The organism is Cognatiyoonia sediminum (assembly GCF_900129845.1).
GTDB lineage: Bacteria > Pseudomonadota > Alphaproteobacteria > Rhodobacterales > Rhodobacteraceae > Cognatiyoonia > Cognatiyoonia sediminum.
Genome location: NZ_FQXB01000002.1, coordinates 165,803 through 276,220, shown reverse-complemented (window position 1 = coordinate 276,220; position 110,418 = coordinate 165,803). Strand labels below are relative to the sequence as shown.

Here is a 110,418-nt window from a genome sequence, read left to right as displayed (position 1 = left end):
TGGCGGGATGTCGCGACGACACCCGGCACAAACCGATCACATATTCGGGTAGTTTGGCCCGTCGCCGCCCTGTGGGACAGTCCAAGTGATATTTTGGCTTGGATCTTTGATGTCACAAGTTTTGCAATGCACACAGTTCTGGAAGTTAATCTGGAACCGCGTGTCTTTGCCCTCTTCCTCAATAAATTCGTAGACGCCTGCAGGGCAATATCGCGCTGATGGCCCAGCATATTTGGCAAGGTTTACGTCTACCGGGATTTTGTCATCCGTCAGTTTGAGGTGCGCAGGCTGGCTTTCCTCGTGGTTGGTAAAGCTGAAGGACACATTTGTCAGGCGATCGAATGACAGTGTGCCATCCGGTTTTGGATAGTCGATTGGCTTGTGCTTGCTCGCTGGTTCGGTGCTTTGAGCATCGGTTTTGCCGTGCTTAAGCGTGCCAAACAGCGACCCTTTAAAGATCGTCTGGAACCACATGTCGAAGCCACCAAGCGCCATACCACCGATAGGGCCGTATTTGGCGTTAAGCGGGGCAACGTTGCGCACGATTTTCAGGTCTTTCCCAACAGGGCCGGTTTTCAGCGCTTCATCATAGGCCGTCAACGTATCGCCTTCGCGACCCTCTTGGATCGCAGCGTGAGCTGCTTCCGCCGCCTCAATACCCGAATGCATCGCATTGTGGTTGCCCTTGATACGCGGCAAGTTCACGAGGCCAGCGGAACAGCCCAACAACACACCACCCGGGAAAGCAACTTCAGGAATCGACTGGAACCCGCCTTTGGTCACAGCACGCGCGCCATAGGCAACGCGCTTACCGCCCTTCAGAAGCTCGGCAATCTTTGGATGATGCTTCAACCGCTGGAATTCCATGTAAGGGAAGATGTGCGGGTTCTTGTAGTTCAGATCGACGATGTAGCCGACGTACACTTGGTTGTTGTCGAGATGATAGATGAACGATCCACCGCCATTCTTGAACCCAATCGGCCAGCCCAAAGTGTGTGTAACTTCGCCTTCATTGTGCTTTTCCGGATCGACTTCCCAAATCTCTTTCATGCCGATGCCGAACTTTGGTACATCGCATTTTGCGTCAAGATTGTATTTCGCGATCACTTCTTTGGAGAGCGAACCGCGCACACCCTCCGACAGCATCACATATTTGCCGTTCAGGATCATGCCCGGTTCATAGGATGGGCCCGGAGTGCCATCTGGGTTCTTTCCAAATTCGCCAGCAACCACGCCTTTGACTTCGCCATTGTCGCCAAACACCAATTCAGAACAGGCCATGCCGGGGAAGATTTCGACGCCCATTTCTTCGGCTTGCTCAGCCATCCAGCGGCACACGTTGCCCATGGAAACGATGTAATTTCCGTGGTTGTTCATCAGTGGCGGCAATAGGAAGTTTGGCAAACGAAGCGAACCTGCCTCACCCAGCATATAGAAGTTGTCTTCCTTGACAGGCACGTTAAGTGGCGCACCTTTTTCTTTCCAATCTGGAATCAACCGCGTCAACCCAGCAGGGTCCAAAACCGCACCTGACAGAATGTGCGCACCCACTTCGGAGCCTTTTTCGAGAACGACGACATTCAAGTCGGCGTCAAGTTGCTTAAGACGGATCGCAGCAGACAGGCCGGCTGGACCTGCACCAACGATCACGACATCACAGTCCATTTCTTCGCGTTCAATCTCGGACATGCTAGTTTCCTCTATTTCGTCTGGGCATTCCGCCCGGCAATTATGTTGCGCACAGCACTACATCACATGCTGCAAGGCGGCAATCGCGACACGACGTTAAAACGGCGCACTGCGACAGCATTACGCTCTTGACCTTGACAATGCGCCTGCAAAGTAAGGTAAGTACGCTCGATCTATTGATTTGTCCGTTTAGAAAGGTGCTCAAGATGGAAAAGATCCCACTGACCCAAGCTGGCTTTGACAAGCTGGATGAAGAGCTCAAGCACCTGAAAACTGTCGAGCGTCCGGCGATCATCAAAGCCATTGCTGAGGCACGCGAGCATGGCGATCTTTCGGAAAACGCAGAATATCACTCAGCGAAAGAAAAGCAGTCCTTCATCGAGGGACGCGTGAAAGAGCTTGAAGGCGCGATTTCGCTGGCTGACGTCATCAATCCATCTAAACTCTCCGGAAGTATCAAATTCGGTGCAACGGTCGAATTGGCTGACGAAGACACGGATGAAGAAAAGACCTACCAAATCGTCGGTGAATACGAGGCCGACATTGATGCGGGTCGTCTCAACATCAAGTCACCGTTAGCGCGGGCATTGATTGGCAAAGACGAAGGCGACAGTGTTGACGTTCGTACACCGGGTGGGACACGGTCTTACGAAATTTTGTCGATAACCTATAAGTAAGTTGCAGGTGTTTCATGGTGTTGGATCGCAAACGGCGCGTTGAGAACGACACTGGGATCAGTTCGACAGAAATCATTGCAATCACGCTGTCAGTTATCTGGATGGCAGCAGTCGGGTTGTTCTTTTTGATCCTCCCGCCGCAAAGCGATCCATCCGCGCCGTTCGATAGTTTACGTGTTGTCCTTATTCTGATGGCTATTTTCCTGCCGGTCGCAATGATTTGGGTCGCGGCAGCGGCGTCACGATCTGCGCGGATCATGCGAGAAGAATCAAATCGCCTACAGCGCTCCATCGACGGAATGCGCGAAACCTACATCGCTGATCGGAACGCACAAAACGGCGGGTCCGCTCCGACAGTTGAGCGTAAGCTTAATGAGATCGCTCAAACCGCCAAAAAGACTGAAACCACGCTCGCGACCTTTGCATCGACAAGAGAAGCCCAACCGCAACGCCTTGCGATAACCTCCGTCCGCAGCACAGACAGCGAAGATCAACCAACCTTGGCTTTGGGGACATCTACCGAAGACATGACACCGGTTTTGGCGCGGCCTGATCTGATAAGGGCGTTGAACTTTCCAGACACCGATCAGGACACCGAAGGGTTCACAGCTTTACGTCGCGCGCTTCAAGACCGCAGCGCCCGCCAATTGGTGCAGGCAGCGCAGGACATCCTAACGCTTTTATCTCAAGATGGCATATACATGGACGATTTGCGCCCTGACCGTGCGAGACCGGAAATCTGGCGCCGGTTCGCTAAAGGCGAACGCGGACGTGCGATGGCCAGTTTGGGCGGTGTGCGGGATCGGTCATCTTTGGCTCTAACCGCTGGTCGGATGCGGGAGGACACGATATTCCGTGATGCCGCTCACCATTTCCTTCGTCGGTTCGATCAGATGTTGATCACTTTCGAAACTGACGCCACAGATGCCGATCTAATCGCGCTCTCTGAAACACGCAGCGCGCGGGCGTTTATGCTCCTCGGTCGGGTCGCAGGCACATTTGATTGAAGTCTTTCTACAAACGCTCCCTTTCTTCGGGGTCATTGGGCTAGGCTATTCGGCCGGCCGCATCGGCTTTTTTGGAGCGGAGGCAACTGCCTACCTTACGCTGTTTGTTTTCTATTTCGCCTTATCTGCGATGCTTTTCCTCTTTGCGGCACGTTTGTCGATTGCTGACGTGCTGGATTGGGATTTTGTGTTTGCATACCTTTCTGGATGCATTGTCGTTTACCTCATCGCCACGGTAGTTTCTGTTATCCAAGGTAAGTCAGTCGCCGAAGGCGCGGTGGAAGCACAATGTGCCATTATCGGTAACGTTGGCTTTCTTGGAATTCCAATGCTCGCCTTGCTATTGGGCGATGCTGCAGTTGGCCTAATCATGGTGGTTCTTGCAATTGACCTTATTGTGTTTAGCAGCTTGATTGTGATCCTCATCACGGGCTCACAAGATGGGAAGGTCGGCCTAAAGACACTTCGTACTGTTGGCCTCGGCCTAGTGAAAAATCCTCTCATACTCTCAATTGGGAGCGGCCTGCTCTTCGCTTCCTTGTCAATCACTATTCCCAAACCTGCCGAAGAATTTCTTACGATTCTTGGCGGTGCGGCGACGCCGGGCGCACTTTTTGCGATTGGTGCGTCATTGGCGGGTAAGTCGGCCGAGAGGGTATCTACTGCCATTTGGCTATCTATTTGCAAATTGGGCCTCCACCCACTCGCAGTTGCCATTTTCGCCCTGCTCGTTTTTGACGTCCCGAGCTACGCTGCCGGCGTTATGGTCGCCTGTGCCGCACTTCCTGTGGCTGGCAACGTCTTTATGATCGCACAAAATTACAACGTAGCCCCTGCGCGCGTTTCCGCGGCGATCTTGTTTTCGACCGTCGCTAGCATTCTAACACTTCCATTGGTCATTGCGTGGGTGACAAGCCTTTAGCTCTGCGATAGCCCTTTCTCAAAAGGAAGGATAAACCATGGAAACCATCTCAGAGAATCGCTGTTTTGACGGCACGCAAGGCGTACACAAACACCCGTCAGATGCTTGTAATTGCGACATGACCTTTGGGCTGTTTTTGCCGCAAGAGGCGCAATTCACCAAAGTTCCATTGCTTTGGTATCTGTCGGGCCTCACCTGCACCCATGAAAATGCGATGACTAAAGCAGGCGCGCAAGTTTGGGCGGCAGAGCAGGGGATCGGCCTGATTTTCCCAGATACATCGCCCCGCGGTGAAGATGTTGCCAATGACGACGCCTATGATCTTGGCAAAGGCGCAGGGTTCTATGTGAACGCAACCCAAGACCCATGGGCACCGCATTTTCAAATGTACGACTACATCGCAGACGAACTGCCTGCGCTCGTGGCAAAGAATTTCTCCATCGATATGGACCGGCAAGGGATTACTGGCCACTCTATGGGTGGCCATGGCGCACTGACACTTGCGATGACCCGTCCCGGACAGTTTCAATCCGTCTCTGCCTTCGCACCGATCTGCCATCCGACAAATTCCGATTGGGGCAAGAAGCAACTCGGTGCCTATCTGGGTGAAGATACGTCAAACTGGGCTGCGCATGATTCTACGCTGCTGATGAAAGACCGCGGTTTTGATGGCCCCATTCTGATCGATACCGGCACAGATGATCAGTTCGGCGATCTGCTTGGCACAGAACACCTCGCCGCCGCGATTGCGGAGCGTCGTCAGAACGCTCAGATCAGGCTGCAACCGGGCTATGATCACAGCTACTTCTTCGTTTCGACATTCATCGAAGATCACGTCGCCTTCCACGCTCAGGCGCTTTACGAATGATCTACGTTGATGCTGATGCGTGCCCTGTGAAAGCAGAGGTCGAACGCGTCGGCACACGACATAAGGTCAAGATCTTCATCGTCTCCAACGGCGGCATCCGACCGTCGCAAAACCCTTTTGTGGAAACGGTTGTTGTGCCCGACGGGCCCGACATAGCCGATATGTGGATCGCGGATCGCGCGACCAAAGGGGATGTTGTCGTTACAGGTGATATTCCCTTGGCCGCCAAATGTATCGAAGCCGGTGCATTGGTGATCAAGCACAACGGCGAGGCGCTGACTGAACGCAACATTGGCAACGTTCTGGCCACCCGCGATCTGATGGCAGACATGCGTGCCGCCGATCCGTTTCGACAAGGCGGCGGAAGACCGTTCAGCAAGGCCGACCGCTCGCGATTCCTCGATGGATTGGAAAAAGCACTCAGGCAGGCCAAGACGCTATGACACAGCGACAGACCCTATCGCCCAACATTGTGGGCAGCCTTTGCGCGCTGGGGTCGACGTTTGTTTTTTCCTACAACGACAGCATCGTCAAATATTTCTCCGACGCCTATGCGCTGCATCAGATCATCTTGACCCGGTTCCTATTCGGCCTCTTCTTTGTGATGGTGTTGATCGCGCCATTCTCCGGCGGTCTTGGCATAGTCAAAACGAAGAAACTCAAACAGCATCTGCTGAGAGGTTTGTTTGTTGTCACCGCCAACATGACCTTCTTCCTTGGGTTGGCAGTGATCCCTCTCGCTGAAGCTGTCGCTATCTTCTTCATCTCACCACTTATCATTACCGCGTTTTCGGTCATTTTTCTAAACGAACAAGTCGGCCCACGACGCTGGGCCGCTGTGGCAGTCGGGTTCTTAGGCGTCCTGATCGTCATGCGACCAGGGGCGGAGACGTTCCAGCTGGCCTCGCTGCTACCCGCCATCGCCGCTGTCGCTTACGCCAGTATCCACATAATGACGCGTAAGATTGGAACCACTGAATCCGCGGTGACGATGACTTTCTACATTCAGATCGTCTTTATCGTCGTCTGTCTTCTGATCGGATTGGCGCTGGGCGACGGCAGATATAACGATCAAGACAATGCCTCCCTTGCATTTCTTTTTCGCGCATGGGCGTGGCCCGAACCCTTCGATTTGTTCCTTATGGTGCTGCTCGGCCTTGGGATTGCAATCGCAGGTCTTTTGATCAGCCAAGCCTACCGCATAGGTGAGCCGGGATTTGTGGCCTCGTTTGAATACGTCGCGATCCCGATCTCAATTCTCATTGGGTATTTTGTCTTTGATGAAATTCCCAACCCGGTAGCGCTTGTTGGTGTGGCACTTATTCTAGGGTCTGGTCTTTACGCCATCGCACGAGAACGGAAAGCGGCTGAGCGATAGGTGCTTGCCAAGCCCCGCGTTCTTTCAAATAGTCTTGGGAAACTAATCAAAAGGACCTGCGCCATGGTGGAAATGATCAGTTTTGAAGAGGCCGATCCGTTACTCGATTGGATCGCCCTGACCGACGCGCTTGCATCAGGTCACGATGCCGCCAAGGCAGAGATCGCAGACGTATTCCTCTATCAAGATGAGAATACGCTTCTCAACCGATCGGCTTGGATTAAGGGCATGGGTGTGGCGGTGAAATGCGCAACCATCTTTCCCGGCAACCCGTCACAGGGCAAGGGCATGATCGATGGGGCGGTGAACCTCTTCTCAGGGGACGACGGTCGGCTTGAAGCAATCTTAGACTTCCATCTTGTCACCAAGTGGAAAACCTCTGGCGATAGTTTGCTCGGTGCCAGAAAACTGGCACGCAGAGACTCTCAGAAAATCCTCTTGGTAGGGGCCGGAAACGTCGGGCAAGCACTCAGACATGCCTATGGGTCACTCTTTCCAGACGCGACATTCTCGATCTGGAACCGATCTGAGGCAGGGGCAAAGAGGTTTCACGCAGCGAACCCAGACGTCGCCATAGCGATTGACTTGGAATCGGCTGTTAGGTCAGCCGACATTATCGCATCGGCGACCATGACGACCGACCCGATTATCAAAGGTGAATGGCTTCAGCCGGGTCAGCACGTCGACCTTATCGGCGCATACCGCCCTGATATGCGGGAAGTTGACGATACCGCCCTGTCTCGCGCCCGGATCTTTGTGGACAATATGCACACGACTGCCGACCACATCGGCGAACTCAAAATCCCAATCGCAGAAGGAAAATTATCACGAGACGACATCGTCGCAGATTTCTACAATTTGGACGCCTTCGAACGGCAATCAGATGACGAGATCACCCTATTTAAGAACGGTGGCGGCGCTCACCTAGATCTGATGACAAGCCGCTATATCTTGGACGTATGGAAGAACATATGATCAGCAAGACCGATATTGAGGCTTATGAACGCGACGGTGCAATTGTTGTGCGCGGCGTGTTCAAAGACTGGATCGAGACAATGGCCGAAGGCGTAGCGCATAATATGGCGGAGCCGGGTCAATATGCGTCAGAGAACGATGTTAGCGAAGGTCGCTTCTTTGATGATTACTGCAACTGGACTCGCATCCCTGCCTTCGAAAATGTGGTCAGAAACAGCCCAGCGGCAGAGCTTGCCGCTACTGCGATGCAAAGTGAAACGGCCCAATTCTTTCACGATCATGTTTTGGTAAAGGAGCCGGGCACACCAAAGCCTACGCCATGGCATCAAGATTCCCCATATTACTTTGTCGAAGGCTCCCAAACGGTCAGCATTTGGATCCCCCTCGATCCGGTGAAAGAGGCCTCACTTCGTTTCATCGCCGGTTCACACAAGTGGGAAAACCTCGTGCGACCTGTCAGCTGGGCGGACGATAGCGATTTCTACGAAGGCGATTATGGCTGGACGCCAGTTCCTGACCCTGATGCCGATCCATCGCAGACCCAAGTTCTGGAATGGGCGATGGAGCCGGGTGACGCGGTTCTTTTCGACTATCGAACGGCTCACGGAGCCCGTGGAAATACGAGCAACACACGCAGACGCGCGTTGTCCTTGCGCTGGGTCGGCGATGATGCGCGCTATGTCGAACGGCCCGGGCGCACCTCTCCCCCATACCCGGGGCATCAGATGCAAGATGGCCAGAAACTGCGTGAAGATTGGTTCCCCGTGATTTGGCAAAAACCTGAATGACTTACCTAGCCTTGTTTCTTGTCATTCTCGGGGTCATCTTTGCCGTCCCGATTTGGCTCGAAAACAGGTTGCGACCCGTCGACGAAGACTATCGGGAGAAAGCTCCAGGTACTTTTGCGAAACTGTCCCAAGGCGTCACCCACTATCGTTGGCAAGGCTCCGCGCGAGGGCCTGTTCTTGTCGCCATTCACGGCCTCCTAACGCCGTCTTTGGTGTGGGCAGCCTTGGCCGACGATTTTGGCCGATTGGGATATCGTGTCCTGACCTACGACCTCTATGGTCGAGGGTTTTCGGATGCTCCTATAGGTGTGCAAGACGCCGATTTCTTTATGCGCCAGCTTGATGAGTTGCTCGACCATCTCAACCTGGAAGGCAGCATCTCGGTCATGGGCTATTCTATGGGAGGATCAATTGCGGGAACATATGCGGCTGCGAATACCCATCGGGTCGACCGAACCTTTCTGATTGCCTCAGCTGGTTTTGAAACCGTTGAAAGTGATTTCGACAGCTTTTGTCGCCGCAACACTTTGATCGGAGATTGGGTGCACGATGCCTTCGCAGCACGGCGGCTACCCAAGGATTTAATCGCGGATGATGCACCTTCTGATGTGCCGGAACTAAAAGAGGCGCAACTCGCCGAGCTGGGTCGTCAAGGCTTTATCAGGGCGGTGTTGTCCAGCCGGCGCGGTATGCTTTCGCAGTCTTTGGAAGAGGCTATGAAAACACTGGCGGTACATGACCTTCCGGTCTTTGCCGTTTGGGGCGACAGCGACCCTGTGATTCCTATTCGCTCGGTCGAGATGCTCCGCCAGTGGAACCCGAAGGCAACCCAAAAGGTGATCGCCAATGCCGATCATGCGCTGCCCTATAGCCACGGTGACTTTGTTTTTGATGCCTTCTAGACTATGCTGGCCGATGAAGGCTAAGCTGCCAAAGGCTGCCGGTTTTCTTTGATTGGCAAATGGACGATGGCGCTAAATGCACCAACGGCAATTCCAACCCACCAAACTGCGTCATAGCTTCCGTAGATGTCGTAGAGACGCCCACCCAGCCAAACACCCATAAACGACCCGAGCTGGTGCGAGAAGAAGACGATGCCATAAAGCGTGCCCATGTAGCGCAGGCCATAAAGATGGGCGACCAACCCGGATGTCAGTGGCACGGTGGCAAGCCAGAGCATACCCATGAAGATGGAGAATAGGATGACCGTCGTCGGGGTCATTGGTGTTAAGATAAAGGCAAGTGCGACGAGGGTCCGACCGGTATAAATTCCCGCCAAGAGGTACTTCTTGGAATACCTATTTCCGGCCCAGCCAGCCAACAATGTACCTGCAATATTTGCCAGACCAATCAGCGAGATCGCGACAGCACCCAAGGCGCTTGTGGTCGTGATGCCAAGACCGGCCAACACGCCTCCCGCAGCGATTGGACCGCAAACCTCTGTCACAAATGCGGGGAAGTGTGCGGTGATAAAGGCCAGTTGGTAGCCGCAGGAAAAGAAGCCAAGGAAGATCAACGTGTACGATGGGTCTTTGAAGGCTCGGGTGAGGATTTCGCCCATGCTTTCTTCAAGCTCTGCTTTCGTCGCGGCCTCAGGGCTTTTCATCATTGGCAAGACTAAGAGTACAGCCAAGATCGCAGCGGCGAAGGTCACAAAGACCATCTGCCATGTCATGTAGCCCAACAGGATCTCTGCAATTGGCGCACCGATAACCTGACCCGCCGAGCCCGCAGCGGTCGCGATGGCCAGCGACATCGACCTGTTTTTGTCAGACGAAGCACGACCAACAACCGCCAAAATCACGCCAAAACCGGTTCCAGCGATCCCAAAGCCGACCAATACCTCGTAAATCTGATGCTCCGTTGGCGTTGTGGCTCCTGCGGACAACAACAGCCCTGCAGCATAGCATAAGGCGCCAAGGACGATTGCCTTCCGATCTCCGATTTTCTCCGCAATGGCTCCGAAGATCGGCTGTCCAATGCCCCAAGCGAGGTTTTGGATCGCAATGGCCATGCTGAATTCGGCTCTAGCCCAACCAAACTCCTCAGCAATTGGGATTTGGAAAACCCCAAAGGACGCGCGGATTGCGAAACCTGTCATGATGACAATGCAACCGGCGATCAGAACCGGAGAAATCAGTCGGCTATCATGTGTCATGCCGTCAGTTGGTCTGCGGAACACGGCATTGTCAATTGAACGGACATCAAAAATTGTGATCGCGGTTATTCCCAATTGATCCTGTGCGGCGTATGCCACTGATATGACAATGCAATCCGCATATGAGGCAGAGGTCGCTCAGGGCCGGATCAAATCCGATCCCGCTCAGCTGGCCGTTCTGCCAGAATTGGAGCGCGTGCGCTTTGCCCTAACTCAGCCTGTCCAGAAAACGGGCTTCTTCAAACGCAAAGCTGAGCCGATCAAGGGGCTATATATGTGGGGCGGCGTAGGGCGCGGTAAATCCATGCTGATGGACTTGCTCTATGAACAGGTGGATGCGGCCAAGGAACGCTGGCATTTCCACGCCTTCATGCAATGGGTGCATTCGGAAATGACCGAAGTGCGCAAAACTGGGGTCGATGACGCAATCAAACCCGTTGCGAAAACACTTTCTGACCGACTGCGGTTTCTTGCGTTTGACGAAATGCAAATCACCGACATCACCGATGCCATGATCGTCGGCAGGTTATTCGAAAACATGTTCGAGGCTGGAGTTGTTGTTGTCACGACGTCCAACAGACCGCCGACGGACCTTTATAAGAACGGCCTGAACCGTCAGCTATTTGTGCCCTTTATCGACCTCCTACAAGACCGCATGGTCGTGCACGAACTGGCCAGTGACACCGACCATAGGCAAGGGCGGCTTTCGGGGTCGGATGTCTACTTCACGCCGTTGAATGCCGACGCCTCCGTTCAGATGAACCAAGTCTGGACAGAGCTTTCCGGTGGTTGCGAAGAGGAACTGACTTTGCACGTAAAGGGACGAGAGGTGGTCATCCCGCGTTTTCATAACGGTATCGCACGAGCGAAGTTCTTCGACCTCTGTGGCAAGCCGCTTGGGGCAGGGGACTACCTCGCGCTGTCGGAAGCGGTGCGGGTCCTGCTTCTAGACGACATTCCGAGACTGTCGCGCCAGAACTTCAATGAAGCGAAGAGGTTCGTTACTCTCATCGATGCGCTCTATGAAGCCAAGGTTCAACTGATCTGCTCCGCAGCGGCAAAGCCAGAGATGCTTTACGTCGAAGGCGAAGGTACGTTTGAATTTGAACGCACAGCGAGCCGCCTCAGAGAAATGCAATCCGATGATTGGATGAGCGCGGACTAGTCGCCCAAACGACAAAAGGACAGGCTTCTGCCTGCCCCCTCGCCCTGCCAGACTCGGTCAGGTTGTAACAACAACCCGGTTGGAGCGAATCTAGCTGTATCCCTGATTCGCCGTCAATGGGGGTGATTCGTTTTTTTGGATCGCCAGCGGAATTTCTGGCCCTTAGATCGGGTCGTTGACCCGCAAAACATGTCCAGCAAGGTATAGTGACCCGCAAATCAGAATGCGCGCATTCGGTTCCAAGACCACGATCTGTTCAATCGCACTTTCCACGTCGTCCGCCACAAGCGCCTCTAACCCGACCTTTGCGGCAAACTTAGCCGTCTCTTCCGCAGGAATAGTGTTCTGCTCACCGGGGATGGATACAGCAGTCAGACTTGCCGCAACCTCGCTCAAGGGGCGCAAATAGCCGCTGATGTCTTTGGTATTTAGCATGCCACAAATCAGATGTGTCGGACGTTTGGGCTGCTCCTTCAAAGTATCCGCCAAGGCGCGACCCGCCGCCGGGTTGTGCCCGCCATCCAGCCAAAGCTCAGCCGGTTTCGCCCTTTCGACAAGCACGCCGGAGGTCATCTTTTGCATCCGTGCGGGCCAATAGGCATTCGTTACCGCCGCTTCGCATCCTGCTTCGCCCACACCCAAGGCGCGCAAACCAGCGATGGCCAGTCCAGCATTCTGGATTTGATGCGGCCCGCGCAAAGCAGGTTTCGGTAGATCAAGTAAGCCGCTTTCATCTTGAAAAATCAGGCGGTCATTCTCGACGCTCACATGCCACTGCTGGCCATATGCGATCAAAGGCGCCGAGTGCCGCATTGCTTGGCGTTCGATGACGTCCATTGCCGCCTCTTGCTGCGGCCCAACGGCACATGGGATGCCTTGCTTAATGATCCCAGCCTTTTCACCTGTAATCTCTGGCAGTGTCTCTCCCAAAAACTGCTGGTGATCCAAATCAACAGGTGTGATCACGGTCAATGCGGGCTTGTCTATTACATTGGTCGCGTCCAGCCGGCCACCAAGACCAACTTCCAGCAAGGTGTAATCCGCTGGCGTTTCCGCAAAGGCCAAGATTGCGGCTACGGTTGTGATCTCAAAATAGGTGATCTGTTTGCCGTTGTTGGCCTCATAACAGCGATCTAGGATTTCCGTCAGATGATCTTCGCTGATAAGCTCACCGGCCAAACGGATGCGTTCATGGAACCGCGCAAGGTGGGGTGAGGTATAAGCGTGGACTTTTGCACCAGTGGCCTCCAGCCCCGCACGCGTCATCGCTTGGGTGGAGCCTTTACCGTTGGTCCCAGCGATATGGATCACCGGCGGCAATTTGTTCTGCGGGTTTCCCAAACGGTCGAGCAATGTCCAAACCCGCCCCAAGGTCAAATCCATGACCTTCGGATGGAGTGTCATCATCCGTTCAAGGATGACATCAGATTGTAGGGTCACTCTGCCGTCGCCTCGGTCTTTTCGGCCTCATCAGCGGTAGGCGCAGGTAGATCACCTTTGATCGCAGGCGGTTGTTTCATCAGCATGCGCACTATGGTCACCAACTCGTCTTTCAAATCGGTCCGCTTGGTCACACGGTCCAACATCCCGTGATCCAACAAATACTCAGCGCGCTGGAAGCCTTCGGGGAGTTTCTCGCCAATCGTCTGTTCGATGACACGTGCTCCAGCAAACCCGATCAACGCATTTGGCTCAGCAATCTGCACGTCACCAAGCATCGCATAGGAGGCTGTTACGCCACCTGTCGTCGGGTGGGTCAAAACAACGATGTAGGGGAGCCCCGCATCTTTCAGCATCTGGACCGCAATCGTTGTGCGCGGCATCTGCATCAGACCAAGGATACCCTCCTGCATCCGCGCACCACCGGCGGCAGAAAACAGGATCAAGGGGCGCTTGGTCTCAATCGCGCGTTCAGCAGCGGCGATGATCGCATTGCCGACGTACATCGACATCGATCCGCCCATGAAGGAAAAATCCTGAACTGCGACGACGACAGGTGTGCGACCCATTTCGCCCTCAGCAACCAACATCGCGTCTTTTTCGCCCGTTTTCTTACGGGCATCTTTGATCCGGTCGCCGTATTTCTTTTGATCTTTGAACTGCAACGGATCCGCAATCGGTTCTGGCACGGCAACCTCAACAAACACCCCGCCATCAAACAATGTCGCAAGGCGATCACGAGCACCAATCGGCATGTGGTGATCGCAGTTGGTGCAGACGTTCTGATTTTCAGCGAGTTCGCGGTGGAACAGCATGGTTCCGCAATTGTCGCACTTCGTCCAAAGGTTCTCGGGAACTTCCCGTCTTGAAAACAGCGAGTTGATCGTCGGACGGACGTAGTTTGTGATCCAGTTCATGCCTGTGCCCTAATTTCCCTTCACCCGAGATATGACGTGGCGTCTGGTTTTGCAATCACGCTCTGATCGCAATGCGTGTCGCCATCCACATCATCCAAAGAATAAAGAGGGCATAGAGAAGCTGGAACAGGTTCACGGGATCGAAGAAGGCTGGAAGGCTGTAGTCGAAGACGAGTGGATCGAAATACTCCACCAAGAACAGTGCGAGGCCGGAGTTCGGCCAGCCTTCGATTCCTATGAACAAAGTGGCATAAAGGTTGTTAGCAGCATGCAGGCCGATAGCGGCGCCAATATTGCCTGTTCTTTCCGTCAGGTCGACACAAGCCAGGCCAAGGCAGGTCGCCCAAATCACATTGACCAGACCATCCGCCGGACCGTAGCCATTAAAGTAGTGGCTGGCCCCAAAAATCAGCGACGGAATCCAAACCCAGACCCATCTTTGAGGTCTGTAAACAGCCAACTGCTGGGTCAAATATCCGCGGTAGATAACCTCTTCGGTCATCGATTGAATGATTATGAAAAAGCCGCCGACCACGCCAAAGAAAACCCAGGTTGGAATGGGTCGCATCTCGATCTGATCTGGATCGGTTCCAACCAAGGACGCGATGGAAATGACTGCGGCCAATCCTCCGACCCATTTGAGCGAAGCTTTGAAATCTCGCCAACACGCATCAAGCGGACCGAGCATGGATTCTACACCGCGCTGATGCACCCAAACGGCCAAAGCGTGGAAAAGCACCAAGACAATGCCAAAGGCGGCAAAAGTCAACGTCGTCCCCACAGGCGTATCCATTGGAAACGGCCCGTCACCGTCCTCGTCGAAGAAAAGCGGCGACGTGACCGCAAATGTGATCCAAAAAATCACTTCGATCCCGATCATCACGCGAATGACCTTGCCAATCTGCGGTGTGATGGCTGCCGGAGCAAAAAATCGTTCTAGGTGTGGGGGGCGAGGTGTGCGCTGCAAGTTCGAAGCTCCGATCGAGATGATTTGGCCTCTATTGCGGCTTGTGTCCTAACCCAGCGCAATTTAGACCATTCCGCAACAGATTTTCGGAGGATTCCTTATGCTCAAGGGCAAGGCAGATAAATCAAACCTACCCAGCCGCCACGTCACAGAAGGGCCGTCACGTGCACCGCATCGCTCTTACTACTATGCGATGGGTCTGGATGAGCAGGACATCGCACAACCTTTCGTGGGTGTCGCAACCTGCTGGAACGAAGCAGCGCCTTGCAACATTGCTTTGAACCGTCAGGCACAATCCGTGAAGCTCGGCGTGAAAGCGGCGAGCGGTACGCCTCGCGAATTCACAACGATCACCGTGACGGACGGGATCGCCATGGGCCATGAAGGCATGCGGTCTTCCTTGGCGTCGCGCGAAGCGATTGCCGATACTGTTGAATTGACAATGCGTGGCCACTGCTACGACGCGATTGTGGGTCTTGCTGGTTGTGACAAATCCCTGCCGGGCATGATGATGGCGATGGTTCGGTTGAACGTGCCGTCTGTCTTTATCTACGGCGGTTCCATCCTTCCGGGCCGTTTGGAAGGCAAGGACGTCACTGTTCAGGACGTCTTCGAAGCCGTTGGTCAACACCAAGCTGGCAACATGTCGGACGAAGCCCTTCAGACACTTGAGCGTGTCGCGTGCCCATCCGCTGGCGCATGTGGTGGCCAATTCACAGCCAATACAATGGCCTGTGTGTCTGAGGCGATTGGTCTCGCTCTGTTGAATTCCTCCGGCGCACCCGCACCATACGAAAGCCGTGACCAATATGGTGTGGCCTCGGGTGAAGCGGTGATGAACTTGCTCGAGAAAAACATCCGTGCGCGCGATGTCGTGACACGCAAGTCTTTGGAAAACGCGGCGCGGGTTGTTGCTTGTACCGGTGGTTCCACCAACGCCGGCCTGCATTTGCCAGCGATTGCGCATGAAGCTGGTATCGATTTCGATCTCTTCGACGTATGTGAAATCTTCCGCGACACGCCCTACTTTGTCGATCTGAAACCTGGTGGCCAATACGTCGCGAAAGACCTTTACGAAGCCGGCGGCGTGCCGATCGTGATGAAAGAACTGCGCAAAGCGGGCTTGATCCACGAAGATTGCATCACTGCATCTGGTCGCACCATGGGTGAAGAGCTTGATATCATCGAAGGCGAAGCTGACGGGCGGGTCATCTATCCGGTTGAAAGCCCAATCACACCAACCGGCGGCGTCGTTGGCCTGAAAGGGAACCTTGCGCCAGAAGGAGCGATTGTGAAGGTCGCTGGTATGTCTGAAGACGATCAAGTGTTCACCGGCCCAGCCCGTGTGTTCGAATGCGAAGAAGACGCGTTCGAAGCCGTCAAAGCACGCCAGTACGAAGAAGGCGAAGTGCTCGTGATCCGCAACGAAGGCCCAGCTGGAGGCCCGGGTATGCGCGAGATGTTGGCAACGACAGCGGCGCTGTCAGGTCAAGGCATGGGTAAGAAAGTGGCGTTGATCACAGACGGTCGGTTCTCTGGCGCGACGCGCGGATTCTGCGTTGGACACGTTGGCCCAGAAGCGGCACACGCCGGTCCTATCGGTTTGCTGAAAGACGGCGATATGATCACGATCGATGCAATCTCTGGTGAGCTGTCTGTCGATCTGTCCGATGCCGACTTGCAAGAGCGCAAAGACAATTGGGCTGGCGCGAAAGAGACGATCTATTCGTCTGGCGCATTGTGGAAATATTCACAGCTTGTCGGCGGTGCGTTGAAAGGTGCCGTGACGCATCCCGGTGCGAAAGAAGAGCGTCACATCTATATGGACCTCTGATGCACTTGCGCTCTATGGCCGCTCGATGGGCGGCCATATCCAGCTTGGCAATTACCGCCGCCTGTGATGATTTTGCTCTTTCTGGCCTGTCTCTCGGAGGCGGAGCGCAGTCTCTTGCACTCGTCGGCGGCCACGTTGTTGCCGTAGGTCCAAGTGGATATTGCGTCGACAGCTGGGCCAGCAATCCGGCTCAAGGGTTCGCCGCAATCGTCGCTTGCGCGAGTTTGAGTAGTTCTGAAGCGATCCCTAGTCGCCTTGCCTTTATGACACTGCAAGTTGGCGAAGACGGTAGCGCGTTTGCGGTGAATGAATCCACGTTGAGAAGTCTCATGAGATCGGCGCAGGCATTCGACGGTGTCGGCTCACCTGATTTCTCGGTTGATCAAGGGACAGAAGCGGCACTGGTCGTCTACCGCAGTTCAGAACCGTCAACTCCGATTCAGGGGCGCGCCATTTTTGATGTTGGAGAACGCGCCGCGGTCCTAACCCTCAACGAAATTTCAGGCGCTCCGTTGAGCTTTCCGGCCGCCAAACGCCTTATGATTGAAACGCTCCGTCGACTGCGTAGTGCGAATGCAACGAATGGGGCTGAGGGCACCTAAAACGGTTTCAATCTTTGTTGCCATTTGGCACTTAGTTAACAGTTATCGGTTCTGTTGTTTCACCTCTACCGCAAGTGGGCACTATGGCTAAGGGCAGCGACAGCTTCTTTGACAAACTCGCGCAAGGACGCGTCTCGAACCGCTGGGCGACGGCAGCTGCTTCGGCAGAGGAGACGGAACTTTCGCGCCTTAGAAAACAGCGGGAGGAGGCAAAAAGCCTCCAGAAACATCTGACTACTCTGCTACATGTGGCGGATGGGCGTTTGGCTTTGCCTCGGATTGGGTCCAATTCATTCCCGCGACCATCAGGGTCGCTTTGGGCGTGGCGCCCGCAGATTTGGCGCGGGCCGCTCAGCAAGCAAGGCGTGGCATCGGTTCAATCGAAGACTAAGCTCGGCGACGAAGTGCGAGTGTTTCACGATTGCACTGCGTCCGAGATCACACTTCGTCAAATCAGAAACACTCGGGAAGGCGATCTTGCCCCTTTCGGGCTGAAGTTCGACGTCTTCAACTTTAATGGCAGCTTTCTATCACTTGTTTTGGATTTCCCAAGCGATGCAACCGAGGGCCTGACACGCAGACATATCTTGCGCGTTTCGTCGTTCATCGAAGCGGAAAGCTCCTTGGAAGTGTTCTTGCGTCTCAACATTAAGAACGGGCCGAACACCGAACAGCTGGTTCAGGAACTAACCGTCAACAAAGAGGACGCCATGGTCGAATTTGATCTGGCCTATGCGGACTTGAACGAAAAACGGCTGGGGGATGTTTGGATGGACCTCATCTTTGAAAATCCCAAAATGAACCAGATCGTTGTAAGAGACATCACATTCTGCCGCTATCCACGCGCCGAGCTTTAGTAGGTTGTTGTAATGAGCAAACTGACAGTTCAAACCTTAGGCATGACCGCTGGAAAGTGGGAAGGGTTGCTAAGCGGCGTTGCCGGCGACGAGGCACCACAAATTTCCGTCATGCTCTATGACAAGATCATTACGGAAATGGAGCCGGTTCAAAACGGGGAAGGAAAAGAGTGGCACTTGTCGTTCCACCTTGACCCGCAACATATCTCATCTGGTGTGCAAACCTTTCTCTTTGTAACCGCGGACGGGAAAGAGACCATTGGCAGTTTCCCAGTCGTCGCAGGGGAAGCTCTCGGTCAAGACCTGCGGGCGGAGATCGATCTTTTGCGAGCGGAATTGGATATGTTCAAGCGGGTTTTTCGTCAGCATTGCAAAGAAACCATGTGACGCCGCGTATGGGGTGACCTAGGCGTCACCCTCAGGCATGATGCACCTAACTAGGGAGCCATCTATGTCACATTATCCAAACCTTCTTGCACCGCTTGATTTGGGCTTCACCACGTTGAAAAACCGTGTGCTGATGGGCTCGATGCACACCGGCCTTGAGGAAACTAAGGACTGGAACCGTGTGGCAGAGTTTTATGCAACACGTGCCCGTGGCGGCGTAGCGCTAATGGTGACAGGCGGTATGGCCCCAAATCGCGAAGGCGGTGTATTTCCGGGCGCCGCTGGTCTCTTTTCCGAAGATGACATCGCAAACCACAAGATCGTAACCGATCGCGTCCACGCGGCGGACGGTAAAATCGCGATGCAAATCCTCCACGCAGGTCGCTATGCCTATAGCCCCGAATGTGTGGCGCCTTCCGCTGTAAAGTCCCCGATTTCGCCATTCCCACCAAAAGAGCTGGACGCCGAGGGCATCGAAAAGCAAATCTCTGACATCGTGACTGCCGCCACTCGCGCGCAGCAAGCAGGCTACGATGGCGTCGAGGTGATGGGCTCTGAAGGCTACTTCATCAACCAATTCCTCGTTACTCACACCAATAAACGCACCGACGAATGGGGCGGACCCTACGAAAATCGTATGCGCCTCCCAGTAGAAATCGTGCGTCGGGTTCGCGAAGCCGTCGGAACAGATTTTATCGTGATTTATCGCCTCTCGATGATTGATCTCGTACCAAACGGATCAACGTGGGAAGAGGTTGTTCAACTCGCCAAAGCCATTGAAGATGCCGGTGCAACCATCATCAACACCGGCATTGGCTGGCACGAAGCACGTATTCCAACCATCGCCACCTCCGTCCCACGCCGCGCATTCACGTGGGTCACAAAGAAATTGATGGGCGAAGTGTCGATCCCTGTCATCACCTCTAACCGGATCAACATGCCTGACGTGGCAGAGGCGGTATTGTCGGACGGCTGCGCAGATATGGTCAGCATGGCACGGCCCTTCTTGGCCGATCCCGATTTTGTGGCCAAAGCCGAAGCGGGGCGGGCAGATAAGATCGCCCCTTGCATCGCCTGTAACCAAGCCTGCTTGGATCATACGTTCAGTGGAAAGATGTCATCCTGCCTTGTGAACCCAAGGGCGTGTTTCGAAACGGAATTGGTCGTCGAGACGGCAGAGGCTCCAAAAACGGTCGCCGTCGTTGGGGCAGGGCCCGCTGGCCTCGCGGCCGCGCTTACCGCAGCTGAACGTGGTCACGCGGTCACTTTGATCGACAAATCCGACGAAATCGGCGGTCAACTCAATATGGCCAAGCAAGTCCCGGGCAAGGAAGAGTTTTGGGGCCTCGTTGACTATTTTAGAACCATGGTCGCGGAAAGCGGGATCGCGGTTCAACTGGAAACAACGGCAACCGCCGATTTGTTGGAAGACTACGACGAGGTTATCATCGCAACCGGCGTGATGCCCCGCGATCCGCAAATCGACGGTCAGGATGGGGAAAACGTTCTGTCCTACATCGACGTCCTCAAGGCAGGCAAACCAGTCGGCGACAAGGTCGCGATTGTCGGGGCAGGTGGCATTGGGTTCGACGTTGCCGAATACTTGGTCACGGATGACAGCCCGACAGAAGACTTAGATGAATGGCTTGAAGAATGGGGCGTTGGCGATCCGGAAGCGGTACGTGGCGGCCTTCGCGTTGAAGGGCCTCAGCCAGAAAAGGCGACGCGAGAGGTTACGCTACTTCAGCGCAAAGCTCAGAAACTGGGTAAGAACCTTGGCAAAACCACCGGCTGGATTCACCGTGCATCTCTCCAGATGAAAGACGTCAAAATGGTTGGCGGCGTGAATTATGAACGCATCGACGATCAGGGCCTGCACGTCAGCTACGGCGAAGCGCGCGAAAATCCCGAAGTCATCGAAGCGGATACTGTCGTACTTTGCGCTGGCCAGTTGCCTGAGCGAACTCTCGCCGATGAACTCGAAGCGCGTGGTAAGAATATCCATGTCATTGGTGGCGCAGATGTGGCTGCTGAATTGGATGCAAAGCGTGCGATCGATCAAGGGACGCGACTAGCCTCAACAATTTAAAGGCTATTCAAATAAGGCAAATTTGTTTCGTTGCCTTCACCAGTGCCGCGTTAAACCGCCTTATTGTCAGCGTTACGTCGCATTCCTGCCCTGTTTCTCGGTCACAAAAGTTTCCATCGAAGTACTAAGTCAGAGGATCGGCATGGATCGCCTTACCGAAATGGAAGCATTTGCCACAGTCGTGGACCAAGGGGGCTTCACTGACGCGGCCAAGAAGATGGGGATCTCAAAATCCGCTGTCTCCAAGCACGTGTCCTCGTTAGAAGCGCGCCTCGGCGCACGCTTGCTTAACCGCACAACACGTCGTGTCAGCCCAACCGAAATCGGTTTGGCTTATTATGACCGCGCCCGCCGAGTTTTGAATGACGCGGGTGAGGCTGATGCGCTCGTGACGTCTATGCAATCCGCACCATCTGGATTGCTTCGTATCTCGGTTGCGACAGATTTCGGCGTGAACCATATGTCGCCTATCCTTGGCGACTTCTTGACGGAATTCCCGGACATCACGGTCAACATGGTTCTCAACAACCGTTATGTTGAACTGATCTCCGAAGGGTTCGACATGGCGGTCCGCATTGGAGAGCTGGAAGACAGTACCCTGCGCGCCCGTAAATTGACGGACACGACCCGTCGTATGATCGCAAGCCCGGCTTACTTCGAAGAATACGGTCGTCCTCAAAAGATCGACGATCTGAATGAACATAAACTCTTGCACTATTCCAACCAAGCGAACTCCGCCGTTTGGAAACTGACAGCGCCATCTGGTGAAAAGCGTCAGGTTCGCACCGCTGGTTGGCTGACAGTCAATGACGGGCAATCGCTCTTGAACGCCTGTATTGGTGGTCTTGGCATCGCGTACCTCCCATCTTTCCTTTACGCAGATGCCATGAAAGAAGGTCTAGTCGAGGAAGCCATCCCCGACCTGCCTGTTGAAACTCAGGGCATCTATGCGGTCTATCCTCCCGGCCGCTTCACGCAGCCAAAAGTGCGTGCCTTTATTGATTTCCTTGTTCATGCCTTTGCTGAAAAGGGCCCTGATACCTGGTGATTTTAGAGTTTTAGGTTATTTCCAGAGACATCCACTGGCAAAACGCGGCCCCCTCTGGAGGTCGCGTTTTTTGTGAAAATTCAGGAAATTAGGATTTTAAGTTTAGCGGCTAGGTAAGAAATCTCTTTGATTTTGGGTCCATGTCATGGCGTCGCTTTACGGATGGGCTTTTTCGCTTTCTGGCCGTGAAAGGCTGGAAAGACGGGACCTGTAAGATCGTATTGATCCTAGCGATCATTATGTTGACGCAAATGGCGTTTACGAGTGCTTTTCTAGGCAATCTACCCGAACGCACGCTCTACTATGCGCTTTGTGCTTTGTTTGTAGGCGGTCCTTGGGTCGCGCTTTTCTTCTGGATCAGTTCCTATCAGGTCGCTTTGCAACAGAAGCTGTCTCGCCTGTCGCGCAAGGATGGTTTGACTGGGATGAACAATCGAAGAACGTTCTTTGACTTAGCCCAACGTTCAGAGATACGCGCTGCGGGTGGGGTCGTTCTGATGATAGATGCGGACAACTTTAAATCCATCAACGATACCCATGGTCATGCGGCTGGGGACGAATGTTTGAAAGCGATCGCCTACCGCATAACACGCAACTTGAGAGACGTTGACGTCCGTGGGCGGCTCGGAGGTGAAGAATTCGCTGTCTATCTCAACTGCGTAAATCTGGCTCAGGCAAAGGCTATTGCGGCGCGATTGCTAACGCCAATCCCGTACAGTCTAAGAGATTACGACAGCACATTGACGGTAACTCTTTCCATCGGTGGCGTGGTGGCAACCGCGGAAGACCATATCGATGATCTACTTAGTCACGCCGACCTTGCGCTTTTTCAGGCAAAACAGTCGGGTAAGGCTTGACTGGCGATGTGGTCTGAGGGCTCCGAACTTGCAGTATATGAAGCGGCTTAACCGTCGGTTGAGGTGATGATCACTTCGACGCGTCGATTTGCCTCGCGACCTTCCGACGTCAAATTGTTCGCAAGCGGAGAGAGATACCCCATCCCTTCCGCTTCCATTTGTTGTCGACTGACACCAAGGTCCGTTGCCAGTCGCTCCAAGACTGATCCGGCCCTACGTTTGGACAAGGCGATATTACCATTCAAAGACCCTTCCGAATCCGTATGGCCGACAAGGGCCACCTCCAGCGATGGCCGCGCGCGGAGCAATGTGGCCAGCTCTTCCAAAGACTCAAACGGACCTGCGCCAAGCTGGGACGATCCGCGCTCAAATTCCAATCCTTCCAAAACCGCGCGGCCAAACTGCTCAAGCTGAGCCTCAATCGATAGGTCGGACTCCGTACTCTGAAACCCTTGTGTTGGCGCTTCGGTTGTTTCGATCACACTGTCCTGTGCTGATGCGCCGATTTGTGTGATCTGTAGATAACCGGCACCCTTCGTGCGGGACGTCAGAACCAAAATACCAAGGTCGTCCCGTTTCGCCGACAAGAACCGGTAGTCTGCCAGATTCACTTCCATATGCGGAGGGCGGATCACATCGATCGCGAAGCGAAAGTCAAATCCACCACACTCTCTGGCTTCGCAGTCTAAAAGGGTCCCAAACCGCGCATTCGCCAATTGCTCTCGGATGGATCGCATGATCTGAGCAGAAGACAAACCCGAAGACTCCAACCGCCAGCTGCGGTTCACGAAATCCCCATCGACCGAGATACTTGGAACCGAAGCCCCATCCCAAGCTGCCTTGGGCAATCGTCCCCCAAGATCGGGGATGACCTCTTCGAACGTCAGTTCAGCATTGCTTGGCAAGCGAAGGTCTTGCGCCAACGCCGGCGCCGCGATCAGCGCTAGAAAGAGTAGCCCCCAAACCTTCATCTTGATTGGGCGTGATACTCTTCATTCGGGCGCATATCGGTGGCCGATGCGACCCTGTTGCTCATGTTATAAAAGCCCGCGACATTGGCGATGTCCCAAATGTCCCGATCCGAGAACCCCACGTCCCGCAGGCCCTGCCGATCTGCCTCAACAATCGTGTGGCTGGCCAAAGTGATCTTTTCGGCGAAGGTCAACATCGCAGTTTGACGTCCATCCAAATCCGCAGTCCGCCAATTCATCACCATGCGTTCGCCCAAAATCGGATCGCTTGAAAGGGCACGAACGGCGGCACCATGTGCGGTCAAACAATAAAAGCACTTGTTGATCGACGATACGCAAACCGCGATCATCTCGCGCTCAAGTTTACTCAACCCGCTATCGGCCAACATCAGATCGTTATAAAGCGCCGTGAAGGCATTCAGCTTGTCAATATCGAACGCATAGGCCTGCAGAACATTCGGCACCATGCCGAGCTTTTCTTGGCAAATATCAAAGTATTTTTGCGTCTGTTCCGGCAGAGGATCGACCATCGGAAGGTCGAGGGCGGTTGGCTGATTGCTCACGGTTTGGTCCTATCGTTTGATGCGATAGCGATACTGTCCCACAACCTGCATCCCAAGGGAAGAATAGAGCCGGTTTGCCGCAACATTCGCGTCGGTCGTTGCGAGGGACAAATAAGACGCGCCTTGGCCCTTTGCCCAGACGGCCGCGGCGGTTGTCAGAATGCGCCCCATACCGCTTCGCCGCATATCGACGTGCACTTCCAACGCGTGGATCATCGCCTGAGCGCCGCTGATCCCAACATAAACCGTTCCGGCAGGCGTATCCTTTGCACGCCCCAACAGCGTCGTTTTAGGCCCCTCTGCACGACCCATGATCGCCAATCGCTCCGGCCCAATCCCGCCATCAGCCCAAATCTCTTTCTGGCTCGCAAGCGGCGGCCAGGACACAAAGCTGCTCACTGGGGGAGGACGTTGTTGTGTCAACTCTTCAAGCGGAGCGGCATAAAGCGTGACGGGGTCTTTGATGACATAACCCAAACGCTCCAACTGCTGATCAAGGTCCGTTTCCCCGTCGCGTATCATGAACAGCCCGGATTGAGACCATCGCATCATCTGCGCTTCCGCTTCCACAATGTCATCATCACTCACGTCGCCATTCGCGGTCGCTGCACTCACACGGCTCCCGCCTCCGGTACCTCGTCGAAACGTCCACTTTTCCGTCGTCAGATACTCGGCCGCAGGCCAAGTGTGATCAATCGCGTCGTAAATCGTTTGAGCAGTCGGAAAGGTCATTCTTCGAAAATCGCTGTGAGTTCCGTCATAGCGGCATCCAACCTGACCGCATCCTGACCGCGCAAAACAAGGTTCGCGCCATACACGCCGTCCTTCTGAAACGGATAAGATCCGACCGAAAGGTCACCAAACTTCTCAGCGAATACGCCCAACGGTCCCGCAATATCTCCCTCACCACGGATCACGTGCAAACTGCGCGATAGAAGCGGCTGTCCGGTCGTCAACGTCGCCAAAACGCTCGCCACCATTGCGGTGAACACCTTTGGCACGCCTGCCATGACATGCACGTTTTTGATGGTGAACCCGGGCGCGGTGCTCACTGGATTGTCAATCAACAGCGCACCGTCAGGGATACGCGCCATCCGCAACCGCGCCTCGTTTAGTTCTTGCCCATTACGATCGTAGTGCGCCTGCAACAACTCCCGCGCATCGTTACGAATATCAATGTGTGCGCCAAACGCCTTGGCCACGCAATCGGCAGTGATGTCATCATGGGTTGGACCAATCCCGCCAGAGGTAAAGACGTTGTCATATCTATCCGACAACTCCCGAACGGATCCAGTGATGGCGTTAGGGTCATCGCTCACCACGCGCACTTCTTTTAGATCGATCCCAACGGCGGTCAGCTCATTTGCCAGATGATGCATATTCGCGTCACGAGTACGCCCAGACAGAATTTCATCACCAATCACAAGCATCGCGGCGGTGGGGTTTTGCATCCGGCTTCTCCTTTGGTCTTCTTGTCGGTATAGCTCCCCGCATGAAGTTTGCCACTCCCTTGATCCCAGCACGTTTGATCAAACGCTACAAACGGTTCTTGGCCGACATCCGGCTGGAGGACGGCAGGGAAATTACGGCGCATTGCGCCAACCCTGGATCAATGATGGGCCTTGCGGAACCGGATACCAAAATCTGGGTGGAGCCGAATAACGATCCCAAGAAAAAGCTCAAATACGGGTGGCGGTTGGTGGATCACGAAAACGGTCATTTCACCGGCGTCGATACCTCCGTTCCCAATCGCGCACTGAAGGCAGCTTTCATTGCCGGTGAGGTTCCGCGCTTCGATGGCTACGATCTGGTCCGGCCAGAGGTGAAATACGGCGAAAACAGTCGGATTGATTTCCTGCTCAGCGGTGCTGGATTGCCAGATTGCTATGTCGAAGTGAAATCCGTCACCTTATCGCGCAGCGCTGGGCTTGCAGAATTTCCCGATAGCGTCACAGCGCGCGGTGCAAAACACCTCGATGAGTTGGCGAGGGTCGTTCAACAGGGTCATCGCGCTTTGATGCTCTATCTCGTTCAACGAACTGACTGTCACACCGTCACGCTCGCCGCCGACATCGATCCGCACTATACGGAACACTTCAAAGCCGCCGAAGGATTGGAGGTCATGGCGCTTGATTGCCTGATTGATCCCAACGGCGTCTCTGTTGGCAAACCACTGCCGTTTAAACATCCTTAATGACATCTGGTTTTGTCGGGCATTCTCCCCTATGTGCGGATGAACGATAGAAAACAGCGCAGATGTTCCATGACTGACAAAGGCCGCATCACCAAAGACGGTATCCGCATTTATGAACCCAGCGACTTTGCGGGAATGCATAAGGCTGGCCAGTTGACCGCCAAAATCCTCGATGACATCGCAGAGCTTGTGGTGCCCGGCGCGACCACCGGTTCCATCGACGACGCGATCCGCAACATGGTCGAAGAGGCAGGCGCGACCTCCGCTACGATCGGGTACAAAGGCTATCAACACGCCAGCTGTATTTCGATCAATCATGTCGTGTGCCACGGTATCCCGGGCGACAAGAAACTCAAGGATGGGGACATTGTGAATATCGATGTCACCGTGATCGAAGACGGCTGGTTCGGCGATTCAAGCCGGATGTATGTGGCTGGGAAACTGTCCCGCAAAGCTGAGCGGTTGATCCAAGTGACGCACGATTCCCTGATGAAGGGGATCGAAGCGGCCAAACCCGGCAACACCTTCGGCGACATCGGCCATGCCATCCAAAGCTACGCCGAAAGCCACCGCATGTCTGTTGTGCGGGATTTCTGCGGCCACGGTCTGGGCCGCGTTTTCCATGCGCCACCGAATGTGCTGCACTACGGGCGTGCCGGAACTGGCGCAGTGCTGGAAGAAGGTATGTTCTTCACGATTGAGCCGATGATCAACCTCGGTCGACCTGAAACGAAAGTACTGTCAGATGATTGGACAGCGGTGACACGCGACAAATCTCTGTCCGCTCAATTTGAACACTCTATTGGGATCACTGCAGATGGTTGCGACATCTTCACCCTGTCGCCCGCCGGTAAATTCCACCCGACTTACGGCTGATTGTCCAACCGCTTTAAGATCAACGATAAGACTGTCTCGCCCGCCAACGGCGTGACGCAATCCGTAATGAGAACCGGCGTACTGAACGGAACAGGCGCGGGGAGTTCGACGCTCTCTTTTGTCTTCTCGGGGAAGTGCCAAGTATCTGCGGTTGTGTCAGACATGTGCAAACTATAGCGCGAACTTACACCTGCGTCAGCCAGCCTCTAAAATCGTGATCCAAGTATCGCCGTAGCGGCGCTGATCTAAGGCTTGAAACCCGGGCGGCGCAAGTTGTTGCGACGCTTCTTCCCAAACGGTCACTGTACCGGACTGTACCCAACCCGACGCTTTAGCGGCTTGCAAGGCCTTCAGCCCCAAACCCTTTCCATAGGGAGGGTCCATAAAGATCAGATCGACGGGCTTAACGGCTTTCGGCAAAAGTGTCGCGTCAACGGACAAAACCTCGCAATCTTCCTCCCGACGCAGTTTCGCGATATTCTGAGACAAGAGCCTTTGCCCCACACGCCCGTTCTCAACAAACATCGCATGTGCAGCCCCGCGTGATAGCGCCTCCAACCCCAGTGCGCCTGTGCCAGCGAAAAGATCCAGAACACGCGCGTCGCTTATCACATCGCCAAAACGCCCGCCCATCAGGATGTTAAACAGGCTTTCGCGCACACGGTCAGACGTTGGGCGCAGATGTGCGGCTTCGTCGCCCTTGCCAACGTCGGCAAGCTGCGTTCCGCGATGCTGCCCGCCGATAATCCTCACGCGCGCAGCAGCGCTTTCATATTGGTGTCAGGGTCCGCGATGACATCTGGAGCCGGACTCTTGCCCGCCTCGATCAGTCGCTTGCCGATCATATAGTTTCGCGCATCATTCATCGCATCCACCGCGATCAAAGTTCCGCCTTCGTAGTACCAGTGCGACACTGCGCCATCATCGCCAGCACGAACGACAACATCGGTGTAGCCCATATTCAGTCCCGCAATCTGGAGCTTGCAATCGTACTGATCGGACCAGAACCAAGGCTTCGGCTGATAAGGAACATCCAGCCCCAACATATTCTTAGCCGCGACCTCTGCCTGATCAATCGCATTTCCAACGCTCTCGATCCGAATATCGCTCCCTTTGAAATGACAGGTCGCGCAGTCTCCGGCGGCCCAGATCGCCGGATCAGATGTTCGCGCATGAGCGTCCGTCTTGATGCCGTTCTCTATGTCGAGATTTCCAGCTTCCGCTAGTGCTGTGGCGGGAATGATTCCCACACCAACAATCGCAAAATCAATGTCGATCTCAGAGCCATCTGTCAGCTTGGCACCGCTGACATGTTCATCGCCAAGAAGTGTATCCAGCCCGACGCCTTCCAAAACCTTCACCCCATGCTTGGTATGAAGGTCGCGGAAGAAATCGGACGTCTGTGGTGCCGCAACGCGCTGCAAAATGCGATCCGCCATTTCGACCAATGTCGCGTCAACGCCGCGCTTTGCCGCCACAGCAGCAGCTTCCAATCCGATATAGCCGCCGCCGATGATCAGAGCTTTCTTTCCGGCGGCGAAGTAGGGCGCCATCGTGTCCGCATCGCGCAAATCGCGAACGGTCATCACACCATCCAACGTCCCACCAATCGCCGCAGGCAAGGTCCTTGGATGCGATCCGGTGGTCAGCGCCAAGGCGTCATAGGTCAGTTCTTCGCCCGTCGACAACGTCAGAACCTTATTTTCCGCATCCAGATCGACGGCGCGGGTGTCCAGCATCAGCTCAATATTCTGATCGGCGTAAAAACTCTCTGGCCGCAGATACAGCCGATCCTTCGGCATTTCACCCAACAAATACGCTTTTGACAAAGGGGGGCGCTGATAGGGTGGCTCCGCTTCGGCGCCGATCAGTGTGATCTTACCTTCGAACCCTTCGCTGCGCAGCTTGGAAACCAATGATGATCCTGCTTGTCCGGCACCCACAACAACAAAATGCTGCATTCCCTCTGTCCTTATGTGGTCGTTATCACTTGGGCACCCTATATTCGGTCTACAAAGCAAAGCAATTCCAAATGGGGATCAAATCATGACCATTTCGACAGGTGCCGCATTGCCGGACGCAAAACTCCTTACCGTCGGTGCCGAAGGGCCAGAAGCCGTCAGCCTTGGCGATAAAATCAAAGACAAAAAGGTCGTCATTTTTGGACTGCCCGGCGCTTACACCGGTGTCTGCACAACCGCGCATGTGCCCAGCTTCATCCGCACCAAAGACGATTTCGCAGCCAAAGGCGTGGATGAGATCATCTGTGTGACTGTGAACGACCCATTTGTGTGCAAAGCATGGTCTGACAGCACTGGCGCAGGTGATGCTGGCATCTCCATCCTTGGCGATGCTGATGGCGAATTCACCAAGGCCATCGGCATGGATTTCACCGCACCTCCAGCTGGTCTGTTCGGACGGTCAAAACGCTACACAATGCTCGTCGATAACGGCGTTGTCTCAATCCTCAACGAAGAGGAAAGCCCAGGCCAGTGCGAAATCTCAGCCGGTGAGACTTTGCTGGACCAGATGTCCTAAGCCAATTGATCCAGCTTGGCGGCGAGTTTGCCGTCAAGCTCGCTCAAACCACCGGTGTCATGCGTTGTAAGCGTGACCTCGACCGTCTTGTAGACATTTGACCATTCTGGGTGGTGGTTCAGTTTCTCCGCCCAGATTGCAGCCTTGGTCATAAAGCCAAACGCCTCCACAAAATTCTTGAACTGAAAGGTCTTGTGGATCGCGTCTCGGCCTTCGACCATCGACCAACCATTCTCCAAAAGGGCGCTGCGGGCGTCGTCTGAAAGCTTGGTCATTGGTGATCCTCTCTGTTGTCTTTTCGAAACGGGCCGTAGCTCGTCAAAATCTCGATCTCATGGTCAACGGCATCGCGTTCCGCATCAAGATATTTCGCTACCGCGTCGCGGAACCCTTCGTCCCTGAACCAATGCAACGAATAGGTCGGCACAGGTAAATACCCGCGAGCCAGTTTATGTTCACCCTGCGCGCCAGCTTCGACTTTGCCGAGGCCCTGTGCAATCGCAAAATCGATGGCCTGATAATAACACAGCTCAAAATGAAGGGCGGGGTGATGTTCGGTGCATCCCCAATAGCGCCCGAAAAGCGTATCGCGCCCAATGAAGTTCAATGCCCCTGCAACAGGCCGACCGGCCCGAACAGCAAGAACCATAAGAATGTCGTCCCGCAGATGCGCATGCGCCTCTTCAAAGAAACTGCGCGTTAGATAGGGCGACCCCCATTTGCGGTGGCCAGTGTCTTGATAGAACTCCCAAAACGCATCCCAATGTTCCGGTTGGATCTGCTCCCCTGTAAGCGAGATGATCTCGCCCCCAAACGCCTGTGCTTGGGCCCGCTCTTTGCGCAGATTTTTGCGCTTTCGGCTGGCCAACGATGCAAGGAAGTCATCGAAACTCTCATAGCTGTTATTCACCCAATGAAACTGCTGGCCTACGCGCCGCAACAGGCCCATCTCTTCGCCTGCGATGGCTTCTGCTTCAGTGCAAAACGTTGCATGAAGTGAAGACAGGCTGTTCTCCGCCGCAATCTGCACCGCGCCTTGGGTCAGTGCGGACGTGCCCAGAACTTCAAAGCCAGGACGTGTCAGAAATCGACGGCCCGTTGCAGGCGTGAACGGAACGGCGATTTGCAACTTCGGATAATACCGCCCGCCCGCATTTTCGTAAGCATGTGCCCAATTGTGGTCGAAGATGTATTCGCCCTGACTGTGGCCTTTGGCGTAAAGCGGCGCTGCCGCAATAATCTGACCATCCTGATGCGCCGTTAGATACCGCGGCTGCCAGCCTGATCCCGGACCGACGGAACCCGAAACCTCCAACGCCCGCAAAAATCGATAGGTCGTAAAGGGATCATCAGGGCGGCCATCGAGCGCTCCGGCGCAGGCATCCCAATCCTCTTCCGACACTGTGGTCAGGTCTGCATGGGCAGCGATTTCTACTGGTGTGTCGGTCATAAAGTCATAGGTGGGACAACGCCCGAAGCGGTCAAGCCAAATAGCCTTCAAAAGTCACGTTATGGACAACGTGTCGGGCTTCTGCCTCTTGCTCGGCCGATTTGATCGTCCAGCACAAAATCGTCGCCCCATCGGCACGCAGTTCTTGGATGCGTGGGTTGTCCAAATCCTCGGCCTCATGTGAAATAAAACACGCACCGACCCGTTCGTAGTCTGGGATCGCTCTCAACTCCTTGCGGCGCTTTGGTAAAATCAACGGCCACCCTTTGCTGTCAAAAACTGCCGTCACCAAGCCGCGTGGGGTGTCCGGCATGAGTTCCTGACATTTCGCAACGCTGTGCGGGTTGAAGGACATGAGCGCAACATCGCCATCGTAGTCTGCAAGCACCTCCGCCGCCGCCTTTTCAAGGGAACCAACCCGCTTCCCCATACCGCCATCTTGATCCTTAAATTCGATCAACAAAGGGACACGCCCCGCAACGAGGTCCAGCACCTCTTCAAACGTCGGGATCGTATCGCCATCATGCAGCAGCTCTGTCCGGCCTAGGCTTTCCGCACTTCGCAAGGCAATCGGGCCGCGCTTGGCCGTAAGCCGGTTCATGAAATAATCATGAAAGACCATCGCAACGCCGTCTTTCGACGGTTGCAGGTCAAGCTCGATCCCATACCCTGCCTCGATCGCAGCTTCGAACGCTTTCAAACTATTCTCTGCACGGCCCGCTGTCGTGTCGTGTAACCCGCGGTGGGCTATTGGACGGTCAAGGAAACTCTGCGGCAGCTTCATTTGATCTGAAATATGCCATCAATTTCGACAGCCACGCCAAATGGGAGGCTGGGTGAGGCAACCGCCGATCTGGCGTGGCGACCACGTTCGCCCAGAACTTCGACCATAAAGTCGGAACACCCATTCACGACCTTTGGCTGTTCGGTAAAGTCAGGCGTTGAGTTCACAAACCCGCCGAGCTTCACAACCCGAACCAATCGCTCCAAGTCGCCGTCACAAGCGGCCTTCAATTGCGAAAGCAGATTGATCCCACAAAGCCGTGCCGCCGCCGCAGCATCTTCGACAGAACAATCATCGCCCAATTTTCCTTTGACCATCCCAGATGCATCCATCGGAAGCTGGCCAGAGATATGAACCAAATCGCCAGCTATGACATAGGGCACATAATTCGCAGCAGGTGCTGGAGCCTCAGGTAAAGTGACGCCAAGCTCTGCCAAACGTGTTTCGATTTCTCCAGCCATATGACCTGTCCTCATGCTATTTCCTCGCAACCTATCGAGGTTGCGGGAAAGTGCAATCAGGACTCGCGGAACGCTTTCGTGAAATAGTCAGAAAGCGGCTTGACCAGATAATCCAAAGGGCTTCGATCATCGGTCCGGACGAAGGCCTCAACAGGCATACCAGGGATCAAAGTCATATCTTCCGGCAACCGTTCGACCTCTCCCTCATCCAATTGCACTTCTGCGCGGTAGTAAGCGAGGCTGCTATTGTCATCCTGAAACGAATCGGCGGACACAAGGGTAACGTGCCCTTTCAATTCCGGTGTGCGTCTTTGGTCAAAGGCCGAAAAGCGCAAGGTCACATCTTGTCCGACGAAAATCTGATCGACATCGGTCAATTGCACCTGCGTTGCGATGACAAGAGGGCGGTCTTGCGGAACAATGAACATCACCGGCTCTGCAGCACGTATAACGGAATTGGGCGTAAAGACCTGCAACCCGTAAACGATACCTGACACTGGTGCCCTAATATCAGCCCGATCAAGTTGCTGCTGCAGCGTGCGGCGGCGCTCCGTCAGCTGAAGTTCATTGAATTGCAAATCCCGCAGCTGAGTAATCGCCTCTTCTCGTTGAGTGGTTGTCAGCCCGAGAATTTGAATATCAATTTCAGACATCCGCTCACGCGTTTGCGCGTCCGAAGCGGTAAGCTCGCCAATGCGCCCCAACAGATCAGCCTCTTCGCGTTGCAAGGCAAGGACACGGCTTGCTTGCGCCAGCCCTCTATCCAGCAAAGCCTGCTGATCGGTCAGTTCTTTTGTCAGCAATTCGCGTTGCGTTTCGATGGCCTCTTTCTGGGCAGCGATCCCATCTAACTGGCTTTCAATCTGTGCGCGCTGTTGCGAAAGCTGTTCTGTGGCACGCTCGATCGATTCTTGCCGCGCTGCGAACAACCTCGATTGGCCGCTCATTAAATCCTGCGCTGCGTCGCCGCCATCCTGCAAAGCGTCCGGGAAAACCACTTCATCAAGTCCATCCCGCTCCGCTTCCAGCCGACCTCGTCGCGCGAGGATTTCAAATAACTCTCCTTCCACTACGGCAAGCTCAGACGCCAGCACTGAAGGGTCAAGTTTGATCAGAAGATCATCGGCCTCAACGAAATCGCCTTCGTCAACTTCGATCCCTTCGACGACACCCCCATCTGGGTGCTGCACAATCTGTCGATTGCGATCCACTTCTATCTGACCTGTTGCGATCACCGCACCCGAAATTTCAGCGGTGACAGCCCATGTGCCAAAGCCACCGACAAGGACAAACAATGCGATTAGCCCAAGTATCAAAGGCCGCTTCGCCGACCAACGGTTTGCAGGTTCGGTCATGCCACACCTCCACTGACGCCAGCAGTGTTCGCAATCTCATGCAGGTTTCTCACAGTGCTTTTGAGAACCTCTTCTTTCGGTCCAAAAGCCCTCAACCCGCCATTCTCAATCATCAACAGCAGATCGCATTCCTGAATGGCCGCGGGGCGATGCGCCATAATAAAGACGACCTTCCCATCCGCTTTCGCTTGTTTGATCGCGTTGTTCAGCGCCATGGAGCCAGCATTGTCGAGGTTCGAATTCGGTTCATCCAGAACTAGAATAACCGGATCACCATACATCGCCCTCGCCAGGCCGATCCGTTGAATCTGCCCGCCAGATAACCGGCCGCCATGGGTTGCGACCCGCGTATCGTAACCATCAGGGAGTTGCAGGATCATCGAATGCGCGTCCGCTTTCTTGGCGGCTTCTATGACCGCGGCATCGTCAGGGTTCATCGACATCCGCGCGATGTTTTCCTTGATCGTACCGTCGAAAAGCTGAACGCGCTGTGGCAAATACCCGATATGCTGACCGAGGGCATCTGGATCGTATTGATCCAATGCGGCTCCATCGAGGCGGATTTTGCCGCCCGCAGGTCGCCAAACGCCAGTCAAAGCTCTTGCCAATGTCGACTTGCCAGAGCCAGAAGTGCCAATCACGCCAACCGCATGGCCGGGTTCAACGTCAAAGCTAATGGTGCGCAAGGCTGCAGTTTGCTCTCCAGGCGGTACGACCGTGAGCTGATACACCTTGATCCTGGCCTCAGGTTTTGGCAGCTCTGTCCGCGCTTCGTCCTCTGGGATGGCAGACAATAGAACGGCCAGATTGTTCCATCCTTCCTTAGCCCTTTGAAACACGGCCCATTGCCCGACCAGAAGCTCAATCGGAGCCAGCGCCCGACCCAAAAGGATCGACCCCGCAATCATAGCGCCCGGTGTCAGTTGTTCTTGCAAAACAAGGTAGGCCCCCAAGCCCAACATCGCTGACTGTAGGAACAGCCGAAACGCTTTGATCAGGGAGGTATATGTCCCCGCTGCATCCGCTGCTCCAACGGTCGCCTCCAAAGACGCATTGCGCGCAATCTGCCAGCGATCGAATGCCGATTTCCGCATACCGAGCGAATGGACCATTTCGCTCTCAGCCCGAATTTCTGAACTCATGGCTTCTGACTGAAACGCCGTCGCATTTGCAGAGGCAAGCGGTTTGCGCGTCGAAAGCTGGTTCAAGATCGCGAAGAGGATCAAGACGGCACCACCGCCAACCGCGAGATACCCCATCATTGGATGGAAGATGAAAATCCCTAACAGGAAAATCGGCGTCCATGGCGCATCAAAAATCGCCATAAGCGCAGGAGAGGTGATCAAACGTTGGACCGATTCCAAATCCCGCATGCCGGTGGCAGCTTCTTTTGGTGCCCGATTCAAAGTTGTTGCCTTCAACACCGCGGTAAAAACGCGTCTGTCCAATCGCGCTTGGAACCGAGCGCCAACGCGGCCCATCACCCGCCCACGGGCATAGTCCAAAATGCCCATCATGCCGTACAGGAAGGCGACCAAGATGGTCAGCGCCAGTAGCGTTTCGAAACTGCGCGATCCCAAAACACGGTCATAGACGTTCAACATGTAGAGCGGGCCGGTCAACATCAGCAGGTTCACAAAGAAACTGAATATACCGACAGCCCAATAAAGGCCGCGACTTTCGCGCCGAGCGGCAACAAGTTCATCCCGTCCTGCTTCAACCGATTGTTTCTGCATAAGCGCCAATCTGCCTCTGTTACATTGTTTATCTTGTTGATAACTACGCAATAACGTCAAACATAAGGCTAAAGCCTAGCTAAAATCGGCACATTTCTGCAGTGCAGTGATACTGCAACAATTTGAATAGGGTCAGGCATGCTCACTAAATTGGGGCTTAATTTGAGATACCCGTTTGTTTTCTTGGGGTTTTTCAGCGTTGTAACAGCCTGCACACCGGCTCCCGATGGCGTGACTGTCTTTGATCCTTACGAGGAACAAAACCGCCAAGTGCACGAGTTCAACAAATCGGTATTCAACTCGTTTTTCGGTAGTGGTGGAAGCGATACTGAAATTCCACCCGAAATCGCAGATACCGTCGTCAATTTCGCAGACAACATCAGCATGCCCGGAATGGCCCTCAATGGGCTGCTTCAGGGAAACTTTGAAGCAGCGCTCACAAATGCCGCGCGGTTCGTTGTAAACACCACGTTCGGCATAGGCGGCATCGCCGATCTCGCGACAGAGCTGGGCCTTGAAGAGCAGGAAACTGACTTCGGCGAAACGCTTGCGATCTGGGGCGTGCCAGAAGGTGCTTATTTAGAACTTCCAATTCTCGGCCCGTCCACAGAACGCGCCTTTGCTGGGCGCATCGTAGATTCTCTAATCGATCCTCTGGATGAAGTCGGCTTCGCGTTCCAGAGCGATTACAGCCTTGCGGCAACCATTGCGAAACGCATTGTCAGAGGCTCTCAGCTCAGCGGTACAATCGACAGTGTATTAAGCGAAAGCGCCGACAGTTATGCGCAGCAAAGATTGATCTATTTGCAAAACAGACGATTTGAACTCGGCACCACTCCCGAAGAAGAAGCCGTGGACCCATATGATGAATTGTTCGGAGACCCCTAACATGTTCAGAAGACAGTTTCTTGTCGGCACCGTTGCCCTGACACTTCCGACCAGCAGCTTGGCGGTATCACCCGCAGCTGCCCAATCCATGGTCGAGGACCTCGTCGATGATGTGAATGCAGTCATCGCATCCGGCGCATCAGAACAAGCCATGATCGATCAATTCGGTCAAATTCTGAACCGCTACGCTGACGTGCCAACCATCGCGCGCTATTGCCTAGGGGTGGACGCAAGACGTGCGACCGCTTCGCAAATGGCACAATACACTGACGCGTTTCAGGACTACATCGCCAGCAAATACGGCCGCCGCTTCCGCGAGTTCGTTGGAGGTGAGGTCCGCGTTGTTGGGTCTGAAGCGGTCAAAAGCTGGGTTGAGGTTGAAACCACTGTTCTTTTGCGCGGCCGAAGCCCTCTTCAAATGGATTGGCATGTGTCTAATCGGTCCGGCCGCAACGCCTTCTTCAACTTTATCATCGAAGGCGTGAACATGCTTTTGACCGAGCGGGAAGAGATCGGCGCCATGCTTGATCGGCGAAGAGGTAGCATTGATGCTCTAATCTCTGATATGAAGGCTGTATGATTTCAGCGTTTCCAGTTTTTCTTAGAAGGAGACATCGCCAATGTCCCGAGAGCGCCAAAGGCGCGGCAGGGTATTGGCGGTTCAATATAAACTGGAAACGCCTAAGACAGTTTTCTTTTGCTCTTATGTTCATTCCGTCGGTTCTGGCTGCTGGCCCGTTCGACGGACTTTATATACAGGCCGCGAATTCCGAGTGTGGATTGGTCGGCGTCGACGGTGGCGCGTTAGAGATCCGCGACGGGATATTCTACGGCGTTGAAGTGCAATGCCGCATGACCGAACCCGTCAACGTCAACAACATGGATGCGATCCTCTACACCATGCAATGTTCGGGCGAAGGCCAAACTTGGTTTGAACGCGCGATGTTGATGAAACCCGCGCAAGGGGATGGCTTGATCATGGTCTGGGACGGATACGCCTTCGTCTATGACGCCTGTACCCCAATCGGTGAGGAATAAGCTACTGGCTCGCCAAGATATCGTTCAGGATACCTCTGATCTCGTCGCTACCTTGGAATTCGCTGCGGCTGATGACCCGGCTTGATGTTGATGGCACAGGGACAGAATACGGCAAAGCGACCGGCTGCTGACCATCAATGACCCTAACCATTGTCTCTCGGAAAATATCGGCTGGTAGACCGCCGCCCGTCGTTCCTTTCAACGGGGAATTGTCATCATTCCCCATCCAGACACCAACAACATAGTCGCCTGTAAAGCCAATGAACCATGCGTCGCGCGCGCTTTGCGTCGTGCCAGTTTTGGCGGCCACTTGCCATCCATCAATCTTCGCACGCGCCCCGGTACCATTCTCGACGACATTCATCATCATCCAGATCAGTTGTCGGGCGGCTTCTTCGCGAATGACACGCTCACCGATGCCAGCGGTGGAGTTATCCATCAAAGGTTCCGCGTCCCCGCGAACGCTCAGGCTGTTCAATCCATATGGCGTCACCGAAGATCCGCCATTTAAAATACCAGCAAAAGCGCCGGTCATCTCGACCAGCGTACTTTCTGAAACTCCAAGCGCCATGGCTGGGCCCGCCGCAAGGTCACTCTCGATCCCAAACCCCTGAGCCACATTGCGCACGATCTCGCGCCCGACTTCCTCATTCATTACGACCGCCGGAATGTTCCGGCTTTCTGCAAGGGCTTGATCCAATGTCACGGGGCCCTTGAACTCTCGGTCGTAGTTTTGCGGCTCCCAGTCGCCACTGCCGGGCACGTTGATTGTAATGGGAGAGTCATCGACTAAATCCAACGGCGAAAAACCCAACTCAAGCGCCGTGCCATAGATGAACGGCTTAAAGGTCGATCCGGTTTGACGCCGCGCCTGCGTCGCGCGATTAAATGCACCCACCGCACGCACATTGCGCCCGCCCACCATGCCGCGCACCGCTCCGTCAGGTGACATCACAATGACCGCGGCTTCCGCGACGGAGTCTTCGCTGACCTTCTCCTCAAACACCCAAAGCAAGGCCTCTTCAGCGGCTGCCTGAATGTCTTGATCCAAGGTCGTTTGGATAATCACGTCTTCCGTCGTGTCGCGCGTAAAGAACTCCGGCCCATTGTCCATCACCCAATCAGCAAAATATCCACCAACTCTTGCCGTCGCGCTTTCAGTGAGTGTCGCTGGATTGGCCCGCGCTTGCGCGGCTTCCTCTGGGGACAAATACCCTTGTGCCTCCATTAGGCCCAAAACCAGATCACCACGCCCCTGCGCGCGTTCAAGGTTCGTTGTCGGGGCCAAGCGAGACGGTGCAGGCAAGATGCCCGAGAGCATCGCTGCCTCTTGCGGTGTAAGCTCTGCAGCCGACTTGCCAAAGAACCGTTGAGCGGCTGACTCAAATCCGCGGTTGCCGTTCCCAAGATACGCGCGGTTCAAATAGATCGTCAGAATTTCGTCCTTGGTGTACCTGAATTCCATAGCCATCGCGTAAACGGCCTCTTTGACCTTCCGCCACAAGGTCGTCCGACGACAATCAGCCTCATAAGCGGCTTCATTTTCCCAAGTGTTAGGATCATAGGCGACGCCAAGGCACAGCAGCTTTGCCGTCTGTTGCGTTAGCGTCGAACCTCCGTTGCCCGAGAGCGGCCCACGTCCTTCACGAAGGTTGATCCGTACGGCAGATGCAATACCGCGCGGGTCCACGCCCGGATGCCAATAGAAACGCTTGTCCTCAGATGCGATCACCGCGTTCTTCAGGTGCGGGCTCACGGTGTCAGTGGTGATAAACCCGCCGTATTGATCCCCACGGACGGCAAAAACTTCTCCATCGCGATCCGTAAGTGTGACCGACCCGCGTACGCGTCCATCAACGATTTCCTCAATCGGAGGGAGCTGGGCTGCAAAATAAAATACACCAACCGCGATCAGAACCGTCACAACCAACCCGATGCGCCATGTGAACCGCCAAATCAGACCGCCAACCCAAAAAAACGGTGCGAGCAGCCACCCAATAATACCGCGCTTCTTTTTTGCCGGTTGATTCCGCTTCACCGGCCGTTTGGCAGGGGGTGATTTCTTTTTGGGGGGCTGTTTCTGATAACGTTTTTCCGCAACCAAAGGCCCGCGTTTTTTGCGCGATCCGCTCATCTGCCACTCAATTCATTCTTTTTGTTGCGCTTAGTCTAACGATTCCAATTGAGGATGTCCCTTGAGAAATCGTGCAGATAAACATGTTTCTTAACTGCTCAAATATTAATCAAAGCGTAATAATTGTGCAAAAATTGTGCGAAATGCGATGCCGCAACTGCAGAAACATAGGTCAGAATCGTTGTCGCTCCCCCCTTACCGCGCTCTCTCTCCCGTCATGACTTGGGCACCCGCATGGGCCGCTGTAAGAAACATGACAAGGGGATCAAACGTGAAACTTATTATTGCGACGATCAAACCGTTCAAGCTGGAAGAGGTCCGCGAAGCGCTGACCAATATCGGCGTGCGCGGAATGATGGTGTCAGAAATCAAAGGCTTCGGCGCGCAGTCAGGCCACACAGAAATCTATCGCGGCGCAGAATACGCCGTGAATTTCGTGCCGAAGGTAAAGCTTGAGATCGTTGTGACCAACGAAATGGCCGAACAAGTCGCGAAAACCATCGCCGATACCGCCAAGACCGACAAAATCGGCGACGGCAAGATTTTCACGCTGGATGTCGAAAGCGCCTTGCGCGTCCGGACCGGCGAAATGAACGAAGACGCGCTCTAAGGCGTCGCAAGGGGAATGACTATGAAACTAAACAAACTACTCCCGGTCAGTGCTGCAGCGATCTTGCTGCCGACATTGGCCTTCGCCCAAGATGCGGCGCCGAGCTTCGATGAAATCGGCCCCTACATCATGACAACCCTGCTGTTCTGTATGGCAGGTTTCCTTGTGTTCTTCATGGCTGCAGGCTTTGCGATGCTTGAAGGCGGCTTGGTCCGCTCCAAGAACGTGACAATGCAAATGACAAAGAACATCGCGCTCTTCTCAATCGCAGCGATCATGTATTGGATCGTTGGTTTCAACACCATGTATCCAGGTGATTTCAACGGCTGGTTCGCGATTGGCGGCCAAACCGTTCTTGATCCGGTGGGCGTTGCTGCTGCAGACGCTGCACTTGACTATGCATCTGTTGGTTCTGACTTCTTCTTCCAGCTTGTGTTTGTTGCTGCGACCGCGTCCATCGTATCCGGTGCTCTGGCAGAACGTATCAAGCTCTGGCCTTTCCTGGCATTTGTCGTCGTCTTGACCGGCTTCATGTACCCGATCTCTGGCTCATGGCAGTGGGGCGGCGGCTGGTTGTCCGAAGCAGGTTTCTCCGACTTCGCTGGTTCGACTGTTGTGCACTCCGTAGGTGGCTGGGCTGCTCTAGCTGGTGCAATCGTTCTTGGCCCACGTTTGGGTAAATACAAAGACGGCAAAGTGAACCCAATGCCAGGTTCTAACCTCGCTCTTGCGACGCTGGGCACATTTATCCTGTGGCTCGGTTGGTTCGGCTTCAACGGCGGTTCTCAGCTCGCAATGGGCACAGTCGGTGACGTATCTGACGTCTCCCGTATCTTCGCCAACACAAACATGGCTGCTGCTGCAGGTGCTGTAACTGCTCTGATCCTGACACAGATTCTTTACAAGAAGCCTGACCTGACAATGGTACTGAATGGTGCACTTGCTGGTCTGGTGTCCATCACAGCTGAGCCTCTCGCTCCTACTCTGTTTGGCGCGCTTTGGATCGGTGCAATCGGTGGTGTGATCGTTGTTCTGACTGTTCCAATGCTGGACAAGATGAAGATCGACGACGTTGTTGGTGCGATCCCTGTTCACCTCTTCGCAGGTATCTGGGGCACAATCGCCGTCATCTTCTACAACGGTGACGCGTCCCTGACCACGCAGATCACAGGTATCGTTGCTTACGGTGCATTCACATTCGTCGCATCGCTGATCGTATGGTTCATCCTGAAAGCGATCATGGGTATCCGCGTCAGCGAAGAGGACGAAATGGCAGGCTTGGATATGTCCGAACTGGGCATGGAAGCTTACCCTGAATTCTCAAAAGGCTGAGACCCTTCCGTTCAGCTTTTTGCACACTGCCCGGGCGTCCGCGCCCGGGTTTTTTAGCATTCTAGATGTATTTTCGAATTTCATATCGAGCCAAGGTCATATTTTCGAAGAATTTTGCATATTTGCCTTATCTGGCAGGAGGGTTCGCGAAGAATTTGTGCACTAGATAGGAGATTATCGCGCGAAGCCTGATTCTTTGCTGGGGAGACGCGCAATGATTAAAACACCTTACCTACTTTTCTTGGGCGATGCGCCTGACCAACTCGCTGCCAAAGTTGCGCAAGGCATCAAAGATTGGCGTCCCGAAAACGCCGTGGGCCAATTCCGCATGGACGGTTGCGGCGCAGATGTCGGCATTCAGGATATGACACTGGAAGAGGCGAAAGCCGCCGGTGCTCAGACATTGGTGATCGGCGTCGCCAACCGTGGCGGTGTGATTTCTGATGCGTGGAAAGAGGTCCTGCTGCAGGCGATCGATATCGGCTACGATCTGGCCTCTGGTTTGCATAACCTTCTTCGGGATGAGGCCGATTTGGTTGCAGCGGCAGAAGCCAAAGGAGCGCAGCTTCACGACGTGCGTGTGCCATCTGTTGAGTACCTCATCGCAAATGGCAAAAAACGTACTGGCAAGCGGTGCTTGGCTGTTGGAACAGATTGCTCCGTGGGCAAGATGTACACAGGCATGGCGATGGACGCCGAAATGCGCAAACGCGGCATGAAATCCACTTTCCGGCCAACGGGACAAACAGGCATTCTGATCACTGGTGAAGGCGTCCCACTCGACGCGGTTGTGGCCGATTTTATGGCCGGTGCCGTCGAATATCTGACCCCGGACAACGACGAAGATCACTGGGATCACATCGAAGGGCAGGGCAGCTTGTTCCACGTGTCCTATTCAGGTGTGACGATGGCTTTGGTGCATGGCGGTCAGCCCGATGCTTTGGTCCTCGCGCATGAGCCAACCCGCGCACACATGCGGGGACTGCCAGACTATCAACAGCCTGATTTGGTCGATCTCCGCGATATGGCTCTGGCCTTGGCGAAGGTCGCGAACCCGACCTGTCAGGTGATTGGTATTTCGGTGAACACTCAGCATCTGTCTGATGATGAATTCGAAGGCTACCTCGCCAAAGTTGAGGAAGAGATGGGCTTGCCCACCGTTGATCCGTTCCGCCAGGGGGCTGGCCGCCTTGTGGATGCTTTGGCGGCACTGTAGCAGCGTTCTTGTTGTTTGGCCGCCGGGGGATGCCTCCGGCGGAGGTATTTTCAGCTCAAAAGACGGGTGGTGTCGTGAAGGTTTCAGTTTGCAAAGACGTATTTCAACTGGCGCAGGTCTTCACCATCAGCCGGGGATCTCGGACCGAGGCGCAAGTGCTGACGGTCGAGGTTGAGCGGGATGGGGTCACAGGGTTTGGCGAATGTGTGCCCTATGCGCGGTATGATGAGACGCTCGACAGCGTGATCGCTGAGATCGAAGGGTTACCAGATCAGTTTGATCGAGTGGCGCTGCAAGGCTTATTACCCGCTGGCGCCGCGCGGAATGCGGTTGATTGCGCGCTTTGGGATCTTGAGGCCAAGGCGGCGGGGAAGCGCGTTTGGGAGCTGATCGGGGAGCCGAAACCTCAGCCGGAAATCACCGCCTATACCCTGTCACTGGATACGCCAGACAAGATGCAAACGCAGGCGGCCGAAAATGCGCATCGGCCACTTTTGAAGATCAAGCTTGGCACGCCTGACGACATGGCGCGGCTGGAAGCCGTACGGCGCGGAGCACCGGATGCACGTATCATCGTCGACGCCAACGAAGGCTGGGATGCGGATGTATATTCAGACCTTGCCCCGCATCTGCTGCGACTGGGCGTGCAAATGGTGGAACAGCCCATGCCCGCAGGTGCCGATGACATGCTGGGGGAGATAGAGCGACCATTGCCAGTCTGCGCCGATGAATCCTGCCATGACCGCGCCAGCTTGCCTGCGCTCAAAGGCAAATACGATATGGTCAACATCAAGCTCGACAAGACCGGCGGCTTGACCGAGGCACTTGCCCTCAAACAAGAGGCAGCCGCGCAAGGCTATCAGATCATGGTCGGCTGCATGGTTGGATCGTCGCTCGCCATGGCACCGGCGACCATCCTTGCCCAAGGTGTGGCGTTTACAGACCTTGACGGACCGCTTCTTCTGGCCGAAGACCGCGACGAACCTTTGAACTTCGATCAAGACGGCGTGCACCCTCCTGCCGCCACACTATGGGGATAATGTGATGCGGACAGTTTACGTGAACGGCGACTACCTACCAGAGAATGAGGCGAAGGTCTCTATCTTCGATCGCGGCTTCTTGATGGCGGATGGCGTCTATGAAGTAACCTCCGTTATCGACGGGAAACTGATCGACTTTGACGGCCACGCAAAGCGTTTGGAACGCTCCTTGAATGAGCTGAACATGCCGCATCCGATTTCGATGGACGATCTTCTAAAGGTGCACCGCGAGCTGGTTCGCATCAACGAGATTGAAGAGGGCATGATCTATCTTCAGATCACGCGCGGCGCCCCCGATGATCGGGATTTTGTCTTTCCCGATCCTGAGACGACACCTTGCACTATCGTTCTCTTCACCCAAAACAAGCCGGGCCTTGCCGATAGTCCAGCTGCGAAAAAGGGCATGAAGGTTATCTCGATTGAGGATCAGCGCTGGGGCCGTCGTGATATCAAAACGGTGCAACTGCTTTATCCGTCGATGGGTAAAATGATGGCGAAAGCAGCAGGCGCAGATGACGCTTGGATGGTCGAGGATGGAGCGGTAACCGAAGGCACGTCAAACAACGCCTACATCGTCAGAGGCAACACAATTATCACGCGCCAGCTGTCAAACGACATTCTCCACGGTATCACCCGTGCAGCAGTTTTGCGCTTTGCAAAAGAAGCACAGATGACCGTGGAAGAACGCGCCTTCACCATCGAAGAAGCGCAGGGCGCCGATGAGGCCTTTATCACCTCAGCAAGCACATTCGTCATGCCAGTCGTTGAGATCGACGGAGCGGCATTAGGCGATGGCACACCAGGTCCGGTTTCGGCACGTCTACGGGAAATCTATCTGGATGAAAGCCGCAAAGCCGCGATTTAAGCCGAAGGTAGCGTTGCTTCGAACGCAAGGTTCAAGTCGTCCAAATCCGTGATCCCTTCGACGGTAAGGATCAACTCACCGTCCATGGTCACATTGAGGCCTGTGCCGCTTTCGTTGACGGTTGCAGAGGCTTCGGTGACCGTGGTGTCGGCAGGAACCATAACAGTGATTTCCTCGCCGGCTTCATAGTCCCCTATCGTCACGGGATCGTCGCTTGACCCATCAAGCTCCACGAAGAAGCTGTCCTCGTTGTCGCCGCCATAAAGGATATCGCCGTCATCCCCGACAAGCGTATCTGCACCAAAGCCGCCATAGGCCGTATCTGCGGCATCGGTCGCGCTAGGGTCATTTTCTGTGACATCGATGAAGTCGGACTTCAGATCACCAAATATCTCGTTAGACCCTTCGCCGTCGATCAAGATGTCGTTGCCATCACCACCGCGGATAAAATCGTCACCCATCGCACCCGTCACAGGATCATCGGGCAGACCGTCTAGATCTTCATCGATGAAGGATTTGTCGTTCCCAAAGGCGAGGAATATCTCGTCGTCGCCCGCTCCCCCAGCAATTTGATCATTCCCGGATTCGCCAAAAGCGACCTGCTTCCCATCTCCGAGGTCTGCGACATCGTCTTCATCATCAAAGCGAACGAAGGTTTTGATATCATCCTGTGGGGAAAGCCCTGAGAAACGTGCGCTCTCGTCGAGCGTGTCTTCCGATGTATCTTCTTCTGTTTCCTCGTTGCCGTCGCCTCCGAAGGCTAAGAAACCAAGTCCGAGGAGAAGAAGAGCGCCGATAACGGTGGGGTCGATCATGGGAAATAAACCAGAAACTGAGTAACAACACGGCGTTTTTGCCAGCCGTCAGGGCCGCGCGTCAACAAAATGAGACCAAATTAAGGCAAAGCGACCCCAATGCTCTCGATCCATTCATACTGTTTCGTGGTGTGTAACAATCGCCGCAAAAATTAACGGTTCACTTCATGGTTCGACGCCCTTTTCATTAACAATTGAGCGCTGTAAGACGCCTTCGTCTGAACAGGAGCCGGTCATGGGTTATAGAATCGCTATTGTGGGTGCCACTGGGAACGTTGGTCACGAAATGCTCAACATCTTGGCTGAGCGCGAATTCCCGGTCGACGAGATTGCGGCACTTGCGAGCCGTCGCTCTCTTGGGTCCGAAGTGAGTTTCGGAGAAAAGACTTTGGTGACTCAGGACCTGGACACATTCGATTTCTCAGGTTGGGACATGGCCCTATTTGCGGTCGGATCGGACGCCACAAAGAAATACGCTCCAAAAGCTGCTGCGGCTGGTTGTGTCGTGATCGATAACAGCTCTCTCTACCGCTATGACCCTGACGTGCCGTTGATCGTTCCCGAAGTGAACGCGGATGCGATTGAAGGTTATAAGAACAAAAACATCATCGCGAACCCGAATTGCTCCACAGCTCAGATGGTTGTTGCGCTGAAGCCGCTGCACGACCGTGCCAAGATCAAGCGGGTTGTTGTTTCGACCTACCAGTCTGTTTCTGGCGCAGGCAAAGAAGGCATGGATGAACTCTGGGATCAGACGAAATCGATGTATAATCCGACCGATGATGTTCCCGCGAAAAAGTTCCAGAAACAGATCGCCTTTAACGTGATCCCGCATATCGACGTCTTCATGGAAGATGGCACCACCAAAGAAGAATGGAAGATGGTGGCAGAGACGAAAAAAATCGTCGATCCGTCCATCAAAGTGACGGCAACATGCGTGCGCGTACCGGTTTTCGTAGGCCATTCCGAAGCGATCAATATCGAATTCGAAGATTTCCTTGATGAGGATGAAGCGCGCGACATTCTACGCGAAGCCCCCGGCATCATGGTGATCGATAAGCGGGAAGACGGCGGATACGTCACTCCAGTTGAATGTGTCGGTGACTATGCAACGTTCATCAGTCGTATTCGCCAGGATTCCACGATCGAAAACGGACTTAATATGTGGTGCGTTTCTGACAACCTTCGCAAAGGCGCCGCGCTCAACGCCGTTCAAATTGCCGAAGTGCTAGGGCAGCGGTGCCTCAAGAAGGGGTGAGTCGCAATATTGTTTCCAAGTTTGAGACAGTAGCGCAAAAACCGTTCGTTCTGGTTCTCGATAGAAGCCGAAAATACACCCTAGGGTAGTATTTGCCTTTATTTTGACGTTTTCTGGTCGCATTTGCTTCAACCCGTGGTATGTTCCGAGTCGGGTGGACTTAATCATTTTTTGTTATGTGTAGCACCCGACCAGTGGGCCTGGGGGCACGTTGATTTGCTGGGATACGCTGCCGATAGCCACACACAAGTTTTTGACGAGTGTTGACAATGGGGTGCCCTAGGGCACCCCGTTTTTCTTTGGCCTTACCCCGTACGGCGCTGATTGGATCTTGCTCAAAGTAAGGCTTCGTTCCGAATATTTGACGGCGAGAACCTAAGACTTCAGTGAAGTTTGAACGACAAAGTTCTGGGACTTCAACAAAGTTCAAACCGCCTTCATCTACCACCGTCTGCATGAAAACAAATGTTGCCCACGCTAGATTAGACCGCTCTCATCTTCGGCCCGTCGTTCCCCTCAACATACCTTGTGAGTGCGAAATCGACATGAGTGATTTCACCGCTCTCCTATGCAGTCGGGGGCCGGACGTTGCAGAGGATGTGGTTTTTGCCGCGCTCGAAGATATGGCTGCAAAAATCGAAAGACTGCGGCTTCTATGGTCCGAATCTCAGTTGGAAGACCTGCGCCCATTAGCGCGACGCTTGCACAAGATCAGCGATGGCGCGGGTTTGACGTCTCTTTCAGCAGCCGTTGAGGCGTTTCGCGGGGCAGTCACTACTGAGAATGCCGTCACAATGTCTGCCACGTTCCAACGGATTGATCGCTGTTTGGACGCGTCTGTCGAAACTATCTGGCGGGTCTTCGACGAAAATTGAGGGTTGTCGTCCGGTACGCGGTCTTTAGATTTCGAAAAAAAGGACGCCGCCATGACCGCCAAATTCGCCACCCCCACCCATACAGCCATCCCGATCTATGTCGTGCCTAAGGGGGATATTTCTGCAGCCCCTGAAAGTGCGCAGGCATGGGCAGCGAATACCGGCTTTGAAGGCGCGCTCGGAAAGACGCTCCTCGTTCCCGGGGCGGATGGACAAACCGACTGCGCATTAATCGGCTCGGGCACAGCCGCGGCGCAAGCACGTTCAAGGTTCGCACTTGGCGGTGGGAGCAAATCATTGCCAGACGGTACGTATCAGCTGGCAACAGATTTAGATGACGAGGCGGCAAACGAATTTGCGCTGGCCTGGCTCCTTTCTGCCTACAGCTTCACACGTTATGCCGGAACACCCACCACACACCCCAATCTGATCGCACCGACTGGTGTGAATGCCCAAGCACTGGAGGCCATTGCTGAAGGCGAGTGCCTGACGCGCGACCTCATCAACACGCCAGCAAGCGACATGGGGCCGGTAGAGCTCGCAAATTCGGCTTCGGAGCTTGCGCAAAGACATGGCGCAACGATCTCTATTATCGAAGGCGACGATCTGATCGCCCAAAACTTCCCCATGATCCACACCGTCGGGCGCGCTTCAATAAGCCCACCGCGTTTGATCGACATGAGATGGGGGGACAGCGGGCCAAAGCTCACACTCGTGGGAAAAGGCGTCTGCTTTGACACAGGTGGCCTCAACATCAAACCCGGCGGGTCAATGGGATTGATGAAAAAGGATATGGGCGGCGCGGCCACCGTTCTGGGCCTCGCTCATATGATCATGGCGACCAAGATGCCGATCCAGCTTCGCGTCCTAATCCCCGCTGTTGAAAACAGCATCGATGGCAACGCTTTCCGGCCGCAGGATATTCTGACCTCCCGCAAGGGCCTCACCGTTGAGATCAACAACACCGACGCCGAAGGCCGTCTGGTCCTTGCCGACGCGCTCACCTATGCGGATGAAGACAGCCCAGACCTCGTGATCTCTATGGCCACCCTGACAGGTGCCGCACGCGTTGCCGTCGGACCTGACCTCTCCCCGTTTTACACCGACCACGACGCAGACGCCTCAGCTCTCGCCGAAAGCGCCGCAAAGGTGGCTGATCCCGTGTGGCGGATGCCGTTCCATGATCCGTACGAAAGCATGATCGAGCCCGGAATCGCCGACCTCGACAATGCGCCTAAAGGCGGCTTTGCGGGCAGTATCACTGCGGCACTTTTCTTGCGGCGCTTTGTAGACGCCAGATACATGCACTTCGATATCTACGGCTGGCAACCGTCCTCTGCCCCGGCCCGTCCAAAAGGCGGCGTCGGCATGGGCGCTCGTGCGGTTCTGGATGCTCTACCCAAAATGCTGAATCTGTGACCGACCGCCGCCTCACACCTGCCAATGATCGCGTGGCCAAACGCGGGATGGCCAATCCACCGGACGGCGTAATACTCACCGGCGGCACACCGGAGCAGGTGATCACCGAAGTCGCTGACCTTTGCGCCGCTCCAAACGGCGCGCGGGATCGGCAGCTTCTCAGAGGCGAAAAAATCCTAACGCTGGACGTCCACAAAGGTTGGGCGTTCATCGAATGCGCAACTGGCTACGTCGGTTACGTCGGCGAAGCCCAAGTGTCAGAATACATAGGCAAGACACATTTCGTCTGCACTGCCGCCACCCACGGCTATGAAGCCGAGGATTTGAAAGGCTCCACCGTTTCGTCACTCCCATTCCGTGCCGGTGTCACCGTCCTTGATGAGCGCAGAAAATACTTCGAAACCGACGCCGGCTTCATCCCCAAAGCCCACCTGCGCCCATTGGACCGCCCTTTGACGGATCCCGTCGCGGCGGCTCAGCTGTTTTTCGGAGTGCCGTACCTCTGGGGCGGAAATTCCACGCGTGGCGTTGATTGCTCGGGTCTTATTGCCGAAGCCTTCACCGCCTGCGGGTTGGTTGTTCCCGCCGATAGTGACCTGCAAAGAGACCACTTTGGAACACATCTCGCCTCAGACTCCAAACCCCAACGCGGAGACCTCATGTTCTGGAACGGACATGTTGGGATCATGGTCGATGAAGACGTTATGCTGCACGCCAATGCGCATCACATGGCATGCCGCTACGAACCGTTAGAACAAGCCAAACTCAGGATCGAAGCGCAAGGCGATGGGCAAATGATAGCCCATAAGAGGATTTCTTAGTCCACAGCTCGGATCAGTTTGCGCTCTAAAACCCGTAAGACCTGACGCAGATCATTCCCGCGCTTCAAAATACGGCCGTCCATCCCCACAACAGCGTATTGCCCCTGCTTCAACCGCAGTTTCGGCCGCTTCTCGATCCGGTACAAAGGATGCTCAGCCGTGCGGCGAAACACGGAAAACACCGCAACCTCTCGCAAATTGCTGATGCCATAATCACGCCATTCACCGGCTGCAACCATACGGCCATATAGCCCCAGAATCGGTGCAAGCTCAGTTCGATGAAAGGCCACTTGCTCTTGGCCCTTAGCGACAAATGGAATGGGAGGTTGGATCGTCATTCCAAAACATTTGCTGTTTTTGCGCGGTTTAGCAAGCTCTGCCACGATCATGCCCTGAAATGACCTAGTCCCTGACATTGGCGCTTCGCAACCCTGCCAGACTCCAACATCATCTAGTATACATAGCGAATGCTAGCTCGGGATCGCGATTTTATTTGCCCCCACCCAAGCCGTGGTTCCGAGCGCATTCGCTTAACTTCACCCACACCTGATTGCTGTAATGGTACCGCTTTCGTCTATGACGAAGTTGATCCGCTCGGCGAGGAAATCCGCTGTCACTACTGAATCCGGCCTAATAACCCGCACCGGTCCGAGGATAAGCACGCGCTCCAGATCCGTATCAGGTTGCCCAATCAAGCCAGCATGGGCCGCGGCATTACAGGTATCCTCGCTTGCTGGTGGCAGGATGGCGGTTGTCGGCGCACAGGCGACGCAAAAGAGGAGGATGGCCAAGCGTTTCATCTCTACATTATGAAAAAGATAGGGTTCCAGCTCAAGCCGTCCCAGCTGTGCGCACTAAATCAGTTGAAATTGATCGGCACTTCGCGGAACCTTTGTCGCAAAGAACATAGGAAGGTTTTGGAATGCGGACACGTGCGGCTGTTGCTCTTGAAGCGGGCAAACCACTTGAAGTGATGGAAGTGAACCTCGACGGCCCAAAAGCGGGTGAGGTTCTTGTCGAGATTAAAGCGACGGGTATCTGTCACACGGACGAATTCACATTATCCGGCGCAGACCCCGAAGGCCTGTTCCCAGCGATCCTCGGACACGAAGGCGCAGGTGTTGTCTTGGAAGTTGGCGAGGGCGTTACATCCCTTCAACCCGGCGATCACGTCATTCCGCTTTACACGCCAGAGTGCCGCGAATGCGACTACTGCCTGAACCCAAAGACCAACTTGTGCCAGTCGATCCGTGCGACACAAGGGCAGGGCGTTATGCCCGACGGAACGAGCCGTTTCTCCATGCTCGATGGCACACCGATCTTGCACTACATGGGCTGCTCGACGTTTTCGAACCACACGGTACTGCCTGAAATCGCGTTAGCCAAGGTGCGCCAAGACGCCCCGTTCGATAAGATTTGCTACATCGGCTGCGGTGTCACCACCGGCATCGGTGCGGTCATCAATACCGCGAAAGTCGAAATCGGTAGCCGCGCGATTGTCTTTGGCTTGGGCGGCATTGGTTTGAACGTGATCCAAGGTCTGCGCCTTGCAGGTGCGGATCAGATCGTTGGTGTCGACATCAACCCTGACAAAGTGCCAATGGCGACGAAATTCGGCATGACCGATTTTGTGAACCCAACCGAAGTTTCCGGCGATCTCGTTGGTCATCTTGTTGAGCTCACCGGTGGTGGTGGAGATTACACATTCGACGCGACTGGCAACGTTGGCGTCATGCGCACCGCGCTCGAAGCCGCCCACAAGGGATGGGGCGAAAGCATCATCATCGGTGTGGCTCCCGCAGGTGCCGAGATTAGCACCCGTCCGTTCCAATTGGTCACCGGCCGTAGCTGGCGCGGGACAGCCTTTGGCGGCGCAAGTGGCCGGACAGACGTTCCAAAAATCGTCGATTGGTACATGGACGGCAAGATCGAGATTGACCCTATGATCACCCACACAATGTCACTGGATGATATCAATTCAGGTTTTGATTTGATGCATGCAGGCAAATCGATCCGCTCTGTTGTGGTATATTGATCCAAACTGGAATTGATAAATTGGCCCGAACTTGTATCGGGCCTTTTGCTTTTTGCGGTCTCGCAGTGTCTCGAACAGGGCGAGACGTCTACGCCTCCCAAACCGCCAAGGGCATTGAGGTCGACACGCAAACAATGTTCCGCGTCGCATCGATCTCCAAAATCATCACAGCGCGAGCATTTCTACATGCTGCGGACGAGGCACATCTGTCTGACCCGCTCTATGCCGACATTTCAAACCTACTGGGGTGGACAATTCGTCACCCACATCATCCCGAAACACCCATCACCATCGGGATGATCGCCTCTCACACCGCAGGTTTGAAGGATATAGACCTCAGCAAAATCCCTGATCGGCTGTCACAAGTGAACTACACCGAATGCTTCTGGCCCAACCCACCTGGAACGTATTTCTCTTACAGCAACTTGGGTTATGTCCTGCTCGCCGCCGCAACCGAAGCGGTGTCAGGGCAGCGCTTTGATAAAGTGGCGGAGGCAGCTCTCGCAAACTTTGGTATCATCGGCGGTTTCAACTGGTCAGGTGTTCCCGCAGACCGCAGAGCGAGCGCCTCGCCAACTTATCGGCGCGATGGCCCGAAATTCCTTCCACAAATCGACCAGAACGTAGCTGAAACCGGTGTCCAATGGCCCAAACCAATGGCACCCTATCAACCTATTGAAACCACCTGGGCCTTCTCGCCACAAGGCGGGTATCGCACCTCGATGGAGGGTTTGCTTGCACTCGCAAAATCACTGCGCACATCAAAGGATCAAACCGCGCTCTGGTCGGCCAAAGAAACACCGGGCGACACCCTAGGTGGTGTGTTCGGCCAATACGGCTTCGGCCTCCAAATTTTCGACCAACCTGCCTTCTACCCCAACCGCATTATCGGCCACTTCGGTACAGCCTACGGTTTCAAAGGCGGCGTTTGGTTCGACTGCGAAACCGAAACAGCCTTCGCTTACGGGCTGAACGGCGCAGAAATCGAAGACGAAAGCGACGAATTCGCGGAGGAAGAGCTTAGAATTTTCGAAGGAATCGCTCAGCTTCGCGGCGCTTGATACCGCGCAAGGAACGTCTTCACAGCCCCGTTCGCAACACGACTGGTTTCTTCCTTGGTGAATGTCCGCGATACGCTAAATACCATCCGAGGGTGCAAATCCGCCTTGCAAAGCTCCGCAAACTGATCAGACGCCAGTTGAAAATCATCAATCTCAACCTCACCGCGATCCTGGGCAGCGTGCAAAAGCTCGATCATATGCCCCCGCATCAGCATCGGGCCGCTTTCGTAAAAAGCCTGACCGAGTTCGGGAAACCGATCACTTTCGGCAACGCAAATCCGAAACACGCGCTGGCCGAAATCGGATGTGATGAACGCCACAAAACGGTTTGCGATCTGCAACAACACTTCTTCCAGCGGATCATCGTCCGAAGTTTCAGCCAGGATTTCCTCAGCCTGTTTCGAACATTCTGATTTCGCCACCTCCATAAACAGCAGCTTCTTGTCAGGAAAATAGCTATATAGCGTGGCCTTCGACACGCCCGCTTGCTTTGCAATCTCATCGACAGATGCGCCCTCAAACCCGCGCGACATAAACACATCGCGGGCTCCGGCGAGGACTTGGTCGAACTTTCGACCCTTCTTAACGGCCACTGAACCGTCTGGCATGGAGATCTCCGTTAGGTGGTGGGTTATTCTAAACCGCTCGGTTCACTTTTCGCAAGGTTCGCTTCTGGCTTCACAGGCGCGACCATTCGGGCGGCGCTCTTAAATCCAAAGATATGGCGCAGCGGCCCTAACTCTTGCGTCCCTTTTTCGACGAAGCCATTTCTAAGATAGAGGGCCTTGGCTCGCGGATTGGTATCAATGACATCTAACCGGACAGAGCGATAGCCGCGCCGCTCCGCCTCTCGCCTGACGGCATCCAAAAGCTGCGTTCCAACACCCTGACCGCGGGATTCATCGGATACAAAAATCCCGTCCATCAGAAAGCTCTTATTCTCAACATCCCTTTCAAGTAGCGCGATAAGACCGACGCGCCAGCTTGCGCCCAACAGACCATAAACCGCCCGCATGTCGCGAAACGATCCATCGGCTAACGCGCCCTTAGGTGTTTTGAATCCCGCAATCCCCAAAAGCGTACCGTCCTCAGTATACGCCGAGATCGCATGATCCGCCCGTATGACGCGTTCAAAGAACGCTAAAGCTTTGGTCCGAGGTCCTAAAACACGCCCCAGCTTACCCCCAAACGCGTCCCAATAAAGCTCCGCCGCGCGCCTTTGGTCTTTGGCGTCAAAGCCCGCTCTGATCTGCATTATTGAAACGTCGCGTAAGGGAGGAATTCGACCAAGTCACCCTCATTGATCGTCGCCGCTTCCTGCGGCAGACGGACAAGGCCGGTGGACCAACTCAGCCCTGAAATCCGCCCCGATCCTTCGGATGGGAAGATGTGAACCCGACCCTCTTGGACGCGAGCGCGCAAATATTCCACGCGTCCGTCTTTCTTAGATTTCGAAAAATTGGCTGGCAGCGGAAACGCCGCCGGTTCCGACCATGCGCCACCCGCCAAAACCGTCAACGCAGGGTGTGCGAAAACCAGTGAACAGACCTGCGCCGCAACCGGATTTCCCGGCAGCCCAAAAACAGGAACCTCATTCCAAAGGCCAAGCGCCAAAGGCCGCCCCGGCTTTATTGCAATACGCCACAGAGCAAAGGATCCAGTGTCTTTCAATAAAGCTGAAACATGATCCTCATCCCCACCAGACGCGCCGCCAGAGGTCAGGATCGCGTCGCAGGTTTCGGATGCTTTATCCAAGATGCCCCGCAAAACCTCCCGATCATCGGTCGCACGCCCCAGATCAACCGGCTCAAATCCCCAGCTACGGCTATTCGCCAGAAGCATCGGGCGATTTGCGTCATAGATGTCAGCATCGGATGCGGATTCATCTGCGTTTCGCAGCTCATCCCCCGTCGACAACACCCCGACGCGCAGGCGCTCAAAGACCGCAACCTCGGCAACACCCGCGGCGGTTAATGTTCCCAGATCGGCGGGTGTCAGCTTACGACCCTTCGCAAATATCACCTCACCGGCCGTCATATCCTCTCCAACCTTGCGGGCGTTGGACCCAGCCTTCAAAGGCCCATGAAAAGCGATCTGCGTCCTGTCGCTGTTCACATCCTCTTGCAAAATGACTGTGTCAACGCCCTCCGGCACAGCCGCTCCCGTCAATATCCGAAGCGCATGGCCCTCCGGCACCACGCCTTCAAACGGATCACCAGCCGCTGCGCGTCCGTCAACGAGCGGTAGGACGTGCGCACCCTCTGGAATCGGCCCTTTAACCGCATAGCCATCCACCGCTGAATTGGGCGTCGGCGGATGCGACCGTTCCGCCGTCACATCCTCTGCCAAAAACAAACCCGCACAATCGGCCACGGCACGACGCTCGATAGCTTTCACCCCAGCCAAATGGGTTCTCAGGTGCGCCAATGCCTCTGCCTCGGGCGTCCAATAAGCCCCCTGCGGCATGGCGAAACAGTCGTTCCGCAGTGGCGGAGGACGCAAACTTGCAGCCTCTTTCAATGTCTCTTCGTGACCCAACCCGAAAATCCACCCTTCCTCTGTGCGCGGCACCGCCATCATCTGCGACATCGCGGCCTCTGGCAACTGACTGATCGCCTGCGCCAATACGCGCACCTGATGCCGATCCTTGATCTCTCCCTCTGGCAGTGTTGCGGCAATATGATCGGCAAGCAATGACGGCCAAACCTCTACCAAAACCACCTCCCTCTCCGTCGGTTCCAACGGCCAAACCGATACGTGCCGCCCAAAGGCCCGACGCACCCTTTCGAGCACAGGCAGCCCCATCAGGGTTTGCGACCCAACAGATCCAGCCCCTGCCAATTGCCAGACCGTGAACGCGCCCTTCGCCAATTGCTCCGCCTGCCGCTTTTCTGGCCAACCGTGCCCTGCGCGCGCCAATCCTTTACGCGGCAAATCAGGCCAATCGGACTTCGTTGCATTCCCCCAAAACGGCCCGGCGCCTTCGCAGAGCGCATTTAATTCGGAGGCCACTTCGAACCGGTTATTGGTGGCAGGCGCATCGACAATCCGCCCCTCCAACCACCGCCAAAGCGCGAACGGATCGTTTTCACCGGTGACTGCTTTCGCAAACCCTTGCGGGTAGCCAAACGGAAAATCAAACCCCGCAAACACCCGCCGACCGGCAGAAATCTCTTCTGCGATCAGGTCGTGAAACCAAGGCTCAAACACCTGCCGATTGCGAAAATAAACCGGCTCCGCCAACGAGCCATCACGCGCCACACAGGCCCAAATTGCGTCCTTGGTCGGCTTCGCTCCGCGGTCATTGCCGCCAGACCAATCAACAATGACAACCGCTTCGAAGGTCATAAACCCAGATCGGTTAGGATAAAGTCCGCGATCGCCTTGGTGTCGTTCAAATCGAATAGAGGCACCGGACACTCCAACTCAAAATCCGCCGCCACCGCCCGCACGCTTTCATCCTCCGAACAAATCAAAGGGTGTCCTGTCTCTTCTCGATAGGCCTCGATCTTCGGATGGCCGTCGCGCTTATACCCTTCCACCAAGACTAGATCTACCGGAGCCAACTGCGCCAACAACTCCTGCAACGACGGCTCCGGCGCGCCTCGCAGCTCGCTCAACAGCGCCCAACGGTTGCCCGAAGACAATAAGGTTTGCGACGCCCCCGCAACCCGATGGCGATAGCTGTCCTTGCCGGGCTGATCGACGTCAAATGTATGATGCGCATGTTTCACAGTTGAAACGGACAGCCCGCGAGACACCATCTCGACAACCAGTCGCTCCATCAGGCCCGTCTTGCCAGCGTTCTTATACCCCACAACACCATAAACGTTCATAGCATTGCCTCTGCTTGAGCCAGATCGTCCGGCGTATTCACGTTGAAAAACGCGGCATCATCGGGAAATTCAGCCGTACCGGCGCCATGGGCCTGCGTCCACTGAACAACCTTGCGCAAACCGCCTTCCAAAGCGCCACGCAAATCTTCGCGCAATGCGACCGGCCAAAGCCCAAACGTCGGCTGCCGCCCGCTGGGAGAGGCGGCGAGCGCCAAACCTTGATCATTCGCCTGCAGTATCAATTGCGGCACCAGATCACAGGGGAAAAACGGTGTATCGGCTGCGACACTCACCACATGGCTCGCGCCAACCTCAGCCGCCCAATCCAGCCCAGCCAGCACTCCGCTGAGTGGGCCCGCAAACCCATCGATGCTATCCGCCCGCACCGGCAACTCGAAATCAGCGAACCGGACCGCATCGCCGTTCGCATTCAGCGCCAAAGCGGCAACCTGTGGTTCAATCCGCTCAATCACATGGCTCAAAATCGTGCTCGAACCCAAAGGCAAAAGCCCCTTGTCGCCACCGCCCATCCGCGTGGCCTGACCGCCCGCTAAAATGATGCCTACGGGTTGTTTCATCCTGCCGCTTTCCGACCCGCGCCCTTTGGCTCTTCAACCACTTTCGACAGATCAGCGTCTCGCAAAAGCCGTTCGTCTCCCGACAGGCAAGTCATGCGCTTGCCCTTCATCCGCCCGATCAACGTCATCCCAACCTGTTGAGCGATCTCCACACCCCACGCCGTGAATCCTGAACGTGACACCAGAACAGGTATCCCCATCATCGCTGTCTTGATCACCATCTCTGACGTCAACCGTCCGGTGGTATAAAGCGTCTTATCCGCGCCCGAGACGCAGTCAGACAGCATCCAACCAGCGACTTTATCTACCGCATTATGGCGGCCCACGTCTTCCATATAGACCAGCGGTCGATCCCCCTGACACAGCACCGTCCCATGGATCGCGCCGGAATTAAGGTAGAGCGACGGCGTGCGGTTGATCTTGGACGACAACGCATAAAGGTCTGAGGTTTTCACCACTGCCTGCGGCAGCGTCACACCTTCTAACCCTTCCATCATATCGCCAAAAACTGTTCCAACGGCGCACCCACTGGTGCGCGTCTTTTTGCGCAGCTTTTCTTCATAGGTCGTTTGGGATGCTGTCCGCACAACGACGGTCTCAAGCTCCTCATCGAACTCAACACCTGTGATCTCTTCACCATCCGCCAGCATCCGCTGATTACGCAGGAACCCAAGCGCCAAATATTCGGGATAATCACCGATCGTCATCGCGGTAACGATTTCCTGACTATTCAAAAAGATCGTCAATGGACGCTCTTCGATCACCGGCGTGGACACAGCAGCGCCAGTCTCATCCATTCCAACGACGTCTCGCGTTAACCCCGCCCGCTCAATATCAGGCGCGATGATGTATTCGCTTATGTCCGGCAACTGCGCCAATTGTCATTCGTCTCCAACAAGGATAGGTCGATCAACAGTACCCAAGTTTCTAGGACAATCCCATGTCATCGACCACAGTGAAAACCGCCTATTGGCACGGGTTTCGCGACGGCGCCCCTTTCATTTTGATGGCATTTCCCTTTGCGCTCCTTTTTGGCGTTATCGGAACCGAAAGCGGCCTCGCTGTCTCTCAGACGATCGCCTTTTCTATGCTTGTCATCGCTGGCGCAGCTCAGTTTGCAGCATTGCAACTGATGCTAGAGGACGCAGCCATCGGTTTTGTTGTGCTGGGTGGCGTGGTCGTAAACCTGCGGATGCTAATGTATTCTGCCTCCCTCGTGCCTTACATCGGCGCAGCACCATTTTGGCAACGGGCCTTGATCGCGTACTTCAATTTTGACCAAACCTACGTCGCGAGTATCTCAAAATATGAGGCCGAACCAAACCTGTCGGTCGCTGCCCGCACGGCCTATTTCTTTGGCGTGGCGTCTCCCATTGTCCCGGTCTGGATCGGTAGCACAGTCGTCGGCGCACTTGTCGGCTCCGCTATTCCAGAAGAATACGGTCTCGACTTTATCGTCCCCATCATGTTCCTCGCCATGGTTGGCCCTTTGCTGAAAACGCCGGCACATATCGCCGCGGCCGTCACCTCCGTCGTGGTTGCTCTGCTTCTCGTTGGCCTACCATCGGGCACCGGCCTCCTCGTCGCAGCGTTGTGCGCGATGGTTGCGGGTGTCGTGGTTGAGACACTGCAGGAGCGGTCGGCATGAGCTACTCCAATACAGAAATCTGGATCATTATCGCCGTCCTCGCGGTTTGCACCTATCTGATCCGCTTCTCGTTTCTTGGCCTGATCGGCGATCGCGCCATGCCGCCCTTGGTGATGCGACTGCTGCGCTATACGCCGGTTGCTGTGCTACCTGGGATGGTGGCACCACTGGTGCTTTGGCCAATGGCGACCGACGGCGTCTTTGATCCCGCCCGCGCCATCGCGGCATTCTGTGCTTTGGGTGGTGCTTACATGGGCCGAAACCCGCTGTGGGGGATGGTCGCTGGTGGTATCGCCTTGTATGCAGGGTTATTTCTTACTGGCCAGCTCTGATCTGAGCATCGATCTGAGCTGCAGCGATCGATTTATCGTCGGAGTCGTTTTCCCGATATTCGCGTGTTTCAACACCTGGAAGGCGCCCAAACGCGTCCGATAGATTGTTGGGAAAGAACGTTGTCCGAATACTCTCGAATCCGGGCAGACGACTGATGATGGACGATGTCGCCTGCGTGCAAAACGCCTGAGACACAGCGCCATTGGACAACGCAAGGCCCAACGCCATCTCGGCCACTTCCGGCGAGACCACTTTCTTCTGCGAAATCACAAAAAATGACGACCGCGCGTGATAACTTGCGTAGTAGGCCTCCAGCCGAGGTGACATCCCGAACAACACGTCATCCCGTTCGGGGATTAGCTCCTGACTGAATGACCCGGCCGGATCAAACATAACACGCTGGCTGGCGTCGATAAGCAATGACGAATGCGCTCCAGAACCGGAACGCACATTCTTCATCGTATAGAGGGTAAGTGATTTAGGTCCGGTTCCAACAAACGCTGCCTGTCGAATGACAGCGTCGGGCGCTCGGACAGTTGATACCGCACACCCCATTAGGCCCGCAGCAGGCAGGCCCAATAAAAAGGCGCGCCGTTTCATTAGGCTCCGACGAGCGCCAGGAATACCAAGATAAGAAGAATGACGATCGTGGCTTTCGTCGTCATGCTGATAAAGCCTTCGAATGTCTTTTCCTGTACGGAAATATCCATTTCACCGTGCTTATGTTCGGCCATGTCTGTGATCCCTTTTTGATCTTTCGTCCCGATTAGATGATTCATGCGCCCTTGTCACGACCCGAACGCAGGTCAGGACGTCGCATCATCCTCACGCTCCAACGCCTCAGCCAATTTGAAGCCGATGCGATTTGGTTCGGCTTGATCTAATTCCTTCGGGCTGGCCCGCAGCATGACATTCAACTGACTAACATGCTGCACCAATTGCGTCTTCGCCCCTGTGCCGTCGCGCCCATAAAACGTGATCAAATCGGGATCGAAAAACCCAAGCCCTTCAATCTTGATCACGCCCGCATCCCCACCAGTAAAGCCCATTCCGACTTCTTGGTTGTTGTCCAATTGCTTCTCAAAATTCTGGATATAGAGGATGATCCGCTCATAGGCCCATTGTGCAGGGCTTTTCTGTTTCGGTGACTCTCGCAGCGCCGCCGGTAGTTCTCCTTGAACAGCGCGTCCTTCGGCATGTTCGCTCAAAACCTCTTGAATCGTAGGAATAACTGCATTTTCAGTTTGCTCCGCCGACGTATCAATCTGGTTCATCGGGTTATCATCATTGGTCATAAGGGCACCGCCGTGGTTTCTTTGATGTCCTCCATAACGAAACTTGCCGACATATCCGATACAGAAATGCGTGAAGTCAGACGCCGGTAGAAATCGTCATAGGCCGGCATATCCGCCAATCGCACCCTTAACACGTAGTCAAGATCACCGGTCATGCGCTGGGCGCCAACAACTTCGGGCATTGCCGCAAGCACAGCCTGAAAATCACGAATCCAATCTGCGTCGTGCTTGCTGGTCTTAATCAGCACCAAAGCCGTCAGAGGAACACCAACTTTCACCGCATCAACCAAGGCGACGCGTCCTTTGATGATCCCCTCGGCCTCCATCGTCTTAATCCTGCGCCAACAAGCATTCCGCGATAAGGCGACTCTTTCGCTGATGTCGTCCACAGACAGGGAAGCATCATTTTGAAGGACCTTCAGGATATTGCGGTCAATTTCGTCTATTTCATGGCTCATGGATGAGAAAATATCCCAAATTATTTGCTAAAGAAAGTAAATTTGGGACAAAAAATCAAATGCGAGTGGCTATCTATTTTGACAAGGACGAGAAATTCTATTGGAAAGGACATCACAATGGCGACTTCAACACTTCAGAAGCTGTTTACAGAACATCCTGCCTCGGTTGATGAAACCTATTTCGAGCATATGCGCTTTGCATCCAGCTTTGCGTTCTGGCTGTTTGTTGCCGCAGGTGCCGCTCTGGTACACGCCGTCGTTCCAGCCCTATGCGAAACCACCGCAAGCCGGATCATCACGCGGCTGCACAACCGCATGACCAACCGTCACTAGATGTGTAGGATCGCTGCTTATAGCGGTCCGGCGCGGCCGCTTGAGGACATCATCGTCAAGCCATCTCATTCGCTGCTCACACAGAGTCAGCATGCTGAGGAGGCGAAACTCGCTGTAAATGGCGATGGATTTGGTGTGAGTTGGTATCGGCGCGACGACCCTATTCCCGGCGTTTACCGCGATGTCATGCCTGCATGGTCTGACAGCAATCTGACCAGTCTAAGCAGGATGGTGTCATCACACCTTTTCATAGCGCATGTCAGAGCCTCAACAGCGGGCGCGACTAGTCGCGAAAACTGCCATCCGTTTGTCTACAAAAATTGGTCCTTTTGCCACAACGGTCAGGTCCCGCATATCGACCGAGTAAGGCGGCGGTTAGAGGCTGCGCTGCCTGACGAACTTTATCACACGCGGCGGGGAACGACCGACAGCGAGCTCATTTTCCTGACTCTGCTTCGGCATGGCTTGACGCAGAATGTCGATAGCGCATGGGCAAAGACTTTGGAGGATTTCCAACCTCAACAAGATGAAAAACCGGTGCGAATGACTTGCGTCTTTTCTGACGGCGTTTCGCTTTTTGCCATGCGTTATGCATCTGACGGTAAGTGTCCGACTCTCTATACGTCGGCTTGGGACAGTGGCACGTTGATAGCGTCTGAACCACTCAGTGGAGATGCCAAGGTTTGGTCCTCAGTTCCAACAGACCGCGTGATCAAATTTGGTTCGAATGAATTTGTAGAAGCTTAAAGACGACGAAACGCGTAAGCGCCTTCGTCGGTTAGGGTCCGACTCGCCAAACCCGTCTGATGCAAATGGTTCAAATGGCCCACAGCCTCAACCAAAGCCAACCCATATTCCCCGCTCCCAATCTTGCGTTTGAAGAGCGGCTGGAAGCATTCGCCTGCCGATTTCGGGGTGTCCAAAAAAGCCAAAAGCCGATCCAGCGCCTCGTGATGGTTGGTAATCATCTGCACCAACCGCTTAGGCAGACCGAAATATGGGACCTTGTGACCCGCCAATATGAACTGCTCATTGGTCGCGTAGAGATGAAATTTCTCGCAACTCTCAATCCAATCCTTCACCGGATCAGCATCCGGCTCGGTCGGGTAAACACCAAGGTTCGGACTGATCGACAACAGCAGCTGATCGCCCCCGACAACCAGATCGCCCGCTCGGCTCCATAGGGTCAGATGTTCCGGCGCATGGCCATTGCCCATCCGAATGTCCCACTCACGCCCACCAAATCGGATCGTGTCCCCTTCGGCCAAGCGGGTGTAGCCTTGCGGCAAAGGAACTACACAATCGGCAAAGTTAAACGGGCGTTCCACACGCCGCTGTTCCAATACCGCTGCATCCATACCTGCCCGCTGATAAAAGGTGACAGCTTCGGGCGAGGGCACCTCTTGCACATCCAAGGTCAGCATCCGCGCCATCAGCCAACCGGTGCGCGGCATGCACAGCTCTGCGCCCATCTCGATGAACCAGCCAGCAAGGCCAACATGATCTGGGTGGTGATGCGTGACGATCAAACGTCGTACAGGTTTTCCACCCAAAGGCCCAGCCAGCATTTGTTCCCAAATCGCGCGCGACCGTTTCGAAGCAAAACCGGTATCTACGATCGTCCACCCGTCTGGATCATCAAAGGCAAAGACATTCACATGATCCAATGCCATCGGCAAAGGCAGGCGCATCCATAAAACACCATCGGCAACCTCAATCGCCTCACCCTCAGCGGGAGGCACCTCAAATGGTGTTTTGATCATGCAGCAAGATCGTCCGGAGTCAGGGCCATAACATCCTCACCGCCTTCGCGCACTTGGGCAAGCAGCCCAGCATGCTCCGGCAGCAACCGTTTGATGTAGAATGTCGCCAGACGCAAGCGCGCCTCATCCCCCAACAACGCAGTTTTCAGATGCGCATGCGCCCCCAAAACCCGGGCAAAAGCGCGCAAGTAAGGAACAGCACCCGCAAAGCGATCTGTCATCTCTTGCGCGACCAACCACTCGGTCGTCTCGCGCAGGCTCTCTGCAGCACCCCAAACGGCTTCGGCGAGCTCGGGATGCGAGGCTTTCGCCGCCTCTGCATTGCCTTCAATCTCTTCGATCAAAGCAAAGGCCGCTTCGCCGCCGTCCATCATTTTACGCGCCACCAAATCCATTGCTTGAATGCCATTGGTGCCTTCGTAAATCGCAGTCACACGCACATCGCGCGAATACTGTGCCGCACCGGTTTCTTCGATAAAGCCCATGCCACCGTGTACCTGAACGCCCTTGGCCGACACGTCGATACCTACATCGGTGCCAAAAGCCTTACAGATCGGCGTTAGCAAGGCCGCGCGCGCAGCCCAGCCCGCATCCTCTGTCGCAGTCGCCATATCTATCGCCACCGCATTCATCAGCGCGATCGAACGCGCCGCATATACATCCGCCTTCATCTCCGCCAGCATCCGGCGCACATCCGCATGTTCGATGATCGTGCCAGTCCCGGGCGCTTTGCCTTGCTTGCGGTCCTGCGCATAGCCAAGAGCGTGTTGATATGCGCCCTCGGCTGAGCCAATCCCCTGAACACCCACGCCCAAACGCGCATTGTTCATCATGGTGAACATTGCAGCCATACCGCCATGCTCTGGCCCCACGAGCCAACCACGCGCGCCGTCATATTCCATCACAGCGGTTGGGGAACCATGAAGGCCCATCTTATGTTCAAGGCTCACAACCCGCAAGCTGTTGCGTTCGCCAAGGTTACCTTCTGCATCGGGAATGAACTTTGGAACCATGAAGAGGCTGATGCCCTTCGTGCCCGGCACACCATCCGGCAGACGGGCCAACACAAGGTGGCAAACGTTTTCGGTAAAGTCATTGTCAGCCCAGCTGATGTAGATCTTTTGCCCTGAAATTGCATAAGACCCGTCGCCATTCGGTTCCGCCTTTGACCGCAAGGCACCGACGTCTGATCCGGCCTGAGGTTCTGTCAGGTTCATCGTGCCGCACCACTCGCCAGAGATCAGCTTGGGTACATAGAGATTAAGGATCTCATCACTCGCATGATGCTCCAACGCCTCGATCTGGCCTTGGGTCATCAGCGGGTTCAGCTGCAAGGACAGACATGCGCTCGACATCATCTCATTGACCGCGGTGGTCAACGTCATTGGCAATCCCAAACCGCCATTCTCAGGCGCGGCGGACATGCCAATCCAGCCACCTTCAGCAATAGCGGCATAGCCATCTGCAAAACCGGGTGAAGTCCGCACAACGCCATTTTCCAAATGCGCAGGGTGCAAATCACCATTTCGCTGCAAAGGCGCAAGTATTTCTTCGCTCATCTTCGCGGCTTCGGTCAGGATCGCATCAACCATATCGCTGGTGGCTTCCGAAAAGCGCTCGGTCTCGGACACTTGACTGAATCCGACAACGTTTTCCATCAAAAAGCGGAAGTCATTTGTAGGCGCGCGATAAGGCATCTGGTCTCTCCAACGATTCTGGCATGTATTGGCAATTGCGTTGCCGAAATATATGCATCCGAAAGCGAGGGTAAGGTTAGCTTTACCTAGGGTCACATCAATCGAAACGCAGCGTCATGACATCCAAAAAAACGCAAATGCTGGGCACCACCCCTCAGGATATCGCGCAGGCTGCGTCGATCTTGAGCGGCGGTGGCCTCATCGCGTTTCCAACAGAAACGGTCTATGGCCTGGGCGCCGACGCTTGCGACGACAGGGCGGTCGCCCAGATTTACGCAGCGAAAGGCCGTCCTAGTTTTAACCCGTTGATCGCCCATGTCGCCGATGCTGAAACCGCCGAAAGCTATGTCGCATTCAACGAAACCGCGCTGCGTCTGGCACAAGCTTTCTGGCCCGGTGCCCTGACGCTGGTTCTGGCTTTGAAAGCAGATGCAAAGATTTCAAAACTGGTCACGGCAGGTCTGCGAACACTTGCCGTTCGTGTCCCCGATCATCCAGTCGGGCAGGCGCTTCTCAAGGCCGCCGATATGCCAATCGCCGCCCCATCGGCCAATCCATCAGGCCGCGTTAGCCCTACGACGGCGGATCACGTTCTGGCCGGCCTAACCGGCAAAATCGACGCTGTGATCGACGGTGGAGCCTGTCCCGTAGGATTAGAATCGACGATCATTTCATGCGTAGGCACACCGAAACTGCTCCGCGCCGGAGGCGTACCGTTAGAAGCGATAGAAGCGTGTCTGGGCGTCGCACTGCAAAGAGAAGAATATGCCGAAACGCCGACGGCCCCCGGCCAACTTGCGTCCCACTATGCACCGCTTGGCGAAGTCCGCTTAAACGCGCAGACCGTTGAAGCCGATGAAACTCTCTTAGGATTTGGCCCTGTCGAAGCGGACTACAATCTGTCGCGTGCTGGCGATCTAACCGAAGCCGCGGCCAACCTTTTTGACTGCTTGCATCAACTTGATCGTGCCGAGGTGACAAAAATCGCCGTGTCGCCCATTCCACACACCGGTCTAGGTGCTGCGATTAATGACCGTCTCAAACGCGCTGCAGCCCCAAGGCCCTAGCCATAAAGTAGACCCCCCGGATCGCTTGCGATCCGGTTCGCGACCGACCCCGCCCCCCAGGGCGGGCGCGAAATAGTGACGTATGCAAAGGACAAAACCTTCTGCGCTGTAAGGCGGAATCTGGAAAAAATTCTAGGCCGCCCTCGGGGTCGGTCGCGAACCTGACGTTGCGCACATCTCTTGCGTCGCCTAGCCAGCGTTCTGACGTTCCACATATGCCCGTAACTCTTCCGCCTCTTGCCGCGCATCCCGCAACCCATCCATCGCGGCCCGCAATTCCGCCTCTGTCTGAGTCAGTTGATTGGTCATCTCAGCTTCGCGCTGCTGCATGTAGGTAATCGCCTGATCGCGGGTTTCTTCCGCCTCATGCAAACCCTGCGCCATGCGATCTAATTCACCAATCTCGGCTTTCGTCACACGCGTGAACCGATTGACCAGCCAACTCGCAAACCATCCCAAAGCGAAAGCAACAAATAGAATGACCGCAGTTGCAATGATGAATTCGGTTCTATTCACGTCGTCGTCCTATTCGCTCGTGTCTTCGTCGTCTTGGGCTTCAGCATCGTCCGCCGCCGCTTCGCTCTCTTGAGCATCTTCAGGAAGGTCAGCTTCAATCTGCTCCAAAGCCGTTTCTTCCTCTCCAGCACTTTCAGGCACGATCAAGCTGAACTCAATACGTCGATTGGCCTCTCGACCCTCTTCAGTGTCATTGTCGGCGATCGGGTTCTCTTCGCCAAAGCCAACAGCTGTGAACGTTCCCGTAGGAATCCGCCGTTGCAACAAGGCCTCAAGCACAGATCGCGCGCGATCTTGCGAAAGTTGCAAGTTCATCGTCTCGCGCCCCTGACTGTCAGTATAACCCGCAATTTGCAACGGAAGCTCTGCGCAGGATTTCAGGATCTCAGCGATTTCGTCGATCACGCCTAAGGTGTCGGCTGAGATATTCGCAGAACTCGGTTCAAACAAAATCTTACGGTTTGCTGTCGCTTCTTGAATGTCCGCCACGCACTCCTCCGGCGTTGGAAGACCTGCGATTGGGTCCAGTTCCTCAACATATGTCACGTCAATCTGAACATCCGCAGTCGGCCCCAACTTATCGATCATAAGCCGTGTAATGTCGGCGCTGGCATTTGGATTGCCAGTGTTACCTCGAACAATCACTGTCGTCGGTTCAACGGTCACACCACCATTTGAAAGCTCCGATAGCGCTTCGATCCCTGCCAAGACACGGACAGACCAACCATCAGGCAAATCGTCAGAGACACGTGTGCCCATTGTCAAATTCCGCTGCCCAAACCGCGCCGAAGCATAGTTGGCGGCAACTGTATTGCTGATGTCGCTGTCTACTCGCCCGCGCAATTGGACAGAGCCTTCGGGGCTCAACGTCGCCGTAAACTGTGGCGGCCCATCTTCACCCTCTTCAACAACGATGGGCAATTCTGCCGTCACGGCAAAAGCAGCGGGCAATGCGTTTTCTAGTTCGCCAATCACGTTGTCGAAGGTCGACTGTTCCGTTCCTTCTGCGGCTACGATGGAAATGTCGCCGTCAGAAACCGTGACGGTGCCGCCGCCCAAATCGCCAACCGCACGGATCGCCAGTTCAACCGCTTCTCCCCATTGACGAGACGGTGACCCCAACGCTTGGACACAGTTTGATCTTTCCGCAAATCCCAATTCAGAAGCCGCCGCCAAAATTCGACGTTCTGCCTCCGGCGTATCAACAGCACAAGCCGTCAGCTGCGCTCCGTCTTCGGTCAAACTGAACCGCGTTGTGAAGGGGGCAATGACCGGTCTCGGGGCGCTGATTGCAACCGCCAGAGAAACCCCCTCTGGCGCATTCCGTGCCAGCGACGTCTCCAGCCGAGCCTTCTCTTCTCGGCTATCTGAAATCGCATCTACCGAAACCCGCTTCGATGTCACCGAAATCTTAGAACGGGGCAATTCGTCCAAGGCCCGAACCGCGTAGTCGACCGCGCTGTCCCAATTCTCTGGCACAGGATAATCCGCCGTCTCCAAAAGATCGGTAACCGGTTGCCCATCTGCTAATCGTTCAATGCGCCGCTGCAACGCTTCGCGGTCAGTTTCTTCTGGGATCAATCCAATCAAGGAAATCCCGCTATCATTCCGCAAAATCTCAATTGCAAATTCAGGTGCATCAATTCCACCGCTGTCCGTCACGGTCATGTTGTCGATCACACGGCTGGCGTCGACTATCCGGCCAGCTGATGAAATTGCACGGAACCTCGACGCCTCTGTCGGCGCTTCACCTTCAAGGATGACTTGCAATCCGTCCCCGAGAACGGTCGCCCATTCATAGTTCCGGTCGATCAAGTCTTCTTGAACCGCCAAAACCGACCGGCTCTCAACCACATTCACGGCAGCACGGGCGGCAAGAACAGACAACAAGGCCGCAACAACAAAAACACCGGCTCGATATAGGATGGCTGACAGTTGCATTAAGACTCACATTACTTTGCCGGAGGTGTTTACGCGCCAATCCGACGCGGATCAATCAAAGGAACCATGCGGCAGCAAAAAACGGCAAGGGAAGTAACCCAGCGTTCCGATTTGATCTGAAGATTTTCAAAAGGCCCTCGCCATCCTTCGGGTCAAATTGAGCCAATTGCCAAGTCAGATGCCACCCCAACGCCCAAGGTCCGCCTAGCGCCACAAGTAAAGCCAGGATCGAGCGATCCTGTGCCGCAAAAAGAACCGCAAGCCCCATCAAGCACACGGTGGCAGTCAAAAATCCGCGCAACCAGACACGAGATTTCTCTCCGAACAAACGCGCGGTCGATTTGATCCCGATCAACGCATCATCTTCTGCGTCCTGATGCGCATAAATCGTGTCATAAAACAACGTCCACGCGATCCCCGCCGCATAAAGGATCACAGGTGCGACGCCCAAACGATCCGTATGCGCCACCCACGCCAGCAAGGCCCCCCAGTTGAAAGCGATGCCTAAAAACACCTGCGGCCACCACGTGAACCGCTTGGCAAAGGGGTAGATCAACACCGGAACCAAGGCGATCACGCCAAGGAAAATCGCCGTGTCGTAAAAGGTAATTAGGATGAAGAACGCCAGCAGCGCCTGCACGGCCATCCAAATCACCGCACCACGCACCGAAACCTGCCCTGATGGAATCGGACGCGACCGCGTGCGCTCAACAGACCCATCAAAATCGCGGTCAGTGATGTCATTCCACGTACAGCCCGCGCCGCGCATCAAAAACGCACCAATGCCGCAGCCTACAAATGTCCAGATGTCATATGTCCCGAAACGCCCTGTGCTCAGACAGGCCAAGGCCAACCCCCACAGGCAGGGAACAAACAAAAGCCACGTCCCAATTGGACGATCAGCCCGCGACAGCCGCAGATAGGGCCGCGACATCGCAGGTGCCATCGTATCCACCCAATTTCCGGTGCTATCAGCGACGGTTCCGTCTGGCGTCTCAAGCGGCTCGGTCATAAGGTTCGGTCCATGGCATCAAAGGTTCGTCTTTATGTAGATCACCCATTGGGGGAAGGGCAAACGGTTCCGTTGGGTCGGGATCAAGCCAACTACCTCTTTGCGGTCATGCGCTTGCCGGTGGGTACAGTCTTGTCGTTGATCAATGGGCGCGACGGCGAATGGGATGCCGAAGTGGTTGAGGCCAACAAACGGGCAGGGGTGCTGCGGTGCCTTGCGCAAACCCGCCCACTCCAACTGCCGCCCGATGTTTGGCTCCTCTTCGCACCGATCAAGAAAGAGCGCACAGCCTTCATCGTCGAAAAGGCAACCGAACTGGGCGCTGCTAAAATCATCCCTGTTCAAACCGACTTCACCCAAAGCGCCAACCGCGCGCGACAAGACAAACTGCAAGCCCACGCGGTGGAAGCGACGGAGCAATGCGGCGGCACCTTCGTGCCAGAAGTTGAGCCGCTCCGAACGCTTGCCAATATGCTCGCCGATTGGCCATCCGACCGTCACCTCCTCTTCTGCGATGAAACACTGCTGGAGGACCCGCATGAAATGGCTGACCTACCGGACGGCCCGTGGGCCATCGTAATCGGCCCCGAAGGTGGGTTTTCCAACACCGAACGCGAAGCCCTACGTAACCACAGGCAAAGTCACCCGATCAGCCTCGGCCCCCGCATCTTGCGCGCCGACACCGCAGCCGTCGCGGCTCTAACGCTTTGGCAGCGTGAGAAGGGGGATTGGGCGTGAGGCTCGCCGAAAATAGAGACCTCGACCGCGTTAAAAACTTCCTTGAAGCGCACCTCACAACGTCAATGTTTCCGCTCTCCAATTTGGAGACATACGGCACCGAAGGTCACGATCTCTCTGTTCAATTCTGGCTGCATGAAGAAGCAGGCGAGATCACGGATATTCTCACAATCACCCAGGCTGGTATGGTCTTCCCGCAGATTCACACACTTCCAATGACGGAACTGACCTAAGTGGTAAGCGATCGAACCATCATTGGCGTTATAGGTGAAGCGAAACAGGTCGAAACGTTTCAAGCAGAATTCACGCCGACCGCGCCAACCAAACTTGACGCCGTCGAACCGCATTTTGGCCTTTCATTAGAGCAAATGCAGATGCCAGACACCCAAGACATGACACTACAACCGCTCGAAGACGCCGACCGCGATCTGATGATCGAATGGCGACGGCTTTACGAACTCGAAGCGTTGAATGAAACGCCTGAAAAAGCGTTGGAGATCGCAACCAAAGACGTCGAGCGCTATATCGAACGCGACAGCCACCGCGTCCTCTATCACAACGGCACACCCGTCTGCACTACAGGCTTTAACGCCACCTACAAAACTTGCGTCCAAATCGGCGGCGTCTTCACTCCGCCCGATCTGCGCAACAAAGGATACGCCCGCGCCGCCGTCGCCCTGCACCTCAAAGAAGCTCAAACCAAAGGCGCAGACATGGCCATCCTCTTCTCCGCTAGCGAAGCTGCCGCGCGTGCATATATGTCCATAGGGTTCCGCCAACTCGGCGAATTCACCTTGATGATTTTTGATGAACTGACGGTGATCCATGTCTGACTTCCTTCGTCCTGAAGCACGCGCAACCCTCTGGCGCTTTCGCGACGTGATCGGCGCAGCAATCATGATCATGATGGGGCTGTGGTGGTCGTCCACCTTCTACAGCCCTGTACGCTGGATCGGTTGGGCCATCATAGGCCTCGGCGCAGTCTGGGCTTTGGCAGCCTTTCAACGCCTCCGCTTTGCCCAAGATGGTGAGGGCCCTGGTGTCGTGAAAGTCGTCGAACGCCGGCTCGCCTATTTCGGCCCGCTCACCGGCGGCGTGATGGAGATGGACGACGCAGCGAAGTTAGAGCTTGAACCCCAAGCCTATCCCGCCGCGCATTGGGTGCTGACCTCCCTCACTGGCGACCGGCTCGAAATCCCCGTGAACGCTGAAGGCGCGGACGTTCTGTTTGACCTTTTCGCGAGCCTCCCCGGTATCGAAACCAGTAAAATGCTCGCCACCCTCAACGACACACCTGATCAGCGAGTTGTGATCTGGCAGCTCACCAAACCTCTCTTGCATTGATCTTCGGTTTCGGTCACGAAACAACTCTGACAAGCCAGAATATGGAGCCACAACATGTCTATTCCTCAGTCCGGCGGTGGCCCCATCGAACACCACGATCAACTGGCGCAATTGCTCTCCGATGGGTGCAAGCCAAAAGACCAATGGCGCATCGGGACGGAGCATGAAAAATTCGGCTATTGCCAGGACACCCACCAGCCGCTGCCTTATGAAGGCGAACGCTCTATTGTCGCCGTTCTGACGGGCTTGAAAGACCGTTTCGGCTGGGCTCCGATCGAAGAAGACGGCAAACTGATCGGCCTGAAAAAAGATGGCGCCAACGTGTCCTTGGAACCCGGCGGCGCACTTGAACTCAGCGGTGCCCCTTTGGAAACCATCCACCAAACCTGTGATGAGGTGAACACCCACCTTGCCGAGGTGAAAGAGGTCTCCGACGAAATTGGCGTGAAATTCATTGGCCTTGGGGCCGCCCCAGAGTGGACGCATGAGGAAATGCCCCTCATGCCCAAAGGCCGCTACAAGCTGATGAACAACTACATGGAAAAGGTCGGCACCATGGGCACCGCCATGATGCGCCGCACCTGCACCGTGCAAGTGAACCTCGATTTCGCATCCGAAGCCGACATGGTCCAAAAGCTCCGCGTGTCATTGGCCCTGCAACCCGTTGCGGCGGCTCTGTTCGCCAACTCGCCGTTCTTTGAAGGCAAAGTGAACGGTCACAAATCATGGCGCTCCCGCATTTGGCGCGATCTCGACGCAGATCGCACCGGCATGTTGCCCTTTGTGTTCGAGGACGGGTTCGGGTTTGAGGCGTGGGTGCAATACGTGCTCGATGTGCCGATGTATTTCGTCTACCGCGACGGCAAATATATCGACGCGCTGGGCATGTCCTTTCGCGATTTCCTCAAAGGCGAACTGCCCGCCATGCCGGGTGAAAAGCCGTTGCTCTCCGATTGGGCGGATCATCTCACAACGATGTTCCCAGAGGCGCGGATCAAACAATTCATCGAACAACGCGGCGCTGACGGCGGCCCATGGCGCAGGCTTTGCGCGCTGCCAGCGTTTTGGGTCGGTCTGCTCTATGACCAAGAGGCGCTCGATGCCGCTTGGGATCTTTGCAAGGGCTGGACGGCAGAACAACGCGAGGCTTTGCGTGTCGCGGCTTCCGTTGACGGTCTGCAAGCCAAGGTCGATGGCATCAACATGCACGATCTCGCGCGCGAAGTGGTTCGCATCTCCGAACTCGGCCTCAAGAACCGCGCCATGCCGGGGGCAGGAGGTTTGGTGCCGGATGAGACGCATTTCCTCAATGCGCTGAAAGAGTCCATCGAAACTGGAATGACGCCCGCGGACGAGTTGTTGTCCAAATATCACGGCGAATGGGGCGGCGATCTGAGCCGGATTTACAGCGAATACAGTTACTGACCAAATTCTCTCAGCCTAGGGAGGATTTTAGGATGAGAGATTTTTTCATAAACGCATTGGAGAGAGTAATCGGTGTTCTGGTCGTGCTGATGTCAATTGGTGTCGTTATCGCCGCAGGTGGAGCGATGATTGGCGGTGTCACAACCGTTGATGGTACCGTCGTAGGTGGCGGGATTGTTCCCGGACTTCTGGTGCTGCTTTTTGGGTCACTCTATGTGATCTTGATGGCTGGATTTATGTATCTGGGCCTCGGCATTTACCAGAATACGCGCCGTATGGCCGAAAAGATGGATCGCATGGCTCAAAAAGGCATTTAGTCGCTCAAACGCTTTGAAGGCGGACGGAGGCTGGATCAATTCCCAGCACAAACTCCGTCACCTTCGCACTCGACATCTCACAGGGAAAGAGCTCTGTCTGAGCCTTTAACCGATAGATATTGAAGCTAATATAGTCGCTGCCATCGAGCGCCTCAGCGACCAGTTTCCCCCCACGCCCGCCAACGATCGAAGATTTGCTGACGATATAAACGCGACCAAGCGAATGCGCCCGAAACGTCCTCACGGGAAGGCTCTCGAACTTCTCCAGAAATGCAGCGTCAGCAACGGCCAAACTGCTTATTTCGCCCCAATCTTCGTTTCTTCACCGCGCTTGAGCCGCTGAATATTCTGCCAATGCCGAACGTAGATCAAACCGCCCAGAGTAACGCCGAGATAGAAGGCATATCCCTCTTGCACATACAACATCACAAGCGGCGTCCACCCCGCTGTCAACAGCGCGGCCAGCGACGAATACCGCGAAATCGCAGCCGTCGTCAGCCAGATCGCACAGGCCACAAGTCCAGAGATCGGTGCAATCACGAGGATGATCCCGAAGTACGTGGCAACCCCCTTACCACCCTTGAAGCCCAGCCAAACCGGAAAGCAATGGCCAATGAACGCTGCCAAAGCCGCAACCTGTGCCGCATCATCGCCCGCAAAAAACCGCGCGAGCAGGATCGCCACAATGGCCTTTCCGGCATCAAAAAGCAGCGTCAGCGCGGCGGCTTTCTTGCTGCCCGTCCGCAGCACATTGGTCGCCCCGATATTCCCTGAACCAATCTCGCGCAGGTTTCCCAAACCCATGACACGGGCCAAAATGATCCCGCTGGGGATCGAGCCGAGCAAATACCCGATGACAGCCCAAAGGGCCAAAACCAGTGGCGTCGATTCAATGAATGGCATCAGTCACATTCCGTCCAGCAACCCAAGTGCTGATCACCTTGCCCTGCATCCGCGCCCCATCAAAGGGTGTATTTTTGGATTTTGACTTGAGCGTCGTGCGATTCAACACAAACGGCGCGTCCGGATCAAAGACGATCAGATCAGCGGGCGCTCCCGGCAACAGGCGACCGGCATCCAACCCAAGCCGCCGCGCTGGGTTTAAAGACAGCGCACGGAACAACCGAGGCAGATCAATCTGATCACTGTGATAAAGCCGCAAAGCCGCCGGCAACAAGGTCTCCAAGCCCACGGCCCCGCTCGCCGCCTCTTCATAGGGCAATCGCTTGCTTTCTTCGTCCTGCGGCGTGTGCATCGAACAAATGATGTCGATCAATCCGTCTGCAACCGCCTGAATAACCGCCTGCCGGTCATCCTCTGACCGAAGCGGCGGCTTGAGCTTAAAGAACGTCCGATAATCGGCCACATCAAATTCATTCAACGTCAAATGATGCACACCAATACCGGCCGTAATATCCAACCCATTGCGCTTTGCCCGCTCCAAAGCTGGCAGCGCCCGCGCCGTGGTGATTTGATCGACGTGATACTTGGCGCCCGTCATCTCCAACAAGCTGATGTCGCGATCCAAGCCCATCCGCTCCGCCATCGCAGACACCGATGGTAACCCGCGCAACGATGCAAACTTGCCAGAGGTCACAGCCGCCCCGTTTGACAAAACAGGCTCTTGCACATGGCCAATGACCAACGCGCCCAATGACTTCGCATAAGTCAACGCGCGGCTATAAACCTTGGTATCGGTCACCACACGGTCGCAGTCGGTAAAGGCCGCAGCGCCCGCGTCTTGCAGAAACCCGATCTCGGTCATTTCCCGCCCGTCGCGGCCTTTGGTCAAAGCCGCCATCGGCAGAACATGAACTGCCGCGTCTTCATTGGCACGGCTTGCCACAAACTCCAACGTCTCCGGCGTATCAATCGCGGGCAGCGTATCGGGCCGCGTCACAATCGTCGTGACCCCACCAGCAACAGCCGCCATGCCCGCTGAGCGAAAGCTCTCTTTGTGCCGTTCGCCTGGTTCGCTAACCTTCACACCAATATCGATGATCCCGGGGGCGAGGCACTTGCCTTTGCAATCGAAAACCTCGGCGTCGGTCGTATCTGGAGTGCCTTCCAAAACCTCAACGATTTGGCCGTCCTCGAAGACCAAGCACCCAGGCTGGTCCGTAAGCGCAACAGGGTCGATGATCCGCGCATTTGTGAAAACGGTGCAAGTCATTCCTGCCAACCTCGATCAATTGCGTTGTAGACCTTCATCATCCGCCCACCCAAACCATCAGCGCCACCAGCGCGAACATCACCAAAAGCGCGACCATCGCCACGATACCGCCGATCCGCGCATCGGATTTGGGAGCCTTTCCAAAGCCGTCAGTCACAACCCCCTGCGCCGCCTCGCTTTCAAGGCTAGCTGCGACTGTCATCCGCGCCCCACGGCCCAAGGTTGTGACGTGCCGCACACCCTCGGCGGGGACCAAAGTGATCTCCGCCCCCTCATGCGCTCGTGACATGATCAAAACCACAACCCCTTCAAGAGCCGTCAGGGCAGCCACATCCGCATCGTCCGGCTCAACATTATAACCTTCGGATAAATAGTCGAGCAGCGACATCTCTTCCAAAACATCGAGATCGATCACGTCGACAAAATCGGTATTCAAAGGCGCACTGCCAAACGTGGCGACCAACGCCTCGATCTTAATCTCCAACAGGCCATCAGCAGGGGAGGCAACGGAAAACACTCTGATCTTGCCGTGATCCGTATCGGGGATGGTCTGCGTCATACCATCACACCTGTCTCTACCCTAGACTCGCGCAAGTTTCGCGCCAGCAAGTCCATCGCAGCCATGCGCACGGCGACACCCATTTCGACCTGCGTTTGGATTACAGACCGGTTGATATCATCGGCGATCGTCCCGTCGATCTCCACGCCGCGGTTCATTGGACCGGGGTGCATCACAATCGCGTCGTCCTTGGCATGGCTCAGCTTCGTCGCATCCAATCCGTAGCGGTGGAAATATTCGCGCTCCGACGGAATGAACCCGCCGTCCATCCGTTCCCGCTGGAGGCGCAGCATCATCACCACATCGACGTCTTTCAGGCCCTCTTCCATCGAGTCAAAGACTTCGACGCCCAATTCTCCAATCTGACTTGGCATCAAAGTCGGCGGACCAATCAGACGCACGCGGTTTTCCATCTTACCCATGAGGATGATATTCGACCGCGCCACGCGGCTGTGCGCAATATCCCCGCAGATCGCCACGCTCAACCGATGGAGCCGCCCCTTGCGGCGACGAATTGTCAAAGCATCCAAAAGCGCCTGCGTCGGATGCTCATGCTTACCATCGCCAGCGTTCAAAACAGCCGCGTTAACCTTTTGCGACAGCAGGTCCACCGCGCCCGAATGCGGATGGCGCACCACCAGCAAATCCGGATGCATTGCGTTCAGCGTCAGTGCTGTATCAATCAGCGTCTCGCCCTTTTTGATCGAACTGGCCTGCATCGCCATGTTCATCACATCGGCACCCAGTCGTTTGCCTGCCAGCTCAAAGCTCGCTAGCGTGCGGGTGGAGTTCTCAAAAAACATGTTGATCTGCGTCATCCCCGCCAGAACATTGCGATGCGCAATATCCGTAGGTCGATCCGCATATTGATCGGCCAAATCAAGGAGAGTGGAAATGTCGGAAGGGTTGAGATGCTCAATGCCGAGAAGATGCTTGGCGCCGAAACTCATATCTCACCTCTGTTTTGCTGACGGGCCTTATAGGCAGGCAATCTTGAGCGGGCAAGCGTTTCGGGCTGCACATCGAAACGAATCTGCCTATCTTGCCGCTCATGGAATCGGGCAACACCTATTGGAATGATCGCGCGCTGCTAGAATGGCAGATCGAACTTGGTGCGGATGAGGCGATTGGGGACGCACCAATCAACCGCTACGATCTCGATCCCGCACCAGCGCCAAAGGCCGAAAAGCCAGCCTCAGCCCCGACACCCCCTTCACAACCTACCATCGCAGACCCCGTGGCCGAAGCCAATGCAACCGCCAAAGATGCCGCCACCCTCGAAGATCTCGCCACCGCCATGGCCGCCTTCGACCACTGCGATCTCAAGCGCGGGGCGCGGAACTTCGTGTTCAGTGACAGTCGCCCAGACGCCCGTGTGATGATCATCGGCGAAGCTCCAGGGCGTCAGGAAGACCAAGTTGGCAAACCTTTTGTCGGGCAGGCAGGGCAACTCCTCGACAAAATGCTCGCCGCCATCGATCTCGACCGCCGCTCAGATCAACCTGAAAGAGCCGTCTACATCACCAACGTCTTGCCCTGGCGCCTGCCGCAAAACCGCACGCCGGATGCAACAGAAATCGCGATGCTTCTGCCCTTTCTCGAACGTCATATCGCGCTCGCAAACCCAGATGTTCTGATCCTGATGGGCAATACCCCGTGCCAAGCCCTTCTTGGCCGCGCAGGCATCACCCGTATCCGTGGGGCATGGACCGAAGTCCTCGGCCGCCCAACTTTGCCAATGTTCCATCCGGCCTACCTTTTACGCCAAACAGCCGCCAAACGTGAAGCATGGGCTGATCTCCTCAGCCTCAAAGCGAAACTGAAAGACCTGACATGAGCCGCATCGACGATACTCGCGACTTCATCCCTGTCCGCATCGCGATCCTCACCGTCAGCGATACGCGCAGCGCGGCGGATGACCGCTCCGGCAACACACTCGCCGACCTGATCGAAACCGCGGGCCACAGTATCGCCGCCCGCACCATCCTGCCTGACGAACGCGCCCAAATCGCCGATCAACTTCGCGCATGGTGCGCAAACGATGCTATCGATGTGGTAATCTCAACCGGCGGTACGGGTCTCACTGGGCGCGATGTCACCGTCGAAGCGCACCGCGACGTCTACGAAAAAGAGATTGACGCCTTCGGCACCGTCTTCACCCACGTCAGTATGGCCAAAATCGGCACCTCTGCCGTGCAATCCCGCGCCACCGGCGGCGTCGCCAACGGCACCTACCTCTTTGCGCTCCCCGGCAGCCCGGGTGCCTGCAAAGACGCTTGGGATGAAATTTTAGTCAAACAGCTCGATTACAGGCACCGCCCCTGCAATTTCGTCGAAATCATGCCCCGCCTCGACGAACATCTGCGACGGAAATAGGCCTTTAATCCGTTTAAGCCTTAAGCTCGTATCAAAACTGGACGCCGTGCGCGCGGGGTCTAACTGTTACGTCAGGCACATAAATTGGTGGACCCATGAAATTCTTGCGCAGAACCCTCGTCGGCATCTTTCTTCTTGGCATTACGCTGGCCTTGCTCGCAATGGCCGGAAATACAGTGCGCGGCGCTGTCCAAGCGCGCATGAACGAAGAGCCGCGATCCTTCCCTCAGCGGGAGCGCGTGTTCGCCGTTAATGTTGTCACGCTTGAACCGCAAACCATCTCCCCTGAGGTGACCGTCTTTGGGGAAATTGAAAGCGGTCGCACGGTAGAAGTGCGCTCGGCGGTAGGTGGCACAATCCTCGAAACCGCGCCTGAGCTTGTCGAAGGAGGTGTGGTCTCCGCAGACCAACTCCTTGTGAAAATCGACCCCGCCACCGCGATGACCCAACTCGATCGGCTTGAGGTTGATCTGCAAGACGCTCAGGCCGAACTGCGCGACGCCGAACGCTCGCTCACCTTAGCTCAAGATGAACTTGCCGCCGCCCAACAACAGGGCGAGCTACGCGGTCAAGCGCTGTTGCGCGCGCAAGACCTGCTGGATCGTGGCGTTGGCACAGCCGCCGCTGTTGAATCCGCCGAACTCGCCGTCGCTGCCGCCGAAGCGACCGTCTTGTCCCGCCGCCAATCGCTCGCCTCCGCCGAGGCGCGCAAAGACCTCGCCAACACGCGCTTGTCCCGAACCCAGATCAGCCTTGCCGAAGCGCAGCGTGACTTGGACGAAACCGAAATCTACGCGCTCTTTGACGGCGTCCTCGCAGATGTATCCGCTGCAAACGGTGGTCGTTTGTCGCCAAACGAACGGTTCGCGACACTTCTTGACCCCTCCGAGCTGGAAGTCGCGTTCCGCGTCTCCACCTCGCAATACGCGCAATTGCTGAATGACGAAGGCCGCTTGATCGACGCGCTAATTGAGGTTGAACTCGATGTGTCAGGCCTGAACCAAACCGCCAGCGGAACGATCATTCGCGAAAGCGCCGCCGTGGCGGATGGCCAAACAGGTCGCCTGCTGTTCGCAAAACTGGATGACACCACCGGTCTGCGCCCGGGCGATTTCGTGACCGTCAAAATCAACCGCCCCGAACTAAACGGCGTGGCACTTGTGCCAAGTTCTGCCGTAGGGACAGACAACACCGTGTTGGTCGTGAACGAGGAAAACCGGCTAGAGCTTGCCGAAACCCGCGTTCTACATCGCCAGGGCGACGATGTGCTGATCCCTGTCGGCGCATTAGCGGGCCGCGATATCGTGGCCGAACGCTCTCCGCTTGTCGGCGCTGGCATCGGTGTGCGCCCAATCCGTCCGGGTCAGGGCATCGAAGAACCTGAACCACCACAAATGGTGGCCTTGGACGCCGAACGCCGCGCTAAATTGCTCGCCTTTGTTGAAAACAGCCGGATGCCCGATCCTGTGAAAACGCGTTTGGTCGCTCAGTTGGAACAAGACGAAGTGCCATCCGACGTCGTCGAACGCATTGAAGGCCGGATGGGGAGCTAACCTATGGCACGCACCTTCAGAACCGACGGCATATTCTCGTATTTCACGCGACATAAAACCATCGCGAACCTGTTCCTGATCTTGATGCTCGGCGCAGGCATTATTGCCTTCCCAAACATGCGGGCACAATTCTTTCCAGATGTCGTTGTCGATGATGTTGATATCTCGGTCATTTGGGATGGGGCAGGTGCCGAAGATGTCGATGCCGCGATCGTCCAAGTTCTGGAACCTGTTCTTTTATCAGTCGAAGGTGTGACTGAAAGCCGGTCTAACTCTTTCGAAGGCCGTGCGAACATAACGCTCGAATTCCGACCTGGAACGGACATCGAGAAAGCCCGCGAAGATGTGCAATTCGCCCTAGACAACACGCGAAACCTGCCTAGCGGCGCGGAAGACCCAGAAATCCGCAGCGGCGGTTGGAGCGACCGCGTCACAGATGTCGTCATCACCGGCCCAGTCGGCATTGAGCAATTGGGCCGTTTTGCAGATGAGCTTGTCACACGGCTTTTCGCCGAAGGTGTCACACAAACAGTGATCAGAGGTGTCGCTGCCCCCTCCACAGTTGTCGAAGTTCCCTCAACCTCGCTGATCAAATATGACATCGGCCTCGCCGAAATCGCATCGCGCATCGCGGCGGAGGTAAATGCCGACCCAGCGGGAGACGTTTCAGGCAACACCCGTGTTCGAACCGGTGTCGCGAAACGGTCGGCTGACGACATTGAATCCATTGTTTTGCGTTCAAACCCTGACGGCTCAAAACTTCTGATTGGCGACGTGGCTCGCGTTGTTACCGAAGGCGTCGACCGAGACAGAGCTTACTACGTGGGTGAAAATCCGGCTGTGCAAATGCGCGTCAACCGCGATGCGGCAGGCGATGCGATTCGTCTTCAGGCCACTGTGGAAGAGGTCGCGCAAGAACTTCAAGCAACGCTTCCCGCAGGCACCAAGGTCGAGCTTGTCAATACGCTGGCCGACGCGATCAGTGGTCGTCTTAACATTTTGCTCGATAACGGCCTGATGGGCCTTGGGCTGGTGATGATGCTGCTCTTCTTATTCCTCAACGCACGTACGGCGTTCTGGGTGGCCGCCGGTATCCCCGCCGCGATGTTCGCAGCCATCGGGATGATGTATCTGGCCGGTGTAACGATCAACATGATCTCGCTCTTCGCCCTGATCATTACCCTCGGCATCGTTGTTGATGACGCCATCGTCGTCGGCGAGCACGCAGATTTCCGCGTGCGACAATTGGGCGAAGACCCCGTCGTCGCCGCCGAACGTGCAGCCCAACGCATGTTCAGCCCCGTCTTCTCGGCGACGCTCACCACGATTATCGCTTTCTTTGGTCTTGTCGCGATTGGCGGTCGGTTCGGTTCCCTCATCGCCGATATCCCCTTCACGGTGATCATCGTCCTGATCGCCTCTCTGATGGAATGCTTCCTGATCTTGCCGCACCACCTCGCCAAGTCGATGGTACATAGCAAGAAAGACCATTGGTACGATTGGCCGTCTCGCACCTTCAACCGCGGCTTTGACTGGTTCCGCCGCACGGTCTTCCGCCCCTTCATGGCCGGTGTGATCTGGGCCCGTTATCCGGTCGTCGCCGGTGTGATCCTGATCCTCGCCAGCCAAATCGCCGTCTTTGTGCGCGGCGATGTTCAGTGGCGTTTCTTCAACGCACCTGAGCAGGGCCAAGTCACTGGCAACTTCGCCATGCTGCCCACAGCGACCCGCGAAGACAGCCTTGAAATGATGCGCGAAATGCAACGCGCGACTGAAGAACTCGGCGCGCAATACGAAGAACGCTATGGAACCAACCCTCTGGAGTTTGTCGTAGCCGAGGTTGGCGGCAACGCAGGGCGTGCAATCGCAGGCTCCGAACAGAAAGATACGGATCAGCTGGGTTCAATCTCGATCTCATTGATCGACGCCGACAGCCGCCCCTATTCCAGTTTTGCGTTCGTCGCCGAACTGCAAGAAAGCGTGCGCCAGCACCCGCTGACAGAAACCGTCAGCTTCCGCAGTTGGGGCCGCGGCCCGGGCGGCGATAGCCTTGCGATCCAGCTCTTTGGGGCCAGCACCGACACGCTGAAAGCCGCGGCAGAAGAGTTGAAACAAGAACTCGCTCCCTTTGGTGAAATCAGCGGCCTTGAAGACAGTCTTTCCTATGACAAAGAGGAACTGTTGCTCGAACTGACACCGCAGGGTCAGGCGCTGGGTCTCGATATCGACGGTCTAGGCAACGTCCTTCGCGCCCGTCTCGGCGGGATTGAGGCGGCGACTTACCCAGATGGACCGCGCAGTGCCGCGATCCGTGTGGAATTGCCTGACGATGAACTCTCCGCAGACTTCCTCGACCGGATGCTGATCCGCACAAGCTCCGGTGCCTATGTCCCGCTTGGCGATGTCGTGACCGTGCAAAGCCGAATTGGGTTCTCCACCGTGCAACGCGAAAACGGCATCGCCCTGGTCTCCGTCACAGGCGACCTTGATGATGAAGACGCCGATCGCGCCGTAGAAATCCAACGGATCATCAACGAAACGATTTTGCCCGAACTTGAAACCAGCTACGGCATTGAATCCCAACTGGGTGGCCAAAGCGAACAGGAACGCCAATTCCTCGCCGACGCACGCACCGGCTTAGTCCTTGTCCTTGCCGGTATCTTCCTGTCACTCGCATGGATTTTCGGGAGCTGGACGCGGCCCTTGGTTGTCATGGCGATCATTCCCTTTGGGCTGGTCGGGACAATCTATGGCCACAACGTATGGAACATCCCGATGAGTCTCTTCACTGTCGTTGGCCTGATCGGAATGGTGGGGATCGTGATCAACGATTCCATCGTGCTTGTTACGACAATTGACGAATACGCCGAAGAACGCGGGCTCTTCCCAGCCATCATCGATGGCGCGTCTGATCGCCTCAGACCGGTGCTTCTGACAACGCTCACCACAGTCCTCGGCCTCATGCCACTGCTCTACGAAGGCTCCAACCAGGCTGAATTCCTCAAACCAACTGTCGTGACGCTCGTTTACGGCCTCGGCTTTGGCATGGTGCTGGTTCTCTTCGTTGTCCCATCGCTCATGGCGTTGCAATTCGACGTTTCACGCCAGTTCCGCACCGTCCGTCGCGCGATGCGCGGGCGCAGACTAGCAATGACGCTACCCGCTACGTTAGGTTTACTCGCTGTTGTTGGCTTGTTCGCAGCAATCGTAGGGCCGATCTTGGTAACAGGCGCGCCGCTTCCCGCGCTCGCAGCGGCCTTACCAATGCTCTACGGCGGCATTTGGCCTGCCTTCGCGGTCTACATCGCAGCTGTCGCTGTCATTCTGATTGCCATCTATGTGATCAGCAGCCTCGGCTTTGCAATCGCCCGGCGGCGAGCGTGATGCGTTAAGTTTTGCCACCGGATCGCCCGCGATCCGGTTCGCGCCCGGCCCCGCCCCCCAGGGCGGGCGCGAAACAGGGAGGTCTGCAAAAAGCTGGGACCTCAGCGCTTTGCTGTGCATTCCGTGCAAAATCGAAGCCGCCCTCGGGTTCGGGCGCGAACCTCGTGTTTAGCGACGTATTCAACGTTTGGTATTCTTTTGCCGAGGGACCAGCCGCGGCTCTAACCGCCGGTGCACCCCTGAACGTCAATCGCGCGGCCGTTGCCGAGGATCGTGATCCGAACCCCCGACCGATCAAGGGCAAAGCCGCCCGTGCCCATAGGAACGAGATCAGATACAGCCGTGATCTGACCGCCAGAAATACTGACATCCGGCTCAGACACCCAGACAGAAGGATCAGCGGTCTCAATCACCACTTCCTCATTCCCCCGCAAACCGGGCATCGAAACTTGAGTAGTGATCTCAAAGCCGTTATTCGTTGGCACCAAACGGCACGTTGCCGCAGTCACACCGGCCTCTTGCGCCGTTTCGGGCCGATCCACCAAGGCCGCAACAATCGACCCGTCGCGCTGACCTTGTGGTGGCAAAATGGCCGTGACGTCAAATGTCATCGGCACACAAATCTCTTCGCAAACGCCAATCGTCACTTGCCCTGAAACAGAAATGTCATCCGAGCGGTCGTCAGGGGAGATGACCATCGGAATAACCACACCGTCCGTATAGCCAACGGAACGTAAACCACTTTGGTAGAAGACTTCTGGGGTCGGCCAACGAAACTCGGCGCCGTCTAGGTTCTCTGACCCAGTCAAGTTGAACTGCATGGGAATGCCGCCGTCACCCGGAGCACGCCAATAGGTTTTCCAACCGGGGGCTAGGGTGATCCGCAGACCGGCCATATGGCTCCCGTCCGCCGTCCGCCAACCCGGCAACACCTCTAGATCCGCGATCTCGTCCATATTTTGAGAGATCGCAGTTGTTGCCAGACAAGAGACGAGAATCGTGAGCGCAAGTTTTTTCATCAGCTTTTAGTTAAACAGAATGGATGTAATAGAAAGTCACGTTACAGCGATATGACGCAGCCGTGTTCCCCTTGCACATCTTGTGAAGCAGGCACATCTTGGAGCCATGGTAGAGATCAATTCAGACCTATCCGGCAAGCTTCTCATAGCGATGCCCGACATGACCGATCCACGGTTCTCGCAAAGCGTGGTCTATATGTGTGCGCATTCGGATGAAGGTGCGATGGGGCTAATCGTGAACAAGCCTCAACCAAAGGTCCGATTTGGGAACTTGTTAGAACAACTCAATATCACCAAAACCGAAGGGGTCCGCGATATTCGGGTGCATTTTGGCGGACCGGTTGAGATGTCGCGTGGCTTTGTCCTGCACACAACGGACTATCGGTCCGACGAAGGTACAATGGAAGTGGACGACGGCATCGGCATGACTGCGACCTTGGACGTGCTGGAAGACATCGCAAAAGGCGAAGGGCCGGTGACATCGATGCTCGCTCTTGGCTACGCGGGCTGGGCCCCAGGGCAGTTGGAAGGTGAAATCGCTGAAAATGGCTGGCTTGTCTGCGACGCCCGCAACGACATCCTGTTCGGACGCGCGAATGAGCATAAATGGCAAGCCGCTTTGAAGGTCTTAGGGATCGATCCACTCCTGCTTTCCGCAAGCGGAGGTCGCGCATAACCCATTGGTTTCGCAGCGAAACTCATTACTCATGCGTTAAGAATTTGCTGATGTGAGAGCGGCTAAGATGTCTTTCGCGCTTTGACTGTTCCATTCAGCATCGCCTTGCAAACGCGCCACTTCGTTGCCTTCAGGATCAAGGATCATCGTCACGGGCAAGCCCAGAACTCCAAGGCTCCGCGCAAGGTTCTGCCGTTCATCACTGTGCAAAGGAAGGTTGTCGACGCCGATCTCGTCAAAGAACGCTTCCATAGCTGGCCTTGGGTTGCGGCCTGTCGCGATCGTCACAACAGCAAAGTCATCCCCGCCCAGTTCTTCCTGAAGCTCTGATAGCCCAGGCATCTCCTTGCGGCACGGCGCGCACCACGTGGCCCAGAAGTTCAAGACGATATGCTTCCCTTCATAATCTGCGAGCGTCATTTCGGATCCGTCCTCATGCAGGAACGGCACGTCGGACCCTTCCAAAGGGTCGCTGTGAAAAGTCAGCTTGCGCATATCGCCTTCGCGCATCGCCTCTAGGTCGGCGGTATTGGCAACAGCGCTGTTTGCAAGCACGCCAAGGCTTAGGTAAAGCAGAGCTGACTTCAAATATCCCATAGGGTTTCCTTTATGACCAAGACCGCAAACACGATGTGGGGCGGGCGGTTCGCCGCCGGACCAGATGCCATCATGGAGGCGATTAACGCCTCGATTGGCTTTGATCAACGACTGGCCGCTCAGGACATCGCAGGTTCACGCGCTCATGCCGCCATGTTGGCTGCACAAGGCATCATTACGGATAAAGATGCCGAGGCCATTCGTGAAGGTCTCCTCACGGTCTTGTCAGAGATTGAAACCGGGGAATTTCCATTCTCGACCGCCTTGGAAGACATCCACATGAATGTTGAGGCGCGTTTGAAAGAGATTGTCGGCGAACCCGCAGGCCGCTTACACACAGCGCGCAGCCGGAACGACCAGGTCGCCGTCGACTTCCGGCTCTGGGTGCGGGATCAATGTGATGCGGTGGATACGGCGCTGAAAGCGTTGATCGAAGCTCTGATCGGTCAGGCGGAGCAAGGTGCCGATTGGGTCATGCCTGGTTTCACGCATTTGCAAACGGCGCAGCCGGTGACGTGGGGCCATCACATGATGGCCTATGTCGAAATGTTCGCTCGCGATCGGTCACGTTTTGCAGATGCGCGGCGGCGGATGAATCTGTCGCCTTTGGGTGCGGCGGCCTTGGCCGGAACGTCCTTCCTGATTGATCGTCATGCAACTGCCGAAGCTTTGGGTTTCGATGGCCCGATGCCGAATTCTTTGGATGCGGTGTCTGACCGCGATTTCGCATTGGAGTTTCTAGCGGCTTCAAGCATCTGCGCGATGCATATGAGCCGTCTGGCTGAGGAGCTGGTGATCTGGTCTTCTGCGCAATTTCGGTTTGTGAAGATGTCAGACAGATGGTCCACCGGATCGTCGATCATGCCGCAGAAACGGAACCCTGATGCTGCCGAACTGATCCGCGCCAAGATCGGACGGATCTTTGGGGCCAATGTCGCCTTGATGACCGTCATGAAAGGCTTGCCGCTAACCTATTCCAAGGACATGCAGGAAGACAAAGAACAGGTCTTTGATGCAGCCGATAACTTGATGCTAGCCTTTGCAGCGCTAACCGGCATGGTCGGCGATATGTCGGCCCAGCCGGAGAACTTGAAAATCGCAGCTGCAAGCGGATTTTCGACGGCTACCGATTTAGCAGACTGGCTCGTGCGCGAACTCGGGCTACCTTTCCGCGATGCGCATCACGTGACGGGGTCGCTTGTGGCCTTGGCAGAAGGAAAGGGTGTCGATCTGCCTGATCTGAGCTTGGACGATATCCAATCGGTTCATGCAGAGATCACAGAAGCCGTGTTTGAAGTGCTCGGTGTTGAAAACTCCGTTGCCTCTCGGACCAGTTTCGGCGGAACCGCCCCATCTGAAGTGCGCAAGCAAATCGCGGCTTGGAAGGAGCATTTGGGATGAAATCATTTATGGCACTTGGACTGATAGCGACGCTTGCATCGTGCGGGGCGCAAAGCGATCCAATCCGTCCGACAGCAGATGTTGGCGTTAGCATTGGTACGAATGGGGTCTCGACAAGCGCGAATGTCGGCGCGACGAACGGGCCGGTAACCGTGTCGGTAGGCTTCTAAAGATGCGCTGGGTTTTTCTCGCTCTAGCGATCTGGGGCGCCATCCATCCGATGTATTACTTCATCCGGTGGTTCAACGAGAACGGCTACGACATTATGGCGATGGTGGACGCCTGGCACGTGAACGCCGCAACCAGTGGATTGGTTTGGGACCTGACCATTGCGGCAGTGACGCTGACGATTTGGATCATCTACGAGGTGATCCAGCGGCGCACATGGCTGGATCTGATCGCCATCCCCGCAACTTTCTGTATTGGGGTGAGTTGTGGGTTGCCTTTGTATCTTTTCCTGCGATCAAGGTAAATATTCGCACCAATTGTCTCGATTGCGGGGACAATAAAGGCGGCTAATCACAATAATGTCCAAAATGAGGCAAAGATACGGCGAAATGTTGTATTTGCCGTTTTGCCGTCGTATATGAACTCAAGTTCAGAGTGTCGAAAGGCGTCATCTACAGCGTTTTGACGGCAAATTTGGGCAAATTGCTGAGTAATAAACGAAATTGCGTGGTGCATGTTGTGTTTAGTAAATCGTTGAAATCTGGGCTATTTGGGGCGGCCTTCATTATATCTTCTGGTGCTGCTTCAGCAGCTACCATTAATATTAATGATGTTACTGCCTATTGGAGTTCCGCAACCCTTGAGTATGCAGACTCAGAGGGTGAAACTCAGGCTGATGGCGTTGGAACGAACCGTATTAGCTGGGGAGAGGAATTCAAGGACGGAGGCCAATCCGCGTATATCGTCAATGGCGTGGACGGTGTTGTGGGTTTAGCGCCAGAAACGGAATTCGTTTTGGGCACGTTTACTCATGAAAATCGTCCGATCCTTCGACCGACCTTGGAAACCGCAATATTGATGGTCGAAATCGATGTCGACGGGGCTGGAATAATTGAGGCAAGTTTCGAATTCACTCACACAGAGACATTGAACTCAGCTGATCCCTGCCAATTTGCCAATGACGATAATTTGACTAACGGAGTTGGTGTGAACGTAAATGGATGTGCAGATCAGGTCGAAGCAACTGTTCAGCTTACGTCTTCTCCGACTGTGATGATCGGTGGTCTCGAGTATTTCCTGAATATTGTTGGTTTCCAAATTGGTGATACGCCTTTCAGTACTTTTCTGACGCAGGAAAACGGAGATACAACAGGGGATTTAATCGCCTCGTTCGATCCGAAGATCAGCAGCCCGCCGCCGCCTGTTCCAACACCTGCCTCTGGGCTGTTGTTGTTGAGCGCCTTTGGAGCTGCCGCTTACGTCAAGCGCCGGAAAGCAAAAGCCAGCTAGTCTGGGATAGATAGCAAAGAATTCCTTAAGCCCGGCCATTGGTCGGGCTTTTTGTTTCTTGAGGGCAAGCAATTGCGGTTCGAATTCGGCCCTAACAAGGGTTGGTGTTTCGATCTGATCTGTTATGTGGTCCGGCAGAAAGACGCGGAGACAGTATCTTTGGACCATTTCTTATATCGAAACGGCGTTTTGCATGCCGAAGACGTGCCCGTGGCGGAGATTGCCGCGGCAGTCGGGACTCCGTTCTATGTCTACTCCACGGCGACGTTGCAGCGGCATTTCAAACTGTTTGATGACGCTCTAGAGGGTCTCGATCATCTTGTTTGTTTTGCGATGAAGTCGTTAAGCAATCAGGCGGTTTTGAAGGTCTTGGCAGACGCTGGCGCAGGTATGGATGTGGTCTCCGTCGGGGAATACATGCGGGCGAAAGCGGCTGGAGTTCCCGGTGAGAAGATCGTGTTTTCTGGCGTCGGCAAGACCGCCGAAGAGATGCGGATCGCGCTGGAAGGCGGCATTCGGCAGTTCAATGTCGAGAGCGAGCCAGAGATGTTGGTCCTCAGTCGCGTGGCGAGCGAGTTGGGAGTCGTGACCCCGATCACGGTGCGGGTGAATCCTGATGTGGATGCCAAGACGCATGCCAAGATCGCGACAGGGAAGTCAGAGAATAAGTTTGGCATCCCGATCAGTCGCGCGCGTGAGGTTTACGCGATGGCGGCGGAGCTTCCCGGGCTGAAGGTGATCGGGATCGATGTGCATATCGGGTCTCAACTGACCGAATTGGAACCGTTTGAGCTGGCCTATCAGAAGGTCGCGGAGTTGACTGAGGTTCTGCGCGCGGATGGTCATGAGATCACGCGTCTAGATTTGGGCGGCGGTTTGGGCATTCCTTATGCCCGCTCGAATGAAGCACCGCCATTGCCGATGGATTACGGTGCGCTGATCAAGCGCACGGTGGGGCATCTGGGTTGCGAGGTGGAGATAGAGCCGGGGCGGCTGATTTCCGGCAACGCGGGGCTGATGGTCAGCAAGGTGATTTACGTCAAAGAGGGTGAGGATCGGAAGTTCCTGATCATCGATGGTGCGATGAATGATCTCATCCGTCCTGCGATGTATGAGGCGCATCATGATATTGTGCCGGTGGTTGAGCCAGAGGTCGGGGCGGAACCTGCGACCTATGACATTGTTGGGCCTGTCTGCGAAAGCGGGGACACTTTTGCCAAGGGCCGGACCATGGCGGCTGTTGAATCGGATGATCTGATCGCCTTCCGCTCGGCGGGAGCCTATGGCGCGGTGATGGCGTCGGAATATAACTCGCGGCCATTGATCCCAGAGGTTTTGGTTCATGGTGATCAATTTGCGGTTATTCGCCCACGTCCGACCTTTGACGAAATGATTGCTCGGGATACCTTACCAGAGTGGCTATGATTCACTGGCCCTGAGTGGAGAGATTTCCTGACCCAGCATCCTGATCAGATGCAGCACTTAAAGCGCCCTGTCGCGTTGACCCGTTTCGGCATGATGGCCGAGCAGGTGGTGCGGGCGTTTTGGCCGCTTTGGTCGGTGATTTTCGTCGGCCTCGCCCCGATTTTGTTCGGCTGGCATGAGACCATGTCATTGGAGGGTCTTTGGACCTTCTTTGTTGTCGTTTTTTTGGCCCTTGTTGGTGCTTTGGTTTGGGGCATTCGGCAATTCAAATGGCCGTCGCGGCAAGAGGCTGTTGATAAGGTCGATGCGGCCTTACCGGGGCGTCCAATTGCGGCTGTGGCGGACAGTCAGGCGATTGGCTCTGGTGATGCGGCGTCAGAGGCTGTTTGGCAGGCGCATATGGCGCGGATGGCGGAGCGGACAAAGGACGCGGCGGCGGTTGAGCCAGATTTGCGAGTCGCGGATCGTGATCCCTACGGGCTGCGCTTTATCGCGTTATTGTTCTTTGTCTGTGCGTTGACGTTCGGATCGCTGTTTCGGATTACCACGGTAGGTGAAAGCCTTTCGACCGATGGGCCAAATTTGGCGGCGGGCCCTGTGTGGGAAGGCTGGGTGACCCCGCCGGCCTATACTGGCAAGCCGACGCTTTATCTAAATGACATTCCGCCGGGGCCGTTGCCGGTGCCTGTGGGGTCAGAGATTGCCTTGCGCCTTTATGGTGAAGTTGGCGCGCTGACCGTGGCCGAGACGGTGTCGGGCCGGACAGAGGATCTTGGCGCGGCATCTGATGCGCAGCAGGAATTTGTCGTGGCCCAATCGGGTGAGATTGCGATTGAGGGCGAGAACGGTGCGGCTTGGGCGGTCAATGTGATTGAAGATCAGCCTCCCTTTGTGGAACTCACCGGCCCGATTGAGGCGGACGCTTTGGGAGAGATGAGCCAGCCGTTCCGGGCGGAAGATGACTATGGTGTAGTTTCAGGGACGGCCGAGATCGCTTTGGACTTAGGGGCGGTTGATCGTCGTCACGGGCTGGCGATCGCGCCTGAGGCGCGTGGACCGGTGGTGATCGATTTACCGATGCCCTTTAGCGGGGATCGTAGCGACTTTGAAGAATTGCTGATTGATGACTTTAGTGAGCACCCGTTTGCGAACCTGCCGGTGACGATCACCTTGTCTGTGCAGGATGAGGCTGAGCAGATGGGCGTAACGGAACCGGAGCGGATCATTTTGCCGGGTCGGCGGTTCTTCCAACCATTCGCACGGGCGATCATTGAGCAGCGGCGCGATTTGTTGTGGTCAAAGGACAATGGGAAACGTGTTGTTCAGATCATGAAGGCGATTGCGCATCGGCCTGAGGGTCTGTTTTCGAACGAGGTGACGTTCCTGCGGATGCGCGCGATCACGCGGCGGCTGGATACCTTTGTTGAGAACGGTTTCACCGACGAAAACCGTGATGAAATCGTGCAAGCCTTGTGGGATTTGGCGATCCAGCTTGAAGAGGGCACTTTGGCCGACGCACGCGAACGGTTGCGACGGGCGCAGGAACGGTTGTCGGAAGCGATGCGCAATGGGGCGTCTGATGAGGAAATCGCGGAGCTGATGAATGAGCTGCGTGAGGCAACAAACGAGTATATGCAAATGCTCGCCGATCAGATGGATCCGAACCAGAACAACACGGACCAGCCGCAGACCTCCGAGAATTCGATGGAATTCACGCAGGATGAGTTGCAGGCCCTGATGGATCGCATCGAAGAGCTGATGCAAGAAGGCCGGATGGCTGAGGCGCAGCAGCTGATGGAACAGCTCAATCAGCTGATGGAGAATTTGCAGATCACGCAAGGCCAAGGGGGCGAGGGCGGACCGCTCACGCCGGGCCAGCAATCCATGCAGGACTTGGCAGATACGTTGCGAGAGCAGGAAGAGCTATCAGACGATGCGTTCCGCGATCTGCAAGAAGAGACCAACCGCGGGCAGCAGGGCCAGCAAGGGCAGCAGCAGAGCGGCCAACAGCCGGGGCAGCAGCAAGGGCGCGAGCAAGGTCAGTTGCAGCCGGGGCAGCAGAACGGTCAAACCGGCTCTGGCCAAGAAGGGGAAGCGGGTGATCAGTTTGGCCAGCAGAACCAAAATGGCGAGGGTCAAGGCAGCGGGCGTGCGGACAACAGCGGCCAAGGTGGCGATGAGCAGTCATTGGCGGATCGCCAGCAGGCTTTGCGCGACGAATTGGAGCGTCAGCAGCGGGTTTTGCCGAACCTAGAGGGTGAAGCCGGGGAATTTGCGCGCCGCTCCTTAGAGCAGGCCGAGGGGGCAATGGACGGAGCCGAAGAGGCGCTGCGGGAAGGCGACTTGGCGGAAGCCATTGACCGACAGGCCGAAGCGATGAATGCGCTGCGCAATGGGATGAGATCTTTGCGTGAGGCGCTGGCTCAAAACGAGAATACGGAACCTGGGCAAGGCAACCAGCAGGGTGACGCAACAGGGCGCACGCAGCCGAACCGGACTGATCCTTTGGGTCGGGAAGTGGGTAATTCGGGGCAGTTTGGCACCGATGAGAACCTGCTGAATGGCGAGGACGTCTATCGCAGGGCGGATGAATTGCTTGGTGAGATACGCCGCAGATCAGGCGAGCAATCCCGACCGGAGGTCGAACGGGATTATCTTAAAAGGTTGCTAGATCGGTTCTAGCTCAAAGCTCTAATTGCTTTCTGTCGCTGTCGTATCGTCGGTCTCAGTCGGTTCGACCGTCGTGTCGGTGGCGTCAGGTGGTACGGTTTCGTCCACGGCGGACTGCATTGAGTCCCTTAGCGCCTCGACCTGCCCGTCAAGCCAGAGCCGGCCTTCATCGACGATGTCGGTGTAGGAATTTAACGGCCCTTCCGCCGCTGGCAGAGCGCTGATGATCCAATCTGCAAGCATGTAGACAATCAGCAGGATAAGCAGGATCAAGATCACGGTCATGAAGCCAGCTTTGAACCCACGTTTTTTGGCTTCTTCAATGACTTCTGGTTCTGGATCGACGGTTTCGCCGCGTTCTTCGCTCGACCGCAATGTTGAGTTGATCTCTTCAATATCTGGCAGCATTTCCTTGCGGGACGCCGCTGCGGCTGCGGCGACGGCGGCGATGTTCGCCTCTGCCTCTTCGCCTTTGATTTTGGCGATGCGTTCTTTGGATTCTTGTTCGCGCTGGGCTTCTGCCGCTTCATCCAGACCCATTTCGGTCTGGCTTTCGATGGCGGCACCGCGTTCAGCGGCGCGCGCGGCTTCTTCGCGATCTGCCTCTTGTTGAAGGATCTCTGCGACGGTTGGGTCAAGGTCAGACGGTGCTGGTTCAGCAGCAGGCGCTGGTTCTTCAACCTCTTCCATTTCTGGTTCGGGCGCTGGCTCCGGTTCTGGCTGAGGCTCTGGTTCCAGTTCTTGATGCGCTGGAACGGGCATTTCTACCTCATCCTGAACGGGCGCGCCTTCCTTTTGCTCGAACCACGTGTGACCACAGTTCGAGCACTGCACGTCGCGTCCACTTTCAGGGATGACGTCATCCGCAACTTCGTATTGCGCACCACAATTTGGGCAAACCAAACGCATTTGATGATCCTCTGCCGTTCCCCAAGCTTGGGAAATACTTACCATTGGTTGGGTCAAACGCAATATTGGATGCGTGTTCCCGTCTGGAGATCATTGTAACCTGTTGCAAATTTAGGCAAAACGGACCCGAACGCTGATCCAGCGAGGGAGCCGCCGTGATCGAATTGGAAGACGTTGCCTACAGTTACGGCGGGGCGGAGTTATTCTCTGGGCTGTCGCTGAAACTGGCACCGGGATCATTCCACTTTCTGACAGGACCGTCTGGCGCGGGAAAAACCACGCTTTTGAAGCTGTGTTATGGGGAGCTTTTGGCGACCTCTGGGCATGTGATGCTGTTTGAACAAGATGCCGCGCGGTTGGATCGAGATCAGGTTGCGATGATGCGCCGCCGCATTGGTGTTGTGCATCAGGATTGTCAGTTTTTGGATCATTTGACGATGCGCGACAACGTGGCGCTGCCGTTGACAGTGTCGGGGCGGTCGAGCGCGTTCAGTGCGGATTTGGATGATCTGTTGGCCTGGGTCGGATTGCGCAGGCAGGCGGATCAATTGCCGCCGCAATTGTCGGGCGGCGAACGGCAGCGCGCCGCTTTGGCGCGGGCGGTCATTATGTCGCCGGATGTGATTATCGCGGATGAACCAACGGGCAATATTGATTGGGAGATGTCCCAAAGGCTGCTGTCTTTGCTGATTGAACTCAACAAGATGGGCAAGACAATTTTGGTTGCGACCCATGATTTGAACTTGATCCGGGCGGCGAAATCGCAGGTGAGTTCGCGGGTGTTGCGTTTGAAAGATCGGCAGTTGCAGCAAGCGGGGGCAGAGCTGTGAAGCGGTTGATCTCTGAAGCAACCGGCATGGTGATCGGTGATCCAGAGGCGGAACGGTCAGTGCCACCAACCGGCTTTACTGCGCGTTTGACGGTGTTTACGGCTGCGGCGATGGCGTTTCTATCGGTGTTTGCTTTGGCGCTGTCTTTGGCGACGGATCGCTTAGCGGATCAATGGGCGTCTGAGTTGGCGCAAACCTCGACCATTCGTATTTCAGCCCCTGCTGAGCAGGCAGAGGCGCAGGTCGCAGCGGCGTTGCGGGTGTTGGAGACGACGCCCGGTGTGGCATCGGCGAGGGCGTTGACGGACGCTGAGCAGCGCGAGTTACTTGCGCCGTGGTTTGGGCCTGATTTGCCGGTGGATCGGCTGCCGATCCCGCGATTGATCGAGGTTGTTGAGACTTCCGACGGCTTTGATACGACTGGCCTGCGCGCGCGTTTGCAGGCAGAGGTACCGGGCGCGATATTGGACGATCACACGCGTTGGCGGGAGCCTTTGGTTGATGCGGCGTCGCGGTTGCGGCTGCTGGGATGGATTGCGATTGCTTTGATCATTGGTGCAACAGGCACGATGATCACACTGGCTGCGCAATCGGCCTTGGCGGCGAATGCGCAGGTGATCCGTGTGATGCGGCTTGTTGGGGCTGAGGATGGTTATATTGCGCGTGCGTTTGTGCGACGCTTTACCCTGCGGGCTTTGGCAGGCGCGTTGATTGGTGCCATCTTGGCAGGTGTCGCGATATTGACCCTGCCGTCGGCGGACACGACTGGCGGTTTCTTGACCGGTTTGGGCTTTCGCGGGATAGAATGGCTTTGGTTGTTGGCCATTCCCGTTTTGATCGGGGTCGTCGCCTTTTTCGCCACACGCGCTGCCGCATTGAGGGTTTTGAGGGAGCAGTCCTGATGTATGTGATCCAATTGATCAGATCGATTATTTTCAACGCATCGATGTATCTCGCGATGCTGGTTTTGGGGATTGTCTACCTTCCTTATGCGTTGCTCACGCGGGATGGTGCGTTGAAAGCCTGTCATACCTATTGCCGCTATGTCCGGTGGTCCGCGTCTTGGATGATCGGGCTCAAGACTGAAGTTCGGGGGGAGCCGCCCATAGGTGAGGTGATGATCGCCGCCAAGCATCAATCCTTTCTCGATGTGTTGATGATTTTCGGATCCATCCCGCGCGGCAAGTTCATTATGAAGAGCATTTTGAAGTATGCGCCGATCATTGGGCAATACGGGCTTCGGATTGGCTGTATTCCGGTCGATCGCGGTAAGCGTGGGCAGGCAATTCGCAAGATGTTGGCTGACGTCGAAGCAGGCCGCGCGCAGGGTGGACAGTTGATTATCTATCCGCAAGGTACGCGCATCCCGCCGGGCGTGAAGGCGCCTTATAAGGTTGGGACGGCCGCGCTTTACAAAGAATTGCAGCAGCCCTGCGTGCCGGTCGCGGCGAATGTCGGTGTGTTTTGGCCCAAGCGTGGGTTCTATCGCAAGCCGGGTTTGGCAGTTGTTGAGTTTTTGGAGCCGATCCAGCCGGGGCTGACGACAGCAGAATACCTTGAAGTATTGGAAGAGCGGATCGAAACTCGGTCCGATGCTTTGGCGGCTGAGGCGGGGTTTAAAGCGGATGAGTGATGGCGTCATTCGCGATGTGGCGGAATTGGAAGCGATATATGGAACTGCTTCCGAGGCGTCTTTGATCAAAGTCGCTGATCGGGTCATTCCGGTTTATGCCGATTGGATCAGGCGATCGCAATTGTGCATTTTGACCACTGTGGGGCCGGAAGGCACCGATGGCAGCCCACGTGGGGATGATGGCCCCGTTGTGCAGATTGCCGATGAAAAGACGCTCTTGATGCCAGATTGGCGCGGCAATAATCGCATGGATTCACTGCGCAATATTGTGCGCGACGGGCGGGTCAGTCTGATGTTCATGGTGCCTGGGTCAAACAATGTGATCAGGGTGAACGGGACCGGTGTGGTGTCTGTGGCAGAGGATATGGTCGCACGGTTTAACGATAAAGGCCGCTGGCCCCGGAGCGTTATCGTGATCACCGTGGGCGAGGTCTATAGCCAATGTGCGCGTGCTCTGATCCGTTCGGGGACGTGGACTGCTAGCGATCAGTCTGAGGGTTTACCGAGCGTTGGAGATATGTTGGCCGCGATGAAGGCGGATTTCGACGGAAAATCCTACGACATTGAATGGGATGCCCGCGCGGCGAAGACCATGTGGAATGCCGATTAGTTTCGAGACCACGTAAGGTTGCTGGGTTCTTTCAACGCGATTTTGAGCGCGTAGAAGATGGCGAGCAAGCTCAGACACAGCCAGATACCGCCCCACATCACTGTTGCGCCTCCAAACTCTTCTGCGAGCATACGGGCGTCGGAACGTGCGCCAGAGCGCAAGATCGTGTCGGAGAGGATGTCGAACGGCACATAGATCATACTGGAGAGGCCTAAGAGCCGTAAGATCAGATCATTGATGTCGTAGCTCAGAAAATAGCCAACTGCGATCATTGCGATGCCCGTTACGCAGGTGAAGAGAAGGGCGAAACTGTCACGGACATAGAGCGCCGCGACCAGCAAGAGGACAACGCCGCAGCCCATCATCAGGATTTTGTCGATCTTTGTTTTGAGTGCACCCAGCAGCAAAGCCAAACCGATGAGAAGCGAGCCGAGATAGCCCGCAGAAAGTGTGATGAAGCGATTGCCGCCACGGGACCAGACGACGCCGCCTTGATCGGCTGAAACGCTTAAGGAGAGAACCTCACCGCCCGTCAGGACGGTTGCGATCACATGTGAAAGTTCGTGCAGGAATACGACGAAGATTTTCAGCGGGATCGAGACGGGGGTGGACCAAAGGGCAAAGACTAGAACCAGAAGGAGCCCGAGCTGCCAATGGTCCTTTGCCTTTTGCATCGCTTAGGCGGCGAGGCCCTTTGACCCAAGGTCGAGGTATTTCTTGCGACGGTCGCCGCGCACTTTGTCGGCGGACTTCCCATCAAGTTGGCCGAGCATCTTTGTCAGAGCCTTTCCGACGGCCTCTATGGTTGCTGCGCGGTCGCGGTGTGCACCGCCTAAGGGTTCTTTGATGATTTCGTCGCATACGCCGAGTTTGTTGAGATCTTGCGCGGTCAGACGCAGCGCTTCGGCGGCTTCGCGCATCTTTTCTGCGTCTTTCCAGAGGATCGAGGCGCAACCTTCGGGGCTGATCACGGAATAGATCGAGTGTTCGAGCATTGCGACTTTATTCGCCGTCGCAAAAGCAACTGCGCCGCCGGAGCCGCCTTCACCAATCACTACGCTGATCAGGGGCACGCCGAGTTCGAGGCATTTCTCAGTGGACCGAGCGATGGCCTCGGATTGGCCGCGTTCTTCAGCGCCTTTGCCGGGGTAGGCGCCGGGGGTGTCGACGAGGGTGATCACGGGCAGGCCGAATTTATCGGCCAGTTCCATCAGGCGGATCGCTTTACGGTAGCCTTCAGGGCGGGCCATGCCGAAGTTACGTTCGATGCGGGATTTGGTGTCGTTGCCCTTTTCATGGCCGATCACCATGACTGGTTTATCGTCGAGGCGCGCGATGCCGCCCATCACGGCGTGGTCGTCGGCAAAATTTCTGTCACCAGCTAAAGGCGTATATTCAGTAAACAGCGCGTCGATATAGTCCTGACAATGAGGACGATCCTGGTGCCGTGCAACTTGGCATTTGCGCCATGGGGTGAGATCGGCGTAGAGTGATTTCAGCAGGTCATCGGCTTTTTTGTCGAGGGCGGCGGCCTCTTTCTCGACATCCATTTCATCGTTTTCGCGGGCGAGGGCGCGGAGTTCCTCGGCCTTGCCTTCGATTTCAGCCAATGGTTTTTCGAATTCGAGATATTGCGTCATATCTGCCCCGTATCATTTCGGTTGATATAGGCATTTGAGGCAGGGTTTTGCAATGGCGGGGCGACGCTCAGCTGCGCTTTCGCCCCGCCCGCCATCCCTTGGGGTTTAGCCGTTGATGAGTTCCGATTGCGCCACGATGACTTCAGCTTGTTTGATCGAGGCAATGTCGACAAGGCGACCTTTGTAGACTGTAGCGCCTTCGCCGCGGGCTTTGGCGTCTTCCATCGCTTGCAGAATTTCGCGGGCTTCGGCGACGGCTTCGTCTGAGGGGGTGAAGACCTCGTTCGCGAGCGCGATTTGTTTCGGGTGGATCGCCCATTTGCCAACCATGCCGAGGGTCGCGCTGCGGCGCGCTTGGGCGCGGTAACCGTCATCGTCAGAGAAATCGCCGAATGGGCCGTCGACAGGCAGGACGCCATGGGTGCGGCAGGCGGCGACGATGGCGGCTTGCGCCCAGTGCCATGGGTCAGAGTAGTGGCGGGTGTCGCCGTGCAGCATATAGTAGTTTTCTTGTGTGCCGCCGATGCCGGTGGTTTGCATGCCCATGGAGGCGGCAAAATCTGCGGCCCCGAGGCTCATCGCGGCAAGGCGGGGGGAGCTGGCGGCGATTTCTTCCACATGGGCGATGCCTGCGGCGGATTCGATGATCACCTCGAAAGTGATGGGTTTTGTGCGGCCTTTGGCGGCTTCGATGGCGGTGACGAGGGCGTCGACCGCGTAGATGTCTGCGGCGCAACCGACCTTTGGGATCATGATCTGATCTAGGCGGTCAGAGGCTTGTTCCATCAAGTCAACGACGTCCTTGTACCAATAGGGCGTGTCGAGGCCGTTGATGCGTACGGAGAGGTGCTTGGTGTTCCAATCAACCTCATGCGTGGCTTTGATGACGTTGGCGCGGGCTGCGTCTTTGTCGGTGGGGGCAACGCTGTCTTCGAGATCGAGGTTGATGACGTCGGCGGCGGAGGCGGCCATCTTTTCAAAGAGTTTCACGTTCGAGCCGGGGCCGAAGAGTTGGCAGCGGTTCGGGCGAGCGGGGGGAGTGGGTTGAAGACGGAAGGACATCGAGCAGCCTTTGGGTATGATTATTTCAAAACGGGTCGCGCGATGGATAGATTGTTGCGCTGCGACTCGCAAGGATCATTTTGCAGTCGCAGCATTTTTGTGTTGGATGCCTCCGGCGGAGATATTTATGTTTCAAAAGACGAACGCGTCAGATCCCGGCTTCGACAATGGCTTTTGCGAGGATTGGGACGGTCTTTTCGTTCAAGCCCGCGATATTCATGCGGCTGTCGCCCACCATGTAGATGCCATGATCGGCGCGGAGTTTTTCGACCATTTCGGGCGTGGTGCCGAGGCGGGAGAACATGCCGCGGTGGTCGGCGAGGAAATCGAAGCGGTCGGTGTTTGTGAGGCGCTTGAGTTCATCGGCGAGTTGCTGGCGCAGGGCCAACATACCGTTGCGAGTTTCGTCCAGTTCTGATTCCCAATCGGCACGGAGGGCGGCGTCTTGCAGGATGGTGGTGACAACCCGCGCGCCATGATCGGGTGGGAAGGAATAGTTTTGGCGGTTGAGGAAGGCCATGTTTTGCTGTGCGAGGGCCGCTTGGTCGGCGTCTTTGGCGATGGCCATGAGGATGCCGGTGCGCTCGCGGTAAATACCGAAGTTTTTCGAACAAGAGGCGGCGATCAGACAATTGTCAAAAGCGCTTGCAATTTGGCGCGTCGCAGCGGCGTCTTGGTCGAGGCCATCACCGAAACCTTGATAGGCGATGTCGACGAGGGGCATGGCACCTTGGGCTTTGATTGTAGTGATGGCTTGGGCCATTTGATCTGCGGTCAGGTTGGCACCGGTTGGGTTGTGGCAGCACCCGTGGAGCAGCACGACGTCGCCTGCTTTCACCTGCCCGAGGTCTTCGATCATGCCGTCGAAATCCACGCCGCGGGTTTCGCTGTCGAAGTAGCGGTAATCGGCGGTTGGCATATCGAGGTATTTGATGATCGACGGGTGGTTTGGCCATGTGGGGTTGGAGAGCCAAACGGTCGCTTGAGGATCGGCCAGTTTGATCAGCTCGAGCGCCTGACGGATCGCGCCGGTGCCGCCGGGGGTCGCCACCGCGCCGATGCGGTCGCGCGGGATGGTGTCGCCCAATACAAGGTCGATCATGACGTTTGAAAATTCGGGGTCGCCGGCGAGGCCGACGTAAGCCTTTGAGCCTTGGTCAGCGAGAATGCGGCGTTCCGCCTCTTTCACGGCGCGCATGACCGGTGTGTTGCCGCTTGCGTCTTTATAAACGCCGACGCCAAGGTCGACTTTGCTGTCGCGTGGGTCGGCGCGATATTGCGCCATGAGTGCGAGAATTTTGTCAGCGGGTTGTTGGGAGAGTTTATCAAACATCAGTCGTTACCGGTTGCGATGGGAAGGTCGTGGTACATGCCCCATTCGGACCATGAACCGTCATAGAGGCTGTGATCGGTTTTGCCGATCCGCTCAAGCGCGAGGCTGAGGACGGCTGCAGTAACGCCGGAGCCGCAGGTGGTGATCACAGGTTTGGAGAGGTCGGCGCCGCTGGCCTCGAATGCTTTGATCAGGTCGGCGTTGGATTTCATCGTGCCATCCGCGTTCAGCAGGTCGCGGAAGAAGACGTTCTGAGAGTTCGGAATATGACCGGAACGCATGCCTTCGCGCGGTTCTTCGGCTTCGCCGCGGAAGCGGTCGCCTGGGCGCGCGTCGAGGATAGTGTGATCGCCAAGTTTTGCTGCCCGGGCGACTTCAGTGACGTCCCGCACCATGTGGCTGTTACGGGTCACGGTCATGTGGCGATCGCGGATCACAGGGGGCTGGTCGTTCACCTCGCGCCCTTCAGCAATCCATTTGGGCAGGCCGCCATCAAGCACCGCGACATTCATCTGCCCCATCAGGCGGAAGAGCCACCAAACGCGGGCGGCGGAGAATAGGCCCGCGCCGTCATAGACAACGACCAGGTGACCGTCGCCGACACCCATCGCGCGTAGGCGGGACATGAATTTTTCCACCGGTGGCACTATATGCGGCAGTTCTGACCGGTGATCGCTGATGTCGTCGATGTCGAAGAAGCGCGCGTTTGGGATATGTGCTTTTGCAAATTCCGCCTTCGCGTCACGGTTCATCGCTGGCAGATACCAAGAGGCGTCCAGAATGCGGAGATCAGGGTCTTTGATATGGTCTGCAAGCCAATCCGTGCTGACCAGTGTTTTAGGATCGTCGATGAAATCTGTCATGTGTGGACCTGCGCCATCAGGAAGAGACCGTCTAGCTGCTCCTAACGTGGGCAGGGTCGCCGTTCAAGGGTTGGCGCGCAGAAACGGGCGCTCCATTGCGGAACGCCCGTAAGACAATTCAGGTCCGTTAAACTTAGCTCATGGCCTTATTTTTGATCAAGCCGATGATTGCGGTCAGAATGGCACCGCCACCGGCGCTGCCGAGCAGGCCCATGATGTCAATTCCTCCTGCAGAAGCTGCGGTCGCGCCGATCATTCCGAGCAATTGCGAACCGCCTAAACCCCCAAGTGCACCCACAACCGTGTTTCCTGCGGTGCCGAGCGACATGCTTTTGCCTGCTGCCCCAATCGCGTTTCCGCCGACCGCACCAGCGATCAATTGAATAATCAATTCCATAGTTCCCATTCCCTTCCTGTCGGACCGAAACTTGTTTTTTTGGTAATCTGCGGCGCGGCCCGTCACTCGCGATTAAGGTCAGGCTAACGATCCACTTGCTCGAAATAAGGGGAATTTTGGAAATTTTCGGAAGGTGTGGCTTTAGCTATCGTGCCGCAAGAGCCGCTGCTTCTGCCTGTTCCAATCGCGTTTGGCATCGGAGGCCCGCTTGTCGTGGTTCTTTTTGCCTTTGGCCGTGGCGATCTTGAGTTTCACCAAGCCGCGGTCGTTGAAGTACATCACAAGCGGTACAAGCGTCATCCCTTCGCGTTTGGTCGCGTTCCAGAGTTTCGCGACTTCGCGTTTTGAACAGAGGAGTTTTCGCTTCCGTCGTTCTTCATGACTGAACATGGCGCGATCGTAAGGCGCGATATAGGCATTGGTCAGCCAAAGTTCTCCATCATCAACCGAGGCATAGCTGTCAGCGATATTGGATTGTCCAAGACGCAAGGATTTCACTTCGGAACCATAAAGCACGATCCCGACCTCCAAATCTTCTTCAATCGCATAGTCGTACCGGGCCCGCCGATTTTCAGCGAGAACTTTGTAGTTCTTATTTTCCGGTTTCTTAGCCATAGTTGGCGAGAGATAGGACAATCGATCTCGTGAAACAAGACTGGAAGGGAGCAAAGGCCAATGTTGGTTCAAATCAGTATCGGGGCGGCGATACTTATGGTGTCGATGATTTTTTCTGCTGCCGGATTTTGGCTAATTGAGTCTGCGCTGCGACAATTAAATCGATTTCTTGCGACACTTCGGCAAGGGCTGAAAGTTGTTATATTTCTTATGGTTGCGGCACTCTGGGCTCTTTTGCAGATTACAGTGGGCGTTTGGCTTTGGGCATGGTGCTTCATGCAGTTGGCTGTTTTCGACACTATGGAAGAAGCTGTCTACTTCGGCCTCGTGTCTTATACGACACTAGGCTACGGTGACGTGATCTTGCCCGAGCAATGGCGTTTGCTGGGTGGCATGACAGCGGTGAATGGGCTGCTGAATGTGGGTCTGATCTCGGCCATTATGATTGAATTGCTACGGCAGGCGCGTGTTGTTCCTATAGATGACTAGGACGATTCCTGTTCTTACCAACCAAAAGGCGCGCCGCATATTTTTGCAGCGGCATTTGTTGGCTAATGCACCTTCGGGAAAAGGGCGTGGCGATGAACTGGCGGGTGTCATCGAAGACCTTGGGTTTGTTCAGCTTGATAGCGTAAACACCTTTGCGAGGGCGCATGATCTCATTTTGTGGTCGCGACGTCAGCAATACCGACCACGAGCCTTGGAAAACTTGCTGTCACGGGATCGCAAGCTCTTTGAGCATTGGACCCATGACGCCTCGACCATTCCGATCCAGTTCTTTCCGATGTGGCGGATCAGGTTTGAACGCGCGGCAAAGGAACTTGAGGCGCGCTGGGCGAAAGATCGGCGGGCAGGGTTTCTGGAGAAGACTCACGGTGTCCTCAAGCAGATCTCCGACGAAGGGTGTTGCTGCAGTGCGGATGTAGGCCGTGACGAGGAAAAGAAATCCGGTGGTTGGTGGGATTGGCATCCGAGCAAGACCGCGTTGGAGTATCTGTGGCATTCTGGTCAGCTGAGCGTGGTACGCCGCGAAGGGTTTCGGAAAATCTACGATTTGACCGAACGGGTGATTCCTCCTGAATATCTCAATGCCTATGTCGACGAACGCGACGCGATTGATTGGCATTGTAATGCCGCGCTGGACAGGCTGGGTTTTGCGACGAGTGGTGAGATCTCTGCGTTTTGGGCGACGGTGACAAAACAGGAAGCCAAGGAATGGTGCGCGCGGGAGCTGTCGGAAGGGCGGATAGTTGAAATCGACGTTGAAGGGACCGACGGGACGTTGAGGCGGTCTTTCGCGCGACCTGAACTTATGGACGAACAGGTTGACGAGCTGTCGCCGCGGGTGCGGCTTTTGTCTCCATTTGATCCGGCTTTGCGGGATCGGAAAAGGGCGGAGCGGCTCTTTGGCTTTAACTATCGGATCGAGATCTTCGTACCAGCGGCAAAGCGGACTTACGGCTATTATGTGTTTCCAGTGATGGAAGGCGAACGGTTGATCGGGCGGGTCGATATGAAGGCCGATCGGCCGGGCAAAGTTCTCAATGTCACGGCGTTCTGGCCCGAAGAGGGCGTTCGGATGGGAGTTGGGCGCATTTCACGGTTGCATGCCGAACTTCAGCGCGCCTGCGGGCTTGGTGCCTGCCAAGAGGTGCAATTTCAGGACGGGTGGCTGCGGAAAGCATGAGCCCCGCCAGCTGGGCTGACGGGGAGAGGACTTAGGGGAGGTCGAAGCTGGATCGGCCAGGAGGGAAAGGAGGGCGCTGCCAGCCGCGCCGCAGACCTCCCAGACGCGTGGGTCGGCAGCGCCTGATTGGGTGCCACATCCCGTCGGCGTGGCACACCAAACCAGAAAGCTTATTCGAGGTCGTAGTCTTTGCTTGCAACAACCTGACCGTCGATCACCAGCTGGGCGACAACGTCGAGGTTGTGACGGTGACCAATGTTGACGCGGACGTCTGAGTTTGCGCCGGCCATAACCTCTTCTGTACCAAGAAGTGCGCCTGGTACGCCACCATTGAAGGTGCGGATTTCCACGACGCCGTCAGCGGCTGCGCGGACTGTGCCGAGCTCTAGTGTGGAAGAGTTCTCAAGCGTTTCGCCAAAGGCAAAGTAGTTGTCAGCAGAAGCGGCAGTTGCGGTTGCTGCAACAGTAGCGGCAGCGAGTGTGATCATTTTGAAAGACATGGGAGGTATCCTTTGGGGGAGGTTTGGGATGAGAGAGGGAGGTTTCCTGAGTGATGGTTGGCAGCGCGGGCCAGTGAGGGAGAGAATGCGCCCGCGCCGCCTAGGGGATTAGTTTACTTCGTACTCTTGCTGAGCAACGATCTGACCGTCGATTTTCAGAACAGCGATAACGTCTGCATCTGGACCGTGGCCAACGTTCACACGAACGTCTTTGTTAGCGCCGGCTGCAACTTCTTGTGTGCCAAGCAGTGCACCGAGGTCACCAAAGCGGCCATCGTAGATTTCAACAACGCCGTCTGCTGCTGCGCGAACTGTGCTCAGTTCCAGAGTGGAGGAGTTTTCCAGACGATCTTCGAAACCGAAGTAGCTGTCTGCGGAAGCAGCGGAAGCTGTTGCTGCGACGGTTGCTGCTGCAAGTGCGATCATTTTGATAGACATGGGAGGTATCCTTTCAAGGGGTTTGGGAGGTTTGGTTTAGGTTAGGGTGGCGGCGCAGGCAGGTAAGAAAGAGCCTGCGCTGCCAAGGAGATTAGTTTACTTCGTACTCTTGCTGAGCAACGATCTGGCCGTCGACTTTCAGCACGGCGATCACGTCAGCGTCTGGGCCGTGACCTACGTTTACACGTACGTCAGAGTTAGCGCCGGCCATGACTTCTTCTGTACCGAGCAGAGCGCCGAGGTCACCAAAGCGGCCATCGTAGATTTCAACAACGCCGTCAGCTGCTGCACGAATTGTGCCCAGTTCCAGAGTGGAAGAGTTTTCCAGACGGTCGCCGAATGCGAAGTAGTTGTCTGCAGATGCTGCTGTTGTTGTTGCTGCGACGGTTGCTGCTGCGAGTGCGATCATTTTGATAGACATGGGAGGTATCCTTTCAAAGGGTTTGGGAGGTTTGGTTTCGTTAGTTAGGTTAGGGTGGTTGGCCCGATCCATTCATGGGGACAGACAGGGGATCAGGCCAACCGGGGGGGATTAGTCGATTTCGTACTCTTGCTGAGCAACGATCTGACCGTCGATTTTCAGAACAGCGATAACGTCTGCATCTGGACCGTGGCCAACGTTCACACGAACGTCTTTGTTAGCGCCGGCTGCAACTTCTTCTGTACCGAGCAGAGCGCCGAGGTTACCAAAGCGGCCGTCATAGATTTCAACAACGCCGTCAGCTGCTGCGCGAACTGTTCCCAGTTCCAATGTGGAAGAGTTTTCCAGACGATCTTCGAAGCCGAAGTAGCTGTCTGCGGAAGCAGCGGAAGCTGTTGCTGCGACGGTTGCTGCTGCAAGTGCGATCATTTTGATAGACATGTTTTAGTTCCTTCATTTGGGAGGTCGAAAGGACCAGTTTAGTTTGTTTGTGCGGCGGGAGGTGCCGCGGTTGATGAGGAACAATTGAGGTCGAAAAGGCGTTTGGTGAAGGGGTAAGCCCATCACGAAAAAGAGACGGAATTTGACCTGTAATGGGGGTTGAAAAAGCGCAAAGGTGACCTTTGGGCAGCTTCTGCGCATTTCCGCGCAGAAAGCAGCTTATCTGCGCGCAGAACTGCTCGTTTGCAGGTCAGAAGCAACACCAATCTTGACACAAAACCTGACGCAGTGATCACGAAAAAAATGCACCCTCAAACCTGTGATGATGCATTATTTCTGCTCAGTCGCACCGCCGTGAGCAAACATGTCAAATCATGTCACGCCGCTCGCGGCGGCGTGATGGGAATTTCAGGGATTTTTGTTGTGAGTCGCTAGTTTATCAGGCCAGCGAAGACCATAGCGTCTTTGATTTGCGCTTTGGTTTCGTCTGTGAGGGGCGTCAACGGAGACCGAACATCTTCGTTGCAATGCCCCAAGAGCGATAGACCATACTTGGCACCACACACACCCGGTTCTGCAAAGATGGCCTCGTGCAGGGGCATCAAACGGTCTTGCAAAGTCAATGCACCCGCAAAGTCGCCAGATAGGGTCATGTCTTGGAATTCGGCGCAGAGGGCTGGCGCCACATTGGCCGTGACAGAAATACAGCCAACACCGCCATGTGCGTTAAAGCCAAGGGCGGTTGCGTCTTCACCAGAGAGCTGGATGAAATCTTTGCCGCTGCGATGGCGCTGCTGTGGCACACGGGCCAGATCGCCGGTAGCGTCCTTGACGCCGACGATCATCTCATGCTTGCTCAGTTCGGCCATGGTATCCGGCGTCATGTCGACGACGGACCGACCAGGGATGTTGTAAATGATGATCGGCAGGCCGCAGTCTGCTGCTGCTGTGAAATGCGCAATCAAGCCGCGCTGTGTGGGCTTATTATAATAAGGTGTCACAACAAGAGCCGCATCTGCGCCTGCCGCTTTCGCTGCTTTGACAAGGCGCACGGTTTCTTCGGTGTTGTTGGAGCCAGCGCCAGCAACGACAGGAACACGGCCCGCGACTTGCTTCACCACGGTTTCGACAACGAGATCGTGTTCTTCGTGGCTGAGCGTTGGGCTTTCGCCGGTTGTGCCAACTGGGACCAGACCGTGCGAGCCTTGGGCAATGTGCCATTCCACAAGTTTTTTCAGCGCGTCGATATCGATCGAGCCGTTCGAGAACGGCGTGACGAGTGCAGGCATAGATCCTTTAAACATGACGCGTTTCCTTTGTTTGGAATGGGCGGAAGCCCTCTAAAATCGCGGACACTACTAGACGGCTTTCTGCCGAATGCCAAGAATTTGTATGGCCTTGATGGGGGTCTCGTTCTAGCCTTAAGGCTGTCCAAAATGAGCAGGCGGGCAGAATGCGAACGATCCTTTTGATTTTGGCGCTCTTTGGCGCGACGGCAGCGGTGTCTCAGGTGATGCCTGAGCAGGCGGTTGAAGCTGTTCGGCTCGCAGGAGACGACAAGTGGGAGGAGGCTGAGGCGGCTGTGCAAGAACGGCTTGAGGATCAGGTCACGGCGGATGTTGTCGAATGGCTTCGCTTACGCGCTGGTGAGGGCGATTTTGCCGAGTATCGTGATTTCCTAGCGCGCCGACCGGACTGGCCCGGGCTGTCGCGGATCAGGTCGCGGGGGGAGGAAGTGATCCCCGAAGATGCCGATCCGGGGGAGGTGTTGCTTTGGTATGGTGACATTCGCCCGCGCACCGGCATTGGGGCGGTTCGGTTGGCGCAGGCGCTGGAGGCGCGCGGGCTGAATGAACTCGCACAGGACGTGATTGAAACGGCATGGGTTGAACTGCGGCTGACGGAAGAGGGGCAGGAAGCTATTCTTGAGCGCTATTCTGCTGTGGTCGAGCCGAAACACCCTGAGCGGGTGGACAACTTGCTTTGGCGCTGGCGGACGGAAGAAGCGGGGTGGATGCTGGATCTGTTGCCTGACGATCAGCGGGCGCTGGCTGAGGCGCGGATCGCCTACATTCGTAATCAATCTGACTTGGATGAGAAGGTGCAGGCGGTACCGCCTGCGCTTCGAGACACGCCTGCGCTTCAATATGATCGGTTCAATTGGCTGGCGGATCGCAGGCGCTATGCCGACGCGCGGGATTTGGCTTTGAGTCAGTCGACTAGCGCCGAGGCTTTGGGGCAACCATTTCGCTGGTCAAGCTGGCGGCGGTCGATTGCGCGGCGAGAGATGCGAGAGGGGAGCCCGCAGCGGGCCTATCGTTTGGCGTCTGAGCATTTTTTGACCGAAGGGTCTTCTTTTGCGGATTTGGAATGGTTGGCGGGTTATATCGCGCTGACGTATTTGAACGAGCCCGGTGCAGCGATTGGGCATTTCCAAACAGCGCGGGCGGCGGTGGATACTCCGATTTCCATAGCACGGATGGAATATTGGACCGGTCGAGCGTTTGATGTGTTGGGCATGGCGGATGCCACGGCGGCCTATCAACGCGCGGCAGAGCATCAATCGGCGTTCTATGGATTGATGGCGTCAGAAAAACTGTCGCGTCCTTTGAGCGCTGCTTGGACAGGGCAGCAGGATGATCGGGAGTGGCGTGAGACTGATCTGTTCGAGAATGAGTTGGTTCGGGCGGCTTTGACCTTGCTAGAGGCAGGGGAACGCGGGGCTGCGGTGACGTTTTTTGCTGAATTGGGTCGGACGCTGGATGAAGAGGATTTGGCGCGGCTCGGTGGGTTGCTCGATGAGATGGGGGAGAGTTTTTACGAGCTGATCCTCGGCAAGCAAGGTGTGGTGCGGGGGGTTATCGTTCCGTCGAACTACTTCCCGATTCACGATCTTGTTGTTCTCGATCTGCCCTCGGAACCGGAACTGGCCTTGTCAATTGCGCGTCGTGAGAGTGAGTTCAATGCGGTGGTGGGCAGCCCCGTCGGGGCGCTTGGATTGATGCAGTTGATGCCAGCCACGGCAGAGGAGGTCGCGGGGTCGCTTGATCTGCCATATAGCCGGAACCGGTTGACGGCGGATTGGCAGTATAATGCACGTTTGGGGGCGCAGTATTTGCAAGGGCTGGAAGATCGGTTTGGGTTTTCACCGGTGCAAATTGCAGCGGGCTACAACGCTGGACCCAGCAGGCCAGAGGCTTGGATGAGCGAACGCGGTGACCCGCGTTTGGGCGACGTGGATGTGATTGACTGGATAGAGCACATCCCGTTTCGGGAGACGCGGAATTATGTGATGCGGGTGACGGAATCGATCCCGATTTATCAGGCGCGATTGACGGGCGAAGTTGGGCCGGTGCAATTCACGGAACTTTTGACCGGGTTCAAACCCTTGGTGCGGCCTATTGCGCGGCCGGATTTCGGGATCATTGGTGGATCCGACGGAGTTGTGGTTCGGTCTGCGGGTGATGATCAGGTACGGCCTCGGGTCAGGCCTTAGGCTCGACGGGCTCGGAAGAGAGTGTAGAGGCCCGCGGCCACGATGATCACGCCACCAAGCGCGACATGGGGCTCCAATGTTTCGCCGAAGATGCTGATGCCGATGAAGATCGCAAAGACCATTTGTAAGTAGGCGAAGGGCTGGATCGCGCTGGCCTCTGCCGCTTCATAGGCTTTGATCAGCGCCCAATGACCTAAGGCCCCGGTGACGCACAAGGCGGCCATCCACGCCCAATCGGGCGGGGTCATGGGTTCCCAGAACCAGATACCGATGGCAGACATGACGACCGCTCCGACGGTGCCAGTCCAAAAGAAAGAGGTGGCGGCGGTGTCCTTGCGTGCGGCGTAGCGGGTGAGCAGGCTGTAAAGTGCGAACATGGTGGCGGAGGCAAAGGGGATGACGGCTCCGGCTGCAAAGACGGTGCGGCCCGGTTGCAGGATGATAAGCACGCCGATAAAGCCGACGCCAATGGCGGCCCATCTGCGCCAGCCGACGCGTTCGCCCAAGATCGGGCCAGAAAGGGCGGCGATCAGAAGTGGGTAGCATGCAAAGATCGCGTGGCTTTCGACGAGGCCGAGGATCACGAAAGCCGATACCATCACGCAGATTTCTAATGCGAGCAGCGCGCCTCTGACCATTTGCAGGATTGGCTGGCTAGTGGCAGCAGCAGCTTTGATCGAGCCCGACTGGCGACGGGCGACGGCGATCACGAAGGCGGCGAAGAACCAGTAGCGGATCATTACAATCATATAGACGTTGTAGGCATCTGCGAGGTGGCGAGAAATGCCGTCCTGTACCGCGAAGATGAACGCGGTGAGGCACATGAATGCGATGCCGAGGCGGAGGTTATTCTGCATCGCGTTTTGTCCCTACGCTCATGTGACGCTTCCGGCCAAAGCCTTTGGCTCGCTCAACTTGGAACCCTGCATCCGTGAGGGCGCGTCGGACATGGCCGGCGGCGGTGTAGGTCGCGAAGGTGCCATTCGGTTTG

General features: G+C 55.7%; 122 protein-coding genes (1 of these 122 running past the window's edge). 63 read left to right on the top strand and 59 right to left on the bottom strand.

Going from position 1 to position 110,418, the window contains the following annotated elements:
- Window positions 1-36 precede the first annotated feature (36 nt).
- Entirely contained in the window at window positions 37-1,689 is a 1,653-nt protein-coding gene (locus BUA85_RS09650) for an electron transfer flavoprotein-ubiquinone oxidoreductase (protein WP_072900726.1), read from the bottom strand.
- A gap of 206 nt (window positions 1,690-1,895) precedes the next feature.
- Between BUA85_RS09650 and greA the strand changes: the two genes are divergently transcribed.
- The 9 genes from greA (at window position 1,896) to BUA85_RS09605 (ending at window position 9,206) form a co-directional block, all read left to right on the top strand.
- Window positions 1,896-2,366, top strand: a complete 471-nt coding sequence (gene greA / locus BUA85_RS09645; RefSeq protein ID WP_072900725.1) for a transcription elongation factor GreA — start codon at window positions 1,896-1,898, stop codon at window positions 2,364-2,366.
- 17 nt (window positions 2,367-2,383) lie between these two features.
- On the top strand, window positions 2,384-3,373 hold the full coding sequence (locus BUA85_RS09640; RefSeq protein ID WP_242649037.1) for a hypothetical protein: 990 nt from the start codon (window positions 2,384-2,386) through the stop codon (window positions 3,371-3,373).
- On the top strand, window positions 3,366-4,295 hold the full coding sequence (locus tag BUA85_RS09635) for an AEC family transporter (protein WP_072900723.1): 930 nt from the start codon (window positions 3,366-3,368) through the stop codon (window positions 4,293-4,295). The genes BUA85_RS09640 and BUA85_RS09635 overlap by 8 nt, the downstream gene beginning before the upstream one ends.
- Before the next feature lie 37 nt (window positions 4,296-4,332).
- Complete coding sequence (gene fghA / locus BUA85_RS09630) at window positions 4,333-5,163, top strand: S-formylglutathione hydrolase (RefSeq protein ID WP_072900722.1); 831 nt, start codon at window positions 4,333-4,335, stop codon at window positions 5,161-5,163.
- A complete protein-coding gene (locus tag BUA85_RS09625) occupies window positions 5,160-5,606 on the top strand; it encodes a YaiI/YqxD family protein (protein ID WP_072900721.1) in 447 nt (148 codons plus the stop codon). Before fghA ends, BUA85_RS09625 begins: the two co-directional genes overlap by 4 nt.
- A complete protein-coding gene (locus BUA85_RS09620) occupies window positions 5,603-6,541 on the top strand; it encodes a DMT family transporter (RefSeq protein WP_072900720.1) in 939 nt (312 codons plus the stop codon). The genes BUA85_RS09625 and BUA85_RS09620 overlap by 4 nt, the downstream gene beginning before the upstream one ends.
- Before the next feature lie 63 nt (window positions 6,542-6,604).
- Window positions 6,605-7,516, top strand: coding sequence for an ornithine cyclodeaminase family protein (locus BUA85_RS09615; protein WP_072900719.1), 912 nt, complete (start codon window positions 6,605-6,607; stop codon window positions 7,514-7,516).
- Window positions 7,501-8,304 carry a phytanoyl-CoA dioxygenase family protein gene (locus tag BUA85_RS09610; RefSeq protein WP_207548140.1) on the top strand — a complete coding sequence of 268 codons (804 nt, stop codon included), beginning with the start codon at window positions 7,501-7,503 and terminating at the stop codon, window positions 8,302-8,304. The genes BUA85_RS09615 and BUA85_RS09610 overlap by 16 nt, the downstream gene beginning before the upstream one ends.
- Entirely contained in the window at window positions 8,301-9,206 is a 906-nt protein-coding gene (locus BUA85_RS09605) for an alpha/beta fold hydrolase (RefSeq protein WP_072900718.1), read from the top strand. Before BUA85_RS09610 ends, BUA85_RS09605 begins: the two co-directional genes overlap by 4 nt.
- A gap of 20 nt (window positions 9,207-9,226) precedes the next feature.
- On the opposite strand, the gene BUA85_RS09600 is transcribed toward BUA85_RS09605, so the two are convergent.
- Window positions 9,227-10,462: an MFS transporter gene (locus BUA85_RS09600; RefSeq protein ID WP_072900897.1), complete on the bottom strand. Its 1,236-nt coding sequence runs from the start codon at window positions 10,460-10,462 to the stop codon at window positions 9,227-9,229.
- Window positions 10,463-10,565: 103 nt separating this feature from the next.
- On the opposite strand from BUA85_RS09600, the gene zapE reads away from it, so the two are divergent.
- Complete coding sequence (gene zapE, locus BUA85_RS09595; protein ID WP_072900717.1) at window positions 10,566-11,627, top strand: cell division protein ZapE; 1,062 nt, start codon at window positions 10,566-10,568, stop codon at window positions 11,625-11,627.
- 162 nt (window positions 11,628-11,789) lie between these two features.
- Here the strand turns inward: zapE and BUA85_RS09590 are convergent, their stop codons facing one another.
- The 3 genes from BUA85_RS09590 to BUA85_RS09580 are packed head-to-tail and all read right to left on the bottom strand — an operon-like array spanning window position 11,790 to window position 14,951.
- Window positions 11,790-13,034: a bifunctional folylpolyglutamate synthase/dihydrofolate synthase gene (locus tag BUA85_RS09590; RefSeq protein ID WP_207548144.1), complete on the bottom strand. Its 1,245-nt coding sequence runs from the start codon at window positions 13,032-13,034 to the stop codon at window positions 11,790-11,792.
- A 29-nt stretch (window positions 13,035-13,063) separates the two neighbouring features.
- Entirely contained in the window at window positions 13,064-13,984 is a 921-nt protein-coding gene (accD, locus tag BUA85_RS09585) for an acetyl-CoA carboxylase, carboxyltransferase subunit beta (RefSeq protein ID WP_072900715.1), read from the bottom strand.
- Between the two features lie 55 nt (window positions 13,985-14,039).
- Window positions 14,040-14,951, bottom strand: coding sequence for a CPBP family intramembrane glutamic endopeptidase (locus BUA85_RS09580; RefSeq protein ID WP_131802785.1), 912 nt, complete (start codon window positions 14,949-14,951; stop codon window positions 14,040-14,042).
- 100 nt (window positions 14,952-15,051) lie between these two features.
- Between BUA85_RS09580 and ilvD the strand changes: the two genes are divergently transcribed.
- The 7 genes from ilvD to BUA85_RS09545 all read left to right on the top strand — a co-directional run bounded on the left by ilvD (window position 15,052) and on the right by BUA85_RS09545 (window position 22,625).
- Window positions 15,052-16,785: a dihydroxy-acid dehydratase gene (gene ilvD / locus BUA85_RS09575; protein ID WP_072900714.1), complete on the top strand. Its 1,734-nt coding sequence runs from the start codon at window positions 15,052-15,054 to the stop codon at window positions 16,783-16,785.
- Window positions 16,785-17,387 (top strand): hypothetical protein, encoded by a 603-nt coding sequence (locus BUA85_RS09570; protein WP_131802784.1) that lies wholly within the window; start codon window positions 16,785-16,787, stop codon window positions 17,385-17,387. Before ilvD ends, BUA85_RS09570 begins: the two co-directional genes overlap by 1 nt.
- A gap of 83 nt (window positions 17,388-17,470) precedes the next feature.
- The gene (locus BUA85_RS09565) at window positions 17,471-18,244 is read left to right on the top strand and encodes a DUF6478 family protein (RefSeq protein ID WP_072900712.1); all 774 of its coding nucleotides are present in this window, start codon (window positions 17,471-17,473) and stop codon (window positions 18,242-18,244) included.
- A 12-nt stretch (window positions 18,245-18,256) separates the two neighbouring features.
- The gene (locus tag BUA85_RS09560; protein WP_072900711.1) at window positions 18,257-18,631 is read left to right on the top strand and encodes a hypothetical protein; all 375 of its coding nucleotides are present in this window, start codon (window positions 18,257-18,259) and stop codon (window positions 18,629-18,631) included.
- 64 nt (window positions 18,632-18,695) lie between these two features.
- Window positions 18,696-20,720, top strand: coding sequence for an NADPH-dependent 2,4-dienoyl-CoA reductase (locus BUA85_RS09555; protein WP_072900710.1), 2,025 nt, complete (start codon window positions 18,696-18,698; stop codon window positions 20,718-20,720).
- Window positions 20,721-20,862: 142 nt separating this feature from the next.
- Window positions 20,863-21,768 carry a LysR family transcriptional regulator gene (locus BUA85_RS09550; RefSeq protein WP_072900709.1) on the top strand — a complete coding sequence of 302 codons (906 nt, stop codon included), beginning with the start codon at window positions 20,863-20,865 and terminating at the stop codon, window positions 21,766-21,768.
- 140 nt (window positions 21,769-21,908) lie between these two features.
- Window positions 21,909-22,625, top strand: a complete 717-nt coding sequence (locus tag BUA85_RS09545) for a GGDEF domain-containing protein (RefSeq protein ID WP_083526235.1) — start codon at window positions 21,909-21,911, stop codon at window positions 22,623-22,625.
- Window positions 22,626-22,672: 47 nt separating this feature from the next.
- On the opposite strand, the gene BUA85_RS09540 is transcribed toward BUA85_RS09545, so the two are convergent.
- Genes BUA85_RS09540 through BUA85_RS09525 form a run of 4 tightly spaced genes read right to left on the bottom strand, consistent with a single transcriptional unit; the run spans window position 22,673 to window position 25,610 of the window.
- The gene (locus BUA85_RS09540) at window positions 22,673-23,596 is read right to left on the bottom strand and encodes an OmpA family protein (RefSeq protein ID WP_072900708.1); all 924 of its coding nucleotides are present in this window, start codon (window positions 23,594-23,596) and stop codon (window positions 22,673-22,675) included.
- Window positions 23,593-24,159, bottom strand: a complete 567-nt coding sequence (locus BUA85_RS09535) for a peroxidase-related enzyme (protein WP_242649036.1) — start codon at window positions 24,157-24,159, stop codon at window positions 23,593-23,595. The genes BUA85_RS09540 and BUA85_RS09535 overlap by 4 nt, the downstream gene beginning before the upstream one ends.
- Window positions 24,160-24,168: 9 nt before the next feature.
- Entirely contained in the window at window positions 24,169-24,891 is a 723-nt protein-coding gene (locus BUA85_RS09530) for a GNAT family N-acetyltransferase (RefSeq protein ID WP_072900707.1), read from the bottom strand.
- Entirely contained in the window at window positions 24,888-25,610 is a 723-nt protein-coding gene (locus BUA85_RS09525) for a competence/damage-inducible protein A (RefSeq protein WP_072900706.1), read from the bottom strand. Before BUA85_RS09525 ends, BUA85_RS09530 begins: the two co-directional genes overlap by 4 nt.
- Window positions 25,611-25,651: 41 nt before the next feature.
- Here BUA85_RS09525 and sfsA point away from each other — a divergent pair, with 41 nt between their 5' ends.
- The gene (gene sfsA, locus BUA85_RS09520; protein ID WP_072900705.1) at window positions 25,652-26,353 is read left to right on the top strand and encodes a DNA/RNA nuclease SfsA; all 702 of its coding nucleotides are present in this window, start codon (window positions 25,652-25,654) and stop codon (window positions 26,351-26,353) included.
- A 69-nt stretch (window positions 26,354-26,422) separates the two neighbouring features.
- Window positions 26,423-27,229 carry a type I methionyl aminopeptidase gene (map, locus tag BUA85_RS09515; protein WP_072900704.1) on the top strand — a complete coding sequence of 269 codons (807 nt, stop codon included), beginning with the start codon at window positions 26,423-26,425 and terminating at the stop codon, window positions 27,227-27,229.
- Here the strand turns inward: map and BUA85_RS16805 are convergent.
- Genes BUA85_RS16805 through BUA85_RS09505 form a run of 3 tightly spaced genes read right to left on the bottom strand, consistent with a single transcriptional unit; the run spans window position 27,220 to window position 29,190 of the window.
- Entirely contained in the window at window positions 27,220-27,393 is a 174-nt protein-coding gene (locus BUA85_RS16805; RefSeq protein ID WP_165611605.1) for a hypothetical protein, read from the bottom strand. The genes map and BUA85_RS16805 overlap by 10 nt on opposite strands.
- Before the next feature lie 31 nt (window positions 27,394-27,424).
- On the bottom strand, window positions 27,425-27,982 hold the full coding sequence (rsmD, locus tag BUA85_RS09510) for a 16S rRNA (guanine(966)-N(2))-methyltransferase RsmD (protein WP_072900703.1): 558 nt from the start codon (window positions 27,980-27,982) through the stop codon (window positions 27,425-27,427).
- Window positions 27,979-29,190, bottom strand: coding sequence for an NAD(P)/FAD-dependent oxidoreductase (locus tag BUA85_RS09505; protein ID WP_072900702.1), 1,212 nt, complete (start codon window positions 29,188-29,190; stop codon window positions 27,979-27,981). Before BUA85_RS09505 ends, rsmD begins: the two co-directional genes overlap by 4 nt.
- Window positions 29,191-29,275: 85 nt before the next feature.
- On the opposite strand from BUA85_RS09505, the gene BUA85_RS09500 reads away from it, so the two are divergent.
- Complete coding sequence (locus BUA85_RS09500; protein WP_072900701.1) at window positions 29,276-29,767, top strand: peroxiredoxin; 492 nt, start codon at window positions 29,276-29,278, stop codon at window positions 29,765-29,767.
- Here the strand turns inward: BUA85_RS09500 and BUA85_RS09495 are convergent.
- From BUA85_RS09495 to BUA85_RS09470, 6 genes are read right to left on the bottom strand one after another with little or no spacing between them, the layout of a single operon-like run.
- Window positions 29,764-30,042, bottom strand: a complete 279-nt coding sequence (locus BUA85_RS09495) for a 4a-hydroxytetrahydrobiopterin dehydratase (protein ID WP_072900700.1) — start codon at window positions 30,040-30,042, stop codon at window positions 29,764-29,766. The two genes, BUA85_RS09500 and BUA85_RS09495, sit on opposite strands and share 4 nt — an antisense overlap.
- Window positions 30,039-31,217 carry a GNAT family N-acetyltransferase gene (locus BUA85_RS09490; protein WP_072900699.1) on the bottom strand — a complete coding sequence of 393 codons (1,179 nt, stop codon included), beginning with the start codon at window positions 31,215-31,217 and terminating at the stop codon, window positions 30,039-30,041. Before BUA85_RS09490 ends, BUA85_RS09495 begins: the two co-directional genes overlap by 4 nt.
- A gap of 31 nt (window positions 31,218-31,248) precedes the next feature.
- Entirely contained in the window at window positions 31,249-32,001 is a 753-nt protein-coding gene (locus BUA85_RS09485; protein ID WP_072900698.1) for a glycerophosphodiester phosphodiesterase family protein, read from the bottom strand.
- The gene (locus BUA85_RS09480) at window positions 31,998-32,462 is read right to left on the bottom strand and encodes a RidA family protein (protein WP_072900893.1); all 465 of its coding nucleotides are present in this window, start codon (window positions 32,460-32,462) and stop codon (window positions 31,998-32,000) included. The genes BUA85_RS09485 and BUA85_RS09480 overlap by 4 nt, the downstream gene beginning before the upstream one ends.
- Before the next feature lie 56 nt (window positions 32,463-32,518).
- Entirely contained in the window at window positions 32,519-33,817 is a 1,299-nt protein-coding gene (locus BUA85_RS09475) for an HlyD family type I secretion periplasmic adaptor subunit (protein WP_072900697.1), read from the bottom strand.
- Window positions 33,814-35,553 (bottom strand): type I secretion system permease/ATPase, encoded by a 1,740-nt coding sequence (locus BUA85_RS09470; protein ID WP_072900696.1) that lies wholly within the window; start codon window positions 35,551-35,553, stop codon window positions 33,814-33,816. The genes BUA85_RS09475 and BUA85_RS09470 overlap by 4 nt, the downstream gene beginning before the upstream one ends.
- A gap of 138 nt (window positions 35,554-35,691) precedes the next feature.
- On the opposite strand from BUA85_RS09470, the gene BUA85_RS09465 reads away from it, so the two are divergent.
- The 3 genes from BUA85_RS09465 (at window position 35,692) to BUA85_RS09455 (ending at window position 37,479) form a co-directional block, all read left to right on the top strand.
- Window positions 35,692-36,441, top strand: a complete 750-nt coding sequence (locus tag BUA85_RS09465; RefSeq protein WP_072900695.1) for an MlaA family lipoprotein — start codon at window positions 35,692-35,694, stop codon at window positions 36,439-36,441.
- A gap of 1 nt (window position 36,442) precedes the next feature.
- Entirely contained in the window at window positions 36,443-37,021 is a 579-nt protein-coding gene (locus BUA85_RS09460; protein WP_072900694.1) for an MlaC/ttg2D family ABC transporter substrate-binding protein, read from the top strand.
- A 125-nt stretch (window positions 37,022-37,146) separates the two neighbouring features.
- A complete protein-coding gene (locus BUA85_RS09455; protein ID WP_072900693.1) occupies window positions 37,147-37,479 on the top strand; it encodes a hypothetical protein in 333 nt (110 codons plus the stop codon).
- Between the two features lies 1 nt (window position 37,480).
- Here BUA85_RS09455 and BUA85_RS09450 read toward each other — a convergent pair whose 3' ends face one another.
- Window positions 37,481-39,613 carry a transglycosylase domain-containing protein gene (locus BUA85_RS09450; protein WP_072900692.1) on the bottom strand — a complete coding sequence of 711 codons (2,133 nt, stop codon included), beginning with the start codon at window positions 39,611-39,613 and terminating at the stop codon, window positions 37,481-37,483.
- Between the two features lie 271 nt (window positions 39,614-39,884).
- Between BUA85_RS09450 and BUA85_RS09445 the strand changes: the two genes are divergently transcribed.
- From BUA85_RS09445 to BUA85_RS09425, 5 genes are all read left to right on the top strand, one after another.
- Window positions 39,885-40,223, top strand: a complete 339-nt coding sequence (locus BUA85_RS09445; RefSeq protein ID WP_072900892.1) for a P-II family nitrogen regulator — start codon at window positions 39,885-39,887, stop codon at window positions 40,221-40,223.
- A gap of 21 nt (window positions 40,224-40,244) precedes the next feature.
- Window positions 40,245-41,555, top strand: a complete 1,311-nt coding sequence (locus tag BUA85_RS09440; RefSeq protein WP_072900891.1) for an ammonium transporter — start codon at window positions 40,245-40,247, stop codon at window positions 41,553-41,555.
- 214 nt (window positions 41,556-41,769) lie between these two features.
- Window positions 41,770-42,771: an N-acetyltransferase DgcN gene (dgcN, locus tag BUA85_RS09435; RefSeq protein WP_072900691.1), complete on the top strand. Its 1,002-nt coding sequence runs from the start codon at window positions 41,770-41,772 to the stop codon at window positions 42,769-42,771.
- A 74-nt stretch (window positions 42,772-42,845) separates the two neighbouring features.
- Complete coding sequence (gene dgcA, locus BUA85_RS09430) at window positions 42,846-43,811, top strand: N-acetyl-D-Glu racemase DgcA (protein WP_072900890.1); 966 nt, start codon at window positions 42,846-42,848, stop codon at window positions 43,809-43,811.
- 4 nt (window positions 43,812-43,815) lie between these two features.
- Window positions 43,816-44,676, top strand: a complete 861-nt coding sequence (locus BUA85_RS09425) for a D-amino-acid transaminase (RefSeq protein ID WP_072900690.1) — start codon at window positions 43,816-43,818, stop codon at window positions 44,674-44,676.
- On the opposite strand, the gene BUA85_RS09420 is transcribed toward BUA85_RS09425, so the two are convergent.
- Entirely contained in the window at window positions 44,673-45,491 is an 819-nt protein-coding gene (locus tag BUA85_RS09420; protein ID WP_072900689.1) for a calcium-binding protein, read from the bottom strand. The two genes, BUA85_RS09425 and BUA85_RS09420, sit on opposite strands and share 4 nt — an antisense overlap.
- A 235-nt stretch (window positions 45,492-45,726) precedes the next feature.
- Here BUA85_RS09420 and BUA85_RS09415 point away from each other — a divergent pair, with 235 nt between their 5' ends.
- The 4 genes from BUA85_RS09415 (at window position 45,727) to BUA85_RS09400 (ending at window position 49,864) form a co-directional block, all read left to right on the top strand.
- Window positions 45,727-46,749, top strand: a complete 1,023-nt coding sequence (locus tag BUA85_RS09415) for an aspartate-semialdehyde dehydrogenase (RefSeq protein ID WP_072900688.1) — start codon at window positions 45,727-45,729, stop codon at window positions 46,747-46,749.
- A gap of 545 nt (window positions 46,750-47,294) precedes the next feature.
- A complete protein-coding gene (locus BUA85_RS09410; RefSeq protein WP_072900687.1) occupies window positions 47,295-47,624 on the top strand; it encodes a hypothetical protein in 330 nt (109 codons plus the stop codon).
- A 51-nt stretch (window positions 47,625-47,675) separates the two neighbouring features.
- The gene (locus tag BUA85_RS09405; RefSeq protein ID WP_072900889.1) at window positions 47,676-49,043 is read left to right on the top strand and encodes a leucyl aminopeptidase family protein; all 1,368 of its coding nucleotides are present in this window, start codon (window positions 47,676-47,678) and stop codon (window positions 49,041-49,043) included.
- Entirely contained in the window at window positions 49,040-49,864 is an 825-nt protein-coding gene (locus BUA85_RS09400) for a C40 family peptidase (RefSeq protein WP_072900686.1), read from the top strand. Before BUA85_RS09405 ends, BUA85_RS09400 begins: the two co-directional genes overlap by 4 nt.
- Here the strand turns inward: BUA85_RS09400 and BUA85_RS09395 are convergent.
- Together BUA85_RS09395 and BUA85_RS09390 are read right to left on the bottom strand one after the other, a co-directional pair.
- Window positions 49,861-50,202: a DUF2794 domain-containing protein gene (locus BUA85_RS09395; protein ID WP_083526248.1), complete on the bottom strand. Its 342-nt coding sequence runs from the start codon at window positions 50,200-50,202 to the stop codon at window positions 49,861-49,863. The two genes, BUA85_RS09400 and BUA85_RS09395, sit on opposite strands and share 4 nt — an antisense overlap.
- Window positions 50,203-50,400: 198 nt before the next feature.
- Window positions 50,401-50,664: an I78 family peptidase inhibitor gene (locus tag BUA85_RS09390; protein WP_072900684.1), complete on the bottom strand. Its 264-nt coding sequence runs from the start codon at window positions 50,662-50,664 to the stop codon at window positions 50,401-50,403.
- 122 nt (window positions 50,665-50,786) lie between these two features.
- Between BUA85_RS09390 and BUA85_RS09385 the strand changes: the two genes are divergently transcribed.
- Together BUA85_RS09385 and BUA85_RS09380 are read left to right on the top strand one after the other, a co-directional pair.
- Window positions 50,787-51,899: an S-(hydroxymethyl)glutathione dehydrogenase/class III alcohol dehydrogenase gene (locus BUA85_RS09385; RefSeq protein ID WP_072900683.1), complete on the top strand. Its 1,113-nt coding sequence runs from the start codon at window positions 50,787-50,789 to the stop codon at window positions 51,897-51,899.
- Window positions 51,900-51,964: 65 nt separating this feature from the next.
- Window positions 51,965-52,960 carry a serine hydrolase domain-containing protein gene (locus tag BUA85_RS09380; protein WP_165611604.1) on the top strand — a complete coding sequence of 332 codons (996 nt, stop codon included), beginning with the start codon at window positions 51,965-51,967 and terminating at the stop codon, window positions 52,958-52,960.
- Here the strand turns inward: BUA85_RS09380 and BUA85_RS09375 are convergent.
- From BUA85_RS09375 to BUA85_RS09350, 6 genes are read right to left on the bottom strand one after another with little or no spacing between them, the layout of a single operon-like run.
- A complete protein-coding gene (locus BUA85_RS09375) occupies window positions 52,942-53,568 on the bottom strand; it encodes a TetR/AcrR family transcriptional regulator (protein ID WP_072900681.1) in 627 nt (208 codons plus the stop codon). The genes BUA85_RS09380 and BUA85_RS09375 overlap by 19 nt on opposite strands.
- A gap of 23 nt (window positions 53,569-53,591) precedes the next feature.
- A complete protein-coding gene (locus BUA85_RS09370) occupies window positions 53,592-54,215 on the bottom strand; it encodes a GNAT family N-acetyltransferase (protein WP_072900680.1) in 624 nt (207 codons plus the stop codon).
- The gene (locus BUA85_RS09365) at window positions 54,215-56,308 is read right to left on the bottom strand and encodes a molybdenum cofactor synthesis domain-containing protein (RefSeq protein ID WP_072900679.1); all 2,094 of its coding nucleotides are present in this window, start codon (window positions 56,306-56,308) and stop codon (window positions 54,215-54,217) included. The genes BUA85_RS09370 and BUA85_RS09365 overlap by 1 nt, the downstream gene beginning before the upstream one ends.
- The gene (gene mobB / locus BUA85_RS09360; RefSeq protein WP_072900678.1) at window positions 56,305-56,796 is read right to left on the bottom strand and encodes a molybdopterin-guanine dinucleotide biosynthesis protein B; all 492 of its coding nucleotides are present in this window, start codon (window positions 56,794-56,796) and stop codon (window positions 56,305-56,307) included. The genes BUA85_RS09365 and mobB overlap by 4 nt, the downstream gene beginning before the upstream one ends.
- Window positions 56,793-57,374 carry a molybdenum cofactor guanylyltransferase MobA gene (gene mobA / locus BUA85_RS09355; RefSeq protein ID WP_072900677.1) on the bottom strand — a complete coding sequence of 194 codons (582 nt, stop codon included), beginning with the start codon at window positions 57,372-57,374 and terminating at the stop codon, window positions 56,793-56,795. The genes mobB and mobA overlap by 4 nt, the downstream gene beginning before the upstream one ends.
- Window positions 57,371-58,252 (bottom strand): formate dehydrogenase accessory sulfurtransferase FdhD, encoded by an 882-nt coding sequence (locus BUA85_RS09350; RefSeq protein ID WP_072900676.1) that lies wholly within the window; start codon window positions 58,250-58,252, stop codon window positions 57,371-57,373. The genes mobA and BUA85_RS09350 overlap by 4 nt, the downstream gene beginning before the upstream one ends.
- Before the next feature lie 62 nt (window positions 58,253-58,314).
- On the opposite strand from BUA85_RS09350, the gene BUA85_RS09345 reads away from it, so the two are divergent.
- Entirely contained in the window at window positions 58,315-59,022 is a 708-nt protein-coding gene (locus BUA85_RS09345) for an AzlC family ABC transporter permease (RefSeq protein ID WP_072900675.1), read from the top strand.
- Window positions 59,019-59,354: an AzlD domain-containing protein gene (locus tag BUA85_RS09340; RefSeq protein ID WP_072900674.1), complete on the top strand. Its 336-nt coding sequence runs from the start codon at window positions 59,019-59,021 to the stop codon at window positions 59,352-59,354. The genes BUA85_RS09345 and BUA85_RS09340 overlap by 4 nt, the downstream gene beginning before the upstream one ends.
- Here the strand turns inward: BUA85_RS09340 and BUA85_RS09335 are convergent.
- The 4 genes from BUA85_RS09335 to BUA85_RS09320 form a co-directional block, all read right to left on the bottom strand.
- Window positions 59,338-59,955 (bottom strand): hypothetical protein, encoded by a 618-nt coding sequence (locus tag BUA85_RS09335; protein ID WP_207548139.1) that lies wholly within the window; start codon window positions 59,953-59,955, stop codon window positions 59,338-59,340. The two genes, BUA85_RS09340 and BUA85_RS09335, sit on opposite strands and share 17 nt — an antisense overlap.
- Window positions 59,955-60,089: an aa3-type cytochrome c oxidase subunit IV gene (locus BUA85_RS09330; RefSeq protein WP_072900887.1), complete on the bottom strand. Its 135-nt coding sequence runs from the start codon at window positions 60,087-60,089 to the stop codon at window positions 59,955-59,957. Before BUA85_RS09330 ends, BUA85_RS09335 begins: the two co-directional genes overlap by 1 nt.
- 72 nt (window positions 60,090-60,161) lie before the next feature.
- Window positions 60,162-60,650 (bottom strand): DUF6173 family protein, encoded by a 489-nt coding sequence (locus BUA85_RS09325; RefSeq protein ID WP_242649035.1) that lies wholly within the window; start codon window positions 60,648-60,650, stop codon window positions 60,162-60,164.
- Window positions 60,647-61,108: an Lrp/AsnC family transcriptional regulator gene (locus BUA85_RS09320; RefSeq protein WP_072900673.1), complete on the bottom strand. Its 462-nt coding sequence runs from the start codon at window positions 61,106-61,108 to the stop codon at window positions 60,647-60,649. Before BUA85_RS09320 ends, BUA85_RS09325 begins: the two co-directional genes overlap by 4 nt.
- Before the next feature lie 117 nt (window positions 61,109-61,225).
- Between BUA85_RS09320 and BUA85_RS09315 the strand changes: the two genes are divergently transcribed.
- Window positions 61,226-61,441 carry a DUF6356 family protein gene (locus BUA85_RS09315; protein WP_072900672.1) on the top strand — a complete coding sequence of 72 codons (216 nt, stop codon included), beginning with the start codon at window positions 61,226-61,228 and terminating at the stop codon, window positions 61,439-61,441.
- Window positions 61,442-62,188, top strand: coding sequence for a class II glutamine amidotransferase (locus BUA85_RS09310; RefSeq protein ID WP_072900671.1), 747 nt, complete (start codon window positions 61,442-61,444; stop codon window positions 62,186-62,188).
- Here BUA85_RS09310 and BUA85_RS09305 read toward each other — a convergent pair.
- Window positions 62,185-63,204, bottom strand: a complete 1,020-nt coding sequence (locus BUA85_RS09305) for an MBL fold metallo-hydrolase (RefSeq protein ID WP_072900670.1) — start codon at window positions 63,202-63,204, stop codon at window positions 62,185-62,187. The genes BUA85_RS09310 and BUA85_RS09305 overlap by 4 nt on opposite strands.
- On the bottom strand, window positions 63,201-64,901 hold the full coding sequence (locus BUA85_RS09300; RefSeq protein WP_072900669.1) for an acyl-CoA dehydrogenase: 1,701 nt from the start codon (window positions 64,899-64,901) through the stop codon (window positions 63,201-63,203). The genes BUA85_RS09305 and BUA85_RS09300 overlap by 4 nt, the downstream gene beginning before the upstream one ends.
- Before the next feature lie 116 nt (window positions 64,902-65,017).
- On the opposite strand from BUA85_RS09300, the gene BUA85_RS09295 reads away from it, so the two are divergent.
- Window positions 65,018-65,968, top strand: a complete 951-nt coding sequence (locus tag BUA85_RS09295) for an L-threonylcarbamoyladenylate synthase (protein WP_072900668.1) — start codon at window positions 65,018-65,020, stop codon at window positions 65,966-65,968.
- Between the two features lie 189 nt (window positions 65,969-66,157).
- Here BUA85_RS09295 and BUA85_RS09290 read toward each other — a convergent pair whose 3' ends face one another.
- Genes BUA85_RS09290 through ubiA form a run of 3 tightly spaced genes read right to left on the bottom strand, consistent with a single transcriptional unit; the run spans window position 66,158 to window position 69,437 of the window.
- Complete coding sequence (locus BUA85_RS09290; RefSeq protein WP_072900667.1) at window positions 66,158-66,484, bottom strand: hypothetical protein; 327 nt, start codon at window positions 66,482-66,484, stop codon at window positions 66,158-66,160.
- 9 nt (window positions 66,485-66,493) lie between these two features.
- Window positions 66,494-68,425 (bottom strand): OmpA family protein, encoded by a 1,932-nt coding sequence (locus BUA85_RS09285; protein WP_072900666.1) that lies wholly within the window; start codon window positions 68,423-68,425, stop codon window positions 66,494-66,496.
- A gap of 55 nt (window positions 68,426-68,480) precedes the next feature.
- Window positions 68,481-69,437: a 4-hydroxybenzoate octaprenyltransferase gene (ubiA, locus tag BUA85_RS09280; protein WP_072900665.1), complete on the bottom strand. Its 957-nt coding sequence runs from the start codon at window positions 69,435-69,437 to the stop codon at window positions 68,481-68,483.
- 12 nt (window positions 69,438-69,449) lie between these two features.
- Here ubiA and BUA85_RS09275 point away from each other — a divergent pair, with 12 nt between their 5' ends.
- Genes BUA85_RS09275 through BUA85_RS09255 form a run of 6 tightly spaced genes read left to right on the top strand, consistent with a single transcriptional unit; the run spans window position 69,450 to window position 73,261 of the window.
- The gene (locus BUA85_RS09275) at window positions 69,450-70,175 is read left to right on the top strand and encodes a 16S rRNA (uracil(1498)-N(3))-methyltransferase (protein ID WP_072900664.1); all 726 of its coding nucleotides are present in this window, start codon (window positions 69,450-69,452) and stop codon (window positions 70,173-70,175) included.
- Window positions 70,172-70,408, top strand: a complete 237-nt coding sequence (locus tag BUA85_RS16520) for a hypothetical protein (RefSeq protein ID WP_131802783.1) — start codon at window positions 70,172-70,174, stop codon at window positions 70,406-70,408. The genes BUA85_RS09275 and BUA85_RS16520 overlap by 4 nt, the downstream gene beginning before the upstream one ends.
- On the top strand, window positions 70,409-71,008 hold the full coding sequence (locus BUA85_RS09270; RefSeq protein ID WP_083526232.1) for a GNAT family N-acetyltransferase: 600 nt from the start codon (window positions 70,409-70,411) through the stop codon (window positions 71,006-71,008).
- Window positions 71,001-71,519: a hypothetical protein gene (locus tag BUA85_RS09265; protein ID WP_072900663.1), complete on the top strand. Its 519-nt coding sequence runs from the start codon at window positions 71,001-71,003 to the stop codon at window positions 71,517-71,519. Before BUA85_RS09270 ends, BUA85_RS09265 begins: the two co-directional genes overlap by 8 nt.
- Before the next feature lie 54 nt (window positions 71,520-71,573).
- Window positions 71,574-72,944, top strand: coding sequence for a glutamate--cysteine ligase (locus tag BUA85_RS09260; protein WP_072900662.1), 1,371 nt, complete (start codon window positions 71,574-71,576; stop codon window positions 72,942-72,944).
- A 32-nt stretch (window positions 72,945-72,976) separates the two neighbouring features.
- Entirely contained in the window at window positions 72,977-73,261 is a 285-nt protein-coding gene (locus tag BUA85_RS09255) for a hypothetical protein (protein WP_072900661.1), read from the top strand.
- A gap of 4 nt (window positions 73,262-73,265) precedes the next feature.
- Here the strand turns inward: BUA85_RS09255 and BUA85_RS09250 are convergent, their stop codons facing one another.
- From BUA85_RS09250 to BUA85_RS09230, 5 genes are read right to left on the bottom strand one after another with little or no spacing between them, the layout of a single operon-like run.
- Window positions 73,266-73,505, bottom strand: coding sequence for a hypothetical protein (locus BUA85_RS09250; protein WP_242649034.1), 240 nt, complete (start codon window positions 73,503-73,505; stop codon window positions 73,266-73,268).
- Between the two features lie 53 nt (window positions 73,506-73,558).
- Window positions 73,559-74,164: a glycerol-3-phosphate 1-O-acyltransferase PlsY gene (gene plsY, locus BUA85_RS09245; protein WP_072900660.1), complete on the bottom strand. Its 606-nt coding sequence runs from the start codon at window positions 74,162-74,164 to the stop codon at window positions 73,559-73,561.
- A complete protein-coding gene (gene pyrC, locus BUA85_RS09240; protein ID WP_072900659.1) occupies window positions 74,151-75,434 on the bottom strand; it encodes a dihydroorotase in 1,284 nt (427 codons plus the stop codon). Before pyrC ends, plsY begins: the two co-directional genes overlap by 14 nt.
- A gap of 37 nt (window positions 75,435-75,471) precedes the next feature.
- Window positions 75,472-75,993: a hypothetical protein gene (locus tag BUA85_RS09235; RefSeq protein WP_072900658.1), complete on the bottom strand. Its 522-nt coding sequence runs from the start codon at window positions 75,991-75,993 to the stop codon at window positions 75,472-75,474.
- Complete coding sequence (locus BUA85_RS09230) at window positions 75,990-76,943, bottom strand: aspartate carbamoyltransferase catalytic subunit (RefSeq protein ID WP_072900657.1); 954 nt, start codon at window positions 76,941-76,943, stop codon at window positions 75,990-75,992. The genes BUA85_RS09235 and BUA85_RS09230 overlap by 4 nt, the downstream gene beginning before the upstream one ends.
- A gap of 101 nt (window positions 76,944-77,044) precedes the next feature.
- On the opposite strand from BUA85_RS09230, the gene BUA85_RS09225 reads away from it, so the two are divergent.
- From BUA85_RS09225 to BUA85_RS09210, 4 genes are all read left to right on the top strand, one after another.
- Window positions 77,045-77,830, top strand: a complete 786-nt coding sequence (locus BUA85_RS09225; RefSeq protein WP_072900656.1) for a uracil-DNA glycosylase — start codon at window positions 77,045-77,047, stop codon at window positions 77,828-77,830.
- Window positions 77,827-78,369: a molybdenum cofactor biosynthesis protein B gene (moaB, locus tag BUA85_RS09220; protein ID WP_072900655.1), complete on the top strand. Its 543-nt coding sequence runs from the start codon at window positions 77,827-77,829 to the stop codon at window positions 78,367-78,369. The genes BUA85_RS09225 and moaB overlap by 4 nt, the downstream gene beginning before the upstream one ends.
- A gap of 95 nt (window positions 78,370-78,464) precedes the next feature.
- Complete coding sequence (locus BUA85_RS09215) at window positions 78,465-79,922, top strand: efflux RND transporter periplasmic adaptor subunit (RefSeq protein ID WP_072900654.1); 1,458 nt, start codon at window positions 78,465-78,467, stop codon at window positions 79,920-79,922.
- A gap of 3 nt (window positions 79,923-79,925) precedes the next feature.
- A complete protein-coding gene (locus BUA85_RS09210) occupies window positions 79,926-83,306 on the top strand; it encodes an efflux RND transporter permease subunit (protein WP_072900653.1) in 3,381 nt (1,126 codons plus the stop codon).
- A gap of 221 nt (window positions 83,307-83,527) precedes the next feature.
- On the opposite strand, the gene BUA85_RS09205 is transcribed toward BUA85_RS09210, so the two are convergent.
- Window positions 83,528-84,325 (bottom strand): protein-disulfide reductase DsbD domain-containing protein, encoded by a 798-nt coding sequence (locus BUA85_RS09205; RefSeq protein ID WP_072900652.1) that lies wholly within the window; start codon window positions 84,323-84,325, stop codon window positions 83,528-83,530.
- Window positions 84,326-84,431: 106 nt separating this feature from the next.
- Between BUA85_RS09205 and BUA85_RS09200 the strand changes: the two genes are divergently transcribed.
- Window positions 84,432-85,001, top strand: a complete 570-nt coding sequence (locus tag BUA85_RS09200) for a YqgE/AlgH family protein (protein WP_072900651.1) — start codon at window positions 84,432-84,434, stop codon at window positions 84,999-85,001.
- Between the two features lie 36 nt (window positions 85,002-85,037).
- On the opposite strand, the gene BUA85_RS09195 is transcribed toward BUA85_RS09200, so the two are convergent.
- Window positions 85,038-85,598 (bottom strand): TlpA disulfide reductase family protein, encoded by a 561-nt coding sequence (locus tag BUA85_RS09195; RefSeq protein WP_072900650.1) that lies wholly within the window; start codon window positions 85,596-85,598, stop codon window positions 85,038-85,040.
- A gap of 12 nt (window positions 85,599-85,610) precedes the next feature.
- Here BUA85_RS09195 and argH point away from each other — a divergent pair, with 12 nt between their 5' ends.
- The 6 genes from argH to BUA85_RS09170 all read left to right on the top strand — a co-directional run bounded on the left by argH (window position 85,611) and on the right by BUA85_RS09170 (window position 92,564).
- Window positions 85,611-86,999, top strand: a complete 1,389-nt coding sequence (gene argH / locus BUA85_RS09190; RefSeq protein ID WP_072900649.1) for an argininosuccinate lyase — start codon at window positions 85,611-85,613, stop codon at window positions 86,997-86,999.
- On the top strand, window positions 86,996-87,169 hold the full coding sequence (locus BUA85_RS16800; protein ID WP_165611603.1) for a hypothetical protein: 174 nt from the start codon (window positions 86,996-86,998) through the stop codon (window positions 87,167-87,169). The genes argH and BUA85_RS16800 overlap by 4 nt, the downstream gene beginning before the upstream one ends.
- A 2-nt stretch (window positions 87,170-87,171) precedes the next feature.
- Window positions 87,172-87,471: a DUF2834 domain-containing protein gene (locus tag BUA85_RS09185; protein WP_072900648.1), complete on the top strand. Its 300-nt coding sequence runs from the start codon at window positions 87,172-87,174 to the stop codon at window positions 87,469-87,471.
- A gap of 131 nt (window positions 87,472-87,602) precedes the next feature.
- Window positions 87,603-88,457 (top strand): choice-of-anchor K domain-containing protein, encoded by an 855-nt coding sequence (locus BUA85_RS09180; RefSeq protein WP_072900647.1) that lies wholly within the window; start codon window positions 87,603-87,605, stop codon window positions 88,455-88,457.
- A 159-nt stretch (window positions 88,458-88,616) separates the two neighbouring features.
- Window positions 88,617-89,882: a diaminopimelate decarboxylase gene (gene lysA, locus BUA85_RS09175; protein WP_072900884.1), complete on the top strand. Its 1,266-nt coding sequence runs from the start codon at window positions 88,617-88,619 to the stop codon at window positions 89,880-89,882.
- Between the two features lie 48 nt (window positions 89,883-89,930).
- Window positions 89,931-92,564 (top strand): DUF4175 domain-containing protein, encoded by a 2,634-nt coding sequence (locus tag BUA85_RS09170; protein ID WP_072900646.1) that lies wholly within the window; start codon window positions 89,931-89,933, stop codon window positions 92,562-92,564.
- A gap of 9 nt (window positions 92,565-92,573) precedes the next feature.
- Here the strand turns inward: BUA85_RS09170 and BUA85_RS09165 are convergent, their stop codons facing one another.
- Complete coding sequence (locus BUA85_RS09165) at window positions 92,574-93,461, bottom strand: zinc-ribbon domain-containing protein (RefSeq protein ID WP_242649033.1); 888 nt, start codon at window positions 93,459-93,461, stop codon at window positions 92,574-92,576.
- 155 nt (window positions 93,462-93,616) lie between these two features.
- Here BUA85_RS09165 and BUA85_RS09160 point away from each other — a divergent pair, with 155 nt between their 5' ends.
- From BUA85_RS09160 to BUA85_RS09145, 4 genes are read left to right on the top strand one after another with little or no spacing between them, the layout of a single operon-like run.
- A complete protein-coding gene (locus BUA85_RS09160) occupies window positions 93,617-94,291 on the top strand; it encodes a cell division ATP-binding protein FtsE (RefSeq protein ID WP_072900644.1) in 675 nt (224 codons plus the stop codon).
- A 26-nt stretch (window positions 94,292-94,317) separates the two neighbouring features.
- Window positions 94,318-95,193 carry a cell division protein FtsX gene (locus tag BUA85_RS09155; protein ID WP_072900883.1) on the top strand — a complete coding sequence of 292 codons (876 nt, stop codon included), beginning with the start codon at window positions 94,318-94,320 and terminating at the stop codon, window positions 95,191-95,193.
- Window positions 95,190-95,924, top strand: a complete 735-nt coding sequence (locus BUA85_RS09150) for a lysophospholipid acyltransferase family protein (RefSeq protein ID WP_083526246.1) — start codon at window positions 95,190-95,192, stop codon at window positions 95,922-95,924. Before BUA85_RS09155 ends, BUA85_RS09150 begins: the two co-directional genes overlap by 4 nt.
- Window positions 95,917-96,534: a pyridoxamine 5'-phosphate oxidase family protein gene (locus BUA85_RS09145; protein WP_072900642.1), complete on the top strand. Its 618-nt coding sequence runs from the start codon at window positions 95,917-95,919 to the stop codon at window positions 96,532-96,534. Before BUA85_RS09150 ends, BUA85_RS09145 begins: the two co-directional genes overlap by 8 nt.
- On the opposite strand, the gene BUA85_RS09140 is transcribed toward BUA85_RS09145, so the two are convergent.
- The 7 genes from BUA85_RS09140 to smpB form a co-directional block, all read right to left on the bottom strand.
- Window positions 96,531-97,208 carry a M50 family metallopeptidase gene (locus tag BUA85_RS09140; RefSeq protein ID WP_072900641.1) on the bottom strand — a complete coding sequence of 226 codons (678 nt, stop codon included), beginning with the start codon at window positions 97,206-97,208 and terminating at the stop codon, window positions 96,531-96,533. The two genes, BUA85_RS09145 and BUA85_RS09140, sit on opposite strands and share 4 nt — an antisense overlap.
- 3 nt (window positions 97,209-97,211) lie before the next feature.
- Window positions 97,212-98,174, bottom strand: coding sequence for an acetyl-CoA carboxylase carboxyltransferase subunit alpha (locus tag BUA85_RS09135; protein WP_072900640.1), 963 nt, complete (start codon window positions 98,172-98,174; stop codon window positions 97,212-97,214).
- A gap of 105 nt (window positions 98,175-98,279) precedes the next feature.
- Window positions 98,280-99,236 (bottom strand): L-malyl-CoA/beta-methylmalyl-CoA lyase, encoded by a 957-nt coding sequence (locus BUA85_RS09130; protein ID WP_072900639.1) that lies wholly within the window; start codon window positions 99,234-99,236, stop codon window positions 98,280-98,282.
- A 148-nt stretch (window positions 99,237-99,384) separates the two neighbouring features.
- Entirely contained in the window at window positions 99,385-100,569 is a 1,185-nt protein-coding gene (locus tag BUA85_RS09125) for an amino acid aminotransferase (RefSeq protein ID WP_072900638.1), read from the bottom strand.
- Window positions 100,569-101,432 (bottom strand): 3-mercaptopyruvate sulfurtransferase, encoded by an 864-nt coding sequence (gene sseA, locus BUA85_RS09120; RefSeq protein WP_072900637.1) that lies wholly within the window; start codon window positions 101,430-101,432, stop codon window positions 100,569-100,571. The genes BUA85_RS09125 and sseA overlap by 1 nt, the downstream gene beginning before the upstream one ends.
- A gap of 133 nt (window positions 101,433-101,565) precedes the next feature.
- The gene (locus tag BUA85_RS09115; protein ID WP_072900636.1) at window positions 101,566-101,829 is read right to left on the bottom strand and encodes a hypothetical protein; all 264 of its coding nucleotides are present in this window, start codon (window positions 101,827-101,829) and stop codon (window positions 101,566-101,568) included.
- Window positions 101,830-101,970: 141 nt separating this feature from the next.
- Window positions 101,971-102,444 (bottom strand): SsrA-binding protein SmpB, encoded by a 474-nt coding sequence (gene smpB, locus BUA85_RS09110; RefSeq protein WP_072900635.1) that lies wholly within the window; start codon window positions 102,442-102,444, stop codon window positions 101,971-101,973.
- Between the two features lie 60 nt (window positions 102,445-102,504).
- Between smpB and BUA85_RS09105 the strand changes: the two genes are divergently transcribed.
- The gene (locus BUA85_RS09105; RefSeq protein ID WP_072900634.1) at window positions 102,505-102,933 is read left to right on the top strand and encodes an ion channel; all 429 of its coding nucleotides are present in this window, start codon (window positions 102,505-102,507) and stop codon (window positions 102,931-102,933) included.
- A complete protein-coding gene (locus BUA85_RS09100; RefSeq protein WP_072900633.1) occupies window positions 102,926-104,131 on the top strand; it encodes a winged helix-turn-helix domain-containing protein in 1,206 nt (401 codons plus the stop codon). Before BUA85_RS09105 ends, BUA85_RS09100 begins: the two co-directional genes overlap by 8 nt.
- 170 nt (window positions 104,132-104,301) lie before the next feature.
- On the opposite strand, the gene BUA85_RS09095 is transcribed toward BUA85_RS09100, so the two are convergent.
- The 5 genes from BUA85_RS09095 to dapA form a co-directional block, all read right to left on the bottom strand.
- Complete coding sequence (locus tag BUA85_RS09095) at window positions 104,302-104,631, bottom strand: hypothetical protein (protein WP_072900632.1); 330 nt, start codon at window positions 104,629-104,631, stop codon at window positions 104,302-104,304.
- A 108-nt stretch (window positions 104,632-104,739) separates the two neighbouring features.
- Window positions 104,740-105,069 carry a hypothetical protein gene (locus tag BUA85_RS09090; RefSeq protein WP_072900631.1) on the bottom strand — a complete coding sequence of 110 codons (330 nt, stop codon included), beginning with the start codon at window positions 105,067-105,069 and terminating at the stop codon, window positions 104,740-104,742.
- 91 nt (window positions 105,070-105,160) lie between these two features.
- Window positions 105,161-105,490 (bottom strand): hypothetical protein, encoded by a 330-nt coding sequence (locus tag BUA85_RS09085; protein WP_083526231.1) that lies wholly within the window; start codon window positions 105,488-105,490, stop codon window positions 105,161-105,163.
- A gap of 111 nt (window positions 105,491-105,601) precedes the next feature.
- On the bottom strand, window positions 105,602-105,931 hold the full coding sequence (locus tag BUA85_RS09080) for a hypothetical protein (RefSeq protein WP_072900630.1): 330 nt from the start codon (window positions 105,929-105,931) through the stop codon (window positions 105,602-105,604).
- 431 nt (window positions 105,932-106,362) lie between these two features.
- Window positions 106,363-107,235: a 4-hydroxy-tetrahydrodipicolinate synthase gene (gene dapA / locus BUA85_RS09070; RefSeq protein WP_072900628.1), complete on the bottom strand. Its 873-nt coding sequence runs from the start codon at window positions 107,233-107,235 to the stop codon at window positions 106,363-106,365.
- Window positions 107,236-107,384: 149 nt separating this feature from the next.
- Here dapA and BUA85_RS09065 point away from each other — a divergent pair, with 149 nt between their 5' ends.
- Entirely contained in the window at window positions 107,385-109,427 is a 2,043-nt protein-coding gene (locus BUA85_RS09065; protein ID WP_072900627.1) for a lytic transglycosylase domain-containing protein, read from the top strand.
- Here BUA85_RS09065 and BUA85_RS09060 read toward each other — a convergent pair.
- Together BUA85_RS09060 and mnmC2 are read right to left on the bottom strand one after the other, a co-directional pair.
- Complete coding sequence (locus BUA85_RS09060; protein ID WP_072900626.1) at window positions 109,424-110,284, bottom strand: DMT family transporter; 861 nt, start codon at window positions 110,282-110,284, stop codon at window positions 109,424-109,426. The genes BUA85_RS09065 and BUA85_RS09060 overlap by 4 nt on opposite strands.
- A protein-coding gene (gene mnmC2, locus BUA85_RS09055) for a tRNA (5-methylaminomethyl-2-thiouridine)(34)-methyltransferase MnmC2 (protein WP_072900625.1) crosses the window boundary here: on the bottom strand, window positions 110,274-110,418 show its 3' portion. The gene runs 530 nt beyond the window's last position; the window shows 145 of its 675 coding nt (coding positions 531-675); its start codon lies off the right edge, out of view; its stop codon occupies window positions 110,274-110,276. The genes BUA85_RS09060 and mnmC2 overlap by 11 nt, the downstream gene beginning before the upstream one ends.

Excerpts from the sequence above, each read along its gene's own strand:
- BUA85_RS09570 (WP_131802784.1), top strand. The coding sequence starts at position 16,785 with ATGCACTTGCGCTCTATGGCCGCTCGATGGGCGGCCATATCCAGCTTG.
- BUA85_RS09615 (WP_072900719.1), top strand. The coding sequence starts at position 6,605 with ATGGTGGAAATGATCAGTTTTGAAGAGGCCGATCCGTTACTCGATTGG.
- BUA85_RS09410 (WP_072900687.1), top strand. The coding sequence starts at position 47,295 with ATGAGTGATTTCACCGCTCTCCTATGCAGTCGGGGGCCGGACGTTGCA.
- BUA85_RS16800 (WP_165611603.1), top strand. The coding sequence starts at position 86,996 with ATGAAATCATTTATGGCACTTGGACTGATAGCGACGCTTGCATCGTGC.
- BUA85_RS09390 (WP_072900684.1), bottom strand. The coding sequence starts at position 50,664 with ATGAAACGCTTGGCCATCCTCCTCTTTTGCGTCGCCTGTGCGCCGACA.
- BUA85_RS09255 (WP_072900661.1), top strand. The coding sequence starts at position 72,977 with ATGAGAGATTTTTTCATAAACGCATTGGAGAGAGTAATCGGTGTTCTG.
- BUA85_RS09135 (WP_072900640.1), bottom strand. The coding sequence starts at position 98,174 with ATGACGCAATATCTCGAATTCGAAAAACCATTGGCTGAAATCGAAGGC.
- BUA85_RS09600 (WP_072900897.1), bottom strand. The coding sequence starts at position 10,462 with ATGACACATGATAGCCGACTGATTTCTCCGGTTCTGATCGCCGGTTGC.
- BUA85_RS09590 (WP_207548144.1), bottom strand. The coding sequence starts at position 13,034 with ATGATGACACTCCATCCGAAGGTCATGGATTTGACCTTGGGGCGGGTT.
- BUA85_RS09620 (WP_072900720.1), top strand. The coding sequence starts at position 5,603 with ATGACACAGCGACAGACCCTATCGCCCAACATTGTGGGCAGCCTTTGC.
- zapE (WP_072900717.1), top strand. The coding sequence starts at position 10,566 with ATGACAATGCAATCCGCATATGAGGCAGAGGTCGCTCAGGGCCGGATC.
- sseA (WP_072900637.1), bottom strand. The coding sequence starts at position 101,432 with ATGACAGATTTCATCGACGATCCTAAAACACTGGTCAGCACGGATTGG.
- BUA85_RS09625 (WP_072900721.1), top strand. The coding sequence starts at position 5,160 with ATGATCTACGTTGATGCTGATGCGTGCCCTGTGAAAGCAGAGGTCGAA.
- BUA85_RS09195 (WP_072900650.1), bottom strand. The coding sequence starts at position 85,598 with ATGGGATATTTGAAGTCAGCTCTGCTTTACCTAAGCCTTGGCGTGCTT.
- BUA85_RS09475 (WP_072900697.1), bottom strand. The coding sequence starts at position 33,817 with ATGACCGAACCTGCAAACCGTTGGTCGGCGAAGCGGCCTTTGATACTT.
- BUA85_RS09145 (WP_072900642.1), top strand. The coding sequence starts at position 95,917 with ATGAGTGATGGCGTCATTCGCGATGTGGCGGAATTGGAAGCGATATAT.
- BUA85_RS09500 (WP_072900701.1), top strand. The coding sequence starts at position 29,276 with ATGACCATTTCGACAGGTGCCGCATTGCCGGACGCAAAACTCCTTACC.
- plsY (WP_072900660.1), bottom strand. The coding sequence starts at position 74,164 with ATGCCATTCATTGAATCGACGCCACTGGTTTTGGCCCTTTGGGCTGTC.
- BUA85_RS16805 (WP_165611605.1), bottom strand. The coding sequence starts at position 27,393 with ATGTCTGACACAACCGCAGATACTTGGCACTTCCCCGAGAAGACAAAA.
- mobA (WP_072900677.1), bottom strand. The coding sequence starts at position 57,374 with ATGAAACAACCCGTAGGCATCATTTTAGCGGGCGGTCAGGCCACGCGG.
- BUA85_RS09130 (WP_072900639.1), bottom strand. The coding sequence starts at position 99,236 with ATGTCCTTCCGTCTTCAACCCACTCCCCCCGCTCGCCCGAACCGCTGC.
- dapA (WP_072900628.1), bottom strand. The coding sequence starts at position 107,235 with ATGTTTAAAGGATCTATGCCTGCACTCGTCACGCCGTTCTCGAACGGC.
- BUA85_RS09465 (WP_072900695.1), top strand. The coding sequence starts at position 35,692 with ATGCTCACTAAATTGGGGCTTAATTTGAGATACCCGTTTGTTTTCTTG.
- BUA85_RS09335 (WP_207548139.1), bottom strand. The coding sequence starts at position 59,955 with ATGAAACGGCGCGCCTTTTTATTGGGCCTGCCTGCTGCGGGCCTAATG.
- BUA85_RS09100 (WP_072900633.1), top strand. The coding sequence starts at position 102,926 with ATGACTAGGACGATTCCTGTTCTTACCAACCAAAAGGCGCGCCGCATA.
- mobB (WP_072900678.1), bottom strand. The coding sequence starts at position 56,796 with ATGAACGTTTATGGTGTTGTGGGGTATAAGAACGCTGGCAAGACGGGC.
- BUA85_RS09165 (WP_242649033.1), bottom strand. The coding sequence starts at position 93,461 with ATGCGTTTGGTTTGCCCAAATTGTGGTGCGCAATACGAAGTTGCGGAT.
- BUA85_RS09370 (WP_072900680.1), bottom strand. The coding sequence starts at position 54,215 with ATGCAGATCAGAGCGGGCTTTGACGCCAAAGACCAAAGGCGCGCGGCG.
- BUA85_RS09155 (WP_072900883.1), top strand. The coding sequence starts at position 94,318 with ATGGTGATCGGTGATCCAGAGGCGGAACGGTCAGTGCCACCAACCGGC.
- BUA85_RS09540 (WP_072900708.1), bottom strand. The coding sequence starts at position 23,596 with ATGAAGGTTTGGGGGCTACTCTTTCTAGCGCTGATCGCGGCGCCGGCG.
- BUA85_RS09330 (WP_072900887.1), bottom strand. The coding sequence starts at position 60,089 with ATGGCCGAACATAAGCACGGTGAAATGGATATTTCCGTACAGGAAAAG.
- accD (WP_072900715.1), bottom strand. The coding sequence starts at position 13,984 with ATGAACTGGATCACAAACTACGTCCGTCCGACGATCAACTCGCTGTTT.
- BUA85_RS09105 (WP_072900634.1), top strand. The coding sequence starts at position 102,505 with ATGTTGGTTCAAATCAGTATCGGGGCGGCGATACTTATGGTGTCGATG.
- sfsA (WP_072900705.1), top strand. The coding sequence starts at position 25,652 with ATGAAGTTTGCCACTCCCTTGATCCCAGCACGTTTGATCAAACGCTAC.
- BUA85_RS09305 (WP_072900670.1), bottom strand. The coding sequence starts at position 63,204 with ATGATCAAAACACCATTTGAGGTGCCTCCCGCTGAGGGTGAGGCGATT.
- BUA85_RS09490 (WP_072900699.1), bottom strand. The coding sequence starts at position 31,217 with ATGACCGACACACCAGTAGAAATCGCTGCCCATGCAGACCTGACCACA.
- BUA85_RS09485 (WP_072900698.1), bottom strand. The coding sequence starts at position 32,001 with ATGAAGCTGCCGCAGAGTTTCCTTGACCGTCCAATAGCCCACCGCGGG.
- BUA85_RS09205 (WP_072900652.1), bottom strand. The coding sequence starts at position 84,325 with ATGAAAAAACTTGCGCTCACGATTCTCGTCTCTTGTCTGGCAACAACT.
- BUA85_RS09340 (WP_072900674.1), top strand. The coding sequence starts at position 59,019 with ATGAGCTACTCCAATACAGAAATCTGGATCATTATCGCCGTCCTCGCG.
- smpB (WP_072900635.1), bottom strand. The coding sequence starts at position 102,444 with ATGGCTAAGAAACCGGAAAATAAGAACTACAAAGTTCTCGCTGAAAAT.
- BUA85_RS09420 (WP_072900689.1), bottom strand. The coding sequence starts at position 45,491 with ATGATCGACCCCACCGTTATCGGCGCTCTTCTTCTCCTCGGACTTGGT.
- BUA85_RS09265 (WP_072900663.1), top strand. The coding sequence starts at position 71,001 with ATGTCTGACTTCCTTCGTCCTGAAGCACGCGCAACCCTCTGGCGCTTT.
- BUA85_RS09560 (WP_072900711.1), top strand. The coding sequence starts at position 18,257 with ATGAGCAAACTGACAGTTCAAACCTTAGGCATGACCGCTGGAAAGTGG.
- BUA85_RS09215 (WP_072900654.1), top strand. The coding sequence starts at position 78,465 with ATGAAATTCTTGCGCAGAACCCTCGTCGGCATCTTTCTTCTTGGCATT.
- BUA85_RS09345 (WP_072900675.1), top strand. The coding sequence starts at position 58,315 with ATGTCATCGACCACAGTGAAAACCGCCTATTGGCACGGGTTTCGCGAC.
- BUA85_RS09230 (WP_072900657.1), bottom strand. The coding sequence starts at position 76,943 with ATGAGTTTCGGCGCCAAGCATCTTCTCGGCATTGAGCATCTCAACCCT.
- BUA85_RS09440 (WP_072900891.1), top strand. The coding sequence starts at position 40,245 with ATGAAACTAAACAAACTACTCCCGGTCAGTGCTGCAGCGATCTTGCTG.
- BUA85_RS09405 (WP_072900889.1), top strand. The coding sequence starts at position 47,676 with ATGACCGCCAAATTCGCCACCCCCACCCATACAGCCATCCCGATCTAT.
- BUA85_RS09470 (WP_072900696.1), bottom strand. The coding sequence starts at position 35,553 with ATGCAGAAACAATCGGTTGAAGCAGGACGGGATGAACTTGTTGCCGCT.
- BUA85_RS09315 (WP_072900672.1), top strand. The coding sequence starts at position 61,226 with ATGGCGACTTCAACACTTCAGAAGCTGTTTACAGAACATCCTGCCTCG.
- BUA85_RS09365 (WP_072900679.1), bottom strand. The coding sequence starts at position 56,308 with ATGACCTTCGAAGCGGTTGTCATTGTTGATTGGTCTGGCGGCAATGAC.
- pyrC (WP_072900659.1), bottom strand. The coding sequence starts at position 75,434 with ATGACTTGCACCGTTTTCACAAATGCGCGGATCATCGACCCTGTTGCG.
- BUA85_RS09125 (WP_072900638.1), bottom strand. The coding sequence starts at position 100,569 with ATGTTTGATAAACTCTCCCAACAACCCGCTGACAAAATTCTCGCACTC.
- BUA85_RS09605 (WP_072900718.1), top strand. The coding sequence starts at position 8,301 with ATGACTTACCTAGCCTTGTTTCTTGTCATTCTCGGGGTCATCTTTGCC.
- argH (WP_072900649.1), top strand. The coding sequence starts at position 85,611 with ATGACCAAGACCGCAAACACGATGTGGGGCGGGCGGTTCGCCGCCGGA.
- BUA85_RS09140 (WP_072900641.1), bottom strand. The coding sequence starts at position 97,208 with ATGCAAAAGGCAAAGGACCATTGGCAGCTCGGGCTCCTTCTGGTTCTA.
- BUA85_RS09090 (WP_072900631.1), bottom strand. The coding sequence starts at position 105,069 with ATGTCTATCAAAATGATCGCACTTGCAGCAGCAACCGTCGCAGCAACA.
- BUA85_RS09200 (WP_072900651.1), top strand. The coding sequence starts at position 84,432 with ATGGTAGAGATCAATTCAGACCTATCCGGCAAGCTTCTCATAGCGATG.
- BUA85_RS09170 (WP_072900646.1), top strand. The coding sequence starts at position 89,931 with ATGCAGCACTTAAAGCGCCCTGTCGCGTTGACCCGTTTCGGCATGATG.
- BUA85_RS09375 (WP_072900681.1), bottom strand. The coding sequence starts at position 53,568 with ATGCCAGACGGTTCAGTGGCCGTTAAGAAGGGTCGAAAGTTCGACCAA.
- BUA85_RS09455 (WP_072900693.1), top strand. The coding sequence starts at position 37,147 with ATGTTCATTCCGTCGGTTCTGGCTGCTGGCCCGTTCGACGGACTTTAT.
- BUA85_RS09260 (WP_072900662.1), top strand. The coding sequence starts at position 71,574 with ATGTCTATTCCTCAGTCCGGCGGTGGCCCCATCGAACACCACGATCAA.
- BUA85_RS09495 (WP_072900700.1), bottom strand. The coding sequence starts at position 30,042 with ATGACCAAGCTTTCAGACGACGCCCGCAGCGCCCTTTTGGAGAATGGT.
- BUA85_RS09395 (WP_083526248.1), bottom strand. The coding sequence starts at position 50,202 with ATGACGATCCAACCTCCCATTCCATTTGTCGCTAAGGGCCAAGAGCAA.
- BUA85_RS09300 (WP_072900669.1), bottom strand. The coding sequence starts at position 64,901 with ATGCCTTATCGCGCGCCTACAAATGACTTCCGCTTTTTGATGGAAAAC.
- BUA85_RS09275 (WP_072900664.1), top strand. The coding sequence starts at position 69,450 with ATGGCATCAAAGGTTCGTCTTTATGTAGATCACCCATTGGGGGAAGGG.
- BUA85_RS09320 (WP_072900673.1), bottom strand. The coding sequence starts at position 61,108 with ATGAGCCATGAAATAGACGAAATTGACCGCAATATCCTGAAGGTCCTT.
- BUA85_RS09480 (WP_072900893.1), bottom strand. The coding sequence starts at position 32,462 with ATGGCTGGAGAAATCGAAACACGTTTGGCAGAGCTTGGCGTCACTTTA.
- BUA85_RS09450 (WP_072900692.1), bottom strand. The coding sequence starts at position 39,613 with ATGAGCGGATCGCGCAAAAAACGCGGGCCTTTGGTTGCGGAAAAACGT.
- BUA85_RS09555 (WP_072900710.1), top strand. The coding sequence starts at position 18,696 with ATGTCACATTATCCAAACCTTCTTGCACCGCTTGATTTGGGCTTCACC.
- BUA85_RS09095 (WP_072900632.1), bottom strand. The coding sequence starts at position 104,631 with ATGTCTTTCAAAATGATCACACTCGCTGCCGCTACTGTTGCAGCAACC.
- BUA85_RS09080 (WP_072900630.1), bottom strand. The coding sequence starts at position 105,931 with ATGTCTATCAAAATGATCGCACTTGCAGCAGCAACCGTCGCAGCAACA.
- BUA85_RS09425 (WP_072900690.1), top strand. The coding sequence starts at position 43,816 with ATGCGGACAGTTTACGTGAACGGCGACTACCTACCAGAGAATGAGGCG.
- BUA85_RS09235 (WP_072900658.1), bottom strand. The coding sequence starts at position 75,993 with ATGACGCAGACCATCCCCGATACGGATCACGGCAAGATCAGAGTGTTT.
- greA (WP_072900725.1), top strand. The coding sequence starts at position 1,896 with ATGGAAAAGATCCCACTGACCCAAGCTGGCTTTGACAAGCTGGATGAA.
- ubiA (WP_072900665.1), bottom strand. The coding sequence starts at position 69,437 with ATGACCGAGCCGCTTGAGACGCCAGACGGAACCGTCGCTGATAGCACC.
- BUA85_RS09285 (WP_072900666.1), bottom strand. The coding sequence starts at position 68,425 with ATGCAACTGTCAGCCATCCTATATCGAGCCGGTGTTTTTGTTGTTGCG.
- BUA85_RS09060 (WP_072900626.1), bottom strand. The coding sequence starts at position 110,284 with ATGCAGAATAACCTCCGCCTCGGCATCGCATTCATGTGCCTCACCGCG.
- BUA85_RS09460 (WP_072900694.1), top strand. The coding sequence starts at position 36,443 with ATGTTCAGAAGACAGTTTCTTGTCGGCACCGTTGCCCTGACACTTCCG.
- BUA85_RS09565 (WP_072900712.1), top strand. The coding sequence starts at position 17,471 with ATGGCTAAGGGCAGCGACAGCTTCTTTGACAAACTCGCGCAAGGACGC.
- BUA85_RS09115 (WP_072900636.1), bottom strand. The coding sequence starts at position 101,829 with ATGGAATTGATTATTCAATTGATCGCTGGTGCGGTCGGCGGAAACGCG.
- BUA85_RS09650 (WP_072900726.1), bottom strand. The coding sequence starts at position 1,689 with ATGTCCGAGATTGAACGCGAAGAAATGGACTGTGATGTCGTGATCGTT.
- BUA85_RS09525 (WP_072900706.1), bottom strand. The coding sequence starts at position 25,610 with ATGCAAAACCCCACCGCCGCGATGCTTGTGATTGGTGATGAAATTCTG.
- BUA85_RS09085 (WP_083526231.1), bottom strand. The coding sequence starts at position 105,490 with ATGTCTATCAAAATGATCGCACTCGCAGCAGCAACCGTCGCAGCAACA.
- BUA85_RS09530 (WP_072900707.1), bottom strand. The coding sequence starts at position 24,891 with ATGACCTTTCCGACTGCTCAAACGATTTACGACGCGATTGATCACACT.
- BUA85_RS09505 (WP_072900702.1), bottom strand. The coding sequence starts at position 29,190 with ATGCAGCATTTTGTTGTTGTGGGTGCCGGACAAGCAGGATCATCATTG.
- ilvD (WP_072900714.1), top strand. The coding sequence starts at position 15,052 with ATGCTCAAGGGCAAGGCAGATAAATCAAACCTACCCAGCCGCCACGTC.
- BUA85_RS09545 (WP_083526235.1), top strand. The coding sequence starts at position 21,909 with ATGTCATGGCGTCGCTTTACGGATGGGCTTTTTCGCTTTCTGGCCGTG.
- BUA85_RS09065 (WP_072900627.1), top strand. The coding sequence starts at position 107,385 with ATGCGAACGATCCTTTTGATTTTGGCGCTCTTTGGCGCGACGGCAGCG.
- BUA85_RS09310 (WP_072900671.1), top strand. The coding sequence starts at position 61,442 with ATGTGTAGGATCGCTGCTTATAGCGGTCCGGCGCGGCCGCTTGAGGAC.
- BUA85_RS09225 (WP_072900656.1), top strand. The coding sequence starts at position 77,045 with ATGGAATCGGGCAACACCTATTGGAATGATCGCGCGCTGCTAGAATGG.
- dgcN (WP_072900691.1), top strand. The coding sequence starts at position 41,770 with ATGATTAAAACACCTTACCTACTTTTCTTGGGCGATGCGCCTGACCAA.
- moaB (WP_072900655.1), top strand. The coding sequence starts at position 77,827 with ATGAGCCGCATCGACGATACTCGCGACTTCATCCCTGTCCGCATCGCG.
- BUA85_RS09610 (WP_207548140.1), top strand. The coding sequence starts at position 7,501 with ATGGAAGAACATATGATCAGCAAGACCGATATTGAGGCTTATGAACGC.
- BUA85_RS09550 (WP_072900709.1), top strand. The coding sequence starts at position 20,863 with ATGGATCGCCTTACCGAAATGGAAGCATTTGCCACAGTCGTGGACCAA.
- fghA (WP_072900722.1), top strand. The coding sequence starts at position 4,333 with ATGGAAACCATCTCAGAGAATCGCTGTTTTGACGGCACGCAAGGCGTA.
- BUA85_RS09385 (WP_072900683.1), top strand. The coding sequence starts at position 50,787 with ATGCGGACACGTGCGGCTGTTGCTCTTGAAGCGGGCAAACCACTTGAA.
- BUA85_RS09325 (WP_242649035.1), bottom strand. The coding sequence starts at position 60,650 with ATGACCAATGATGATAACCCGATGAACCAGATTGATACGTCGGCGGAG.
- BUA85_RS09185 (WP_072900648.1), top strand. The coding sequence starts at position 87,172 with ATGCGCTGGGTTTTTCTCGCTCTAGCGATCTGGGGCGCCATCCATCCG.
- BUA85_RS09295 (WP_072900668.1), top strand. The coding sequence starts at position 65,018 with ATGACATCCAAAAAAACGCAAATGCTGGGCACCACCCCTCAGGATATC.
- BUA85_RS09415 (WP_072900688.1), top strand. The coding sequence starts at position 45,727 with ATGGGTTATAGAATCGCTATTGTGGGTGCCACTGGGAACGTTGGTCAC.
- map (WP_072900704.1), top strand. The coding sequence starts at position 26,423 with ATGACTGACAAAGGCCGCATCACCAAAGACGGTATCCGCATTTATGAA.
- BUA85_RS09210 (WP_072900653.1), top strand. The coding sequence starts at position 79,926 with ATGGCACGCACCTTCAGAACCGACGGCATATTCTCGTATTTCACGCGA.